This window comes from Peteryoungia wuzhouensis, assembly GCF_003205195.1.
Classification (GTDB): Bacteria; Pseudomonadota; Alphaproteobacteria; order Rhizobiales; family Rhizobiaceae; genus Allorhizobium; species Allorhizobium wuzhouense.
Genome location: NZ_QJRY01000003.1, coordinates 397,080 through 508,660, shown reverse-complemented (window position 1 = coordinate 508,660; position 111,581 = coordinate 397,080). Strand labels below are relative to the sequence as shown.

104 protein-coding genes and 1 tRNA gene (1 of these 105 only partly in view) are annotated in these 111,581 nt (G+C 59.3%); 50 read left to right on the top strand and 55 right to left on the bottom strand.

Going from position 1 to position 111,581, the window contains the following annotated elements; translation table 11 throughout:
- Positions 1-217: 217 nt before the first annotated feature.
- The 4 genes from lhpI to DMY87_RS11545 all read left to right on the top strand — a co-directional run bounded on the left by lhpI (position 218) and on the right by DMY87_RS11545 (position 5,639).
- Positions 218-1,174 (top strand): bifunctional Delta(1)-pyrroline-2-carboxylate/Delta(1)-piperideine-2-carboxylate reductase, encoded by a 957-nt coding sequence (lhpI, locus tag DMY87_RS11560; RefSeq protein ID WP_110791433.1) that lies wholly within the window; start codon positions 218-220, stop codon positions 1,172-1,174.
- The gene (gene hrpB / locus DMY87_RS11555; RefSeq protein ID WP_110791432.1) at positions 1,171-3,642 is read left to right on the top strand and encodes an ATP-dependent helicase HrpB; all 2,472 of its coding nucleotides are present in this window, start codon (positions 1,171-1,173) and stop codon (positions 3,640-3,642) included. The genes lhpI and hrpB overlap by 4 nt, the downstream gene beginning before the upstream one ends.
- 26 nt (positions 3,643-3,668) lie before the next feature.
- Complete coding sequence (locus DMY87_RS11550) at positions 3,669-4,970, top strand: ActS/PrrB/RegB family redox-sensitive histidine kinase (protein ID WP_110791431.1); 1,302 nt, start codon at positions 3,669-3,671, stop codon at positions 4,968-4,970.
- A gap of 81 nt (positions 4,971-5,051) precedes the next feature.
- A complete protein-coding gene (locus DMY87_RS11545; protein ID WP_110791430.1) occupies positions 5,052-5,639 on the top strand; it encodes an ActR/PrrA/RegA family redox response regulator transcription factor in 588 nt (195 codons plus the stop codon).
- 6 nt (positions 5,640-5,645) lie between these two features.
- On the opposite strand, the gene DMY87_RS11540 is transcribed toward DMY87_RS11545, so the two are convergent.
- Entirely contained in the window at positions 5,646-6,125 is a 480-nt protein-coding gene (locus tag DMY87_RS11540; protein ID WP_110791429.1) for an MmcB family DNA repair protein, read from the bottom strand.
- Between the two features lie 175 nt (positions 6,126-6,300).
- On the opposite strand from DMY87_RS11540, the gene DMY87_RS11535 reads away from it, so the two are divergent.
- Positions 6,301-6,966 carry a L,D-transpeptidase gene (locus DMY87_RS11535; protein WP_110791428.1) on the top strand — a complete coding sequence of 222 codons (666 nt, stop codon included), beginning with the start codon at positions 6,301-6,303 and terminating at the stop codon, positions 6,964-6,966.
- An 80-nt stretch (positions 6,967-7,046) separates the two neighbouring features.
- On the opposite strand, the gene DMY87_RS11530 is transcribed toward DMY87_RS11535, so the two are convergent.
- From DMY87_RS11530 to hslV, 6 genes are all read right to left on the bottom strand, one after another.
- Positions 7,047-9,215: a malate synthase G gene (locus tag DMY87_RS11530; protein WP_165826206.1), complete on the bottom strand. Its 2,169-nt coding sequence runs from the start codon at positions 9,213-9,215 to the stop codon at positions 7,047-7,049.
- A 104-nt stretch (positions 9,216-9,319) separates the two neighbouring features.
- On the bottom strand, positions 9,320-11,323 hold the full coding sequence (locus tag DMY87_RS11525) for a hydantoinase/oxoprolinase N-terminal domain-containing protein (RefSeq protein ID WP_110791483.1): 2,004 nt from the start codon (positions 11,321-11,323) through the stop codon (positions 9,320-9,322).
- A gap of 98 nt (positions 11,324-11,421) precedes the next feature.
- Positions 11,422-12,825, bottom strand: a complete 1,404-nt coding sequence (locus DMY87_RS11520) for a cytochrome P450 (RefSeq protein WP_110791426.1) — start codon at positions 12,823-12,825, stop codon at positions 11,422-11,424.
- Positions 12,826-12,860: 35 nt separating this feature from the next.
- Entirely contained in the window at positions 12,861-13,790 is a 930-nt protein-coding gene (locus DMY87_RS11515; RefSeq protein WP_245408901.1) for a DUF1402 family protein, read from the bottom strand.
- A gap of 180 nt (positions 13,791-13,970) precedes the next feature.
- The gene (gene hslU, locus DMY87_RS11510) at positions 13,971-15,278 is read right to left on the bottom strand and encodes an ATP-dependent protease ATPase subunit HslU (protein WP_110791425.1); all 1,308 of its coding nucleotides are present in this window, start codon (positions 15,276-15,278) and stop codon (positions 13,971-13,973) included.
- 68 nt (positions 15,279-15,346) lie between these two features.
- The gene (hslV, locus tag DMY87_RS11505; protein WP_110791424.1) at positions 15,347-15,874 is read right to left on the bottom strand and encodes an ATP-dependent protease subunit HslV; all 528 of its coding nucleotides are present in this window, start codon (positions 15,872-15,874) and stop codon (positions 15,347-15,349) included.
- A gap of 200 nt (positions 15,875-16,074) precedes the next feature.
- Between hslV and hisB the strand changes: the two genes are divergently transcribed.
- The 6 genes from hisB (at position 16,075) to coaA (ending at position 20,276) form a co-directional block, all read left to right on the top strand.
- A complete protein-coding gene (gene hisB, locus DMY87_RS11500; protein ID WP_110791423.1) occupies positions 16,075-16,671 on the top strand; it encodes an imidazoleglycerol-phosphate dehydratase HisB in 597 nt (198 codons plus the stop codon).
- Between the two features lie 83 nt (positions 16,672-16,754).
- On the top strand, positions 16,755-17,405 hold the full coding sequence (gene hisH / locus DMY87_RS11495; protein WP_110791422.1) for an imidazole glycerol phosphate synthase subunit HisH: 651 nt from the start codon (positions 16,755-16,757) through the stop codon (positions 17,403-17,405).
- Positions 17,406-17,423: 18 nt separating this feature from the next.
- Positions 17,424-18,158, top strand: coding sequence for a 1-(5-phosphoribosyl)-5-[(5-phosphoribosylamino)methylideneamino]imidazole-4-carboxamide isomerase (gene hisA / locus DMY87_RS11490; RefSeq protein WP_110791421.1), 735 nt, complete (start codon positions 17,424-17,426; stop codon positions 18,156-18,158).
- Between the two features lie 9 nt (positions 18,159-18,167).
- A complete protein-coding gene (gene hisF / locus DMY87_RS11485) occupies positions 18,168-18,944 on the top strand; it encodes an imidazole glycerol phosphate synthase subunit HisF (protein ID WP_110791420.1) in 777 nt (258 codons plus the stop codon).
- Between the two features lie 16 nt (positions 18,945-18,960).
- Positions 18,961-19,284, top strand: coding sequence for a phosphoribosyl-ATP diphosphatase (locus DMY87_RS11480; protein WP_110791419.1), 324 nt, complete (start codon positions 18,961-18,963; stop codon positions 19,282-19,284).
- Positions 19,281-20,276, top strand: a complete 996-nt coding sequence (coaA, locus tag DMY87_RS11475) for a type I pantothenate kinase (RefSeq protein WP_110791418.1) — start codon at positions 19,281-19,283, stop codon at positions 20,274-20,276. Before DMY87_RS11480 ends, coaA begins: the two co-directional genes overlap by 4 nt.
- A 15-nt stretch (positions 20,277-20,291) precedes the next feature.
- Here the strand turns inward: coaA and DMY87_RS11470 are convergent, their stop codons facing one another.
- The 3 genes from DMY87_RS11470 to DMY87_RS11460 all read right to left on the bottom strand — a co-directional run bounded on the left by DMY87_RS11470 (position 20,292) and on the right by DMY87_RS11460 (position 23,082).
- On the bottom strand, positions 20,292-20,921 hold the full coding sequence (locus DMY87_RS11470) for an alpha-ketoglutarate-dependent dioxygenase AlkB family protein (RefSeq protein WP_110791417.1): 630 nt from the start codon (positions 20,919-20,921) through the stop codon (positions 20,292-20,294).
- A gap of 2 nt (positions 20,922-20,923) precedes the next feature.
- Positions 20,924-21,358, bottom strand: a complete 435-nt coding sequence (gene arfB / locus DMY87_RS11465) for an alternative ribosome rescue aminoacyl-tRNA hydrolase ArfB (RefSeq protein ID WP_110791416.1) — start codon at positions 21,356-21,358, stop codon at positions 20,924-20,926.
- Between the two features lie 113 nt (positions 21,359-21,471).
- Positions 21,472-23,082 (bottom strand): phosphoenolpyruvate carboxykinase, encoded by a 1,611-nt coding sequence (locus tag DMY87_RS11460; protein WP_110791415.1) that lies wholly within the window; start codon positions 23,080-23,082, stop codon positions 21,472-21,474.
- 343 nt (positions 23,083-23,425) lie between these two features.
- Between DMY87_RS11460 and DMY87_RS11455 the strand changes: the two genes are divergently transcribed.
- The 12 genes from DMY87_RS11455 to trxA all read left to right on the top strand — a co-directional run bounded on the left by DMY87_RS11455 (position 23,426) and on the right by trxA (position 40,997).
- A complete protein-coding gene (locus DMY87_RS11455; protein WP_205908159.1) occupies positions 23,426-24,154 on the top strand; it encodes a response regulator transcription factor in 729 nt (242 codons plus the stop codon).
- A gap of 49 nt (positions 24,155-24,203) precedes the next feature.
- Entirely contained in the window at positions 24,204-25,985 is a 1,782-nt protein-coding gene (locus DMY87_RS11450; protein ID WP_110791413.1) for a sensor histidine kinase, read from the top strand.
- Entirely contained in the window at positions 25,982-26,443 is a 462-nt protein-coding gene (locus DMY87_RS11445) for an HPr kinase/phosphorylase (protein ID WP_110791412.1), read from the top strand. Before DMY87_RS11450 ends, DMY87_RS11445 begins: the two co-directional genes overlap by 4 nt.
- A gap of 115 nt (positions 26,444-26,558) precedes the next feature.
- Positions 26,559-26,960, top strand: coding sequence for a PTS sugar transporter subunit IIA (locus tag DMY87_RS11440; RefSeq protein WP_110791411.1), 402 nt, complete (start codon positions 26,559-26,561; stop codon positions 26,958-26,960).
- A gap of 4 nt (positions 26,961-26,964) precedes the next feature.
- The gene (locus DMY87_RS11435) at positions 26,965-27,243 is read left to right on the top strand and encodes an HPr family phosphocarrier protein (RefSeq protein ID WP_110791410.1); all 279 of its coding nucleotides are present in this window, start codon (positions 26,965-26,967) and stop codon (positions 27,241-27,243) included.
- A 162-nt stretch (positions 27,244-27,405) separates the two neighbouring features.
- Complete coding sequence (ahcY, locus tag DMY87_RS11430) at positions 27,406-28,803, top strand: adenosylhomocysteinase (protein WP_110791409.1); 1,398 nt, start codon at positions 27,406-27,408, stop codon at positions 28,801-28,803.
- A 198-nt stretch (positions 28,804-29,001) separates the two neighbouring features.
- Positions 29,002-31,590, top strand: coding sequence for a PAS domain-containing sensor histidine kinase (locus tag DMY87_RS11425; RefSeq protein WP_110791408.1), 2,589 nt, complete (start codon positions 29,002-29,004; stop codon positions 31,588-31,590).
- Complete coding sequence (gene tsaE, locus DMY87_RS11420) at positions 31,587-33,116, top strand: tRNA (adenosine(37)-N6)-threonylcarbamoyltransferase complex ATPase subunit type 1 TsaE (protein ID WP_110791407.1); 1,530 nt, start codon at positions 31,587-31,589, stop codon at positions 33,114-33,116. Before DMY87_RS11425 ends, tsaE begins: the two co-directional genes overlap by 4 nt.
- Before the next feature lie 5 nt (positions 33,117-33,121).
- Positions 33,122-33,856 (top strand): nucleotidyltransferase family protein, encoded by a 735-nt coding sequence (locus DMY87_RS11415; RefSeq protein ID WP_110791406.1) that lies wholly within the window; start codon positions 33,122-33,124, stop codon positions 33,854-33,856.
- A gap of 2 nt (positions 33,857-33,858) precedes the next feature.
- A complete protein-coding gene (gene addB / locus DMY87_RS11410; protein ID WP_110791405.1) occupies positions 33,859-37,047 on the top strand; it encodes a double-strand break repair protein AddB in 3,189 nt (1,062 codons plus the stop codon).
- Positions 37,040-40,603 carry a double-strand break repair helicase AddA gene (gene addA / locus DMY87_RS11405; RefSeq protein ID WP_110791404.1) on the top strand — a complete coding sequence of 1,188 codons (3,564 nt, stop codon included), beginning with the start codon at positions 37,040-37,042 and terminating at the stop codon, positions 40,601-40,603. The genes addB and addA overlap by 8 nt, the downstream gene beginning before the upstream one ends.
- A gap of 73 nt (positions 40,604-40,676) precedes the next feature.
- Positions 40,677-40,997, top strand: a complete 321-nt coding sequence (trxA, locus tag DMY87_RS11400; RefSeq protein WP_110791403.1) for a thioredoxin — start codon at positions 40,677-40,679, stop codon at positions 40,995-40,997.
- 53 nt (positions 40,998-41,050) lie between these two features.
- On the opposite strand, the gene DMY87_RS11395 is transcribed toward trxA, so the two are convergent.
- The 8 genes from DMY87_RS11395 to DMY87_RS11360 form a co-directional block, all read right to left on the bottom strand.
- Positions 41,051-42,391, bottom strand: coding sequence for a bifunctional folylpolyglutamate synthase/dihydrofolate synthase (locus DMY87_RS11395; RefSeq protein ID WP_245408893.1), 1,341 nt, complete (start codon positions 42,389-42,391; stop codon positions 41,051-41,053).
- Positions 42,392-42,431: 40 nt separating this feature from the next.
- Positions 42,432-43,328 carry an acetyl-CoA carboxylase, carboxyltransferase subunit beta gene (gene accD / locus DMY87_RS11390; protein ID WP_110791402.1) on the bottom strand — a complete coding sequence of 299 codons (897 nt, stop codon included), beginning with the start codon at positions 43,326-43,328 and terminating at the stop codon, positions 42,432-42,434.
- A 38-nt stretch (positions 43,329-43,366) separates the two neighbouring features.
- A complete protein-coding gene (gene trpA / locus DMY87_RS11385) occupies positions 43,367-44,206 on the bottom strand; it encodes a tryptophan synthase subunit alpha (RefSeq protein ID WP_110791401.1) in 840 nt (279 codons plus the stop codon).
- A 2-nt stretch (positions 44,207-44,208) separates the two neighbouring features.
- Positions 44,209-45,429 (bottom strand): tryptophan synthase subunit beta, encoded by a 1,221-nt coding sequence (gene trpB, locus DMY87_RS11380; RefSeq protein WP_110791400.1) that lies wholly within the window; start codon positions 45,427-45,429, stop codon positions 44,209-44,211.
- Positions 45,426-46,100 carry a phosphoribosylanthranilate isomerase gene (locus DMY87_RS11375; protein WP_110791399.1) on the bottom strand — a complete coding sequence of 225 codons (675 nt, stop codon included), beginning with the start codon at positions 46,098-46,100 and terminating at the stop codon, positions 45,426-45,428. Before DMY87_RS11375 ends, trpB begins: the two co-directional genes overlap by 4 nt.
- Before the next feature lie 72 nt (positions 46,101-46,172).
- On the bottom strand, positions 46,173-46,931 hold the full coding sequence (locus DMY87_RS11370) for a M48 family metallopeptidase (RefSeq protein WP_110791398.1): 759 nt from the start codon (positions 46,929-46,931) through the stop codon (positions 46,173-46,175).
- Positions 46,932-47,026: 95 nt separating this feature from the next.
- The gene (locus DMY87_RS11365; protein ID WP_110791480.1) at positions 47,027-47,458 is read right to left on the bottom strand and encodes a DUF2852 domain-containing protein; all 432 of its coding nucleotides are present in this window, start codon (positions 47,456-47,458) and stop codon (positions 47,027-47,029) included.
- 143 nt (positions 47,459-47,601) lie between these two features.
- Positions 47,602-48,885, bottom strand: a complete 1,284-nt coding sequence (locus DMY87_RS11360) for a polyhydroxyalkanoate depolymerase (protein WP_110791479.1) — start codon at positions 48,883-48,885, stop codon at positions 47,602-47,604.
- 274 nt (positions 48,886-49,159) lie between these two features.
- Between DMY87_RS11360 and DMY87_RS11355 the strand changes: the two genes are divergently transcribed.
- Positions 49,160-49,750 (top strand): nitroreductase family protein, encoded by a 591-nt coding sequence (locus DMY87_RS11355; protein ID WP_110791397.1) that lies wholly within the window; start codon positions 49,160-49,162, stop codon positions 49,748-49,750.
- 119 nt (positions 49,751-49,869) lie between these two features.
- On the opposite strand, the gene gyrB is transcribed toward DMY87_RS11355, so the two are convergent.
- The 5 genes from gyrB to DMY87_RS11330 all read right to left on the bottom strand — a co-directional run bounded on the left by gyrB (position 49,870) and on the right by DMY87_RS11330 (position 55,183).
- A complete protein-coding gene (gene gyrB / locus DMY87_RS11350) occupies positions 49,870-52,305 on the bottom strand; it encodes a DNA topoisomerase (ATP-hydrolyzing) subunit B (RefSeq protein ID WP_110791396.1) in 2,436 nt (811 codons plus the stop codon).
- A 141-nt stretch (positions 52,306-52,446) separates the two neighbouring features.
- The gene (locus DMY87_RS11345; protein ID WP_110791395.1) at positions 52,447-52,812 is read right to left on the bottom strand and encodes a helix-turn-helix domain-containing protein; all 366 of its coding nucleotides are present in this window, start codon (positions 52,810-52,812) and stop codon (positions 52,447-52,449) included.
- Positions 52,809-53,372, bottom strand: a complete 564-nt coding sequence (locus tag DMY87_RS11340; RefSeq protein ID WP_110791394.1) for a Smr/MutS family protein — start codon at positions 53,370-53,372, stop codon at positions 52,809-52,811. The genes DMY87_RS11345 and DMY87_RS11340 overlap by 4 nt, the downstream gene beginning before the upstream one ends.
- Positions 53,373-54,488 (bottom strand): murein transglycosylase A, encoded by a 1,116-nt coding sequence (gene mltA, locus DMY87_RS11335; protein WP_110791393.1) that lies wholly within the window; start codon positions 54,486-54,488, stop codon positions 53,373-53,375.
- Complete coding sequence (locus DMY87_RS11330) at positions 54,485-55,183, bottom strand: Tim44/TimA family putative adaptor protein (protein WP_110791392.1); 699 nt, start codon at positions 55,181-55,183, stop codon at positions 54,485-54,487. Before DMY87_RS11330 ends, mltA begins: the two co-directional genes overlap by 4 nt.
- Before the next feature lie 148 nt (positions 55,184-55,331).
- Between DMY87_RS11330 and DMY87_RS11325 the strand changes: the two genes are divergently transcribed.
- Both DMY87_RS11325 and secB read left to right on the top strand, forming a co-directional pair.
- Complete coding sequence (locus DMY87_RS11325) at positions 55,332-55,826, top strand: FxsA family protein (RefSeq protein WP_110791391.1); 495 nt, start codon at positions 55,332-55,334, stop codon at positions 55,824-55,826.
- Between the two features lie 84 nt (positions 55,827-55,910).
- Complete coding sequence (secB, locus tag DMY87_RS11320; RefSeq protein ID WP_110791390.1) at positions 55,911-56,387, top strand: protein-export chaperone SecB; 477 nt, start codon at positions 55,911-55,913, stop codon at positions 56,385-56,387.
- 49 nt (positions 56,388-56,436) lie between these two features.
- On the opposite strand, the gene dnaQ is transcribed toward secB, so the two are convergent.
- Genes dnaQ through DMY87_RS11295 form a run of 5 tightly spaced genes read right to left on the bottom strand, consistent with a single transcriptional unit; the run spans position 56,437 to position 60,055 of the window.
- Positions 56,437-57,138 carry a DNA polymerase III subunit epsilon gene (gene dnaQ, locus DMY87_RS11315; protein WP_110791389.1) on the bottom strand — a complete coding sequence of 234 codons (702 nt, stop codon included), beginning with the start codon at positions 57,136-57,138 and terminating at the stop codon, positions 56,437-56,439.
- Positions 57,131-57,748 carry a dephospho-CoA kinase gene (gene coaE, locus DMY87_RS11310; RefSeq protein ID WP_110791388.1) on the bottom strand — a complete coding sequence of 206 codons (618 nt, stop codon included), beginning with the start codon at positions 57,746-57,748 and terminating at the stop codon, positions 57,131-57,133. The genes dnaQ and coaE overlap by 8 nt, the downstream gene beginning before the upstream one ends.
- Positions 57,745-58,605, bottom strand: a complete 861-nt coding sequence (locus tag DMY87_RS11305) for a shikimate dehydrogenase (protein WP_110791387.1) — start codon at positions 58,603-58,605, stop codon at positions 57,745-57,747. The genes coaE and DMY87_RS11305 overlap by 4 nt, the downstream gene beginning before the upstream one ends.
- Positions 58,598-59,197, bottom strand: coding sequence for a Maf family protein (locus DMY87_RS11300; RefSeq protein ID WP_110791386.1), 600 nt, complete (start codon positions 59,195-59,197; stop codon positions 58,598-58,600). Before DMY87_RS11300 ends, DMY87_RS11305 begins: the two co-directional genes overlap by 8 nt.
- Before the next feature lie 36 nt (positions 59,198-59,233).
- The gene (locus tag DMY87_RS11295; RefSeq protein ID WP_110791478.1) at positions 59,234-60,055 is read right to left on the bottom strand and encodes a pyruvate, water dikinase regulatory protein; all 822 of its coding nucleotides are present in this window, start codon (positions 60,053-60,055) and stop codon (positions 59,234-59,236) included.
- 403 nt (positions 60,056-60,458) lie between these two features.
- On the opposite strand from DMY87_RS11295, the gene hemE reads away from it, so the two are divergent.
- The 8 genes from hemE to DMY87_RS11255 all read left to right on the top strand — a co-directional run bounded on the left by hemE (position 60,459) and on the right by DMY87_RS11255 (position 69,119).
- Positions 60,459-61,490: a uroporphyrinogen decarboxylase gene (gene hemE, locus DMY87_RS11290; RefSeq protein ID WP_110791385.1), complete on the top strand. Its 1,032-nt coding sequence runs from the start codon at positions 60,459-60,461 to the stop codon at positions 61,488-61,490.
- Positions 61,450-62,031, top strand: coding sequence for a protoporphyrinogen oxidase HemJ (gene hemJ, locus DMY87_RS11285; RefSeq protein ID WP_110791384.1), 582 nt, complete (start codon positions 61,450-61,452; stop codon positions 62,029-62,031). Before hemE ends, hemJ begins: the two co-directional genes overlap by 41 nt.
- Positions 62,032-62,225: 194 nt before the next feature.
- The gene (gene rho, locus DMY87_RS11280) at positions 62,226-63,491 is read left to right on the top strand and encodes a transcription termination factor Rho (RefSeq protein ID WP_110791477.1); all 1,266 of its coding nucleotides are present in this window, start codon (positions 62,226-62,228) and stop codon (positions 63,489-63,491) included.
- A gap of 58 nt (positions 63,492-63,549) precedes the next feature.
- Positions 63,550-64,881, top strand: coding sequence for a tRNA uridine-5-carboxymethylaminomethyl(34) synthesis GTPase MnmE (mnmE, locus tag DMY87_RS11275; protein ID WP_110791383.1), 1,332 nt, complete (start codon positions 63,550-63,552; stop codon positions 64,879-64,881).
- 30 nt (positions 64,882-64,911) lie between these two features.
- Complete coding sequence (gene mnmG, locus DMY87_RS11270; protein ID WP_110791382.1) at positions 64,912-66,780, top strand: tRNA uridine-5-carboxymethylaminomethyl(34) synthesis enzyme MnmG; 1,869 nt, start codon at positions 64,912-64,914, stop codon at positions 66,778-66,780.
- Positions 66,777-67,403: a 16S rRNA (guanine(527)-N(7))-methyltransferase RsmG gene (gene rsmG / locus DMY87_RS11265; protein WP_110791381.1), complete on the top strand. Its 627-nt coding sequence runs from the start codon at positions 66,777-66,779 to the stop codon at positions 67,401-67,403. The genes mnmG and rsmG overlap by 4 nt, the downstream gene beginning before the upstream one ends.
- A gap of 15 nt (positions 67,404-67,418) precedes the next feature.
- Positions 67,419-68,213: a ParA family protein gene (locus DMY87_RS11260; protein ID WP_110791380.1), complete on the top strand. Its 795-nt coding sequence runs from the start codon at positions 67,419-67,421 to the stop codon at positions 68,211-68,213.
- Positions 68,214-68,231: 18 nt separating this feature from the next.
- On the top strand, positions 68,232-69,119 hold the full coding sequence (locus DMY87_RS11255) for a ParB/RepB/Spo0J family partition protein (protein WP_110791379.1): 888 nt from the start codon (positions 68,232-68,234) through the stop codon (positions 69,117-69,119).
- Here DMY87_RS11255 and holA read toward each other — a convergent pair.
- From holA to leuS, 3 genes are read right to left on the bottom strand one after another with little or no spacing between them, the layout of a single operon-like run.
- Entirely contained in the window at positions 69,116-70,162 is a 1,047-nt protein-coding gene (holA, locus tag DMY87_RS11250; protein ID WP_110791378.1) for a DNA polymerase III subunit delta, read from the bottom strand. The genes DMY87_RS11255 and holA overlap by 4 nt on opposite strands.
- Positions 70,163-70,170: 8 nt before the next feature.
- Positions 70,171-70,659, bottom strand: a complete 489-nt coding sequence (locus tag DMY87_RS11245; RefSeq protein ID WP_165826205.1) for a hypothetical protein — start codon at positions 70,657-70,659, stop codon at positions 70,171-70,173.
- Between the two features lie 16 nt (positions 70,660-70,675).
- The gene (gene leuS, locus DMY87_RS11240; RefSeq protein ID WP_110791476.1) at positions 70,676-73,297 is read right to left on the bottom strand and encodes a leucine--tRNA ligase; all 2,622 of its coding nucleotides are present in this window, start codon (positions 73,295-73,297) and stop codon (positions 70,676-70,678) included.
- Between the two features lie 189 nt (positions 73,298-73,486).
- On the opposite strand from leuS, the gene DMY87_RS11235 reads away from it, so the two are divergent.
- Positions 73,487-74,146: a YggS family pyridoxal phosphate-dependent enzyme gene (locus DMY87_RS11235; RefSeq protein WP_110791376.1), complete on the top strand. Its 660-nt coding sequence runs from the start codon at positions 73,487-73,489 to the stop codon at positions 74,144-74,146.
- A gap of 112 nt (positions 74,147-74,258) precedes the next feature.
- Positions 74,259-76,193: a propionyl-CoA synthetase gene (locus DMY87_RS11230; protein ID WP_110791375.1), complete on the top strand. Its 1,935-nt coding sequence runs from the start codon at positions 74,259-74,261 to the stop codon at positions 76,191-76,193.
- Positions 76,194-76,283: 90 nt separating this feature from the next.
- On the opposite strand, the gene DMY87_RS11225 is transcribed toward DMY87_RS11230, so the two are convergent.
- The gene (locus DMY87_RS11225) at positions 76,284-76,991 is read right to left on the bottom strand and encodes a DUF1013 domain-containing protein (RefSeq protein ID WP_110791374.1); all 708 of its coding nucleotides are present in this window, start codon (positions 76,989-76,991) and stop codon (positions 76,284-76,286) included.
- A 232-nt stretch (positions 76,992-77,223) separates the two neighbouring features.
- On the opposite strand from DMY87_RS11225, the gene acs reads away from it, so the two are divergent.
- Complete coding sequence (gene acs, locus DMY87_RS11220) at positions 77,224-79,176, top strand: acetate--CoA ligase (RefSeq protein WP_110791373.1); 1,953 nt, start codon at positions 77,224-77,226, stop codon at positions 79,174-79,176.
- A gap of 153 nt (positions 79,177-79,329) precedes the next feature.
- Here the strand turns inward: acs and bfr are convergent, their stop codons facing one another.
- The 5 genes from bfr to DMY87_RS24385 all read right to left on the bottom strand — a co-directional run bounded on the left by bfr (position 79,330) and on the right by DMY87_RS24385 (position 86,061).
- Positions 79,330-79,815 carry a bacterioferritin gene (gene bfr / locus DMY87_RS11215; RefSeq protein WP_110791372.1) on the bottom strand — a complete coding sequence of 162 codons (486 nt, stop codon included), beginning with the start codon at positions 79,813-79,815 and terminating at the stop codon, positions 79,330-79,332.
- A 225-nt stretch (positions 79,816-80,040) separates the two neighbouring features.
- Complete coding sequence (locus DMY87_RS11210; RefSeq protein WP_110791371.1) at positions 80,041-80,361, bottom strand: (2Fe-2S)-binding protein; 321 nt, start codon at positions 80,359-80,361, stop codon at positions 80,041-80,043.
- A gap of 99 nt (positions 80,362-80,460) precedes the next feature.
- Entirely contained in the window at positions 80,461-83,835 is a 3,375-nt protein-coding gene (locus DMY87_RS11205) for an error-prone DNA polymerase (protein WP_425353492.1), read from the bottom strand.
- Positions 83,832-85,262 carry a Y-family DNA polymerase gene (locus tag DMY87_RS11200; RefSeq protein WP_245408892.1) on the bottom strand — a complete coding sequence of 477 codons (1,431 nt, stop codon included), beginning with the start codon at positions 85,260-85,262 and terminating at the stop codon, positions 83,832-83,834. The genes DMY87_RS11205 and DMY87_RS11200 overlap by 4 nt, the downstream gene beginning before the upstream one ends.
- Positions 85,263-85,302: 40 nt before the next feature.
- Positions 85,303-86,061, bottom strand: coding sequence for a hypothetical protein (locus DMY87_RS24385; RefSeq protein ID WP_245408891.1), 759 nt, complete (start codon positions 86,059-86,061; stop codon positions 85,303-85,305).
- 352 nt (positions 86,062-86,413) lie between these two features.
- Here DMY87_RS24385 and DMY87_RS11195 point away from each other — a divergent pair, with 352 nt between their 5' ends.
- Together DMY87_RS11195 and DMY87_RS11190 are read left to right on the top strand one after the other, a co-directional pair.
- Complete coding sequence (locus tag DMY87_RS11195) at positions 86,414-86,857, top strand: metallopeptidase family protein (protein ID WP_062281683.1); 444 nt, start codon at positions 86,414-86,416, stop codon at positions 86,855-86,857.
- A gap of 140 nt (positions 86,858-86,997) precedes the next feature.
- The gene (locus tag DMY87_RS11190) at positions 86,998-87,747 is read left to right on the top strand and encodes an SDR family oxidoreductase (protein ID WP_110791368.1); all 750 of its coding nucleotides are present in this window, start codon (positions 86,998-87,000) and stop codon (positions 87,745-87,747) included.
- Between the two features lie 34 nt (positions 87,748-87,781).
- Here the strand turns inward: DMY87_RS11190 and ftrA are convergent, their stop codons facing one another.
- Positions 87,782-88,807, bottom strand: coding sequence for a transcriptional regulator FtrA (gene ftrA / locus DMY87_RS11185; RefSeq protein ID WP_110791367.1), 1,026 nt, complete (start codon positions 88,805-88,807; stop codon positions 87,782-87,784).
- Between the two features lie 67 nt (positions 88,808-88,874).
- On the opposite strand from ftrA, the gene DMY87_RS11180 reads away from it, so the two are divergent.
- Positions 88,875-89,285, top strand: a complete 411-nt coding sequence (locus tag DMY87_RS11180) for a rhodanese-like domain-containing protein (protein ID WP_110791366.1) — start codon at positions 88,875-88,877, stop codon at positions 89,283-89,285.
- Positions 89,286-89,342: 57 nt separating this feature from the next.
- On the opposite strand, the gene DMY87_RS11175 is transcribed toward DMY87_RS11180, so the two are convergent.
- Together DMY87_RS11175 and DMY87_RS11170 are read right to left on the bottom strand one after the other, a co-directional pair.
- Positions 89,343-89,597, bottom strand: coding sequence for an Atu4866 domain-containing protein (locus DMY87_RS11175; protein ID WP_110791365.1), 255 nt, complete (start codon positions 89,595-89,597; stop codon positions 89,343-89,345).
- A complete protein-coding gene (locus tag DMY87_RS11170; protein ID WP_245408890.1) occupies positions 89,594-90,172 on the bottom strand; it encodes a hypothetical protein in 579 nt (192 codons plus the stop codon). The genes DMY87_RS11175 and DMY87_RS11170 overlap by 4 nt, the downstream gene beginning before the upstream one ends.
- Before the next feature lie 123 nt (positions 90,173-90,295).
- Between DMY87_RS11170 and DMY87_RS11165 the strand changes: the two genes are divergently transcribed.
- A complete protein-coding gene (locus tag DMY87_RS11165; protein WP_110791364.1) occupies positions 90,296-91,201 on the top strand; it encodes a LysR family transcriptional regulator in 906 nt (301 codons plus the stop codon).
- A 21-nt stretch (positions 91,202-91,222) separates the two neighbouring features.
- On the opposite strand, the gene DMY87_RS11160 is transcribed toward DMY87_RS11165, so the two are convergent.
- The 10 genes from DMY87_RS11160 to obgE form a co-directional block, all read right to left on the bottom strand.
- Positions 91,223-91,756, bottom strand: a complete 534-nt coding sequence (locus DMY87_RS11160; protein ID WP_110791363.1) for an RNA pyrophosphohydrolase — start codon at positions 91,754-91,756, stop codon at positions 91,223-91,225.
- Between the two features lie 7 nt (positions 91,757-91,763).
- Positions 91,764-92,945, bottom strand: coding sequence for a divergent polysaccharide deacetylase family protein (locus tag DMY87_RS11155; protein ID WP_110791362.1), 1,182 nt, complete (start codon positions 92,943-92,945; stop codon positions 91,764-91,766).
- Between the two features lie 82 nt (positions 92,946-93,027).
- The gene (locus DMY87_RS11150; RefSeq protein WP_110791361.1) at positions 93,028-94,347 is read right to left on the bottom strand and encodes a S41 family peptidase; all 1,320 of its coding nucleotides are present in this window, start codon (positions 94,345-94,347) and stop codon (positions 93,028-93,030) included.
- On the bottom strand, positions 94,337-95,704 hold the full coding sequence (locus DMY87_RS11145; protein ID WP_245408899.1) for a murein hydrolase activator EnvC family protein: 1,368 nt from the start codon (positions 95,702-95,704) through the stop codon (positions 94,337-94,339). Before DMY87_RS11145 ends, DMY87_RS11150 begins: the two co-directional genes overlap by 11 nt.
- A 181-nt stretch (positions 95,705-95,885) precedes the next feature.
- Complete coding sequence (gene rlmH / locus DMY87_RS11140) at positions 95,886-96,368, bottom strand: 23S rRNA (pseudouridine(1915)-N(3))-methyltransferase RlmH (protein WP_110791360.1); 483 nt, start codon at positions 96,366-96,368, stop codon at positions 95,886-95,888.
- A 107-nt stretch (positions 96,369-96,475) separates the two neighbouring features.
- Positions 96,476-96,886: a ribosome silencing factor gene (rsfS, locus tag DMY87_RS11135; RefSeq protein WP_110791359.1), complete on the bottom strand. Its 411-nt coding sequence runs from the start codon at positions 96,884-96,886 to the stop codon at positions 96,476-96,478.
- Positions 96,887-97,020: 134 nt separating this feature from the next.
- Positions 97,021-97,611 (bottom strand): nicotinate-nucleotide adenylyltransferase, encoded by a 591-nt coding sequence (locus DMY87_RS11130; RefSeq protein ID WP_110791358.1) that lies wholly within the window; start codon positions 97,609-97,611, stop codon positions 97,021-97,023.
- Positions 97,612-97,648: 37 nt separating this feature from the next.
- Positions 97,649-98,932, bottom strand: coding sequence for a glutamate-5-semialdehyde dehydrogenase (locus DMY87_RS11125; protein WP_110791357.1), 1,284 nt, complete (start codon positions 98,930-98,932; stop codon positions 97,649-97,651).
- Complete coding sequence (proB, locus tag DMY87_RS11120) at positions 98,925-100,100, bottom strand: glutamate 5-kinase (RefSeq protein WP_110791356.1); 1,176 nt, start codon at positions 100,098-100,100, stop codon at positions 98,925-98,927. The genes DMY87_RS11125 and proB overlap by 8 nt, the downstream gene beginning before the upstream one ends.
- Entirely contained in the window at positions 100,100-101,188 is a 1,089-nt protein-coding gene (gene obgE, locus DMY87_RS11115) for a GTPase ObgE (protein ID WP_110791355.1), read from the bottom strand. Before obgE ends, proB begins: the two co-directional genes overlap by 1 nt.
- Before the next feature lie 87 nt (positions 101,189-101,275).
- Here obgE and DMY87_RS11110 point away from each other — a divergent pair, with 87 nt between their 5' ends.
- Complete coding sequence (locus DMY87_RS11110; RefSeq protein WP_110791354.1) at positions 101,276-102,139, top strand: endonuclease/exonuclease/phosphatase family protein; 864 nt, start codon at positions 101,276-101,278, stop codon at positions 102,137-102,139.
- Between the two features lie 33 nt (positions 102,140-102,172).
- Here DMY87_RS11110 and DMY87_RS11105 read toward each other — a convergent pair whose 3' ends face one another.
- From DMY87_RS11105 to rplU, 4 genes are all read right to left on the bottom strand, one after another.
- A complete protein-coding gene (locus DMY87_RS11105; protein ID WP_110791353.1) occupies positions 102,173-102,760 on the bottom strand; it encodes a GNAT family N-acetyltransferase in 588 nt (195 codons plus the stop codon).
- Positions 102,757-103,395: a GNAT family N-acetyltransferase gene (locus DMY87_RS11100; RefSeq protein ID WP_110791352.1), complete on the bottom strand. Its 639-nt coding sequence runs from the start codon at positions 103,393-103,395 to the stop codon at positions 102,757-102,759. Before DMY87_RS11100 ends, DMY87_RS11105 begins: the two co-directional genes overlap by 4 nt.
- A 125-nt stretch (positions 103,396-103,520) precedes the next feature.
- A complete protein-coding gene (gene rpmA / locus DMY87_RS11095) occupies positions 103,521-103,790 on the bottom strand; it encodes a 50S ribosomal protein L27 (protein WP_110791351.1) in 270 nt (89 codons plus the stop codon).
- A 36-nt stretch (positions 103,791-103,826) separates the two neighbouring features.
- On the bottom strand, positions 103,827-104,141 hold the full coding sequence (rplU, locus tag DMY87_RS11090) for a 50S ribosomal protein L21 (RefSeq protein WP_110791350.1): 315 nt from the start codon (positions 104,139-104,141) through the stop codon (positions 103,827-103,829).
- 277 nt (positions 104,142-104,418) lie between these two features.
- Here rplU and DMY87_RS11085 point away from each other — a divergent pair.
- The 8 genes from DMY87_RS11085 (at position 104,419) to DMY87_RS11050 (ending at position 110,693) form a co-directional block, all read left to right on the top strand.
- Positions 104,419-104,508: transfer RNA gene (locus DMY87_RS11085), tRNA-Ser, on the top strand.
- 352 nt (positions 104,509-104,860) lie between these two features.
- Entirely contained in the window at positions 104,861-105,541 is a 681-nt protein-coding gene (locus DMY87_RS11080) for an MtnX-like HAD-IB family phosphatase (protein WP_110791349.1), read from the top strand.
- 20 nt (positions 105,542-105,561) lie between these two features.
- Positions 105,562-106,971, top strand: a complete 1,410-nt coding sequence (locus DMY87_RS11075) for an aspartate aminotransferase family protein (RefSeq protein ID WP_110791348.1) — start codon at positions 105,562-105,564, stop codon at positions 106,969-106,971.
- Between the two features lie 214 nt (positions 106,972-107,185).
- Positions 107,186-107,929, top strand: a complete 744-nt coding sequence (locus tag DMY87_RS11070) for an arginase family protein (RefSeq protein ID WP_342588653.1) — start codon at positions 107,186-107,188, stop codon at positions 107,927-107,929.
- A complete protein-coding gene (locus DMY87_RS11065; RefSeq protein WP_110791346.1) occupies positions 107,926-108,276 on the top strand; it encodes a DMT family transporter in 351 nt (116 codons plus the stop codon). The genes DMY87_RS11070 and DMY87_RS11065 overlap by 4 nt, the downstream gene beginning before the upstream one ends.
- Positions 108,277-108,353: 77 nt before the next feature.
- Positions 108,354-109,178 (top strand): alpha/beta hydrolase, encoded by an 825-nt coding sequence (locus DMY87_RS11060; RefSeq protein WP_245408889.1) that lies wholly within the window; start codon positions 108,354-108,356, stop codon positions 109,176-109,178.
- Positions 109,162-110,331: a GNAT family N-acetyltransferase gene (locus DMY87_RS11055; protein WP_245408888.1), complete on the top strand. Its 1,170-nt coding sequence runs from the start codon at positions 109,162-109,164 to the stop codon at positions 110,329-110,331. The genes DMY87_RS11060 and DMY87_RS11055 overlap by 17 nt, the downstream gene beginning before the upstream one ends.
- On the top strand, positions 110,328-110,693 hold the full coding sequence (locus tag DMY87_RS11050; protein WP_110791344.1) for an EamA family transporter: 366 nt from the start codon (positions 110,328-110,330) through the stop codon (positions 110,691-110,693). The genes DMY87_RS11055 and DMY87_RS11050 overlap by 4 nt, the downstream gene beginning before the upstream one ends.
- 66 nt (positions 110,694-110,759) lie before the next feature.
- On the opposite strand, the gene DMY87_RS11045 is transcribed toward DMY87_RS11050, so the two are convergent.
- On the bottom strand, positions 110,760-111,581 hold the 3' portion of the coding sequence (locus DMY87_RS11045) for an HlyD family secretion protein (RefSeq protein ID WP_110791343.1). 99 nt of this gene lie beyond the right edge of the window; only the last 822 of its 921 coding nucleotides appear in the window; its start codon lies off the right edge, out of view; the stop codon is at positions 110,760-110,762.

Below are 111,581 nucleotides of genomic sequence, written 5' to 3'. Positions count from 1 at the left end.
TTCCACCTCCCAACACGTCAACACTCGATTTCATAAAAAATGAGAAAAACGAACAAACAATTGAAATTAAAAGGAGTTTTTGAGGCGAGTTGATCCACAGGCAGAAATCGGCTGGTTTTGGCCCTTTCCCGATGCCTCCTGGCAGCATGGGCGAGCCAGCGTTTGCAAGGCCCTTGCAGCTTGCTAGTGTCGGCTTCCGTTTGGAGGTTCCCTTATCATGCGCATTCTCGATCAAGCTGCCACTGCCCAGGCTCTCGCCTTTCCTGCCCTCATTAATGCGATCGGCCAGATGTTCGCCGGTTCCTGCGTCATGCCGGTTCGGCACCATCATACTGTAGACGTTCCCGGCGAGAGCCCCGCGACGCTGCTCATCATGCCGGCCTGGCAGCCAGGTGCGTATATAGGTGTCAAACTGGTCTCGGTTTTTCCGGACAATCATCTGCGCAGCCTGCCTGCCATTCATGGCAGCTATCTGCTCTCCTCGGGCAAGACAGGAGAACTGCTCGCCGTCATCGATGGGGGCGAGCTCACTGCACGGCGCACGGCCGCAACGTCTGCTCTTGCTGCACGCTACCTGGCGCGGGCCGATGCCTCGACACTGTTGGTCGTCGGGACGGGCCGACTGTCGCTCAATCTGATCGAGGCCCATAGTCAGGTGCGGCCTCTTACAAAGGTGCTGGTCTGGGGGCGTGACATCACCAAGGCCCAAGCGGTGGCGGATGAAGCCATTGCGCTTGGATACTCCGTCGAGGCTGTCGGTGATCTTGAAGCCGCTGCGCGGTCTGCCGACATCATCTCTTGTGCAACCCTGTCCCATTCGCCGCTCATTCGGGGTGCGTGGCTGAAACCCGGCGCCCATCTGGATCTTGTGGGCGCCTTCAAGAAGGATATGCGCGAAAGCGATGACGAGGCCGTGAGGCGGGCAACCCTGTTTGTCGACACGCGCGACGGCGCCTTTGCCGAGGCCGGCGACCTTTTGCAGCCACTGGAAGCGGGGCTGATCACGCGTGACGATATCAGGGCGGAACTCACCGAGCTCGTAACAGGAGCCTTGCCAGGTCGGCAGTCCGATGCGGAGATCACGCTGTTCAAATCGGTGGGGGCAGCGCTCGAAGATCTCGCCGGTGCGATCCTTGCCTATGAAACCGTATCGGGCGGTCCAAGCACGGCATGACGCGACATCATCTTCCCACTCTGCCGATCACAGAACGGCTGACCGCGATCAGCGATCATCTCGCCACCGACAACCGACTCGTGCTGTCGGCTCCGCCCGGCGCCGGGAAAACAACGCTTGTGCCGCTTCATCTGCTGGAGCAGCCCTGGCGGGGTGATGGGCGGATCCTTCTGCTCGAACCACGACGGCTTGCGGCGCGGGCTGCTGCTGCCCGCATGGCGAACCTCATCGGTGAGAGCGTCGGGGCGACCGTCGGTTATCGCATGCGGCTCGACAACCGGATTTCGGCGCAGACCCGGATCGAAGTGGTGACCGAAGGGGTCTTCGTCCGGATGATCCTCGATGATCCCGAACTCTCCGGCATCTGCGCCGTAATCTTCGATGAGTTCCACGAGCGCTCGCTCGACGCCGATTTCGGTCTTGCGCTGGCGCTCGATGCGCAATCGGCGCTGCGTCCGGATCTGAAGATCGTCGTGATGTCGGCGACGCTGGATGTGGAGCGGGTGACGAGCCTGCTGGGCCAGATGCAAGCGGTGATCAGCGAGGGACGCAGCTTTCCGGTGGAGATCCGTTATCGCGATCGGTCCGGCGACGAGCGGATCGAGGACGCCGTCACTTCCGTCATCCTGTCTGCGCTTGCGACCGAAGCCGGGTCCATCCTCGCCTTCCTCCCCGGTCAGGCGGAGATCCGCCGTGTCGCAGAACGGCTGGAAGGCCGCGTGGCGTCCGATGTGATGGTTACACCTCTTTATGGCAATCTGAGCCAGACGGAGCAGGATGCCGCCATTCGCCCGGCGCCCGAGGGGAAACGCAAGGTCGTTTTGTCGACCTCGATTGCGGAAACATCGATCACCATCGACGGCGTGCGCGTGGTGGTCGACAGCGGGTTGCAACGCCTTCCAGTGCATGAGGCCTCCACCGGTATTACCCGGCTGGAGACGGTGCGGGTCTCGCGTGCGTCGGCCGACCAAAGAGCCGGGCGCGCCGGGAGAACCGAGCCGGGCATCGCGATCCGGCTCTGGCATTCCGGGCAGACGGCGGCGCTGCCAGGCTTCACACCGCCGGAAATTCTCGCGACGGATCTGTCCGGGCTTGCCCTCGACATGGCCCATTGGGGCGTCAGCGATCCGACGCAGCTTGCCCTGCTCGACCAGCCACCTGCCGCTGCCCTTAACGAGGCGCGGCAGTTGCTGATTCAACTCGGGGCGCTCGACAGGTCGCTGCAGTTGACGGCGCGGGGTCGGCAGATGCGGGATTTTGGCCTGCCGGCCCGGCTTGCCGCGATGGTGCTGGCGGCAGCCGCGACCGGGGCGGCAAAACCGGCGGCGGAGCTTGCCGTTCTGCTGACGGAGCAAGGACTGGGTGGCAGCAATGTCGATCTCGACGAGCGGCTGCGGCAGTTTCGTCGCGAGGGCGGAGAACGGGCGAAAAATGCGCGCATGCTCGCGTCGCGGCTGGTCGCCGGATTGTCGAGGGGGTCACAGGCTGCTGAGGCAAGCCCTGAAACGGCCGGGACACTTCTTCTGCATGCCTTTCCGGATCGGATCGCCAAACGCCGCGGCGGGCGCGGACGCTTTGTCATGGCGAACGGGCGCGGGGCGGAACTGCCGGAGACGGAGCGGCTGGCCGGGGCCGACATGCTTGTTATCGCCGACCTGACCGGCAAGGCCGCCCAGGCCAGGATCCTGGCGGCCGCCGAGATCGACCGTTCCCAGATTGAAGAAAGCCTGCCGGGCGCAATCCAGACGCAAGACGAGAGCGGATTCGACATGGCGAGCCGCCAGGTACGGGCTCGGCGTGTGACGCGGATCGGTGCCATCGTCCTCGACGAGATCCCCTTGCCCAAACCCAAGGGTGAGGCTGCGGCGCGTGCGCTTTCAGATGGCCTCCGGTCTCTCGGGCTATCGGCTCTCCCGTTTTCGAAGGCTGGCGAGCAATTGCGCCAAAGGCTGGGGTTTCTTTATCGACTACACGGCCCCCCCTGGCCCGACACGAGTGACGAAGGTCTGCTTGCGCGGCTGGAAGACTGGTTCATTCCTTTCCAGAGCGGTGTGGCGGGGCTTCAGGAGATCTCGGCCGGTAGCCTGCATGACGGGCTGATGGCCCTGGTGCCGCATGGACTGCAGCGGGAGCTTGAGCGCCAGGCGCCGACCCATTTTACGGCACCGACGGGGCAAGCACATCCCATCCGCTACGACGGAGCAGAGCCTGTGTTGCAGATCCGCGTGCAGGAACTCTTCGGCTTGCGGAGCCATCCGGCAATCGGCGGCGGCAAATTGCCACTGCTCCTGGAGTTGACGTCGCCGGCTCATCGACCCATTCAGACGACACGGGACTTGCCCGGGTTCTGGGCAGGCTCGTGGCGCGATGTGCGGGCGGACATGCGCGGCCGCTATCCCAAACACCCCTGGCCGGACGATCCGGCATCGGCCGAGCCAACCACCCGCGCCAAGCCACGCGGCACCTGAGCCGTGACAGAGAGAGGCATCTGCGAATGAACATGGACCTTGCGACCAAATTCGGTCCTTCCAGCCGGCGGCTGCGACTGGAGACCCTGGTCAGACTGCGTTGGGTTGCTGTTGCGGGACAGTTGCTGACGGTCGTTCTTGTCGCCTACTGGTTCGATTTCTCGATGCCCCTGATGACCTGCCTGGGATTGGTCGCGGCACTTGCCGCGGCCAACTCCCTGCTTTCCGTCGCCTTCCCCGCAACCTACCGTCTTGAACCAGCCGCTGCCTTTGCAGTTCTGTCGCTCGACCTTTTCCAGATGGGCGCGCTGCTGTTCATTACAGGCGGGCTCAGCAATCCCTTTGCACCGCTGATCTGCATCCCCGTCATCATCTCATTCGCCTCGCAGCCCAACCGGCATTCCATAGCGCTCTTCGTTACCGCACTTGCCTTCATCACGCTTCTCGCCTTCACCCCCTTTCCCCTGCCCTGGTTCGAAGGCCGGACGCCGGAGGTTCATCCGCTGCTGCAACTCGGGATGTGGAGTTCGATCGTCTCGATGATGGCCTTCGCGGCCTTCTATGCGTACCGGGTTTCGCAGGAGGCAACGCTTCTTGCCGATGCGCTGACCGCAACAGAGCTGATCTTGCAGCGCGAGAAGCATCTTCACCAGCTCGACGGCCTGGCAGCCGCAGCCGCGCATGAGCTGGGTACGCCGCTTGCGACGATCAGCGTGGTCGCAAAAGAAATGGAGCGGGAACTGGGGGAAGACGAACGCTACCGCGAGGACGTACAACTCTTGCGCAGCCAGAGCGAACGATGCCGTGACATTCTGAGGCGCCTGACAACGCTGGCATCCGAGGGCGAGGCGCATATGCGCGAGATGCCGCTTTCGTCCCTTATAGAAGAGGTTATCGCCCCGCATCGCGAATTCGGCATCAAGGTCGATTTGATCGAATTGGCAAGCCGCGCCGGCGAACCGGTGGGGACCCGCAATCCGGCGATTCTCTACGGCCTTGGTAATCTTCTCGAAAATGCGGTCGACTATGCGCGTTCGAAGGTCACCGTTACCGTCGATCATTCGCCCACCCAGGTTACCGTGGCCATTGAGGATGATGGCAACGGTTTTTCGCCGGGGGTGTTGCAACGGATCGGCGAGCCCTATGTTACCAGCAGGCAGAGCGACTCCAGGGCCGGAGGGCTGGGGCTCGGTCTGTTCATCGCCAAGACCCTGCTGGAACGCTCCGGCGCAAGCCTGCAGTTCCAGAATGGCGAAACGTCGGGATCCGGGGCCAGGGTCGTCGTGCAATGGCCTCGCGAGTTCATGGAGGCGGACACGCCCTTATGAACGCATATGACTTTACCCCCTCGGCTTTCCTCGCCATAACATCGCGAGCAGAGGCCAATCACAGTCTCAAGGTTGTCGAACATGACTGATGCCGCATCCACCAACGCGAAGGCGACTTCGCAGAACGAGGTCCATGATCTGGGCCCAGACCCGACGCTGCTGATCGTCGATGACGATGCACCTTTCCTGCGTCGTCTGGCGCGTGCCATGGAGAGCCGTGGCTTTACAGTCGATCTCGCCGGGTCGGTGGCCGAAGGCATTGCCAAGGCCAAGGAAGCGCCGCCGAGTTATGCGGTCGTCGACCTGAGGCTCGGTGACGGCACCGGGCTTGACGTCATCGAAGCAATCCGGGAGCGTCGCTCCGACACCCGCATCATTGTACTGACCGGTTATGGAAACATCGCAACTGCGGTTACGGCGGTCAAACTCGGCGCGCTCGATTATCTGGCAAAGCCGGCCGACGCGGATGATATCTTCCTGGCACTGACACAGCGGCCGGGTGAGAAGGCCGAGATCCCGGAAAATCCCATGTCGGCGGACAGGGTGCGCTGGGAGCATATCCAGCGCGTCTACGAAAGCTGCGAGCGCAATGTGTCTGAAACCGCACGGCGGCTCAACATGCATCGTCGGACACTGCAGCGGATCCTCGCAAAACGGGCGCCGAAATAGGCCGGGTTAAAGCGGTGTGCGGGCAGCCCATTCGGCAAGCATCAGCCGCTGGGCTGCCGTTCTCGAAAACTCCAGTGTAACGGCCTTCCGGGTTGCTGGGGCAAGTCGGTGCTCGGGTGCTTCCCGATGCATGTGACCGGCATAGCCGTCCGAAAGAAGAAGCCCGCAATCCTCCGGGAAAATTTCCAAAGGAACTCCGGGATGCGTGGCGAAGAAAAGACGGTCACAGTAGTGCCGATAGTCGGGCCATTTTCTGTCGACCTTAAAGTCCTCGATGGAGGATTTGATCTCGATGATCCAGATCTCACCCTTTTCAGACAGAGCGATAAGGTCTGCACGACGGCCATTCGACAAGGTCAATTCGGGCAGCATCGCGAATCGCAAGTTCGCCAAGAGGACCTGCACACCGCGGCGCACCATCATGGCGCGATCGGACTGACGGCCATCAATTAACGGATTGTTAGTGGAAACAGAAAGTAAAGTCATGAATAGGTCCTGCGGGGCCGGGCTTCATGTTGCAAAAAAACAATGACGCGTCATTTTGCACCGCCGAAGACATTCGACGGATACGTGGCCCTTGCATGGGCGACATTAATCCAAAATAAACCATAATCACAGATGGTCACGACACCATCTTCCAGCCAACATTGATGAGCCCCCCATGCGCTTCCGCACACTTTCGATCGCGATCGGCCTTCTGGCAACCGTCGGCCTCGCGAGCTGCACGACGACATCCGGCGAGACCGACAAGGTTGCCGAAACCACCAAGGTCCAGATTTTCAGTGACGCGTATGGGAATGTGACCGATGCCGGCTTCGCCCTGCCGGCGATCCCGATCCAGAAGGTGGACAAGAAATTCCACCGGCAGATCGTCGATTACAAGACGAGCGAAAAGCCCGGCACGATCGTCGTGAACACCCGCGAACGCTTCCTGTATTATGTCCTGCCGCGCGGCCAGGCCGTTCGCTACGGCATCGGCGTCGGCAAGCAGGGTTTTGCCTGGGAAGGTGAAGCCTATATCGCATGGAAGCAGGAATGGCCGACCTGGCATCCGCCGAAGGAAATGGCCGAGCGCAAGCCTGAGATCGCACGCTATGTCGAAAAGGGCATGGATCCCGGCCTGAAGAATCCGCTCGGTGCCCGCGCCATGTATCTCTTCAACGACAAGGGTCAGGACACGCTCTTCCGTCTGCACGGGACGCCGGAATGGGCATCGATCGGCACGGCTGCATCGTCCGGCTGCATTCGTTTGATGAACCAGGACGTCATCGACCTCTACAACCGCGTCAAGCCCGGCCGTAGCGCCAAGGTCATCGTCCAGCAGTAAGACGACCATCAACGGACGCAAAATTCAAAGGCCACCGGATCGCTCCGGTGGCCTTTTTGCTGTGTCATCTCAAGTCCGAATTAGGCCGACGCCTGGGCCTTCAGTTCAAGGCGGCGACGGTGCAGGACCGGCTCGGTATAGCCGTTCGGCTGCTCCCTGCCCTTCAGCACGAGTTCCAGGGCGGCCTGGAATGCGATGGAGCCGTCGTAATCTGCGGCCATCGGACGGTAGGCCGCATCACTTTCGTTTTGCCGATCCACGACAACCGCCATGCGCTTCATCGTTTCCTCAACCTGATCCTTCGTGATGACACCATGATGCAGCCAGTTGGCCATATGCTGGGCCGAAATGCGCAGGGTCGCCCTATCTTCCATCAGGCCGACATTGTTGATGTCAGGTACCTTGGAGCAGCCAACACCCTGGTCGATCCAGCGCACGACATAGCCTAGAATCCCTTGCGCGTTGTTGTCGAGTTCGCGCTGGATCTCTTCCGGGGTCCAGTTCGGCCGGGTTGCGACCGGCACGGAGAGGATGTCGGCGAGCTTGGCGCGCGGACGGGACTTCAGGACCTTCTGTACCTCCGCGACGTTGACGCTGTGGTAGTGCGTGGCGTGCAGGGTCGCGGCCGTCGGCGACGGAACCCAGGCGGTGTTGGCCCCTGCCTTCGGATGGGCGATCTTCTGCTCGAGCATGGCCGCCATCAGGTCGGGCATGGCCCACATGCCCTTGCCGATCTGGGCGTGGCCGGAGAGGCCACATTCAAGACCGATGTCGACGTTCCAGTTCTCATAGGCCGAAATCCAGGCCGCCTGCTTCATGTCGCCCTTGCGGATCATCGGGCCGGCTTCCATCGAAGTGTGGATCTCGTCGCCGGTGCGGTCGAGGAAGCCGGTATTGATGAAGACGACGCGCTCACGGGCGGCGCGGATGCATTCCTTGAGGTTGACCGTGGTGCGGCGCTCCTCGTCCATGATTCCCATCTTGATGGTGTTGGGTGCCATGCCGACCAGTTCTTCTACCGCCGAGAAGATCTCGCAGGCGAAGGCCACCTCTTCCGGGCCATGCATCTTGGGCTTCACGACATACATGGAGCCGGCGCGGGAGTTCTTGCGGCGGCCGTTCGTGCCGATATCGTGCAGCGCGATGAGAGCGGTGATCGCCGCATCCATGATGCCTTCCGGCACTTCGTTGCCGTCGCGGTCGGTGATCGCCGGATTTGTCATGAGGTGACCGACATTGCGCACCAGCATCAGGGAACGGCCTGGCAAGATCACGGCCTTGCCATCTGTGCCCGTCAAGGTGACGTCATCGCTCAGCGCGCGCGTGAAGGTCTTGCCGCCCTTCGAGACTTCCTCGGTCAGGTCACCCTTCATCAGACCGAGCCAGTTTGAATAGACGGTCACCTTATCTTCCGCATCGACAGCGGCGACCGAATCCTCGCAGTCCATGATGGTGGTGAGCGCCGATTCGAGGCCGACATCAGCGATGCTGGCAGGGTCATCCTTACCGATCAGGCTGTCTGGATCGATGAAGACCAGGGTATGCAAGCCATTGGTACGAAAATAGAGGCGGTAGGCCTGATCGTTTTCGCGCTTGAAGCCGACATACTGTGCAGGATTGGCAAGGCCGGTACGGCCGGCGGCAGTATCGACAAAGAGCGCACCGTTCTCGAATTCGAAGCCTGTAGCATCGGCCCACTGGCCGCCGGCCAGCGGCAAACTCTTGTCGAGGAAGGACTTTGCCCAAGCGATGACCTTGGCGCCACGAACGGGATTGTAGCCCTTGCCCTTTTCCGCACCATCAGCCTCGGAAATCACATCCGTCCCATAGAGCGCATCGTAGAGCGAGCCCCAGCGGGCATTGGCAGCATTCAGCGCATAGCGGGCATTCATCACGGGGACGACGAGCTGCGGGCCGGCAAGCGTCGAGATCTCCGGGTCGACATTGGCCGTCTCGATCTTGAAGTCGGGACCTTCGGGCAGGAGGTAGCCGATGTCACGCAGGAAGCCTTCATAGGCTGCTAGATCCGAGGGAGCGCCGTTCTTGCGGTACCATGCGTCGATCTCGGCCTGCAGGGCATCGCGCCGCGCGAGCAAAGCGCGGTTCTTCGGGGCCAGATCATGGACGATCTTCGAGAAGCCGGCGAGGAATGCTTCGGCTTCGACCTCCGTTCCCGGGATCGCCTGGTTGACGATGAAATCGTAGAGACGCTTGTCGATCGAAAGACCTTGGGTTTCAATTGATGTCATGACGTCACTCCTCGCACTGATATCGTTGTCGCATCGCAGCATCGCTGAAACGCATTGTCAGTCAATCCGTTACAAATACGAAATATTGTTTCCAAAATCGAAATCTAGCTTCGAGCGATTCTTGGGCGTCCGGTGGCTGTGGCCGTGATGCGCGCTTCGACAAGCTTACGTCGCCCCTCGATCTCTGGCGCATCGAGTTCCTCCTTGAGGATCAATAGGACATCGCCTGCCCCGCTCGCCTCGGCTCTTGCCCGGGCCAGTTGGCTCGCCCGCTCACGGGCCTTTTCCAGCGCTGCGTCCTCATCGGTTACCCGCTCACTGTCGCCTCCACCCGTGATGATGAAGAGGCCCTCTTCCGGCGAACTTACCGTTATTTCGACACTGCTACGGACTTGGCCGACCACGGCACCCACGGCGTTGGCTACATCAGCATCATCGGGGACCGCGAAGTCAGAGGTCAGCATTTCGGCAATGGCTGGGTAGTAGACGCCGGCTGAGGCGCCGAGACCGATGAGTGGACGGTCAAGCGTCAGGCTGAAACGGGCAATCCCCGATTCGCGCTTGAGCGCCCGATCTATGAGCAGGGACCGCGCGGGATCGATATCGGCCAGGCCATCCTCTGCAAGGACCGCGGAGAGAATGACTTCCGCCGATTGGCGTGTGAGGCGGTCGACGATGAGCCCGGCAAGGATGTTCGGCGCCGACGCAATCGGCTGACCGGAGCCATCCTTCTGGCGAGTCGCCAGCATCATGCCTATTTCCGCTGCGTTGCGATCCCATTGCCCCTGCCTGCCGAGCACATGCATGGCATCGGACGGTGTAAGTCCGCAGATATGGACAAGGCCGCGGGCGACAAGACGGTCGAGGGTGGCCTTCTGCTGAGTGAAGCTGATCAGTTGGTCGAGCGGCAACGGCACCGAACCGATTTTCTCGAAAAGGGCTGCCTCCTGCGGCTGCAAACCGGCCGCAGGGTGATCCGGCACACCAGTCCGAACCGCGAAACGCCCGTCGTGCCGCCCGAGATGCGGTGCGCGCAGCTGTCGCTCAAGGGCATCGGTGATGGCGGTTCCATAAAGAGCTGCAGCAAGGCTCAAGGGCACGAGACGGCGCGGGCCGAGTTCGATTTTGGCGGCGAGGCCGCGATCGTCGAAGCAGACTTCCGAATCCCCACCAAGGCCGAAGGTTCGCATGGCCACGGCTTCCACCATGGTCCGGTAGCCACCAACCACGGCTCCGTCCTGATCCAGGCGGGGCAATCCCGCTTCCATAACGGCGACATCAGTCGTCGTACCGCCGATGTCAGAGACGACGGCATCGTCGAGACCAGTCAAATGTCGTGCGCCGACGAGGCTCGCGGCCGGCCCGGAGAGAATGGTTTCGATTGGCCGCAAACGGGCTTCGGCTGCCGAGATCAGCGCGCCATCACCCCGAACGACCATCAGTGGCGCATGAATGCCGCGCTTCAGGAGATAGCGTTCCGCCGAGCCGATCAGGCGGTCGATCATCGCGACCAGTCGGGCGTTCAGAAGTGTGGTCAGCGCCCGTCGCGGCCCGCCAAGCTTTGAGGAAAGCTCGTGGCTGCACGTGACGGGCAGGCCCGAATGGCGGCGAATGATGTCACGCGCCCGTTGCTCATGTGCTGGATTGCGGACGGCGAAATAGCCAGCGATCGCAAAGGACGAGACATTGGCCGAAAGCTCCGGCAGTGCGGCTTCCAGCGCCGCCGAATCAAAAGGCGTTTCGTTACCGTGGACATCGTGCCCGCCAGCGATGAAAAGGACGGGATCATTGCCAAGTGCGTCGGCCAGGCCGTCACGCTTCAGGTCTTCGGGGCCGAAACCGATCATGATCAGGCCGGCGCGACCGCCCTGCCCTTCCACCAGCGCATTGGTCGCGAGCGTCGTTGAAAGCGAGACGAGGCCGATCGCCGAGGGATCGATCGCCGATTCGGACAGCACGCTTTCGAGCGCGCCGGAAATGCCGATCGACAGGTCGTGGCGGGTGGTGAGCGACTTCGCCTTCGCGATAATCCCATGCATCTCGCTGTAGAGCACGGCGTCAGTGTAGGTGCCGCCGGTATCGATGCCCAGCATGTAATCGGATGTCACGCAGTCTTCCCCATAATGCCCGCCGGTTTGGCGCCACATCCCTTATGGCACAGCCATTGGCCCGATTTCCAGCGAAGGAGCGCCAGGACGACGACGCATTACGGCTTGCGCGGGGTGATCCGCATGGGTAGACCGCCGGCGGGCTGGGTTGTCAGCTTCTGTACAGGCCACGGTTTCGTCTGTGGCGTCGTTTGGAATCGGTACTTCTGCATCAGAACGGCAAGCGCAATCACCGCTTCCTGCAGGGCAAAGGTCGCGCCAATGCAGACGCGCGGACCTGCCCCGAAGGGCAGATACTGGAAACGGCCGATCTTCTCCCGCTCGCCGGGCAGGAAACGGGAGGGATCGAAGATCCGCGGCCGGTCCCAATAGAGTTCGTGGCGATGGAGCGTCCAGGGCATGACGAGTACGGTCGTGCCCTTGGCGATGTCCACCACCTCACCATTGGGTGCCGCATAACGATCATCGGCGATCGCATCTCGGTTGATTGAAGGCGCTGGCGGATAGAGCCGCATCGCTTCCTCAAAGGAGGCCCGCACATTTGGCATCTGGTCGAGCCATTCCACCGGGTCTGCGCCAGACGCAATCACCGTATCGATCTCTTGCTCCATGGCATCCAGAATATCGGGGCTATGCGCAACACAATAAAGCGTCCACGCAAGTGCCCGCGCCGTGGTCTCGTGACCTGCCCCGATGAAAGTCAGGATGTTGTCTTCAATCTCTTCCGGGGTCAGCCCGTCAGGACCTTCCAGTTCGAGCAGAAGCGTGAGGAAGTCGTCCGGTGCCTTTTCCCGATCCGTCTGGATCATCGTCCGGCGCTGATCCATCGTGCGGCGAACGAGGTCGCGGAACTTGCGCAAAACACCAAGGCCGCGAAGGCGTGTCAGGCGCGGAATCCATTTGGGCGCTCTCAGCAGATCGAAAGGATCGATACGTCCCATGCTATGCAGGAGATCGTCGACATCCTTGGCAAAATCACCCTTCTCGGAAACGATGCCGCCGGAGAACAGGGTTTCGGAGAGGATCGCATAGGTGAGTTCCGTCATGTCGACGGCGATATCGCGAACCACCCCTTCTGTACCCGCCTCGTAACGCTCAAGAAACTGTTCGCTCTGCTCGCGCATCTGGCGGGCAAAGCCACGGGCATGGCGCGGGGTGAAGACGGGCGCCATGGCTTTGCGGGAGCGTTTCCAGACGGGACCTTCCGCCGTCAGCAGGCCATCGCGCAGAATGGGCCTCAGAACCAGTTGGCGGATCTCCGACATTTCGTAGTTCGCCGCATTGTCGACGAGCACATGGCGGATCAGTCCGGGGTCATTGGCGATGATGGTGGTCTGGCCGAAGAAACGAGTGACAATCCACGGCCATGTGTAGGACGGAAGCCCCCAGAGTTCGAGGGGGTTCTTGAGGACCGTGCGGATGATTTCCAGTCGGCTGGGCGGCACAGTGCGCGGAACCGGTGCCGGTGGCTGGAAGCCTGCCCCCTTTGGAATACCATCCATGTCTCGCTCCTTAGGGCGTCAGGCCCCTTCAGGAGTTAGAGCAGGCCCTCCAGCTCGTCCAGTCGATCATTGATGAGCCATCCATAATAGTTCTCTTCCGGCCAATTGGCCGCACCGCCCGCCTTTCGTGCCGCGAGCGCCCTCGCCCGCTGCTGCGAACCGCCGATGTTGAAGAGTGTTGCGGTCACACCGGGATTGCTCGAGATGTCGACATTGGCGATCGACTTGTAGTCGTCGATGGACTTGCGGATCACGGCTGCCATGTAGGCCAGCGAAATGTCCGGATCCATGATGGCCTTGTAAACGCCAGCGGCATCCGTTTCGTCCAGCTTCGGATAGCCGGACTTCTCGTGCACGAGGTCGGACAACATCAGGGCCGTCAGCGGGTTGATCTGCCCGAGGCCGAACGTCTGGCCGGCATAGAAAGGCTGGAAGAAAACGGCGCTGAACCGATTGTTGGGGAAGGAGGTGCCGCCCACCGACTTCCCGCGAAAGCGGTCCTGCCAGACATCTTCCCGGCAGGTCCACAGACGGTAGGAGTCGGTGAACTGGTCACATTCGGCAAATTCAGGTCGCTTTACAAAGGTCGCGATGCCTTCGTCCTTATATGCAAAGCGAAAGCTGTTGCCGGCATAGGATGCAGCCTTCACATAATAGCTTTGCAGGCTGTCATAGGCGTCGACGTTGTACGTATGCTCTCCAACGATGGCACCGATCATGTGAATCGGCGCGATGCCATAGGCGGCGGCCGTCTTCTTGATCTTGCCCATCAGGGCAGAATCCGTGCGCAGAAGATCACGCACCTTTTCATATTTCAGGTCGAAACTGGTCTTGCCGGCCTTGGTGCGGCGGACTGAAGCGCCGGGTATCGGAGGCTGCTCGACATTCCGATTGCCTGGCGGCACCTTGTCGGCGGCTAGCGAAACCGTGAAACCCGCACCCAATAGAGTGAGGGCAAGAATGATGATCCTGGTGATGCCTAGCACGATGCGCTGTCCCTGGACGCCTGTCCTTGAGCCGACATAGGCAGATTCGCCCGTCCGACAGCGTCAGTCCTTACATAAGTGTCGACTGTATTGTCGACCTCGGCCGCTCTCACTTTGTCGACAACGGAAGAGTGAAAGCGGCCAATAGATGCACAAAGATCACAGGATATAACGGCTGAGGTCCGTGTCGCTGGCGAGGTCACCGACATGTTTCTGGACATAGGCGGAATCGATCATCACAGCCGAGCCACCCCGATCGGGTGCGTGGAACGAGATTTCGTCGAGAACACGTTCCATGACCGTTTGAAGACGACGGGCGCCGATATTCTCGACCGTCTCGTTGAGGCGAACCGCGACATCGGCCAGGGCATCGATGGCATCTTCGGTGAACTCCAGATCGAGCTCTTCGGTTTTCATCAATGCAATGTATTGGCGGATGAGGCTGGCCTCGGTTTCCGTCAGGATGCGGCGGAAATCTTCCTTGGACAGCGGCTTCAATTCAACGCGGATCGGCAGGCGGCCCTGCAGTTCAGGCAGGAGATCCGAAGGCTTCGACACATGGAAGGCACCGGAAGCGATAAAGAGGATATGGTCTGTCTTCACCGGACCATACTTGGTCGCAACAGTTGTGCCTTCGACCAGGGGCAAGAGGTCGCGCTGCACGCCCTCACGGGAGACCCCGGCACCCATGGCGCCTTCGCGCGCTGCGATCTTGTCGATTTCGTCGAGGAACACGATTCCGTCGTTCTCGACCGAACGAACCGCTTCCCGCTGAATGATCTCGTTGTCGATCAGCTTGTCGGATTCGTCGCGGATCAGATCGCCGTAGGAAGCCTTGACCGTGGTGCGGACCTTCTTGGTACGGTTACCCATCGCCTTGCCGAACATTTCGGACAGATTGAGGATACCGATATTGGCGCCGGGCATGCCGGGAACTTCGAAGCCGGGCGCGCCGGAACCGCTGTCGGCCACCTCGATATCGATTTCCTTGTCATCCAGTTCGCCGTTGCGCAGCTTCTTGCGGAAGCTGTCACGGGTGGCCGGAGACGCCGTTGCGCCAACGAGCGCATCGAGAACGCGCTCTTCAGCAAGGGCGTGCGCCTTGGCCTGAACTTCCTGACGTTTCTTGTCGCGAACCAGCACAATGCCGATTTCCACTAGATCGCGGATGATCTGCTCGACATCGCGGCCGACATAGCCCACTTCGGTGAACTTCGTCGCTTCCACCTTGATGAAGGGTGCGCCGGCCAGCTTTGCCAGGCGGCGGGAAATTTCGGTCTTGCCGACGCCGGTCGGCCCGATCATCAGGATGTTCTTCGGCATGACCTCGTCACGGAGATCTTCCGAGAGCTGCTGCCGGCGCCAGCGATTGCGCAATGCGATCGCAACCGCGCGCTTGGCGTCGTGCTGGCCGATAATGTGACGGTCGAGTTCGGATACGATCTCGCGCGGGGAAAAATTGGTCATCTGGTTTGCTCCTGATGATCCTTGGATTGGATCATCGCGTGGGTTTTCGTCGCTCGGCCTGCCCAAGGTCAGGCGGCGTCGAGCGATTCAATGACGATGTTGCCGTTGGTGTAGACGCAGATATCACCGGCGATGGTCAAAGCGCGGCGGGCAATGTCTTCGGCCGAACGGTCGCTGTCCATCAGCGCTCTTGCAGCGGCATAGGCGTAGTTGCCGCCGGAGCCGATTGCGATGGTACCGTGCTCGGGTTCGAGAACGTCGCCATTGCCGGTAATCGCCAAAGTAATGCTCTTGTCTGCAACGAGCATCATAGCCTCGAGATTGCGCAGATACTTGTCGGTGCGCCAATCCTTGGCGAGCTCGACGGCAGCCCGCATCAACTGGCCGGGATACTGCTCCAGCTTCTTCTCAAGCCGGTCAAGGAGCGTGAAGGCATCGGCGGTCGCACCTGCAAAACCGGCGATCACATCGCCAGCCTTGCCGATGCGGCGTACCTTGCGGGCATTGCCCTTCATGACCGTCTGGCCGAGGCTCACCTGGCCGTCACCAGCCATCACCACCTGGCCATCCTTGCGCACGGTAATAATTGTCGTCATTCGTCACCTGTTCGCCCGCCTCGCGGGCCTTGGTTCTGGCAGATCCCTGCCGATTTGTCGGATCCTATGTAAGTTGGCTTTCGACGATTGCAATCTTGCGCCAGGGCTGCCGCATCCGCCTTGCGGCAACGCAATGTAACTTCTGGATATTTGTCCGCCCTGCTGGTATGGGAGGGCCGTTATTTCCATGGAGCGGCCAGATGGCAGAACGTAAAGGCGAGATTTCCCGCAAGACCAACGAAACGTCGGTCTCGGTTTCCGTCCATATCGACGGCACCGGCAAGGGCAAGATTTCGACCGGGGTCGGCTTCTTCGACCACATGCTGGACCAGCTCTGCCGCCATTCGCTGATCGACATGGATATCACCGTCAAAGGCGACCTGCATATCGATGACCACCACACGGTGGAGGACACCGGCATTGCGCTTGGCCAGGCCATCTCCAAAGCGCTGGGCGACCGCAAGGGCATTACCCGCTACGCCTCGATCGACCTGGCCATGGACGAGACCATGACCAAGGCGGCCATAGACGTATCGGGCCGACCGTTCCTCGTCTGGAATGTGGCGTTCAGCGCGCCGAAGGTCGGGACTTTCGACACGGAACTGGTTCGCGAATTCTTCCAGGCGCTGGCGCAGAATGCGGGGATCACCCTGCATGTGCTCAATCATTACGGCGCCAACAACCATCATATCGCTGAGACCTGTTTCAAGGCGGTGGCGCGTGCGTTGCGCACCGCGACCGAAATCGATCCGCGGCAGGCAAACCAAATTCCCTCCACCAAGGGCACCCTGGTTTAAGGGCACGCTCTCCTAAGAGAGCGCGCGACCTTGCTCCGGTTGAGGCGTTGACCTCATCCGTCGAGCGGAAAGGACTGGACAACATGCGTGTAGCCATCATCGACTATGGATCGGGCAATCTGAGATCGGCCACCAAGGCGTTTGAGCGCGCCGCGCGTGAAGCTGGCCTCGATGCTGAAATCGAACTGACTGACAAGGCCGACCGCGTTGCGTCAGCCGACAGGATCGTGCTGCCAGGCGTCGGCGCCTATGCCGATTGTCGTCGCGGTCTCGATGCCGTTCCCGGCATGCATGACGCCATCACGGAAGTGGTCGAGACCAAGGGGCGTCCCTTCTTCGGCATCTGCGTCGGCATGCAGCTGATGTCGTCGCGCGGGCTGGAGAAGACCACCACCGAGGGCTTTGGCTGGATCAAGGGCGATGTCGTTGAGATGACGCCCTCGGACTCCAGCCTCAAGATTCCGCAGATCGGCTGGAACACGCTGACACTGAACCGCCCTCACCCGCTGTTCGACGGCATTCCGACGGGGCCTGATGGGCTGCACGCCTATTTCGTGCATTCCTACCACCTGGCGGCAGTGAACCTCGAGGACGTGATTGCTACGACGGAATACGGTGGCGCGATGACCGCCTTTGTCGGACGTGACACCATGGTCGGGGCGCAGTTCCACCCGGAAAAAAGCCAGGCGCTTGGCCTCAAGCTGATCTCCAACTTTCTGACCTGGGCTCCCTGAGCCGCTAGGACCTATGCCATGATTCTCTTTCCAGCCATTGATCTCAAGGACGGCCAGTGCGTTCGCCTCAAGCTGGGCGATATGGAGCAGGCTACAGTCTACAATCCAGACCCGGCTTCGCAGGCCCGCGCCTTCGAGGAGCAGGGTTTCGAATGGCTGCATGTGGTCGATTTGAACGGTGCCTTTGCCGGAGAGAGCGTCAATGGTGCTGCCGTTGATTCGATCCTGAAGGCGACGAAAAATCCGGTGCAGCTGGGCGGCGGTATTCGCACGCTCGACCATATCGAGAGCTGGCTGTCGCGGGGCCTTTCCCGCGTGATTCTCGGAACCATTGCCGTGCGTGATCCTGCCCTTGTCATTGAGGCCTGCAAGCGCTTTCCGGGCAAGGTTGCCGTCGGCATTGACGCCAAGGGTGGCAAGGTCGCCGTGGAGGGCTGGGCGGAGGCTTCAGAACTCGGCGTGATTGAGCTGGCCCAGCGCTTCGAAGGTGCCGGCGTTGCCGCAATCATCTATACCGATATCGACCGGGACGGCATCCTGACCGGCATCAACTGGGCCTCGACGCTGGAACTGGCCGAGGCCGTTTCCATTCCTGTCATTGCTTCTGGTGGTCTGGCCTCGATCGAGGATGTGCGCCGGATGCTGCAGCCAGATGCGAAAAAACTCGAAGGTGCGATTTCGGGCCGGGCGCTTTATGATGGCCGGATCGACCCGCAAGAGGCACTGGCCCTGATCAAAGCCGCCAAAGGCTGAGGACACAACATGACACTCAAGGCCCGCGTGATCCCCTGCCTCGACGTCAAGGACGGCCGTGTCGTCAAGGGCGTGAACTTCGTCGATCTGATCGATGCCGGAGACCCGGTGCAAGCAGCCAAGGCCTACGATGCCGCTGGCGCCGACGAACTGTGTTTTCTCGATATCACGGCATCCTCTGACAACCGTGACACGATCTTCGATGTCGTGGCGCAGACGGCCGATCATTGCTTCATGCCGCTGACCGTCGGGGGTGGTGTTCGGACGGTCGCCGATATTCGCAAGCTCCTGCTCTGCGGGGCCGACAAGGTGTCGATCAATTCGGCAGCCGTCAAAAATCCGGACTTCGTGGCAGAGGCCGCCGACAAATTTGGCAACCAGTGCATCGTCGTGTCGATCGACGCCAAGAAGGTTTCACGTGAAAACGAAAGCCCGCGCTGGGAGATTTTTACCCATGGCGGGCGCCAGCCGACGGGGATCGATGCGGTTGAGTTCGCCATCCAGATGGTGGAGCGGGGTGCCGGCGAGCTGCTGGTAACCTCCATGGATCGCGACGGGACGAAAAGCGGCTATGACATCGGCCTGACACGGACGATTGCGGACAGCGTACGGGTGCCTGTCATTGCGTCTGGCGGTGTGGGAAATCTCGATGACCTTGTCGCGGGTATTCGTGACGGTCATGCGACGGCCGTTTTGGCCGCCTCGATTTTCCACTTCGGCACCTATTCGATCGCAGAGGCAAAGGCCCATATGGCTGCTGCCGGCATTGCCATGCGTCTGGACTGACGCGGAAAGACACGTGATGAGCAATTTCACCCTCGCCGATCTGGAAGCCATCGTTGCCAGCCGCGCTCAGGCGAGCCCCAGTGAATCCTGGACGGCGAAGCTCGTCGCTGGCGGCCAGAGCAAAGCCGCAAAGAAACTGGGTGAAGAGGCAATCGAGGCTGTGATGGCTGCGGTCAAGGACGACCACGAGAACCTCGTCTACGAGAGCGCGGACCTGCTCTATCACCTGATGGTCGTATTGAAAATTGCGGACATACCGCTACAAGACGTAATGCAGGAACTTGAGCGTCGGACCGCTCAGACGGGCCTGAGTGAAAAGGCCAGTCGGCAGGATCCATGACAATAGCTATGCGGGACCCCGAAACGCCAGACGTCCTCGATCATTTTCAGGCGAACGGCTATTCCCCCTATCTTTTCTTCGATTCCGAGGAATGGGCGCATTTTCGTGCAGACACTCCGCTGACGCTGACGGCTGACGAAGTGCATCGCCTGCGATCAATCGATGACCCGATCGATCTGGACGAAGTCCGACGGATCTATCTCTCGCTGTCGCGTCTGTTGTCCTCCCATGTGGAATCCTCGCAGTTGCTGTTCGAGCAGCGCAACCGCTTCCTCAGCATGTCGGATGTGTTCAAGACGCCGTTCGTCATCGGAATTGCTGGCTCTGTTGCGGTTGGAAAATCCACGACCGCGCGCATCTTGAAAGAGTTGCTGGCCCGCTGGCCTTCAAGCCCCAAGGTCGACCTCGTGACCACCGACGGCTTCCTCTATCCGAACGCCCACCTGGTCAAGAACGGGATCCTCAATCGAAAGGGATTTCCGGAAAGCTACGATATCGGTGCACTCTTGCGGTTTTTGTCCGCCATCAAGGCGGGACTTCCAAATGTGAAGGCCCCAAGCTATTCGCACCTGACCTACGATGTTCTGCCGAACGAACACCGCGTCATCGACCGGCCTGACATCCTGATCTTCGAGGGCATCAATGTCCTGCAGTCGCGCAACCTTCCCGCCGACGGCAAGATCGTGCCGATGGTTTCCGACTTTTTCGATTTTTCGATCTATATCGACGCAGAAGAGAACGCGATCCATCGCTGGTATGTCGACCGCTTCATGAAGCTTCGCCAAACCGCTTTCCGCGATCCGAACTCCTACTTCCATCGCTATGCAACCATCAGCGAGGGCGAAGCCAAGGAGATCGCCGAAGGGCTCTGGGCCAACATCAACCTCAAGAACCTGCGGGAAAACATCCTGCCGACCCGCCCACGCGCGGATCTCATCCTGCGCAAGGGTAACAATCATCTGGTCGAAACCGTCGCCCTCAGAAAACTGTAGGCTATAGATCGCCGGCTATGGATTGACCCGGCGCAGCGTGAGGTTGATCCGACCACCCGCCTTTAGCAGCGTGGACGTGCCGGGATAAATTCGGTCGACGCCATGGAAGCAGAGACGGCCCTCCCCGCCGAGAATAAAGACATCGCCACTTTCGAGCTTGAGGGATCTCGTTCGGTCCGTCCGGAGGAGGCCACCTATTCGAAACAGGCACGTATTTCCCAGGGAAATAGACAGCACCGGTGCCGAGAAGTCCGTCTCGTCACGGTCCTGATGCAACCCCATCTTGGCCTCGTCAGCATAGAAATTGACTAGGCATGCCTCTGGGTCCTTCCCATAGCCCGCAATCTCCCGCCAGAGGTCGAGCAGCACGGCAGGGATTGGCGGCCAGGGTTCTCTCGTCACCGGATGCGTCGGCTGATACCGATAGCCTCGCTCCTTGTCCGTTACCCAGCCGAGCGGGCCGCAATTGGTCATGCGCACTGACATGGGCCGACCGCTGCCGGGCATCACCGGCACATAGAGAGGCGCGCGCTCCACGATGGCGCGGATCTGTTCGACCAAATTTTCCTGGGCCGCGCGATCGAGCAAACCCGGACGATACAGCAGACCGGGGGACAGACTGAGTTCCTTCCCTGCACTCGCCATGATCAATCTCCCGCAGGCTTGCTCCGCATCTTCTTGACGTCGGACCGCCCAGACTTCTCCTTCAAGCGCCGCTCGATGGAGCCCTTTGTCGGCTTGGTCTTCTTGCGCGGCGGCGGTGGAGGCTTTGCCGCTTCGAGGATCAGCTCCTTCAACCGCTCACGCGCGTCTTCCCGGTTTCGCTCCTGGCTGCGAAAGCGGCTGGCTTCCAGCATCAAGACACCCTCTTTCGACAGGCGCTTGCCGGCGAGCTTCGCGGCATTCTCCTTGACCCGGTCGCTGAGTGACGGCGAGCCCATGAGGTTGAAGAACAGCTGGACGGCGGTCGACACCTTGTTGACATTCTGACCGCCGGGCCCACCCGCCAGAACGAATTGTTCCGTGAGTTCCCATCCTGCGATCGTGATGCGGCTGTTGATCTGAAGAGGGTCGCTGGCCATGTCGTCGGTTCTTCCTGTGTCCGGACCTCATATCGGCCGGGTCTTTTCCAAAGGCAAGCCCAACGCAAAAAGCCCGGCTCGCGGCCGGGCTTTCATGCAGTATCTGGCGCCTGTTACTCGGCGGCGATCCGGATGCCGGGGGCAGCATCGCGAACCTTGCCATCGACATGCGGTTCGAACTTGGCGAAGTTGTCGATGAACATGCCGACCAGCTTCTTGGCCTGCGCGTCATAGGCGACGCCATCAGCCCAGGTCGAGCGTGGGTCGAGGATCTTCGTGTCGACGCCAGCCACAGACACCGGAACGGCAAAGCCGAAATTGGTGTCAGTGCGCATGTCCACCTTCTTCAACTCACCGGTCAGAGCGGCCGTCAGAAGCGCGCGGGTGGCCTTGATCGGCATGCGGTTTCCTGTGCCGTAGGCGCCACCGGTCCAGCCGGTGTTGACCAGCCAGCAATCCACCTCGTGACGGGCGATCAGATCACGCAGCAGGTTGCCGTATTCGGTCGGGTGACGCGGCATGAACGGCGCGCCGAAGCAGGTCGAGAAGGTCGCTTCCGGCTCGGTCACGCCCTTTTCGGTGCCGGCGACCTTGGCGGTGTAGCCGGACAGGAAGTGATACATGGCCTGCTCGGGCGTGAGCTTTGCGATCGGCGGCAAGACACCGAAGGCATCAGCCGTGAGCATGATGATTGTCTTCGGATGCGGTGCGCGACCCGTTTCCGACGCATTCGGGATGAAATGCAGCGGGTAGGCGCAGCGGGTGTTCTCCGTCAGCGAGCCGTCATTGAAGTCCGGAACGCGGTTTTCGTCCAGAATGACGTTTTCGAGTACGGTGCCGAAACGCTTGGTGGTGGCGAAGATCTCCGGCTCAGCTTCTGCCGAAAGACGGATGGTCTTGGCGTAGCAACCACCTTCGAAGTTGAAGATGCCGTTTTCGCCCCAACCGTGTTCGTCGTCACCGATCAGGGTGCGCTTCGGATCGGCCGACAGCGTGGTCTTGCCGGTCCCCGAGAGGCCGAAGAAGACGGCCGCGTCGCCATCAGGGCCGACATTGGCCGAGCAGTGCATCGGCATGACACCCTTCGACGGCAGGAGGTAATTGAGAACGGTGAAGACCGACTTCTTCATCTCGCCGGCATAGGAGGTGCCACCGATCAGAACGATACCGTTGGTCAGATCACAGGCGATGACGGTTTCGCTCCGGCAGCCGTGGCGGGCCGGATCGGCGCGGAAGCTGGGCAGGTCGATGATCGTCAGCTTCGGCACGAAACTCGTCAGCGCTTCGCGCTCAGGGCGGATCAGCAGATTGCGTATGAAGAGCGAGTGCCAGGCAAATTCGGTGACGACCCGCGTGGGGAGCGCATTGTCCTTGTCCGCACCGCCGATGAGGTCCTGCACGAAAAGGTCCTTGCCGGCTGCATGGGCCAGCATGTCCTGGTGCAACACGCGGAAATGTTCGGGCGAAAGTGGCTTGTTGTTGTCCCACCAGATCTGGTCGGTGGTCTTTTCGTCACGCACGACGAACTTGTCCTTGGCGGAGCGGCCAGTGTGCTGACCGGTCAGCGCTCGCAAGGCGCCATCGGCTGTCAGTTCAGCCTCACCTCGGCGAATCGCTTCTTCATAGAGCACGCCTTCAAGGAAATTGTAGCGAACACTCGCAGCCTTCCCCAAACCAGCTTCCGCGAGACCCGTTGCCGGGTTCCTGATGCCGAATTCCTCCATGATGCGCCGTCCTCTCGTGTGGGCCACAACTCTCCGATGGCCCAAACTTAAATAGATTGCAGACACAACGCAAGCAGGCCAACCGAAAAAAATCAATGATATCAATTATTTAATCGATTTAAAACCGAAAAGCGCCTTTTTAAATCGTTTAGTTCCCGTTCTATTCCAACACATTTTTCTTCTGGTGACCGTTCCTGAGCGACCCCATCAGGCCCTGACACCGACAGAGGGTTTCCGTTTGCCACAATTTGTTCCACCTTTATACTCATGAAGCTGTCACTGAACCGGAGCTGGGCTGGGGTAGAGCCAGGAGCAGCGCTTAGAGATGATGGAGACCTATGTTATGCAGACGATTGCTCTGGTGGATGACGACCGCAACATTCTGACGTCGGTTTCGATCGCGCTTGAGGCCGAAGGCTATAAGGTCGAAACATACACCGACGGCGCTTCGGCGCTGGATGGCTTGCTGGCACGCCCCCCGCAGCTGGCAATCTTCGACATCAAGATGCCGCGCATGGACGGAATGGAACTCCTGCGCAGGCTGCGCCAGAAGTCCGACCTGCCGGTGATTTTCCTCACGTCCAAGGACGAGGAAATCGACGAACTGTTCGGCCTGAAGATGGGTGCCGACGATTTTATCACCAAGCCCTTCTCCCAGCGCCTGTTGGTCGAGCGGGTGAAGGCCATTCTGCGTCGTGCCGCAAGCCGCGAAAACCTGGCGGCAACAGGCGGCGGCGCAGCAAAACCCGGCAGCGAACAGCAGGCTCGCACGCTGGAGCGTGGACAACTCGTCATGGATCAGGAGCGTCACACGTGCACCTGGAAGGGCGATGCCGTCACCCTCACGGTTACAGAATTTCTCATTCTACAGTCGCTGGCACAACGTCCGGGCGTGGTCAAAAGCCGTGACGCCCTCATGGATGCCGCCTATGACGAGCAGGTCTATGTCGACGACCGCACGATCGACAGCCATATCAAGCGCTTGCGCAAGAAGTTCAAAATGGTCGACACCGACTTCGACATGATTGAAACCCTCTACGGTGTGGGCTACCGCTTCCGCGAAGCGGCTTGAGGTCCCGGCATCTCCGGGATCTGACCGGAGACGGGCGAAAGGGTGAGGTTTGGCCAGACAGGTTGACGATGGGAATCTGGAGGAGCTGGAGGGCGGCTCCGAGCAGCGGCGGCTGTTTTCCCATCCTTTCATCCTCATCCGGCGGATATTCGGTCATGCGCTGTTTTCGAGCCTGACGCGACGGATCGTCTTTTTCAACCTCGCCGCCCTGATCGTTCTGGTCGGCGGGATCATGTATCTCAATCAGTTCCGCGAGGGGCTGATCGATGCGCGCGTCGAAAGCCTGCTGACGCAGGGCGAGATCATTGCGGCGGCCGTTTCGGCATCGGCGTCCGTTGATACGAACTCCATCACCATCGATCCGGAAAAGCTGCTGGAGTTGCAGGCGGGACAGAGCATTACCCCGGTTCCGAACGATGAAGACCTTGAGTTCCCCATCAATCCGGAACGCGTCGCGCCGGTTCTGCGTCGGCTGATATCGCCGACACGCATCCGCGCGCGCCTGTTCGATGCCGATGCCAACCTGCTGCTCGATTCCCGTCATCTGTATTCTCGCGGCCAGGTGCTTCGCTTTGACCTGCCGCCCGTCGACAATGACACGTCCAGCCTGACAGACTGGATCACGCGGATGTTCAACACGATCCTGCAGCCCGGCAACCTTCCGATCTACAAGGAAGCCCCCGGAGGCGACGGATCGATCTATCCGGAAGTGATGAATGCCCTCACCGGGGTTCGGGGTGCCGTGGTGCGCGTGACGGACCAAGGCGAACTGATTGTCTCGGTGGCGGTCCCTGTTCAGCGCTCGCGGGCTGTGCTCGGCGTCCTTCTGCTATCGACGCAGGCCGGCGATATCGACAAGATCGTCCATGCGGAACGTCTTGCCATCCTGCGCGTCTTCGGTGTCGCCACACTCGTCAACATCGTCGTGTCGCTCCTGTTGTCGTCCACCATTGCCAATCCGCTGCGCCGTTTGTCAGCAGCTGCTATTCGCGTTCGGCGCGGTGCGAAGGAACGCGAGGAGATCCCCGACTTCTCCGTTCGCCAGGACGAGATTGGCAATCTGTCGATTGCCCTTCGGGAAATGACGACCGCCCTTTATGACCGCATTGATGCGATCGAGAGTTTCGCGGCCGATGTCAGCCACGAATTGAAGAACCCGCTGACTTCGTTGCGCTCGGCAGTCGAAACCCTTCCGCTTGCGAAAACGGCCGAGTCCCGGCAGCGGCTGATGGATATCATCCAGCACGACGTGCGACGGCTGGATCGGCTGATCAGCGACATCTCGGACGCCTCGCGTCTGGATGCAGAACTGGCGCGTTCGGATGCAAAGCCAGTTGATCTGGAAATCCTGCTCTCCAGCCTCGTCGATATCTCGCGCGAGATCCGTCATGGCAAGAAGGCCGTACAGATTGACTATGTGATAGACCAGAAGCCAGGCTCCAAGCAGGGCTTCATCGTCAACGGCCACGATCTCCGGCTGGGGCAGATCGTCACGAACCTGATCGAAAACGCTCGGTCCTTTGTGCCTGAAGATGGCGGCTGCATAACCGTGCGCCTATCGCGGACGCGGACACGCTGCCTCATTCAGGTCGAAGACAATGGACCCGGCATCCAGGCCGAAAACATCGACCGAATCTTTGAGCGCTTCTACACCGATCGACCAGAGGGAGAGAGTTTCGGCCAGAATTCCGGCCTCGGCCTGTCAATCAGCCGTCAGATTGCGGAAGCGCATGGCGGCACACTGAGGGCGGAAAACGTTCTTGATAGCACGCGCGGCCGGATTACCGGCGCCCGCTTCGTCCTCGCGCTACCGTTTGAGGCCGGGACATGAGCGATATGACAAACAATGCGCATGGAACCGCCATCGTAATCGATGGGACGGGATTGTTCTTCTCCGGTCCCTCAGGCTGCGGGAAGTCGGGTCTCGCCTTCGACTGCCTGGCAGAGGCCACGCTGCGCGGTCTTCCAAATGCTCTCGTGGCCGACGATCAGGTGCTTTTGGTCCGGCAAAACGAGCGGATTGTGGCCAGAAGACCTGATGCGATAAGGGGCCTCATGGAGTTGCGTTACAGCGGAATTGTCGCGGTGCACAGCGTCGAGGAGGCCGAACTCCATTTTGTACTCCTGCCAGTCAGTGCCGATGAAAGTATGCGCCTGCCGCCCGAGAACGAACGCCTTTCCCTCACACCCGAGATCGACCTTCCTGTCATAAGAGTGCCATTCTGGAGTCGTTTTCCGCTAGCGCTCATCTTCGCACAAATCGCCATGATGCAAGCAAAGCGCTCTTAAGCACGCGGTTTTGGCTTGCACTTCCTGTTTTGATGGACAAGATGGCGTCCTATCGATGGACGAACCACTGGTGTTGCGCTATCTGGCGATTTTTTCCGCTAAGGGGCAGTAGAGAATGATCGGACTTGTGCTTGTCACACATGGCAAGCTGGCTGAAGAGTTTCACCACGCGGTGGAACATGTCGTCGGCCCACAGAAATGCATCGAGACCGTTTCGATTGGCCCCGAAGACGACATGGACCAGCGTCGTCAGGACATTCTCGATGCCGTCCTTCGGGCTGACGATGGCCATGGCGTGATCATTTTGACCGACATGTTCGGCGGCACTCCGTCCAATCTTGCCATTTCCGTCATGAACAATGGTCGGATTGAGGTGATTGCCGGGGTCAATCTACCCATGCTGATCAAGCTGGCCGGGATCCGTGGGGACAACGACATGGATCGCGCCCTCGTCGAAGCCTCCGAGGCCGGCCGCAAATACATCAATGTCGCCAGCCGCGTTCTCAGTGGAAAGTAACGGAATGACCGCCTCGCTTGCCCGCGACCTGCTGATTGTCAACAAGCGCGGCCTGCATGCACGCGCGTCTGCCAAATTCGTTCAGACCGTCAGCGGCTTTGACGCAGCTGTTACCGTCTCCAAGGATGGCACCAGCGTGGGCGGAGCTTCGATCATGGGCCTGATGATGCTGGCTGCAAGTCCTGGCTGTTCGATCAGCGTGAGCGCCTCCGGCAACGAGGCGGAGGCTGTCCTTGACGCGCTGGAAGCACTCGTTGCCGATCGCTTCGGTGAGGAGATGTAAAGCATCTCCACATAAGGACATAAAGACTTCTTTATGTCTCATTGCCTTCTTTGACGATCCCTGCTAGGAACGACCCAATCGCCGCGATATGCATTCGCGGGTCGAGCGTTCCTCGGTTCTGCCCCAGGCAGAGACCGGGCCCAGATCCAGCCGGAGACTCTCATGAGCAAACATGACTATGTCATCGCCGATATCGGTCTCGCCGATTATGGCCGCAAGGAAATCAGCATTGCCGAAACGGAAATGCCGGGCCTGATGGCCTGCCGCGCCGAATTCGGCGCCAGCAAGCCGCTGAAGGGTGCACGTATCACCGGATCGCTGCACATGACGATCCAGACGGCCGTGCTGATCGAGACGCTGGTCGAGCTTGGCGCCGACGTGCGCTGGGCTTCCTGCAACATCTTTTCGACCCAGGACCATGCCGCTGCCGCGATTGCCGCCGCCGGCATTCCGGTCTTCGCCATCAAGGGCGAGTCGCTCACCGACTACTGGGAATATACCGACCGGATCTTCCAGTGGACCGACGGCGGCGTTTCCAACATGATCCTCGACGATGGTGGCGACGCCACCATGTATATCCTGCTCGGCGCCCGCGCTGAAGCCGGCGAGGACGTTCTTTCCAATCCGCAGTCGGAAGAAGAAGAAATCCTGGTCGCCCAGATCAAGAAGCGTCTGGCCGCTTCGCCGGGCTGGTTCACCAAGCAGCGTGATGCCATCAAGGGCGTTACCGAGGAAACCACGACCGGTGTGCATCGCCTGTACGAACTGGCCAAGAAGGGCCTCCTTCCCTTCCCCGCCATCAATGTCAACGACTCGGTCACCAAGTCGAAGTTCGACAACAAGTATGGCTGCAAGGAATCGCTGGTCGACGGCATCCGCCGCGGCACCGACGTGATGATGGCCGGCAAGGTCGCGGTCGTCTGCGGTTATGGCGACGTTGGCAAGGGCTCGGCTGCTTCGCTGAGCGGTGCCGGAGCTCGCGTGAAGGTGACGGAAGTCGACCCGATCTGCGCGCTGCAGGCTGCTATGGACGGGTTCGAAGTCGTCACTCTGGAAGACGTTGTTTCCTCGGCTGATATCTTCATCACCACCACCGGCAACAAGGACGTCATCCGCATCGAGCACATGCGCGAGATGAAGGATATGGCGATCGTCGGCAATATCGGCCACTTCGACAACGAGATCCAGGTTGCGGCTCTCCGGAACCTGAAGTGGACCAACATCAAGCCGCAGGTCGATATGGTCGAATTCCCGAAGGGCAACCGCATGATCCTTCTCTCGGAAGGCCGTCTGCTGAACCTCGGCAACGCCACCGGCCATCCGTCCTTCGTCATGTCGGCGTCGTTCACCAACCAGGTTCTCGGTCAGATCGAGCTCTTCACCAAGACGGAAGAGTACAAGCCGGGCGTCTATGTTCTGCCCAAGCACCTCGACGAAAAGGTTGCCCGCCTGCATCTTGAGAAGCTCGGCGTGAAGCTTACGACGCTTTCGGACGAACAGGCCGCCTATATTGGCGTCACGACGCAGGGTCCGTTCAAGGCAGAACACTACCGCTATTAAAATATAGCTGGATAATATCTACATCTAGTGGACGGCGTCTTGACAAAGGCGCCGTCTTCTTTTTTGGGCCTCGGCCTTCCCGACCCATTCCATCGGCGGTATTGTTTTAGGACTTGATTCGTGGACTGCACGAGCGGTCCGCGAGCACGGATGTCTTGTCGACGATGCGGCACATAATGAGACGGAGACAGACCGAGAATGTCGGTAGATCAACGCGCCCCGCATTTGCGGGATACGGCCATTCTGGCCGGGAACTCCAGCCTTTTGCGGCATAGTCCAGAACTGCCGGCCCTGCGGGGGAGAACGGTGGCCGCACCGCGGAGCCTCATCGGCTCGCTGCGGCACCTTCTCGCTTGTGGGAGCATGCTGGCCGGCGTGATATACCCTGCTCTTGCCCAGGCTCAGACAGAGCATTCAATTATCGGCAATCTCAACCGCGTCGATGTCGCGGGCTATGCACTGTTGCTTGGTGCCCTTTCGGCTGCCCTTCTGTCAGCCGGATGGCTTGCCCGGCAACGGAACCGTCTTGAGTCTGAGCGACGTGACCTGCGGTCGGAGTTGTCTGTCAGCCAGCACAAAATCTCGCGTTACCAAGCCTTCATTGCCGACAAGAATCGCCGTGTCGTGATCTGGGATGGTCAGAACGGCAAGGCAGAATTTCTCGGTCAGTTGCCGGGTGAAACCGGTGCACCACAGAACGACAGCGATTTTCTCGCTTTCGGTCGTTGGTTGACGCCGAACTCCGCCGGCGAAGTGGAGCGGGCAATCGAGGCTCTACGCTCCAATGCAAGCACTTTCGATCTGGTCGTGGAGACCATTCGCGGCGAAGTCATCGAAGTTCAGGGACGCCTTTATGGGGGACGGGCCTATGCCCTGTTCCTGGCGCTGAACAACCTGCGTGCAGAACTGGCCGAATTGAAGATCGAACGCAATCGCCTGCGCAATTCGATCGCATCCTTCGAATCCTTGCTGGATTCGATCGAACAGCCTGTCTGGCAGAGAGATCGTGACGGCCGTTTGACCTGGGTGAACCAGGCTTACTGCGAAGCGGTGGAAGCGACCTCGCCGGGTCAGGCCGTTCAGGAAGGTCGGGAAATTCTCGGCACACTTACGCGCGAGAAGATCAAAGCGACGACGACGCCGGAATCCCCGTTCCGCGATACGGTCTCGACTGCGGTGCGAGGCGGACGGACCTTCTTCGAAGTGGTTGACGTGCGCGGCCCCAGCGGATCGTGCGGCATGGCAATCGACGTCTCTTCTGCCGAAACACTGCGTGAAGAACTCATTCGTACACTGAAGAGCCACGCCGAAACGCTCGATCATTTGGCAACGCCGGTTGCCATTTTCGACGCCGATCGACGCCTGCAGTTCTACAACCAAGCCTTCGTCCAGCTCTGGGGTCTCGATACGCCCTTCCTGGAATCACGCCCCGACCATGCCGAACTCCTCGATCGGCTGCGCTCCGCGCACAAATTGCCAGAGCAACTGAGCTGGAAGGCCTGGAAAGAAAGCTGCCTTTCCGTTTATCGCGCTCTGGAGACACAGACCGATCTCTGGCATCTGCCCAATGGCCAGACACTCCGCGTCATCGCCTCGGCGCACCCGCAGGGCGGCGTCACCTGGATGTTCGAGAACCTGACCGAGCAGGTCAGCCTTGAGACCCGCTACAACACGCTACTGCAGGTCCAGGGTGAAACCATCGACCACCTTTCGGAAGGTGTCGCAGTGTTTGGTCCGGATGGACGTATCCAGCTGTCCAATCCCGCCTTCCGGGCGCTGTGGGGCATCACGGAAGCCCAGGCTGCTGTGGGCACGCATATCCGCCTGCTCGAAGCTGCCTGCAAATCCTCGTATGACAAGGCGGATGGCTGGAAGGCCTTCGGCAAGATGATCACCAGCTTCGAGGATGAACGCCCGTCGAGCCAGGGCACGCTGGAACTCTATTCCGGCCTCGTTCTCGACTACGCCGTGACACCACTGCCCAACGCCCAGACCATGCTAACCTTCGTCAACATCACCGACAGCGTGCGCGCGGAACGGGCACTCAAGGAAAAGAACGAAGCGCTGCGCAAGGCGGACGAGCTGAAGAACGATTTCGTCCAGCACGTCTCCTACGAGCTTCGCTCGCCACTGACCAACATCATCGGTTTCACGGATCTGCTGAAGACCCCGACGATCGGGCCGCTTAATGAGCGCCAGGCCGAATATATCGACCACATCTCGACCTCCTCTTCGCTGCTGCTGACGATCGTCAACGATATTCTCGACCTTGCGACGGTCGATGCCGGCATCATGCAGCTCGACTATTCCGAGATCGATCTCAGCGATCTGCTCGATGACGTCTCGATGCAGATGACGGATCGGCTGCAGGAAGGCGGAGTTACACTGGAGATTTCGGCACCGGCGCAGCTCGGCCATATCATCGCCGACCGACAGCGCCTGAAGCAGATCCTGATCAAGATCCTGACCAATGCCGTGAATTTCGCGCCTGAGGGCACGGCTGTCAGAATGAAATGCTGGCGCGACGGTGTCGACTTCGTGTTCTCCGTGACCGACCGTGGATGCGGGATGGAAGCCGACATGGTGATGTCAGCCTTCGATCGATTCTCCACCAATCCCAAGGGTGGAAAGCGCAGCGGTCCAGGCCTTGGATTGTCAATCGTGCATAGTTTCGTCAACCTGCATCATGGCCAGGTGTCGATCGACAGTGCGCCGGGTCAGGGCACCACGGTCAATTGCCGCATTCCTTCCGCCAGTATTCCGCAAGTCATCGCCGCAGCCGAATGACAGACCACCCCGATCTGATCGAGTTAGTCCTGCCTGACGAGACCGCAACGGTCGAGTTGGGAGAGGATCTGGCGCTCGCACTTCAGGCCGGTGACTGTGTCGCGCTTTGGGGAGATCTTGGTGCGGGGAAATCGACCCTCTGCCGCGCGCTGCTGCGTGCGGTGGCCGACGATCCGGATCTTGAAGTCCCGAGCCCGACTTTCACGCTGGTGCAGAGTTATGATCTTCGCCTGCCAGTCTCGCATTTCGATCTCTATAGGCTGGCGGACGTCAGCGAACTTGACGAGCTCGGTTTCGACGAAGCACTCTCCAACGGTATCTGCCTGGTGGAATGGCCGGAAAGAGCAGGCAAAGCTCTTCCGAAGAGCAGGATCGACATTCGGTTCCAGTTTTCGAAAGAGGGCGGCCGGGTGGTCTTGCTCTCAGGGCCAGAGGCCAAACTGACGAGGCTTCGGCGGATCCTGCAGATCAGGCGCTTTCTTGAGGACAACGGCTTTGATCACGCTTCGAGACGCCACCTGACCGGCGATGCCTCCACTCGCGCTTATGAACATATCTATCCTGCGAACGGCGACGCTCGCCTCGTGCTGATGGACGCCCCGGCACGACCGAATGGGCCGCCGATCCGGGATGGGAAACCCTATTCGCAGATCGTACACCTGGCCGAAGACGTCTATCCCTTCGTCGCCATTGATGAAGCTTTGCGAATGCGTGGATTTGCGGCGCCGGCCATTCTTGCAACAGATTGCGATTCTGGAATTCTGCTGCTTGAGGACCTTGGCACTGAGGGCGTTCTCGACGCAGCGGGGAAGCCGATCGAGGAGCGCTACAGGGCAAGTGCCGCCTGCCTCGCCGCCATCCACGATTCGCCTTTTGAGCGGGAGATCGCGCTGCGTGGCGGATGGGTCCACGTCATCCCGGACTTCGACCGACCTGCCATGAAAATGGAAGTCGAGTTGCTGCTTGATTGGCACCTTCCCTGGAAGCGTGACGGCGTTCCTGTCAGCGCGGCAGAACGGGAAAGTTACCTGAATATCTGGGACAATCTGATCGATGAACTGGCGACGGTGGAGAAATCCATCGTGCTGCGTGACTTCCACTCTCCAAACATCATCTGGCAGGGGGAGCGAACCGGCCATGACCGGATCGGTCTCATCGACTTCCAGGACGCGATGATTGGCCCTTCCGCCTATGATCTCGTCTCGCTGGTTCAGGACGCCCGTGTGACGATCCCCCGTCCGCTGATGGATCAATTGATGGCTGACTACCTTGCTCTGCGGAACAGGACGGCTGATTTCGACGAGGCGACATTTCTGAAAAGCTGGGCGATCATGGCCGCACAACGCGCCTGCAAGCTCAACGGGCTGTGGGTTCGCCTGCTGAAACGAGATGGAAAACCCGGATATATGCGGCACATGCCGAGAACGCTCTGGCATTTGTCCGTGGCGTTCGAGCATCCTGTGCTTGCCCCCTTGCGCCGCTGGTGCGCAGAGGCTGGAATCGAACTCCCCGAATCAGCGGCGTAGTTCAAATGACCATCACCCAAGCCATGGTACTCGCGGCCGGTCTCGGTACGCGGATGAGACCCATCACCGAGACGACTCCCAAACCACTGGTGAAAATCGGCGGCAAGGCGATGATCGATTATGCGCTTGATACGCTGAAGGAAACCGGCGTGACGACCGTGGTGGTCAATGTCCACCATCATGCCGACCAGATGGAGCGGCACTTGGCCTCCATCAATGGACTGGAGATCATCATTTCCGACGAGCGCGAGCAGTTGATGGATTCCGGTGGTGGACTGGCGCGTGGCCTGAAGCGACTGGATGCTGCCGCGCCCGCCTTGGTGATGAACGCTGATCTGTTCTGGATCGGCGAGCCCAAGGGTGAACCGTCCAATCTCACGCGGCTCGGTAAGCGCTTCGATCCTGAAATGATGGACATGGCGATGCTTTGCGTCGCGGAAAGTCAGACCACCGGCCACAATGGTAAGAATGATTTCTCCATGGCTGCCGACGGCGGCCTGACACGCTACCGCGTGGGCGATCCCGATCCCGTCGTTTATGCCGGCGCTCTAGCCCTGATGCCGGGGCTTCTGGCCGATGCGCCGGAGGAAGCATTCAACCTCAACATCTATTTCGACCGCGCCATTGCTGCCCGACGGCTCTTTGGCGAGCGTCTGCAGGGACATTGGCTGACTGTCGGCACCCCCGATGCGATAGCGCCGGCGGAGGCAAAGATTGCCCTCTCTCGGCAGGAGAGCTGACCGTGGCATCGAAAACTCCCCGCGTTTTTACCATTCCACCGGGGCGGCCGTTTCTCAAGACGCTGACTCAGGCGCTGCTCGATGGAACCCTGGTCGACGGTTATCGCTACGATCCCGAAGATCCATTATCGCTGGCCAAAGTTACCGTTCTCGTGCCGACGCGCCGTGCGGCGCGCGTGCTCAGATCGGAATTCGTCGACCTGCTGGGGGGCCGTTCAGCGATCTTGCCAAACATCCGGCCGCTTGGCGAAACCGACGACGACAGCGGCTTTTTCGATCAGGACGCCCCGCTGCTGATGGATCTGGCGCCGCCTGTCAGCGGGATCGTGATGCTGCTGGAGCTCGCACGGCTGATCCTCGCCTGGCGCAATCAGCTGCCGGAGATCGTGCGCTCCATCCATAGCGACACGCCCTTGGTCGCGCCGGCAAGCCCGGCTGACGCCGTCTGGCTGGCGCGCGCACTCGTCGAATTGATAGAGGCTGCCGAGACGGAAGGCTGCGACTGGGAGAACCTCAACACCCTGCAATCGGCGGACTTCGGCTCCTGGTGGCAGCTCACACTCGAATTCCTGAAGATTGCAACGACCTTCTGGCCAGAACGCTTGAATGAACTCGTGCGCTCCTCCCCGGCACGTCATCGCGATGCCGTGCTACGGGCCGAGGCCGAGCGCATCAGGCGGACCGGGTCAACCGGGCCGATCATCGTGGCCGGATCGACGGGTTCAATCCCGGCAGCGGCCGAGCTGATCGCAGCCATCGCTGGGCGAGAGAACGGCGTCGTGGTGCTGCCTGGCCTCGACCAGCAGATGCCGGACGAGGACTGGCTGAAACTGAACGATCGCAGTTCTTCGTTGATCGCACCGAACCCTGCCCTTCGCGGTCATCCGCAATATGGTCTCGCCCAGCTGCTTCGCCACATGGTGGTGGAACGTGCCGATATTCCGGCACTCGCCGACGCCGATCCCGTTCTTCAGGATCGCGCGGAAATCCTGTCGCGGGCGATGGCGCCGGCGGAAGCGACCGACAGCTGGAAGTCCTGGCGCGACGATTTTGAAACAGAGCGAGTGCTGGCAGCCTTTGAGGACGTCTCGCTGATCGAGGCGGCCAATGAACGAGAGGAAGCGACCGCCATTGCAATCGCACTCCGGCTCGCCTTGGAAGAGACGGCCGGCGCGCCGGACAGTCGCGTCGCCCTGATCACGCCCGATCGCGCGCTTGCCCGCCGCGTCATGTCGGAACTCGCACGCTTTGGCATCGAAGCCGACGATTCGGCCGGAACGCCGCTCACCGGGACGCTTGCAGCCATGCTGACGCAGATCGCAGCCGAAGCCTGCCTCAGGCCCGGCGATCCGGTGCCGATCGTTTCGCTGATCAAGCATCCACTGGCGCGCTTTGGTCTCTCCGAAGCGGACATGCGACGGGCTGCAGACGCGCTTGAGGTCATCGCGCTTCGCGGCGGCATCCGCTCGCTCGACCTTGCCGAGATGGAAGCGCTTTTCGAGCAGGGGCTGATTGATCACCTGGCCGATCGCCACAAGCCGCAATGGCGGCTGTCGGTCCCGCAGGAAGATATCGAGCTTGCGCGGGTTCTGGCGAGAAACGTCACTGCTGCCGTCGAACCGCTGGTCTCTGCCGTTGTGCGCTCGGCCGATGGCGCATCGCTAACGCGCCAGTTTACCTTGGCGGAATGGGCCGAAAGAACAGGACGTGTTCTTGAGGCGGTCTGTATGGACGATCGACGGGACCTCGCGGGCCTCTGGGGGAACGAGGGCGGCGAGACGCTTGCACAACTGCTCGGCCAGGTGCTGGAGGCCGATGGGCAGATCGAGGCGGACGGGTCGCAATGGGTCGATATCCTCACAGCCCTGATGGCTGGCCAGGCGGTGAAGCCGAGAGCGATGCGTCATCCGCGTGTGTTCATCTTCGGCACCCTGGAAGCGCGTTTGCAAAATGTCGACATGATGGTGATCGGCGGCATGAACGAGGGCAGCTGGCCGAACCAGACCAAGAACAATCCGTTCCTGTCTCGCATGATGAAGACAGATATCGGGCTTGAGCCACCGGAACGCCAGACGGGACAGGTGGCACACGACTTCCAGATGGCCTGCGGGACGCGTAAGTTGATCTTTGCCCGTGCGCTCCGGCAGGGATCTGCACCGACGGTCGCATCCCGTTGGCTCCAGCGTCTGGTGGCACTTGGCGGACCTGAACTGCAAGAGGCCATGAAGCGGCGCGGCCAGGTCTTTCGCCGCTATGCCGATCTCATCGACCAGGGGGAAAGCCAGGCACCGGCTCAGCGGCCCTCGCCCCGGCCGCGCCTCGAACTTCAGCCTCGCTCCTTCAGTTTTTCCGAAGTCGGGCGTTTCCGGCGAGACCCTTACGCCACCTATGCTCGGCGTATCCTACGGCTCGATGCCGTTGAACCGTTCAATCAGGATCCCGGGGCCGCAGAGCGCGGTACGCTCTACCACCGAATCGTCGATCGGTTCGTGCGTGAGGGCCATGATCCCAGCCGCCTCGACGCCGTCGATCTCCTCCGCACCATCACCGATGAGGAATTTCTCAAGGAGGCCCTGCCGTTGCATCTCGATGTGGTATGGCGGCAGCGGTTTTATGCCGTGGTGCCAGAGTTCATCGAATGGGAGCGCAAGCGGCGACCGGAACTGCGTCGGATACTGACGGAAATGCGGGGAAACGTGGTGTTGGAACCGGTCGGGATCACCATCAGTGGCATTGCCGACCGTATCGATCTTAAAGGTGGCGGGCATGCCGACATCATCGACTACAAGACGGGACTGGCACCGAGCGCCGCACAGGCACGCAGCCTGCTCGACCCTCAGCTGGCACTGGAAGCCGCCGCCCTGATGGAAGGGGCGTTCAAACCTGCCGGACAGGTGCGGCCGGACAACCTGATCTATATGCGCCTGAGACCTGGAGAGCGGTTCATCGTAGATCAGGTCAACAACGAGCTCAGCGGGCGCGGCGACAACAAGAAATCGGCAGCGGATCTGGCATCGCAGGCAGTCGAGGAACTCGGGCGTTTCGTCGCTGCGCTGCATAGCGGCGAGCGCGGTTATGTCTCGCGGCTCATTCCGGCTGAACAGAACAGTTATGGCGGGGAATACGATCACCTCGCCCGCGTAGCCGAATGGTCCACGGCCGATACCGAGGAGGCTGCTGCCGATGACTGAGAGCAGTCTCGATATCGACACGCTGCCGAGCAGCAGTGATCCGGCCGTATGGCTGGATTGGACCTCGCTGGAGCAATCACGCGCATCCCATCCCGGCCAATCGGCCTGGGTGTCGGCCAATGCGGGCTCGGGCAAGACGCATGTGTTGACGCAGCGGGTCATCCGCCTGCTGCTGGCGGGTGCACGTCCCTCCTCCATCCTCTGCCTGACCTATACCAAGGCTGCAGCCTCGGAAATGTCGAACCGTGTCTTCCAGCGCCTGGCCGAGTGGGCGACGCTCGATGACGCCGAACTGTCGAAGCGGATCGCCAAAATCGAGCAGAGACAGCCGGACCGCGTGACACTCGCGGCGGCCAGACGGCTGTTCGCCAAGGCGCTGGAAACGCCCGGTGGATTGAAGATCCAGACCATCCATGCCTTCTGCGAGGCGCTTCTGCATCAATTTCCACTGGAGGCCAATGTCGCCGGGCATTTCAATGTTCTCGACGACCGGGCTGCCGTGACTGTGCTTTCGGAAGCACGGCGATCGCTGCTGACAGCGACCTCGACGGAAAACGACGCGTCGCTGGCCGATGCTTTTTCCAGGGTCTTGAGTATCGCCGACGAAAGCGGGCTGGAAAGCCTGATTGGCGACATCGTGGCCAACCGCCATGCGATCCGCGAGTTCCGGCGTGTGGCCGACAGGCTCGGCGGGTTGGAGCCTGCCCTTCGGCAGCGTTTCGGCATTTCCCCGATGGAGACAGAACTGTCCCGGGCGGAAGACTACTGGCCGCTCGCCGGTCTCGCTGGCCCAAGTTTTGCTCATTACATCAGGCTTGCGCTGGAGAAGGGCGGCGAGAAGGTTCGCACCGTTGCCGAGATCCTTGAGCGCGCGCTTGTCGAAACCGATCCATTGGCGCGCGCCAGCCTCATCGACAGCGCATTCCTGACGAGCACGGAAAGCCCCAAGGCCGACAGCTCGCTGATTGCTGCAGCGATGACGAAGGTCGCACCGGAGCTCAAGGATGCCGTCATTGCCGCTCGCGAGCACGTCGTTGCCAAACGCGACCGGTTGCGGATCTTCCGGATGTACGAGGCGACAAAGGCCGCACTGATCCTGGGCCTCAGGTTGGATGCCGACTACGAGGAACTGAAGAAGCGTCGCTCGCAGCTTGATTTCGAGGATCTGATCGTTCGAACAGCACAGCTGCTGACCCGCAGCGACGTCGGCGCATGGGTACACTACAAGCTGGACCAGGGCATCGACCACATTCTGGTGGACGAGGCGCAGGATACGAGCCCCGTTCAATGGGCGGTGATCCGCTCTCTGCGTGAGGACTTCTTCAGCGGGGCGAGCGCAAAAGCCGGTATCCGCACCTTCTTCGCCGTGGGCGATGAAAAGCAGTCGATCTACTCCTTCCAGGGCGCACGGCCGGAGCAGTTTTCTGCTGAGGCGAAGCAAACCCAAGTGGCGGTGTTCCAAAGCGGTCAGGCGTTCAACTCCGTCCGATTGCCCCTCTCCTTCCGCTCCACCGAATCTGTCTTGCAGGCGGTCGACCAGGTTTTCCAGGCGCCAGAAAATCGCCGGGGCCTGAGCGCTGGCGGGGACGACATCGTGCACCGGTCGAGCCGGATCGGGCAGCCGGGTATCGTCGATGTCTGGGACATGATCGCAGCCGAAAAGCAGGAGAAGACCGAGGACTGGACGGCTCCGTTCGACGCCACCCCGGAAAGCGCGCCCTCTGCCGTGCTGGCGCGGCGGATCGCCTTCCAAATCCGCGAGATGGTTGGACGCCAGACGATCATCGAAGATGGGCATGCGCGGTTGATCCGGCCAGGCGATATCCTGGTGCTGGTGCGCAAGCGCGACAGTTTCGTCAATGCGCTGACCCGCGCCTTGAAGCGGCCCTACAACATTCCGGTGGCCGGTGCCGACCGCTTGAAGCTGACAAGCCACATCGCGGTTCAGGACATGCTGGCATTGGGCCGCTTCATGCTGCTTCCAAACGATGATCTTTCGCTGGCAGCGCTTTTGAAGTGCCCGCTCTTCAATCACACAGAGGATGATCTTCTCGCATTGGCTGCGGAGCGGCCGGAAGGCGAAAGCCTGTGGCAACGGCTAAAGCACGAGGCCGAGCCCGAGGGTTCAGCCTGGCGCGAGACCTGCGAAACGCTGAACCTGTTCTTCGAACAGTCACGCCGGTTTTCCGTGCACGACTTCTATGCCCGGGTGCTCGGTGCTCATCAAGGGCGCAAGGCCTATCTGGCCCGGCTGGGTTCCGAAGTCGGCGACATCATCGACGAGTTCCTGAGTTTTGCTCTGGCCTTCGAGACCGCCGGCCTGCCCGGCCTGCAATCCTTCATTTCGACGCTGGAGATGGAAGCGCCGGAGGTGAAGCGCGAACAGGACAAGGAGCGGAACGAAGTCCGCATCATGACCGTGCACGCCTCGAAGGGGCTTGAGGCACCGATCGTGTTTCTCGTCGATGGCGGGTCCAAACCGTTCAACAGCAATCATCTGGCGAAATTCCGCCTGTTGGAGGCGGAGGACGGGTTTGCGACACCGTTCTGGGTGCCGGGCAAGTCGCTTACCAATTCGCTGACGCACAGGGACAGCGAGCGGCTGAGGGCCCTTGCGGAAGAGGAATACCGGCGACTTCTCTATGTCGCCATGACCCGTGCTGCAGACCGGCTCATCATTGCCGGTTATCGGGGTGTCAACGATCCGGGCGACATCTGGCATCGGATGATTCTTGATGCCCTGAAATCCGACGAGATGCGCTGCAAACCTGCGGAATATCAGGGACCGGATGGGACGTGGGGTGGCGTGTGTTGGAGCTTGCCGGATCGCGGCCGGGAGTTTCCGGAAGCGTCGGAAACCAGTGAGACCCAGGAAACAGTGGATCTGCCAGCGACACTGTGGCGTCCTCTTCCGCCGCCGGTTGCGCTTCCGCGTCCGCTCAGCCCGTCGACGGCAGGCGGCGTTCTCATCGACGATGACAGCGAGGATATGATCACCGCCTCGGCTCTCTTCGTGTCGGACGAGAAACCCGATATCGCCCTGCAGCGCGGCAGGCTCATCCATCGCATGCTGCAAAATCTGCCTGAGATCCCGGCGGCTGGTCGGCGTGATGCAGCAGAGCGCTATGTGAGCCGTGCGGCACGGTTCTGGCCGGCATCGGAACGGGAACGCCTCGTCTCGACCGTGCTGTCGGTCATTGAGAACCCTCACCTGACCTCGCTCTTTGCGGATGGCAGCCAGCCGGAAGTCTCTGTGATGGGAACGTTGACGCTGCGTGGCGAACAGCGGGCTGTTTCCGGGCGTCTCGACCGGATGGCTGTGCTTGCCGACAAGGTCGTCATCGCCGACTACAAGACCAATCGCAAGACGCCTCGCGATGCGGTCGAAGCTCCCCTCTCGCACCGCGCGCAGCTCGCCATCTACCGGGAGATCCTGCAGCCGCTCTATCCAAACAAGACAATTGAATGCTGGCTGATCTACACGGAAACGGGCAGCGTCATTCCACTCGATGACGACCTGCTTGCGCAGTCTCTTGCCGACCTCCAAACATCGTGAGATACCGCATATTGAAATAACCGCGACGCGGCATCACATATCTAGTCAATTCCAGTTCTATAAGGAGAGCCCCATGGCTACCGTGAAAGTCGACAAATCCAATTTCCAGGCAGAGGTTCTCAACGCGTCCGAACCGGTCGTTGTCGATTTCTGGGCAGAATGGTGCGGCCCCTGCAAGATGATCGCTCCGAGCCTCGAAGAGATCTCGAACGAAATGGCCGGCAAGGTGAAGATCGCCAAGCTGAACATCGATGAAAATCCGGAACTCGCCGCACAGTTCGGCGTGCGTTCGATCCCGACGCTCGCTGTCTTCAAGGGTGGCGAAGTGGCCGACATCAAGGTTGGCGCCGCGCCGAAGACCGCGCTCACCAGCTGGATCGCCGGAGCAGCCTGAACGGCTGCCACACGTCTATCGAGACAAGAAAGCCCGGTTTTGCCGGGCTTTTTTCATGTCGGGATGGAGCCGTTCTGGGCCAGCACATTGCCGGCGAGATAAAGTGACCCGCCAATCATGATGCGCGGCGGGGCAGAGTCCGCACTGCGTATGCGGATGGCTTCCAGCGCTTCGCCCACAGAACTCATAGGCAAGGCCTTCAACCCTGCCTCTGCTGCGGATTGGGCAAGAGCCACCGGATCCAGTCCAACATCCGAACCAAGGATCGGAACGGTATAAACATCGTGGGCGATGTCAGTGAAGGCTCGGAAATATCCGATCGGGTCCTTGGTGTTGATCATGCCGACAATCAGGTGCAGCGGGCGTGCCTGCTTTTCTTCCATTGCAGCCATGGCTTCGGCGATTACTTCACCGGCGCCAGGATTGTGTCCGCCGTCCAACCAGATCTCGGCGCCGACGGGGGCGTGATCGACAAGGGCACCGTCCGTCAGTCTCTGCAAACGTCCAGGCCATTCGACCGACAGCATCGCCTTTTCGGCGATTTGGTCGGTTACGGGGAAGCCAGCGGCTTTTACAGCGCGAATGGCGGTCGCTGCGTTGCCGATCTGATGACGCCCAGGCAGGCGGGGAAGCGGCAGATCCATCAGGCCGAATTCGTCCTGATAGACCAGGCGACCGAATTCTTCATAGCCGAGAAAATCCTGGCTAAACACGGTGAGCGGACAGCCGAGCCGCTCGGCGGTGCTGATCAGCACATCCTTTGCGCCGTCGAATTCCTGGTGGCCGATGACCACCGGCGCGCCACGTTTCATGATGCCTGCCTTTTCCGCCGCGATCAGTTCGACGCGATCGCCGAGGTAAGCCTGATGGTCGAGGGAAATCGGCTGGATGATTGACACAGCTGGCTTTTCGATCACATTCGTCGCATCAAAGCGGCCGCCCAAACCCACTTCAATGATCGCCACGTCGGCAGGCTGTTCCGAAAACAGAATAAAGGTGACGGCCGTGAGGATCTCGAAGACCGTGATTGGTTTGCCGCCATTGGCGTCGGCAACACGGCGCAAGGCATCGGCAAACAACTCATCCGCGACGAGCCTGCCAGCGCCGCCCTTGACTCCGATGCGATAACGCTCATGCCAGCGCACGAGATGGGGCGAGGTATGGACGTGGACCGAAAGCCCCTGCGCTTCGAGAAGGGCACGGCAGAAGGCTGTCGCGGAGCCCTTGCCATTGGTGCCGGCCACGTGAATGACGGGCGGCAGGCGCGTTTGTGGATTTCCCAGCACGTCCAGCAGACGGCGGATACGGTCGAGCGAGAGATCGTATCCCTTGGGGTGCAACCCCATGAGCTTTTCGATCTCTGCGTCGGCCAGGCTGACGATAGGGGCTGTCATCACATGTGTTCCGCTGCCGCGGCCTCGACGGAATGGGGTCTCAGGCCGACGCCTTGGCTGCCGGCACCACAGCTGCAGTGTCGTTTGCCGGACGCTTGGTCATAATCTTGAGAACGCGGGCGAGTGTGTCGGGAATGTCATGTCGCTTGACGACCATGTCGACCATGCCGTGCTCCAGCAGATATTCCGAGGTCTGGAAACCTTCGGGCAGCTTTTCGCGGATTGTCTGCTCGATGACGCGCTTGCCGGCAAAGCAGATTTCGGCACCGGGCTCGGCGATGTGCAGATCACCCAGCATCGCATAGGACGCGGTGACGCCACCGGTCGTCGGATTGGTCAACACGACGATATAGGGCTGGCCGGCTTCCTTCAGCATGTCGACAGCAACCGTCGTGCGTGGCAGCTGCATCAGCGAAAGGATACCTTCCTGCATACGGGCTCCACCGGAAGCCGGGAACATCACCAGCGGGCACTTTTCCTTGATGGCGCGCTCAAAAGCCTTCACGATCGCTTCGCCGGCGGCAATGCCGAGCGAGCCACCCATGAAGTTGAATTCGTGCACGACGGCAACGAGCTTCATACCCTGCACTGTGCCGACGCCAGCGAGGATCGTGTCTTCTTGCTCGGTCTTCAGACGGCTGTCCTTCAGTCGATCGCTGTATTTCTTCGAATCGCGAAACTTGAGCGGATCCTGGGCCACCTTCGGCTGCTGAAGCGCCTCGTACTGGCCACCATCAAACAGGTCGATCAAACGCGCCTTGCCCGGCATCTTCATGTGATAGCCGGAGGCCGGGATGACCCACTTGTTCTCTTCAAGGTCCTTGTGGAAGACCATCTCGCCCGTTTCCGGGCACTTGATCCAGAGATTTTCCGGAACTTCGCGGCGGCCGAGCATAGAATTGATGCGCGGGCGAACATAGTTGGTGATCCAGTTCACGCGGTGTACTCCTGACGTTTCCAGCTCATATGGGAAAGTTATTCGGCAGCAGCAAGGCGTGCACTGCGCACGCCGCTTGCCAGGCCGCGAACCAGCGTGACGACGGCCTGCACCGTATCCGCCGTGGCTTTCCCGTCGGTGGTAAGATTGGTGGCGACCTGATTGACGATGGCCGTGCCGACGACGACGCCATCGGCATTCGCGCCGATCAACCGCGCATGTTCGGCGGTCTTGACGCCAAAGCCGACGCAGATCGGCAGGTCGGTATGTGCCTTGATCCGCTGGACGGCGCCCGATACGCGGGACGGATCCGGCAGTGAGGAGCCGGTGATACCGTTCATCGAGACATAGTAGACGAAACCGGAGGTGTTCTCGAGCACCTTGGGCAGGCGCTTGTCGTCCGTGGTTGGGGTCGCCAGACGAATGAAGTTGATGTCGCGGCTGCGGGCTGGGATGCAGAGTTCGTCATCCATTTCCGGCGGCAGATCGACGACGATCAGTCCGTCGATGCCAGCGGCCAGCGCGTCGTCGAGAAAGCGTTCGACGCCGTAGACATAGATGGGGTTGTAATAGCCCATCATGACGATCGGTGTGTCGTTGTCGGTCTTGCGAAACTCACGGGCGAGATCAAGCGTGCGAACCAGCGTCTGGCCGGCTTTCAGCGCGCGCTGACCTGCCAGCTGGATCGCCGGGCCATCGGCCATCGGGTCGGAGAAAGGCATGCCCAGTTCGATGACGTCAGAGCCGGCTTCTGGCAGGGCCTTCATGATCGCGAGCGAGGTCTCATAGTCCGGATCGCCGCCCATGAAATAGGTGACGAGTGCCGGACGGCCCTCTGCCTTCAAGTCCGCGAAGCGCTTATCCATACGAGCAGTCATGATCAGAGCCCCATTCCCAGAATCTTGCCTACGGTGAAGATGTCCTTGTCGCCGCGACCGCAGAGATTCATGACTATGATCTGGTCTTTGTCCATGGTCGGCGCACGCTTGATGACTTCGGCCAGTGCATGGCTCGGTTCAAGCGCCGGGATGATGCCTTCGGTGCGCGTCAGCAGCTGGAAAGCAGCCAGCGCCTCGTCATCCTTGATCGGCACGTATTCGACACGGCCCATGTCCTTGAGCCAGGAATGTTCAGGGCCAATGCCGGGATAATCGAGGCCAGCCGAAATCGAATGGCCTTCCTTGATCTGGCCGTCGGAATCCTGAAGCAGATAGGTGCGGTTGCCATGCAAGACGCCCGGACTACCAGCTGTGAGCGAAGCGCAATGCTCTTCGCCTTCCAACCCCTTGCCGCCCGCTTCGACGCCGACGATGCGCACGCTGGCGTCATCAAGGAAGGGATGGAACAGGCCGATGGCATTGGATCCGCCACCGACGGCTGCGATCAGCATATCCGGCAGGCGGCCTTCAACGGCCATAAGCTGCTCGCGCGTTTCGCGTCCGATGACCGATTGGAAGTCGCGCACCATTTCCGGATACGGATGCGGCCCAGCCGCGGTGCCGATCATGTAATAGGTGTCATCGACATTGGTGACCCAGTCGCGCAGGGCCTCGTTCATGGCATCCTTGAGCGTGCCGTGACCCGCCGTCACCGGCTTTACCTCGGCACCCAAAAGCTTCATGCGGAAGACATTCGGCGCCTGGCGCTCGACGTCGGTCGCGCCCATGTAGACGACGCAAGGAATGCCGAAGCGGGCAGCAACGGTGGCAGAGGCCACACCGTGCTGGCCGGCACCGGTTTCCGCAATGATGCGTGTCTTACCCATGCGCTTGGCGAGCAGGATCTGGCCGAGGCAGTTGTTGATCTTGTGCGAACCGGTGTGATTGAGCTCGTCACGCTTGAAGTAGATTTTCGCGCCACCGAGCTCTTCAGTCAGGCGTTCGGCGAAATAAAGTGGGCTTGGACGACCGGTGTAGTGCGTATTCAGATGCGCCAGTTCAGCCTGGAATTCCGGATCCGTCTTTGCCTTTTCCCATTCTGCCTGCAGATCCAGGATCAGAGGCATGAGGGTTTCGGCAACAAAGCGACCGCCGAAGATGCCGAAACGGCCGTCTTCGTCGGGACCTTCCCGGAAGGAATTCGGTTTGGGTGACTGGTTCACTTCACACTCCCTGATACCGGCTGTGCGCGACTTGCCTCGGCAACGGCCGCAAAAAACTCGTCCATCATCTGCAGATCCTTGACACCCGGCGCGGATTCTACGCCAGAAGACACATCGATCGCACGCACTCCAGTCTCTCGCAGGGCCTCTGCGATATTGGCCTTGTTCAGGCCTCCGGAAAGCATGTAATCCACGCTGTCGTCAAGCGAACGCAGCAGGCTCCAATCGAATGGAACGCCATTGCCACCAGGCAAATCAGAACCTGACGGTGGTTTGGCATCGAAAAGAAAACGATCGGCAATGCCGATATAGGGCTCGATACGCCTCAGGTCATCGGCGTCCCGGATGGAAAATGCCTTCATGATCGGAAGACCGGTTACAGCCTTCACGGTGAGAAGGCGTTCCGGGCTTTCGTGGCCATGGAACTGCAGAATATCCGGACGCATCAGCGCGATAATCTCGTCGAGATCGTCATTGTCCGCATCGACGGTGACAGCGACGCTCTTGACCCGGCCGCGAACGCGATCGACAAGCGTGCCGGCGATATCAGGCTCGATGTTCCGAGGGCTCTTTTCGAAGAAAATGAAGCCGATATGGCTTGCGCCACGGTCGGCCGCACGATCGACAGCCTCCGGCGTCTTCAGTCCGCAGATCTTTATATCGGGTCTCATGGCAGCGAAGTCGCACGAAATCAAAAAAGAGTCGAGCCAATTTGCGACACAAGCGGAAAGGTCGCGGGCCAGTCAGGCAAAGTCGATGGCGTGAAGGGCCGACCCGTGGCGCTTCAACCAGGCCTTTGCCTCGTCCATCCGTGGGCAAAGCTCCTTGCAGAGCGCCCAGAAGGCCGGGCCATGATTCATCTCGCGCAAATGCGCGACTTCATGGGCCGCGAGATAGTCGATGACTACAGGGGGTGCCATGACGATGCGCCAGGAGAAGCTGAGCTTGCCATCCCAGGAACATGAGCCCCAGCGGCTGCGGGTATCCTTGAGGGTCATGCTCTTCACCGGCTTGCCGACATTCCTCGCATGGAGTGCCACGAGACGCTCCAGATCACGACGTGCCTCCTTCTTGAGGAAATCGGCAACACGACGGGGCAAATGGTCCTCAAGACCGCTGACACTCAGGATATGGCCGATTTCACTGTCAATCGACTGGGTAAGCCCCCGCAACTGCCCTGTATGGACGATACGATGGGGAATACCTCGAAGCAGGATCTCACCACCATCTTCGATACTTCCTGCTGTTTTCTGTCGCTTGAGCTTGGTGCTGAGCCAGCCCTGGTGCCGATCGAGAAAGTCGTTGATGTCGCGTTCGCGCAGGCCTGGCGGAATCGTCATCTTCAGAGCACGGCCGCCCGGCTCGATGCGCAATGTAATCCGGGTCGCGCGACTGTTCTTGCGAATGGTCAGCGGAATGGACTGTCCGTCAACGGCAATCGCGCGCTCCAGCTGGATTGCCGGGGCTCTTTGCGGTTTCAGCTTTTTCAGCAAGGGAAACATGATCTGCGTTCTAGCCGATTCGTGCCGTTGTCGGTCAGCAAAAAAGGCCGGCGCAAGAGCGCCGACCTCGATCTTATCAGGAGGGGTTCAACCAGTTAGTTGCCGGTGAAGCCCTGGGCCGACCCGCCCTCACCTGCCGTCTTCATCTGCTGACGGTCACGCATGAAGCGGTCGAATTCTTCCTGATCCTTGGCCCGGCGCAACTCGCGGGCATAAGTGTCAAAATCGGCCCGCATCTCGTCGAGACGGCGGCGTTCTTCATCGAGACGCTCGAGTTCGGCCTTGCGCCAATCGTCGAAGGCGACATTGCCGGTCGAAGCAGAGGCGCTGTAGCTGTTCGTGCGGCACCAGGCGAAAGCATTGTCTGCCTTGCGGTTGGCTTCCCGCTTGAAACTTTGGAACTTCTCGCCGAACAGGATGTAGGCAAGCATGGCCAGACCGAGCGGCCAGAAGACCACGAAGCCCAGCACCATCAGGGCGACGGTTGCCGGAGTCCAATCCGGCCGAAGCAGTGCTGACTGGTTCATCATCGATAACCTCGTTTGCGCGGACGGCGGAATGCCGTCCGATGCTTTCGATGTGGGAAATGGCAGCCTGCGCTTCAAGAAAGAAGCGGACCCAATCGGAGAACCGACTGAATCCGCTGCTTAAATTCGAAATGACGAAAATGTCAGAGGGCTTTGCCGCCCTTGATGACGCGCTTGACCGGCGTCGTTGCCTTGGCCTTCTTGCCATGGGTCAGGGCAAACTGGATAATGCGCGGAGCAATCTCGCGGCGGAAACGGGACCCGTTGAAGACACCGTAGTGCCCGACATCCGGTTGCATGTAGTGCATTCGCATGTGCTCGGGGATGTTGGTGCAGATTGTCTGCGCCGCCTTCGTCTGACCAACGCCGGAGATGTCGTCGTTTTCGCCTTCGACGGTCAAAAGCGCGACGTTGCGGATCGCTGTCATATCGACACGCTTCGTGCGATGCATCATCTCACCCTTCGGCAGGGAATGCTTGATGAAGACTGTGTCCACGGTCTGCAGATAGAATTCCGCCGTCAGGTCCATGACCGCCAGGTATTCGTCGTAGAAATCGCGGTGCTTCTCGGCCGAGTCCCCATCGTTCTTGACGAGGTGCATATAGAAGTCCTTATGGGCAATCATGTGCCGGTCGAGGTTCATCGACATGAAGCCCGAGAGCTGCAGGAAGCCCGGATAGACCTGGCGCATGAAACCCGGCTGTGGCCACGGCACCTGCATGACGACATTGTCGCGGAACCATTCCAGCGGCTTATCCTGGGCCAGCTGGTTTACGGCCGTCGGGTTGATACGCGTGTCGATCGGACCACCCATCAGGGTCATCGAGGATGGCGCACAGGTATCACCGTCATCTTCCATGACTGCCACGGCGGCCAGCACGGGAACAGAAGGCTGACAGACGCCGACAACATGGGTGTCAGGACCAAGGTGGTGGAGTATGTCGATGACATAGTCGATATAGTCGTCGAGGTCGAAATCACCTTCGGTCACCGGCACCATGCGGGCATCGATCCAGTCGGTGATATAGACGTCTGCGCTCTGGATCAGAGCCTCGACAGTCCCCCGCAACAAGGTGGCATAGTGACCGGACATCGGCGCCACGATGAGAATCCTGGGGCCCTTGTCGACCCCTGCCGACAAATGTCGCTTGAAATGAATCAGATCGCAGAAGGGCTTACGCCACACAATTTCTTCCTCGACCGTGACGGTCTCGCCGTCGACGGTCGTGTTCGGCAGCCCGAATGCGGGCTTCCCATACCGCCGTGTGACCCGTTCGAAGACTTCGAAGCCAGCGGAGAAGGAGCGCCCAACGACCGTGTGCGACCAAGGGTTCAACGGGTTTTTCCAGGCAAGATTCATCGCGTCAGCGGATGCCCGAAATGGTGCCATGAATGCGTGGTTCAGTTCGTAGAGCTGATAGAACATGGGTTCTGTACCTTTTTGCAGGACCATGGCGGTCCGTGTTCATACGCCACACTAACAGACTTTGTGCGCTGCAAAAGCCCGGATTTTTCCTGTGGGCGCTGCAAAACAAGCCTGAGACAGCAGATGATGGGCGAAAAGCCTTAAGGTTCCATCCCAGACATTTGGCCAATTGGAAATCTTGGGTTCGCCCTAAAATGCGGGCTCTGCCCTTTTCGAGGTTTTCGAATTGATGTTTGGTCAGTTCGTCATCCCATGACACGAGTGAAGGAACACCATGACCACCAGCAATCACCGCCAGTCCGAGTTCAATGTCGATCCGATCTTCCTCGATCGGTGGTCTCCCCGTGCCTTCGACGGGAGCACGATGCCAAAAGAAGACCTTCTTGCCATTCTTGATGCGGCTCACTGGGCGCCGTCTGCATTCAATTATCAGCCTTGGCGTTTCGTCTATGCGCTCAAGGGAACGGCGGAGTTCGAGAGGTTTCTCGACATTCTGGCGGAGTTCAACCAGGGCTGGGCGAAGAATGCATCAGCCCTCATCTTCATCTTCTCCGACACATTGAGCCGCCCGGCGGATGGTTCGGAGCCAAAGCCCTATCGGAGTCATAGTTTCGATGCGGGTGCCGCCTGGGGTCTTCTGTCACTTCAGGCCATCAAGTCTGGGTATTTTGCCCATGCCATGACCGGCTTCAGCTTCGACCGCGCGCTTTCTGAACTTGGTGCTCCAGACGGCTTCCACATCAACGCAGCTGTCGCGATCGGCAAGCTGGGAGACAAGGAGGCCCTGCCCGAGGGTCTGCGATCAAGGGAAACGCCGAACCAACGCAAGGCATTGGCAGACGTTGCGTTCGAAGGAGGTTTCTGATCGCTCCAGTCATGGTTTCACGTGAATCACGTTAACCATGGTCGGCGATATATCCGTTCACAAGGAAATGGCCGCGTCTCACGACGCGGCCATTGTCATTTCCGGATTGCTCGAACGGATCAAATGTCGAGGTTTGCGACGTTGAGCGCATTCTCCTGGATGAAGTCACGGCGCGGCTCAACTTCGTCACCCATCAGGCGGGAGAACAAACCGTCCGCATCGGTCGCATCGTTGACCTTCACCTGGAGCAGCGACCGGACGTTGGGATCGAGCGTGGTTTCCCAGAGCTGCTCGGCGTTCATTTCGCCCAAGCCTTTGTATCGCTGCATGGAGAGGCCCTTGCGGCCTGTTGCAAAGATCGAATCGAGCAAGGCGCGCGGCCCGGACATTTCCGTGCGGCCATCTTTTCGCATCAAAACCGGCGGCGCGGCATAGATGTCGCGCAGGCGCGCCGACATCTGATCCATATGACGGGCGTCGGCGGAACCGATAAGGGCCACGTCGACAGCAGCCACTTCCTTGACGCCGCGGACCATGCGTTCGAAGCGCAAACCACCTTCGTCGGTCACGAAACCCTGCCAGCCACGCTCGGTCTCTTCTGCGATCATATCAAGTCGACGAGCGACTTCGGCAGCGGTCGCTTCTGCCTGCTGGCGATTTCCAGTCAATTCGGGATTCAGGGCGCCGGCAATGGCCGCCTGTTCGATGACATTGCGATTGTAGCGGGAATGCAGGCTGTCGATCAGCGAGCGGATGCGCAGCGCATCCTGGATCACGTCGCGCAGGTCCTGCCCTGCCCTCACCTCGCCATTGGAGAGCGTCAGCGTCGCTTCTTCCAGACCCATGGTGATCAGGTAGTCTTCCAGCGCCTTTTCGTCCTTCAGATACTGCACCGACTTGCCACGCGCCACCTTATAAAGCGGCGGCTGGGCAATGTAGAGGTGGCCGCGCTCGATCAGCGCCGGCATCTGGCGGAAGAAGAAGGTCAGGAGCAGCGTGCGAATATGCGCGCCGTCGACATCAGCATCGGTCATGATGATGATCTTGTGATAACGCAGCTTGTCGGCGTTGAATTCGTCCTTGCCGATCGACGTACCGAGAGCCGTGATCAGTGTCCCGATTTCCTGGCTCGACAGCATCTTGTCGAAGCGCGCGCGCTCAACATTCAGGATCTTACCGCGCAGCGGCAGGATCGCCTGATTTTCGCGCGAGCGACCCTGTTTGGCCGAACCACCTGCGGAGTCACCCTCGACGAGGAAGAGTTCAGACTTTGCCGGATCACGTTCCGAGCAGTCCGCAAGCTTGCCCGGCAGAGACGCAATATCGAGCGCACCTTTACGACGGGTGAGTTCGCGGGCTTTGCGAGCGGCCTCACGGGCAACGGCAGCTTCAACCACCTTGCCAACGAGGATCTTCGCTTCGGTCGGATGCTCTTCGAACCAGGTGCTGAGGGCCTCGTTGACGAGGTTTTCAACAACGGGGCGGACTTCCGAGGAAACCAGCTTGTCCTTGGTCTGCGAGGAGAACTTCGGATCGGGGACCTTGACCGACAGAACAGCCGTCAGGCCTTCGCGGCAGTCTTCGCCCTGCAGCGACACCTTTTCCTTCTTGGTGATCCCGGAGGAATCCGCATAGGAGGTAACCTGGCGGGTCAGGGCGCCGCGGAAGCCGGCCATATGGGTGCCGCCGTCGCGCTGGGGAATGTTGTTGGTGAAGCAGAGGACGTTTTCGTGGTAGCTGTCGTTCCACCACATGGCGACTTCGACCGTAATCCCGTCCTTCTCGCCCTTGATGGCAACCGGCTTGTCGACCAGTGGCTTCTTCGAGCGGTCGAGGTAACGCACGAAGGCTTCCAGACCACCGTCGTAAAGCATTTCTTCCTGACGGATATCGGACTTGCGCTTGTCGGTCAGAAGGATGCGAACACCGGAATTCAGGAAGGCGAGCTCGCGCAGGCGATGCTCAAGCGTTCCGTAGTCGAAATCCACATTGGTGAAAGTCTCGGTGCTGGGCAGGAAGGTGACTTCGGTGCCTGAGCGACCTTCATATTCGCCGATCACTTTCAACGGACCGTCGGCGACGCCATGGGTGAAGGTAATTTCGTGCAGCTTGTTGTTGCGGCGGATCTTCAGGTTGAGCTTGACCGAGAGCGCGTTCACGACCGAAACGCCCACGCCATGCAGACCGCCTGATACCTTGTAGGAGTTCTGGTCGAACTTGCCACCGGCATGCAGCTGGGTCATGATGACTTCCGCTGCGGACACGCCTTCGCCTGTATGGATATCGGTCGGAATGCCGCGTCCGTTGTCGGTGACTGTTACCGATCCGTCCGCGTTCAAGGTAACGGTAACGATATCGGCATGACCGGCCAGCGCTTCGTCGATGGCGTTGTCAACGACTTCGTAGACCATGTGATGCAGGCCCGAGCCGTCATCCGTGTCACCGATATACATGCCGGGGCGCTTTCGAACGGCGTCGAGCCCCTTCAGCACCTTGATCGAATCCGCGCCATATTCGGCCGGTCCGGCATTTTCCTCGATCGGCAAGTCGGTCATTCAGCAATCTTTCCAGTCATTTCTCAAAGGTTCCGCTGAACCGAATCAGCGGCTTCAAGCGCCTCGACTATAGGGGTTTTGGCAGGAGTTCCAAAGGCGAGAGCGTCGTTTCCCGTGGATAGCGCGGGGAATCGGACCCGTTCACGGCCGTTTTTTGGCACCATCAACAATATCCTGCAGATTTCTTAGCATGTCCGGCGGCAGGTTGCGAATCACCCGGGCCAGATCATTCGCGAAGGCCGTATATTCGGGTGGCATGCCAGAGGTATCGACCACCACACGAGGGTGAGAAACGGCCGCAACCGAGAAGAGTTCTTCGGCCTCGTCCCAGATGATATTGAAGTAGCCGGCCACTCTTTGCAGGAAGTCGAAATTGGGCACGCCGCGTTTGCCATGCTCCAGGGCCGAGAGATAAGCCGGAGAGACGCCGATTGCGGCGGCCATCTCCTTTTGCGAGACCCCCTTGCGCTTGCGCAGATCACGGACGGCATGACCAAACGGCGTCATCGCCTGCCCTGCCCCTGACGCGAGAGGCGCACATACATGGCACCATCGCCCCCATGCTGGCGTGCGGCCGGTTCGTATGACGAAATCAGGAAGCGAAACTCGGGCAGCGAGAACCAAAGCGGCACCGCGCGCTTCAAGGCGCCTTCGCTGCCGAGTGAACTTCCCTTGCCGGTGATCACCAAGACATGGCGCAGGCCACGTTCATGCGCTCGGATCAGGAAGTCGAGCAGCATGCCATGGGCTTCACTCTGGATCAGTCCGTGCAGGTCGATGCGCGCTTCCAGCGCCAGATGGCCGCGAGACAGCTTTCGCTTTACAGGACGTTCAAGAGGTTGATGGAGACGGACGGCCGTATTCCTGTTGATGGCTGAAGCCTGCAGGTCTTCATTCTGGCCGACCGGGGCGCGCGAGAGCGGGGCCGGCTCTTCATCGGCTATCGGCTCGAACTCCTGCTCGAACGCCACCAGATCCTCTAGACGGCCCGGCATGGGACGCGTGGAGCGGGCTACCTTAGCCCACAGAATTCGATCTTCCGGATTCAGCTTCGTCCCGCCCGACACTCAGACAAACCTCTCCGCCGCCTGCTTCGGAACGAGTATATAGAAATCCGCAGCATTGCGCACCGCGCCCGCCATGTCGCCGGCTTCCGGTCCGGATCCTGTAAAAATGTCGCCACGGGCCGGACCGACAATCGCAGAGCCGGTATCGAGCGCCAACATCAGCCTTGCAAAATCACGGCCGGCGTCCAGCCGGGTCAGTCCGCGCGCATGGACGAAGAATGGGAAGCCGAAGGTATGAATGCTGCGATCGACGGCGAGAGATCGACCGGCGATCAAGGGTACCTTCGCCGCAGCTACAGGCCCGCGTGCCAGATCCGGAACGTCCACCTCGCGAAAGAAAATGTAGGAACGGTTATGCCAAAGGATTTCGTCAACGCGGTCCGGATGCGCAGCCAGCCAAGCGCGGATGGACTGCATTGAAATATCCTGCTCCCGGATTTCGCCGAGATCGATCAGGTGTCGGCCGATCCCGGAGAAAGGATGGCCGGCCTTGGCTGCATAGGTTATCCGAGCGATGTGTCCGTCGGGATATCGCAGTCGCGCCGCGCCTTGGACATGGGTGAAGAAAACATCGACTTTCGACCTGGCCCAGGCAATTTCCAGCCCGCGATTTTCGAGATAGCCGCAATCGATTTCTCTACGGTCGGGATATGGCCTCACTCCAACTGCATCTTCGAGAGCAAAGGCATAACTCGCGTCCATTCCGGACGGTCTGTTGGCATCGGAGACATCGACGAGATCGTGGGGACGGGCATAGAACGGGTATCTATAGACCGCATCCGGCTGATCACTCACATCCACCTCCGGTTCATAGAATGCGGTAACGAGTCCCGAGCCCTGTTGCGGAACGATTTGCAAGACCTGGCAATTTGCCTCGAAAAACCTGCGCGCTTCTTCCGTATTTTTCGGAACCGCTCCGACGGCAGCTTCCAACAGAGGCAGCAAATCGCTTGTCGAGAGACCCAGCGAGCCACTGCGATACGGCTTTGCCTTTCGCAAGTGTTCTAGGCAATCCGCCATTGCGGGCCAAAGGACCAATGGATCGTCCTTCTCCCAGCCCGGAAGTTCAGTGAAGCCGACCGGCTTCAGTCGGTATCCGACGGACGCCGCGCTCATTGTTCCGCTTCGGTCGCAATCAACTTCCAGTTCGGATCGCGCGAGCGAACGTCGCGGGCAAACGTCCAGACATCATTGACATCGGCCACCGCCTCAGCATCGCCATCAACCAATGCTCCGCTCTTGTCATAGGTCGCCGTGATCAACTGACTGAGGATACGGACGGTGATCTGCTCCTCATTGTCCTTTGCTAAGGCATGGGTGATGTCAGCCTTCTCGATTCCGACGAATGTCGACTTCATGGTCTCGCCGCGACTTTCGCGATCGGCGATGGCGCTTTCGAAACCTTCAAAGACTTCTCGCGACAGAAGTCCCTTCAAGGTCTTCCGGTCGTCCTCGGCATAGGCCAGAACGATCATCTCATAGGCAATCTTGGCACCGTTCAGGAATTCCTTCGGCGTGAACGTCGCGTCGTGGCGCAGCAGTTCGCGGAGCTGATCATTCAGCGGTGTCCCAACTGGCGCGTAAGCATCGATCGCAGCAAAGCGGTCTTCGGCATTCGCTTCATCACGGCGCTGCAATGTCACGACCTTGCCATCGTCGGCGCCCGGCGCCTTGGCCGCTTCCCGCTGAGCCAGGGTTTCAAAAGGCGACTTTTCGTTGCCCGTGCGGCGACCGAGGACGCTGCGAAGCTGAAAAAAGATCAGCACCGCGGCGACCAGGAAGAACAAAGTGACAAAATCGCTAGATCCCATGAATACCGCCAGGCTTGATTGAATTCGCTTTTTCTATCTCCCATATAGACTTGCGCGCCCCATCATTCAAATGGCGTGACGCATTCTTTGCAGCGAGTATGCGCCGGCTCTTGCGGAATATCGATCACGAAGGCGTTTGGAGATCGCGATGCGCCTTCCATTGGTGCTTTTCATCCTTGCACCACTTCTGGAAATCGCCAGCCTGATTTTGGTCGGCCAGGCAATCGGGGTTTTATGGACCCTGGCCCTTGTCGTGTTTTCTGCGGCGCTGGGCCTGTTCCTGCTGAAACAGCAGGGTGCTGGAATTCTTCAGCGGCTACAGGAGGAAACCAGACGCGGGGTTGACCCAGGTCGCGAGCTCGTCCACGCAGCCTTGCTTGTGGTCGCCGCCTTCCTGCTGATCGTGCCGGGCTTCGTCGGCGACGTTATCGGTTTGCTCTTGTTCGTTCCACAGCTGCGGGATCTCTTCTGGCAGATCTTAAAACCTCGGATCATCGTGCGGAGTCATTTCACCCAAAACGAGGATCACGGGCGCAATGGCGGCTTCGAAGCGGAGACGGTCGTGGACCTCGACAAGGACGAATTCACCCGCGAGCCTCGCAAAGATTCACCCTGGAATGGGCCGCGAATCGGCCGCGACTGAGACGCCTGTGGCCTGCTGCGAGGGTTGTAAGGTCAGGGTTCAAATGTTAGATGGCCATAGCAATTCAATTCAAGGACATGGCCTATGGCTGACAACACTCAGGGAACAGCTTCTCCGTCCCTCAACATTCTTGCCCAGTACATCAAGGACTTTTCGTTCGAGAATCCTGGTGCGCCGCGCTCACTTCAGGCGCGTGACAAGGCTCCGGCCATCAATATCAATGTCAACGTCAACGCCAATCCACTGTCCGATACCGATTTCGATGTCGTGCTGTCGCTGAATGCGGAAGCAAAGGATGGCGACAAGGTCGTGTTCGTGACCGAACTGATCTATGGCGGTGTCTTCCGCATTTCCGGTTTTCCGCAGGAACACATGCTGCCGGTGCTGTTCATTGAATGCCCGCGCCTGCTGTTCCCGTTCGCCCGTCAGATCATCGCAGACGCCACCCGCAATGGCGGCTTCCCACCTCTGATGATCGACCCGATCGATTTCACGCAGATGTTCGCGCAGCGTGTTGCGGAAGAGCAGTCCCGCGCTCAGGCGCAATCTGTACCGAACTGATTATCGCGAACACCGCTGATCAAACAAAGGGCCCTTCACGGGGCTCTTTTCAATTGGCGTATTTCGACCAGATCGCTTTCGATCCAAGCCCTGATACAAGCTTGGCATGTCCCTCCATTTCCTCGGAGGAAAGACGCGGGGCGAGCGCACGCGCCCGGTCATAGGAAATTTCGATGACCTCGGTTACCTCGACGACCTGGCTGCGCCGCGTGTCCACCGACGTCAAGCCAAGTGCAGCCTGACGGCCTCCCAGCATCTCGATATAGACTTCGGCCAACAGTTCGGAGTCGAGCAAGGCACCATGTTTTGTCCGGTGCGAATTGTCGATGCCATAACGGCGACATAGGGCGTCGAGGGAGTTCGGGCCCATCGGGTGCTTGCGTCGTGCGAGCGACAAGGTGTCGGTGACCAGGTCTGGTGCGACAGGCGGCAGGCCGAGCCGATCAAACTCGGCATTGATGAAACCCATATCGAAGGTGGCATTGTGTGCCACCCATTTGGCTCCGTCGAAAAACTCCTGCAGTTCTGGCACAATTTCCGCAAAGCTCGGCTTATCCTTCAGGAAAGCGTCGGTGATGCCATGGACGGCCAGCGCATCAGGATGGACCTTGCGGTCACCGGGATTGATATAGACATGGAAGGTTCTGCCGGTCGGAAAGTGGTTGAGCAGCTCGACCCCACCGATTTCGATGACGCGGTCGAACTTGTTTTCCAACCCTGTCGTTTCCGTATCAAATACGATCTCACGCATTGTCCGTCTTCCCTGATCGAGAACTGCGAGCTCGCAGTGTCTCAAGAATAGTCTTCACCTGTCTCCTGGCATCGTCGATACCTAATCCAGTGTCCACGACAAAATCTGCATGCGCGCGTTTTTCGGCGTCCGGCAACTGACGCGACAGGATCAGATCCAGTTTCTCCTGCGTCATTCCCGGTCGTGAAAGAACGCGCTGACGTTGGATGTCTTCGGCGCAACTGGCGACGACGATCACGTCCACCCTCTGCTGACCACCCGTTTCGAAAAGAAGCGGAATGTCGAGAAGGACAATCGGCTGGCTGGCGTGCTTCTGCTCGTCAAGAAAAACGCGTTCGCGCTCATGCACCAGCGGATGGACAATCGCCTCCAGCTTTTTGAAGTTAGCCGGATTCTTCGCCAGATTCTCCGAAAGTTTCCGTCTATCGACTTCGCCGCCGATCACAGATCCTGGAAACGCCAATTCAATCGCCTGGGCGACGGCCTTATCCCGATAGAGGTCGTGCACCACCTGATCCGCATCATGCACTGGGATGCCTTCTTCGGAAAACAGTCCTGCAGTCGTGGTCTTGCCCATTCCGATCGAACCCGTCAGCCCGATCACAATCATGACTTGGCCCCGATGTCGGCAAGAATGAGTTGACGCAGGGCGTCGGTAACGTTTGGCCGTCTGCCGAACCATTTTTCGAAACCGGGCACCGCCTGATGCAGCAACATCCCGAGCCCATCCACCGTTGCCAACCCGGCTTCTTCTGCCTTTGCAAGAAATGGCGTTTTAAGTGGCACGTAGACAATGTCGGTCACTAGGGCACCAGCTCGCATGGTTTCAAAGGGAAGATCGGGTGCCTCGCTGCCGTCCATTCCAAGTGAAGTGGTATTCACGAAGAGGTCAGCATACTTCATCAGTTCCGCTAGTGCCTGTATGGGATGCGCGCTCAACGGCCCACCAAACCGATCGACAAGTTCCTGCGCGCGTTCCGCGGTGCGGTTGACCACCCGGATTTCCCGGATCCCCCTATCCCGCAGAGATTGCAGGATTGCCCGACTTGCACCGCCGGCACCCAGGACGATGGCAACTTCTGCTTTATCCCAACCCGGGCGAGCCGCATCGAGATTGCTTGCAAAGCCAATACCGTCCGTATTGGTCGCGTGAAGTGCACCATCAGCCAGCCATAGCGTGTTTGCCGCACCCAGTTCCTCCGCCAGCGGATCGACGCGATCTGCCAACCGGCAGGCAGCTTCCTTGTGGGGGATTGTAATATTGCCCCCTACATAGCCGGATTCCTGGAGCTTGATTCTCTGTATAAAGTCGGGGAATTCGTCCGGATTGACAGCGAGTTTTTCGTAGGATCCGTTGAGACCGAACTGATCAAGCCAGAAGCCATGGATCAGGGGAGACCTCGAATGTTTGATCGGGTAGCCGGCCACAAATGCCCGAGGCGGAATTGTTTCACGTGAATCACGCATGGTTAATTCCCAGTTTACGCAGCTCTTCCAGGAGCGGCAAAAGCGGCAGGCCGAGGATTGTGAAATAGTCGCCGTCGATCGTCTCAAACAGCTGGATGCCCTCGCCTTCCAACTGGTAGCAGCCAACACTTCCGAACAGTTTCTCACCGTTTCGATCGAGATAAGACTCCAGAAACGCGTCGCTGAATTCGCGCATGCGCATAATAGCGACCGATACATGACTCCACATGACCTCGCCGTGTCGGACAAGGCAGACTGCGCTGTTCAAGTGATGCGCCTTGCCGCGCAGGGTTTGCAAGGTTGATTTGGCACCCGCCCTGTCGGTTGCCTTGTGAAAGAGGGTTGATCCAAGAGACATCGTCTGATCACAGCCAATGACGATTGACAGCGGATGCCTCAGAGAGATGGCACGTGCCTTGGCAATTGCGAGGTGCATCGCAATCGATGTTGGCGTGCGATCTGCCTCGGGAATGTCCTGCTCAAGTTGCCTTTCATCGACGCTGGCCGCTTCGGCATCATAGCTCAGGCCGGCATTGTTGAGCAGTTGTCGACGCGCGCTGCTTGCTGAAGCCAGTATCAAGGAAGTCGCCATTCTCGCTCAGGCTCCGTTCGTATAATTGTAAGGCGCTTAACGCAGCTTGGGACGCAGGGCAACGATGGCTGCCGCGGTCTCTTCGATTGACCGCCGTGTCACATCAATGACCGGCCAGTTGTTGCGCGCGCACAATGCTCGCGCGTATTTGAGCTCTTCGGTAATTGACGCCCGATCGACGTAATCGCTTCGATCGTATCCCGGGGTATTTCCCAGCACACGATTTTCGCGCACCTGAGAAATCCGGTCTGTCGTCGCAATCAATCCGACGACAAGCGGTCGAGTCGCGGCGAGGAGACTCTCCGGCAGAGGCACACCTGGCACGACTGGAAGGTTCGCAGTCTTGATACCGCGATTGGCAAGATAGATCGACGTCGGCGTCTTGGACGTCCGACTGATCCCGATGATTACAACATCAGCCTGGTCATAATCTTCCTGCGCCTGACCATCGTCATGGTCCATGGTGAAGTTCAGCGCTTCGATCCGGGCGAAGTAGTCGGCATTCAGCACATGCTGTGCACCAACGCGGCCACGAGACGGTGCGCCAAGATATGATTGGAACGTCTCGATGATCGGGGCCAAGACGTTGACGCAAGGAAGACCGAGTTCGTGGCATCCTGTCTCGACGAGTGCTGCGAGCTGGTGATCGACGATGGTATAGAGAACAATCCCGGGTTCCCGGTCGATCGCTTCGATCAGGGCTTTGACCTGTTTTCGGCTGCGGATCAACGGATAGACATGTTCGATAGCATTTGAGCCGCGGAACTGCGCGGCAGCGGCACGGCCAGCCGATATGAGAGTTTCTCCCGTGGAGTCAGAAATGAGGTGGAGATGGAAGAAGTTTTTCCGGTTCTCCACGATGTTCTCCTCGGCCTGTTGATAGTTCGGGATAAACACTGGTAGCGGTCCCACCCCGCCGTGGACAAGCGGAAAACCGTCGATTTATCCACAATGCGAAATCGCCCGGTGTCTTTCTAACGCGATCTGTGGATAGCGGTGAAAGCGCGCAGTTGCAAAATCGATTGCACACTTTGCGCACCACAAGGACGGGCCTTAGGAATTTCCGAAGCCTCTGACTTTGTTCACGGAATCCCGCTTATCCCCATAGTTCACACTTTGGCTGGTCGCTCGGAGGTTCCAAAGGAGCAACTCGCTTGGAAGACGGAATTCCTGTGCAGCGGGTTTAATCCTTGATAGTCACCGACTCTTAGAAATAGAAGAAGATTCAATATCTCTTTTCTTTATTGAAGGGGCATGTGCCTTGAGCAGTCAGAACCGCAAAGTCCTCGAAGTGCTCGACGGGAAAACGGTCACACCACCGCCAATCTGGCTTATGAGGCAGGCAGGCCGGTATTTGCCGGAGTATCGGGAAACGCGGCTGCAGGCCGGAAGTTTCCTCGATCTGTGTTATAACCCCGAACTGGCGGCAGAGGTGACGCTTCAGCCGATCCGACGGTATGGATTTGATGCAGCGATCCTCTTCTCCGATATCCTCGTGATCCCGGATGCCTTGAAGCGCAATGTGCGTTTCACGGAAGGTCATGGACCGCAGATGGATCCGATTGATGAGGACGGCATTGCCCAACTGAAGCCGGATCATGTCGCAGATCACCTGGAACCTGTGATTGAGACTGTGCGTCGCTTGCGTCGCGATCTACCCAACGAGACGACGCTGCTCGGTTTCTGTGGAGCGCCCTGGACCGTTGCGACCTATATGATCGCAGGCCACGGCACACCGGATCAGGCCCCTGCCCGGCTGTTTGCCTATCGTCATCCCGAGGCGTTTGGACGGCTGCTCGACTTCCTGGCCGATGTCTCTGCGGACTATCTGGTTGCCCAGATTGATGCCGGTGCCGATGCCGTGCAGATCTTCGATTCCTGGGCAGGCGTTCTCGGGGAGGCTGAATTTCAGAAATATGCTGTGGTGCCTGTGCGTCGAATGATCCAATCCGTGAAGGCGCGGCGGCCGGCGGCCAAGATCATCGCATTCGCCAAGGGTGCCGGGATTCTTCTCAAAGACTATCGGCAGGCGACGGGTGCCGATGCAATTGGCCTTGATTGGTCGGTCCCATTGCGTTTTGCCGTTGAACTCCAGAAGGATGGCCCCGTGCAGGGCAATCTCGATCCGATGCGGGTGGTTGCTGGTGGCGTTGCTCTGCGGGAGGGGATAGACGCCGTGCTTCAGGCGCTAGGCCACGGTCCGCTGATATTCAATCTCGGCCATGGCATCACTCCGCAAGCCGATCCGGCTCATGTTACCGATCTCGTCAACCAGGTCAGAAGCTTTGGCTGAGAGTCGGGAAAAGCAAACGGATGAAAGACCCGGGCGCGCGGCTGCGAAACGTGCCGCCGGCGCGTTGGGCTTCTTTGCTTTGATTGGGCTCGGGGTCATGATTGCTGGTCCGGATGTTGCCTATCCCTGGATCAAGGCACTCCATGTCATCGCGATCATCTCCTGGATGGCGGGCATGCTCTACCTGCCGCGGCTTTTTATTTATCACAGCGATTGTAAGCCGGATTCAGATCAGGCGCGAACTTTTGCCGTGATGGAACGACGACTTGTCACCGTGATCATGAACCCCGCGATGATCGTATCCTGGGTTTTGGGCTTGTATCTGGCCTGGTCCGTTTTCGAATTCCAGGGCGGATGGCTGCATGCCAAGCTGGCGGCAGCTGTTGCCCTGTCTGCGGTGCATGGCTATTTCGCCAAATCTGCCCGTTCGTTTGGCGAGGGACGATACGTCAAGACGCCGCGCTTCTGGCGGATGATGAACGAAGCGCCGACATTGCTGATGATCGTCATCGTGATCTTTGCCATCGTGAAACCCTTCTGAGCGATTGAGAGCCGCCGCATTATTTTCAAGACCGTGGGCTTTTCGCTTGCGGTCAAATGCGTGAATCGCTATTTTCGCGCCACTTCTCCTTTTGGCTTGCGTAACATTCAGTCATTTGCGGCCCTCGCATTCGTACCGAATTCCAATCAGCTCGCCGCTCCCCTTAAAATTCCAGAATGACGTGGTCCCTCTTCATGGCTGAAATGAAGCTACAAGAACTCAAGAGCAAATCTCCGACTGATCTCCTGACCTTTGCCGAATCGCTCGAAGTCGAAAACGCGAGCACGATGCGCAAGCAGGAGCTGATGTTTGCGATCCTGAAGATGCTGGCGAGCCAGGATGTCGAGATCATCGGCGAAGGGGTTGTCGAAGTTCTGCAGGACGGCTTCGGGTTCTTGCGTTCGGCCAATGCCAACTATCTGCCGGGGCCGGACGATATCTACATCTCCCCCTCACAGATTCGGCGTTTCTCGCTGAAGACCGGTGATACGGTTGAGGGCCCGATCCGTGGACCAAAGGAAGGCGAACGCTATTTCGCCCTGCTCAAGGTCAACACGATCAATTTCGAGGATCCTGAAAAGATCCGCCACAAGGTCCACTTCGACAATCTGACGCCGCTTTATCCGAACGAGCGCTTCAAGATGGAGCTGGACGTTCCGACGTCCAAGGACCTTTCCGCGCGGGTCATTGATTTGGTCGCGCCGCTCGGCAAGGGCCAGCGTGGCCTTATTGTCGCGCCGCCGCGCACGGGTAAGACGGTTCTTTTGCAGAACATTGCCCATTCCATCACGGCGAACCATCCGGAATGTTATCTGATCGTTCTTCTCATCGATGAGCGGCCGGAAGAAGTAACGGACATGCAGCGCTCGGTGAAGGGCGAAGTTGTCTCGTCTACCTTCGATGAACCGGCCGTACGTCACGTGCAGGTCGCCGAAATGGTCATCGAAAAGGCCAAGCGTCTGGTTGAGCATGGCCGCGACGTTGTGATCCTGCTCGATTCGATCACGCGTCTGGGCCGCGCTTACAACACGGTTGTCCCCTCTTCCGGTAAGGTTCTGACCGGCGGTGTTGATGCGAATGCTCTGCAGCGTCCCAAGCGTTTCTTCGGTGCTGCACGTAACATCGAAGAAGGTGGCTCGCTGACAATCATTGCGACGGCACTGATCGACACTGGCAGCCGCATGGACGAAGTCATCTTTGAAGAGTTCAAGGGAACCGGCAACTCGGAAATCGTGCTCGACCGGAAGGTGGCGGATAAGCGTATCTTCCCGTCCATGGACATCCTGAAATCTGGAACCCGCAAGGAAGACCTGCTGGTGCCGCGCCAGGATCTCCAGAAGATTTTCGTGTTGCGCCGTATCCTGGCGCCGATGGGCACTACCGATGCCATCGAATTCCTGATCGACAAGCTGAAGCAGACGAAGAACAACGGCGATTTCTTCGACTCGATGAACACGTGATTGACTATGCGGCTCGTTCTTTACGAGCCGCATATGTTGATCTGCGAGGACCGGTCTATTGGCGGCTTTGTCGGATACGATATTTGCGCTGTCGTCGGGCGGGCTGCCCTCCGGGGTTGCCGTCATCAGGATCAGTGGGTCTCAAGCGATCGAGATCCTATCCTGTTTGTCAGATGGTGAGCTTCCTCCCCCGCGTGTTGCGGGGCTTCGGAACCTTCGCCTCGCGGACGGCAGTTTTCTTGATCAGGCTCTGGTCCTGGTCTTTCCAGGTCCCAATTCGTTCACTGGAGAGGATTGTGTTGAGATCCATCTTCATGGAAGTCGAGCCGTTGTTTCTACCACATTAGACTTATTAGCCGGATTCAACGGACTTCGAATGGCGGAAGCCGGCGAGTTTTCTCGCCGGGCATTTCAGAATGGCAAACTGGACCTGGTCGAAGTTGAGGGGCTATCAGATCTCCTCGCTGCCGATACTGAGATGCAAAGGCGCCTGGCGATCGAGCAATCCAGTGGCAAATTTTCTTCGGTCTACGAAGGGTGGCGGGAAAAGCTGATCTTCGCGCGTGCCATGATCGAGGCCGAGCTGGATTTCAGCGATGAGGGCGACATTCCGGGATCGATTTCGGACCGCATTTGGTCCGACGTTTCCCAGCTCCTCCATGAGATGGAGGGTGTGCTTCAAAGCCACAAATCAGGCGAAATCATCCGGGATGGCTTCTCGGTGGCTCTCGCTGGTCGTCCGAACGCCGGAAAGTCCAGCCTGTTGAATGCGCTGGTGCAACGGGATGTCGCAATCGTCACCGAAGTTGCAGGAACGACCAGGGATGTCATCCACGCTGAACTGGATCTGGACGGATACAAAGTTCACCTCTTCGACACTGCCGGTTTGCGTGATACCAATGAGGTGGTCGAAAGAGAAGGAATTAAGCGCGCCAAGAAATTGATCAGCGAAGCTGATCTTGTCTTACACCTTATTGACCTAAACGATCAAACCGAAGCGGATCCTATCAATAACCAATGCGTCTGGCGCGTTGGTACCAAGGTTGATGATGCCTTTTCTTCTCCTACAGCGTCTGCATCTGAGTTCAAGCTGTTGGTTTCGGCAACTGAGGGAACTGGTTTGGACGCTTTACGCGAGGAACTGGCCTTGGAGGTAAAGCGACGGACTGCGGTTTGTAGCCTTGCGGTTCCCAGCCGTTTACGACAGGCACAGAATATTGTATCAGCAGCGGCTTATCTCCGTTCGGCAATTGACGGAGTCCAAAAACCACTGGAATTGCGTGCCGAAGATCTTCGACTGGCGTCAGATGAGCTCACTCGACTGACCGGCCGAATCGATACCGAAACGCTTTTGGGAAAAATCTTCTCAGAATTCTGTGTGGGTAAGTGATTCACGTGAAACAAAGCCAAAGGACCTGCCATGGCGCCGCTGGATTTTGACGTAATCGTTGTGGGGGGTGGTCATGCGGGAACTGAAGCCGCAGCCGCTTCGGCACGTATGGGCGCAAAAACAGTACTCGTGACCCATAAGCTGGATACGATCGGCATGATGTCTTGCAACCCCGCCATTGGTGGCCTCGGCAAGGGCCACCTGGTGCGTGAGATCGATGCCCTTGATGGTGTCATGGGACGAGCTGCAGATCTCGGCGGTATTCAGTTTCGCATGCTGAACCGAAAGAAGGGGCCGGCTGTTTGGGGGCCGCGTACGCAAGCCGATCGCAAGCTGTATAAGCAGGCAGTGCAAGGCCTCCTGAGTGCCCAAAAAAATCTGACTATTCTTGAAGGGAGCGTCGAGCAGTTTGTTCGAGTCGGAACTGAAATAAAAGGTGTTGTCCTTGCTTCCGGTGACATTCTGCATTCAAGAGCCGTTGTCCTTACTACGGGAACTTTCTTACGTGGCCTTATTCATATTGGCGACAAAAAATATCCGGCAGGGCGTGTGGGGGATGCGCCGAGCCTTGGGCTCAGCGCGGATCTGCAAGCACTGGGTCTTTCGCTGGGCCGCTTGAAGACTGGAACCCCGGCGCGCCTGGATGGTAATAGCATTGCATGGAACGGCCTGGAAATGCAGGAGGCGGATGAGGTGCCCGTCCCCTTCTCCTTCATGACCGATCGCATCGTTGCTCCTCAGATCGGTTGCGGCATGACCCGGACAACGGCTGAGACGCACCGCATTATTCGCGAGAACATCCACCGTTCCGCGATGTATTCAGGGCAAATCGAAGGTGTGGGTCCGCGATATTGCCCTTCGATCGAAGATAAAATCCATCGTTTCGGTGATCGAGACGGGCATCAGATATTCCTTGAGCCGGAGGGGTTGGATGACAGCACGGTATATCCGAATGGCATTTCGACCTCATTGCCTGAGGATGTGCAAGACGCGCTTATCCACTCTATCCCAGGGTTGGAGGCCGCCCGCATTCTCCAGTATGGCTACGCGATTGAGTATGATTTTGTAGATCCCACTCAACTCGACCTCTCGCTCGCCGTCAGACGTGCTGACGGACTCTTTCTCGCCGGCCAGATCAACGGGACAACGGGGTATGAGGAAGCTGGGGCTCAGGGATTGGTCGCAGGCATCAATGCCGCGCGCTATGCATCCAATCGCGAGACGATCCATTTCAGCCGCACGGATTCCTATATCGGTGTCATGATCGATGACCTGACCGCGCGTGGGGTTACGGAGCCGTATCGCATGTTTACATCGCGCGCCGAGTACAGGCTTTCACTTCGCGCCGACAATGCAGATATGCGATTGACTCCAAAAGGTATTGAGCTTGGTTGCGTCGGAGCTGATCGCCGAGATCGCTTCTCAACTTATGCGCAGAAAATTGAAGACTTATCGGCGCGATTGGCCGCGTTGACTGTGTCTCCGAGCGAAATGGCTGGCCACGGCGTTCCAGTCAATCAGGACGGCCGACGCCGCACTGCAGCGGAAATTCTCTCCTATCCAGAGCGCTGTTGGGATGATGTTTGCCGAATTTGGCCTCAACTCAAGGACGTTGAGCCGAAAATAGCGGATGCAGTTCGCATTGATGCGGTCTATGCCGTCTATCTTGGACGGCAGGCGGCAGACATTGCCAGTGCTCAGTCGGAGGAGGCACGGGAGATTCCGGGTGATTTTGACTACGCGAGTCTCTCAGGTCTTTCGAATGAATTGAAACTGAAGCTTAGCCGACAGCGGCCACTAAACGTGGCGCAGGCCGCAAGGATTGAGGGGATGACCCCGGCTGCGGTCGCGCTGTTAATCACCCTGTTGCGCAGAACAAATGAACGGCTGGCATCTTGAATAAGTCAAGCTTAGATGGATTGAATGTTTCACGTGAAACGCGGGAGAGGCTCGACAAATTCGCAGCTCTCTTTGTAAAATGGGCAGGCAAAATCAATCTTGTTGCCCCTTCGACCACGGAAGCTCTGTGGAGTCGACACATTCAAGACTCGTTGCAACTCCGTAACATAATCAAATCCCCTTGCCGCTGGATCGATCTGGGAAGCGGCGGAGGTTTTCCTGGAGTCGTCACCGCAATCACGCTTGCAGAAGTGCATGAAGGGTGGGTTGACCTGGTTGAGAGCAACAACAAGAAGTGCGGCTTCTTGCGTATGGCATTGATCGAGACATCCGGCCGCGGCACAGTTCACCCTATTCGTATTGAAGAAGCACACAAGAAGCTTGGCGCTCCCGACGTCATTTCTGCTCGGGCGCTTGCTGAACTCGACCAATTGCTGGAGTTCAGTCATCCATGGGCCGTGCAAAATTCGGCTCTGAAGATGCTCTTCCATAAAGGACGGGATTATCAGGTCGAGATTGAGAAAGCGCGTGGTCGTTGGGCTTTCGATCTGGTAATACACCAGAGCGACGTCGAGGCAGATTCCGTCATTCTGGAGATTACCTCGCTGGAACGCAGGGCCTAACAATTCGGGTGCCAGATGAGTTTCGCAAAAAACCGTATCATCACCATCGCCAATCAAAAAGGTGGGGTAGGCAAGACGACGACCGCCATCAATTTGGCGACGGCCTTGGCGGCGATTGGGGAGCGCGTCCTCATCGTTGATCTTGATCCTCAGGGCAATGCCAGCACGGGGCTGGGCATTGATCGCAGAGACCGGGTCCTTTCTTCTTATGATATTCTGATCGGAAGCCATTCTGTTTCCGAAGCCGTTCTCGACACGGCTGTTCCCAATCTATCGATTGTGCCTTCCACTATGGATCTTCTCGGCTTCGAGATGGAAATCTCACAGCAAGCGGACAGGGTCTTCCGTCTGCGCAAGGCGCTCAGCCTTGATGATGCGAAAGCCTATAGCTATGTGCTCCTCGACTGCCCGCCGTCTTTCAATCTTTTGACGATGAATGCCATGGCGGCTGCGCATTCGGTGCTCGTCCCATTGCAATGCGAGTTCTTCGCATTGGAAGGCTTGAGCCAGTTGCTCGAAACGATCAATCAGGTGCGCCAGACTGTGAATCCGACACTGGATATCCAGGGTATCGTGCTCACAATGTTCGACTCGCGCAACAATCTGGCGCAACAGGTGGTGAACGATGTTCGCGAACATCTGGGAGAGAAGGTGTATACCACGCTCATTCCGCGCAATGTTCGGGTTTCAGAAGCGCCTTCGTATGGGAAGCCGGCAATTCTTTACGATCTGAAGTGTGCGGGCAGTCAGGCTTATCTGCAGCTTGCATCTGAAGTGATCCAGCGTGAGCGGCTGCGAAAGGCCGCTTGAATCTAAAGGGTACGAGTAATGAGTGAAGACGTATCAAAGCGGCGCCTCGGGCGTGGCCTGGCAGCGCTTATCGGAGAGATGGATCAGCCCATCCCTGTCGGCGGTGAAACTCGTACCAGTGTTAGCCCTGATCGCACGTTGCCCATTGAGTTCGTTTCGCGGAGTCCCAAGAACCCGCGTCGCTACTTTGATGAAGCGGAGCTGCAGGATCTTGCGGGTTCCATCCGGCAGCATGGCATCGTCCAGCCTGTTGTGGTGCGTACAATTGCTGCTACCAACCGCTATGAGATCATTGCCGGTGAACGGCGCTGGCGAGCAGCACAGCTCGCTGGCCTGGTTGAGATTCCCGTCATCATCCGCGACGTTGACGACCGGACAGCGCTTGAGCTCGCGATCGTTGAAAATGTTCAACGCGCCGATCTTAATCCCCTTGAAGAGGCGCTGGGCTACGACCAGCTGATTGCGGAGCATGGATACACCCAGAACGATCTGGGCGAGATCATCGGAAAGAGCCGCAGTCATGTGGCCAACAGTTTGCGTCTGTTGAAGCTGCCCGAGCCTGTACGCGATATGCTGGCCGAGGGCAGCCTTTCGGCAGGGCATGCGCGTGCTTTGGTCTCGACGCCTGATCCGGTCAGCCTTGCCAAAGTCATTACAGCCAAAGGCATGTCCGTTCGTGATGCTGAAAAATTGGCTCAAAACCACATCAAGTCGCAGGGCGCGCCGCAGCATACGGAACCCCGTGAGCCTAAAGATTCAGACACGATCGCCCTTGAGCGCAGTCTGTCTGATCGACTGGGGCTTCAGGTGTCGATCAATCACAAGGGCGGCGGTGGCCAGCTGAAGATCAACTACACATCGCTGGAGCAGCTTGAAGACATCTGCCGCCTGCTTGAGGCGCGCTAAGCGCGCCTGTTGCGCCGGGCCGCCTGGAGTGTGGTTGCGAGAAGTGTCTGAACTGCAGCGTCTGCCTCAAGGGAGGCGCGTTGACGCCCGACCAGGATCGTCGATTGCAGCTTCGACGCTTCTTTTCCTAAATCGCTACTGTTCCAGGTCCGTAACGTTTTCTCGATTATTGGTTTGCGTCGAAAATGAATGCCGCGTCCGAGGGACTGCATCACCTGAGAGGGCTGCTGCTGCCGTTCGTCCATTTCCAAGCGCATTGTTTCCAACAGATGAAACTGCTTCATCGTTGATTGCAGTACCAGGAAGATCGCTGTTTTGGAGGCAATGACCTTCTGAACGGCATGGAGGAAGGCATCGACATCGCCGTTCAGAACGGCGTCAACGACCTCGTCCGTTGAGGTCGCACTGGCGTCTCCTACGATGTCCAGAACGTGCTGCTCATCGATCAGATCTTGATGCAGGCAATAGAGAACCAACTTACGAATCTCGTTGCGTGACGCTATACGATCGCCTCCGATCGAATTGAGCAACAACTCACGCGCAGCCGGCGTAATACGCAAGTTGGCGAACGCAAGCTCCTGGTCCACAAGCGCGTTCAACGCGCGAGAGTCATCCTGATAGCAGGCAATCGAGGCAATGGATCTGTTTGTCTCTCCAACTTTCCGAAGAGCTGCGCCCTTCTTCAAGTCACCTGCCTCTACGATAACGTAGCTGCCCTGCGGCGGATCAGCGCCCAGGAGCTGAAGTGCTTCCACCAGCGGCTTTTCATTGGCAGCTCCGCGGACCCAGATCAGTTTTTCTCCCCCAAAGAGACCAAAGGAGTTCACTTCATCAAGAAGACGACCGGGGTCACTCTGTATGTCGCCCACATCCAAGCGGATCAAAGCAAATCCATCGGATTGATCGACGCCGGTCAGCGCAGCTATGGCCGATGCCCGTTCGGCAACGAGGCCCTTGTCCGGTCCATACACGATGAAGACGCGGTAGTGCTTCGCTTGCTTCTGCAGAAAGCCGTCGACTTCGTGGGATTTGATCTCGACCATGGCCGCCGTTAGCGGCCCAAGGTCATCGTCAGATCCGCATAGATCACTTCAGCGAGTTCGCGAGCGGCCCTTGTCTCTGCATCGCGGACCGAACGAAGTTTGGCGAACTCCTGGCGCGGATAGTCGAACAGGGCAACGGCCTGTCGGCGCCCTGACTTCAGCACTGTGTCATCCGAGATCCGCGTAAGGGTGTAGGTGCCGATTGCAACCGCACGGCCTGCGTTGGCCGTGTCGGCCGCCCGGTCGAGTAGAACACCCTCAACAGAAGCGGTGACATCGAGGTCGACACGATACTGGGGCGTGGAAGACTCAGCGCCGCCTGTCGTGAGGAAAATCAGACGGTTCCGCGTCTCCAGGCCGACTCGGGAGTTCGCCGGCGAGTAGGCAATTGCCGCCAGGGAAGCTCGTGTATGACCGTCAGTGTCCTGATAAAGAGGACGAGCCTGACATCCAGCCAAAAGCATGGCTGCCATAACCAAAACCGTTCGACGAAGCATTTTTGATTTCCGAGATTCAGAGAACAATATTCACGATCCTTCCCGGAACGACGATGATCTTTTTCGGCGCTTGACCGTTCAATGCGTTACGCACCGCGTCGAGTGCCAACACGGCTTCGCTGACCGCAGTTTGATCCGCGTCTCGGTTGATTGTCAATTCCGCGCGCTTCTTGCCATTGATCTGCACAGGAAGCGTGACCTCGTTCTCTGCGACCAGTGCTTCATCATAGCTCGGCCATGGAGTCTGTGCCACAAGGCCTTTATTGCCCAGGACGGTCCAGCATTCTTCGGCGAGATGCGGCGTCATCGGTGCAATAAGGTGCACGAGAATCTCAGCAGCGTTACGAAGCGCTGCTTTCTGTGTCGTATCGGCCGTTCCGGAAGCAACCTGGGTCAAGGGAGATGCCAGCGTGTTGACCAGTTCGTAAATCCGGGCAATTGCCTTGTTGAAGGCAAGCTTGTCCAGATCTGCCTGAACTGCCTTCAAAGTCTTGTGGGCGGCCTGAGAGACCTCCAACGCTGGACCTTCCTTAGCCGGATTCGGCGAAACGTTCCGCAATTCCGAAGCGGCTTCGGAGATCAGCCGCCAAACCCGCTGAACAAAGCGATGAGCACCCTCGACGCCGGCCTCGGACCAGATCACATCGCGATCGGGCGGCGAATCGGAAAGGACGAAGAAGCGGGCCGTGTCGGCGCCATAGGATGAAATGATATCGTCGGGATCGACGACATTCTTTTTAGACTTCGACATTTTCTCGATCGAGCCGATGCGGGCCTCCTGACCGCTCGACAGGAGGTAAGCTCTCCGGGCTCCATCCGCCTCCTCGATGCGCAGATCGGCCGGAGCCACCCATTCGCGCGTCAGGCCATCGCCGATGCTGTAGGTTTCGTGCACGACCATGCCCTGGGTAAACAGACCCTTGAAGGGTTCCTTGATGTCGACGTGGCCAGTCTCGCGCATCGCACGCGTGAAGAAACGCGAGTAGAGCAGATGCAGGATCGCATGTTCGATGCCGCCGATATACTGGTCGACCGGCAGCCACTTGTTTGCAGCCGCGACATCCGTCGGATTGTCTTCCCAAGGCGCTGTAAAGCGGGCGTAGTACCAGCTGGAGTCGACAAATGTGTCCATCGTATCCGTCTCGCGACGGGCATCCTTGCCGCAGCATGGGCAGGCCACATGGCGCCAGGTCGGGTGGCGGTCGAGCGGGTTGCCCGGCTTGTCGAAGGTAACGTCATCGGGCAGACGAACGGGAAGATCCGCCTTCGGGACGGGCACGACACCACAATCCTCGCAGTGAATGACCGGGATCGGGCAGCCCCAATAACGCTGGCGTGAAATACCCCAGTCGCGCAGGCGGAAGTTCACCTTGCGCTCACCCTGGGGGGCGTTACCCAGGGTCTGGTTCGACAGACGGTTCGCGACTTTCTCGAAGGCTTCTGCGGTCGACAGGCCATCCAGGAAGCGAGAGTTGATCATCACGCCGTCGTCGGTGAAGGCGGTGTCTCCAACCGCGAAGGTGGCTGCGTCGTCGTCTTTCGGCATCACTACGGGAACGACGGGCAGATCATACTTGCGCGCAAAATCAAGGTCGCGCTGGTCGCCGGACGGGCAACCGAAGATCGCACCGGTGCCGTATTCCATGAGAACGAAATTGGCGACATAGACCGGAAGTTCCCAGCTGGGGTCCAGCGGATGCTTGACGCGGATGCCGGTGTCGATCCCCTTCTTCTCCGCGGTTTCCAGCGCGGCGAGGGAGGTGCCAGCATGCCGGCATTCCTGGCAGAAGGCATCGACGTCGGGATTGCTCGCCGAGACTTCGCGGGCCATGGGATGGTCGGCTGCGATCGCGAGGAAGGATGCACCGAACAGGGTGTCTGGACGGGTTGTGTAAACCGTGACTTCCTTCTCGGCACTGCCGGAGGCCACTTCCCAACGGACCAGCATGCCTTCGGAACGACCGATCCAGTTCTTCTGCATCAGCCGGACCTTTTCCGGCCACTGGTCGAGTTCATCGAGTGCGTCAAGCAGATCCTGGCTGAAGTCAGTGATCTTGAAGAACCACTGGGTCAGTTCGCGTTGCTCCACCAGCGCGCCAGAACGCCAGCCACGGCCATCGATGACCTGCTCGTTGGCGAGCACGGTCATATCTTCGGGATCCCAGTTGACCTTGGAATTCTTGCGGTAGACCAGTCCCTTTTCCATAAAGTCGAGAAAGAGGTGCTGCTGGCGATGGTAGTAGTCGACGTCGCAGGTTGCGAACTCGCGAGACCAATCGAGCGACAGACCCATGGATTTCAGCTGGCCGCGCATGGTGGCGATGTTTTCATAGGTCCAGGCCTTCGGATGAACCTTGTTCTTCATTGCAGCGTTTTCGGCGGGCATGCCGAAGGCATCCCAACCCATCGGATGGAGGACGTTATAGCCGCGCGCGCGCTTGTAGCGGGCCACGACATCACCCATCGCGTAATTGCGCACATGGCCCATGTGGATGCGTCCCGACGGATAGGGGAACATCTCAAGCACGTAATACTTCTCGCGCGGGTCCGCGTTGTCAGTCTCGAAGACCTTCTCCTCGGCCCATTTGGCTTGCCAACGGGGCTCGGCGTCGCGCGGGTTATAACGTTCGGTGGCCATGGTTTGCAGTTCCGGAAATAGCGTCAAAAAGGAGGGCTGACCTTCATCATGAAACCGGCCAAGCGTCAAGTTTTTGAGGTGCTTCCCTGATCCTCGATCGCAGTGTCTTGTCAGGCGGCACAGAGACCCTTAACCCATTATGCAGATGCCCGAGACACCTATTCGCGGGAATGATGACGAGGATTAGTCATGTCTGTTGAAGAGAGACTGGGCGAGGTTCGCTCAAAGATCGCCATAGCAGCTCGCGAAGCGGGTCGTGAGCCGGATTCGATTACGCTTGTTGCTGTCTCAAAGACCTTTGATGCGCCAGACATTCAGCCGGCGATCGATGCGGGACAAAGGGTCTTTGGTGAAAACCGGGTCCAGGAGGCGCAAGGCAAGTGGCCGTCGCTGAAGGCAAAAGCGCCAGATATCGAACTCCATCTCATTGGTCCGCTGCAGTCGAACAAGGCTGCAGACGCAGTTGCGCTGTTTGATGTCATCGAAAGTGTGGACCGCGAAAAGATTGCCCGTGCGCTGGCCGCTGAAATGGCGGTGCAACGGTGCGCGCTGCGCGTCTATGTCCAGGTCAACACCGGCATGGAGCCGCAAAAGGCAGGCATTGCGCCTGATGATGTGGCGAGCTTCGTGACACTGTGTCGCGCGGAACTGGGCCTGCAGGTAGAAGGGCTGATGTGTATTCCACCTGTCGAAGAGAATCCCGGCCCGCATTTCGCCCTGCTCGCAAAGCTGGCTGACGAAAACGGTGTGGCCAAGTTGTCGATGGGCATGTCTGGAGATTTCGAAACAGCCATCGGGTTCGGTGCCACCAGTGTTCGTGTCGGGTCTGCCATATTCGGCAGCCGCTGACCTGCAGGTTAGACCTTCGGCATAGCGCTTTGGTCTGGCTTCCCTCGCCGTGCCGGCAATCCTAATATTCCGATAAAGGCCGAACGGCCTGGGATACCTCGGGAGGGTTGCCATGCAAGACAGTTATCAGGACACCTATTCAGCCTGGGAAGCGGATCCGGACGCATTTTGGGCAGGTGCTGCGCAGGACATTCACTGGTTCACCCCGCCAACGACAACCTTCGACGGCAGCATTGGCGCCTATGGCCGGTGGTTCGTCGGGGGGGAGACGAATACCTGCTACAACTGTATTGACCGCCATGTTGTGGCGGGGCGGGGCGCCGAGACGGCAGTCATCTACGATAGTCCGATGACCGGCCAGACCGCACGTTACAGCTATGATGCGGTCTTGACCGAGGTCTCGGCGCTTGCTGGGGTCCTTCGCAACCATGGGGTCAGCAAGGGTGATCGAGTGATCATCTACATGCCGATGATTCCGGAAGCGGTTTTCGCCATGCTGGCCTGCGCCCGTATCGGCGCTGTGCATTCCGTCGTTTTTGGCGGTTTTGCCGCGCATGAACTTGCCACCCGGATCGATGATTCGGGTGCCAAGGTGGTGATTGGGGCGAGTTGTGGCCTGGAACCTGGCCGTATCGTTCCCTACAAGCCGCTTCTCGACCAGGCGATCGATATGGCGAAGGCCAAGCCGGACTATTGTCTGGTGTTGCAACGGGACCAATATCACGCGCCGCTGCGCTACGAGCATGGCGATGTTGATCTCGCCCAGGCGATCGAGCAGGAAAAACTGACGGGCACAAAAGTCGACTGCGTGCCGGTGGCGTCAACCGATCCGCTCTACATTCTCTACACATCGGGAACCACGGGACAGCCGAAGGGTGTCGTGCGCGACACGGGCGGTCATATGGTCGCGCTCAACTGGACCATGCGCAATATCTATGGCGTGAAACCGGGCGAGGTGTTTTGGGCTGCGTCCGACATCGGCTGGGTGGTCGGCCATTCCTATATCGTCTATGGTCCCCTGCTTGCCGGCAATGCGACGGTGATCTTCGAGGGAAAGCCTGTGGGGACGCCGGACGCGGGGACTTTCTGGCGCGTCGTCAATGATCATGACGTCAAGGTGCTGTTCACCGCGCCGACGGCTTTCCGAGCCATCCGGCGCGACGATCCTGATGGCGAACACATGACGCGCTACGATCTTTCAGGCCTGCGTGCGCTCTTCCTGGCCGGCGAGCGTGCTGATCCGGAGACACTGAAATGGGCGGAAGCCAAGCTCAAGATCCCGGTCATCGACCATTGGTGGCAGACGGAAACCGGATGGGCGATCGCAGCCAATCCCGCCGGCCTCGGTCTGCTTCCCGTCAAACACGGCTCACCTGCGAAGCCGATGCCGGGTTATGCGCTCGATGTTCTGGATGACGCCGGCCATCCAGTGCCCCATGGAACGCTGGGGAACATCGTTGCCAAACTTCCCCTCCCCCCCGGCTGCCTCGTCTCCTTCTGGAACGCCGAGGATCGTTTTCGGTCATCGTGTCTTGAGGAGTTTCCCGGTTACTACAAAACAGCGGACGCGGGGATCATTGACGAGGATGGCTATGTGTTTGTCATGGCGCGCACGGACGATATCATCAATTGCGCGGGACACCGTCTTTCGACCGGTGGCATGGAGGAAGTCTGTGCCATGCATCCTGATGTCGCCGAATGTGCCGTGATTGGCATTGCCGACGAGTTGAAGGGCCAGATCCCCTGCGGCTTCCTGGTGTTGAAGAAGAACGTCCACCGCGACCATGCCGTCATTGCGAAGGAAGTTGTTCAGCTCGTACGCGATGAGATCGGTCCTGTTGCCGCTTTCAAGATGGTGCTGATGGTCGATCGGCTGCCGAAAACTCGATCCGGTAAGATCCTACGGGGAACCATGCAGAAAATCGCTGATGGTTTGCCTTGGAAGATGCCGGCGACGATTGATGATCCCGCCATTCTCGACGAAATCACAGCGGTTCTGCAAGCGCATGGGCAAGTGCCGTCGGCCGGCAAGGTTGCCGTCGGCTGACGGCGTTCTTTTTGCAGGTGAGCTTTGCCCAAAAGAAAACCCCGGTCACCAGATGGTGCCGGGGTCCTGATGTCGCGCTCGTTTGAAAGCTTAGTACTGGTCGTCTTCGTCGTCGTTGCGACGGTCGGACTTGAGCGACTGCAGCTTGGCGAAAACGGCGTTGGCGTCGATTTCCTTTTCCTTCTCTTCCTCGCGGCCATAGCCGAAGGGGAGATTTTCGGTTTCGCTGGTCGATTGAAGCGTGGCGCCGAGTTCGGCAGCGGTCGGAAGCGGACGACCCTTTGATGCCTTTTCCACTTCCAGGTCGAGGTCGATCTGGCTGCAAAGGCCGAGGGTGACGGGGTCCATCGGCGCCAGGTTGGTCGAGTTCCAGTGCGTGCGCTCGCGGATCTGTTCGATCGTCGACTTGGTCGTGCCGACGAGGCGCGAAATCTGGGCGTCCTTCAGTTCCGGATGGTTGCGCACCAGCCAGAGAATGGCGTTGGGACGATCCTGGCGCTTGGAGACCGGGGTGTAGCGGGGGCCGCGGCGCTTGGAGTCGGGAACCCGGACCTTCGGCTCGGAGAGCTTCAGTTTGTGGTTCGGGTCCTTCTCGGCCTTGACGATCTCGTCGCGCGACAGCTGGCCGGTGGCGATCGGATCGAGACCCTTGATGCCCTGCGCTGCTTCGCCGTCCGCGATCGCCTTGACTTCGAGCGGGTGCAGTTTGCAGAACTGCGCAATCTGGTCGAATGACAGCGCGGTGTTGTCGACGAGCCAAACGGCGGTCGCCTTCGGCATGAGCAGTGTCTGGGCCATGGATACAATCCTTCTGAACGTCCGCGCCGGTTGTCGCGGGCCGTGGGTTTAAACCACTATTTCCGGGAATTCGGCGTCCTTATAGCGATAATGTAACGAAATTGCAATTCTCCAAGACACGAATGACCTTTGTCTAATTGCTGGCTGAATTTCTCCTGATATGAATAGCCGCGATAGGCCGGGGAGGACGGTCCTGGTCATTTGGAGTGGCCCGTCAACATGGGAGGAATTCATGTCAGCCAAAACCTATCCGGTGCTGAAATCGGCGAAGGCGCAAGCACTGATCGATGAGGACAAGTACCTGAAGTGGTACGAGGAAAGCATCGAGAACCCGGAAAAGTTCTGGGGCAAGCACGGCAAGCGCATCGATTGGTTCAAGCCCTATACCAAGGTGAAAAACACCTCGTTCAAGGGAAAGGTGCCGATCAAGTGGTTCGAAGACGGCCTGACGAACGTCTCCTACAACTGCATCGACCGTCACCTGAAGACGCATGGCGAACGTGTGGCGATCATCTGGGAAGGTGACAACCCGTATATCGACAAGAAGATCACCTATAACGAGCTTTACGAGCATGTTTGCCGGATGGCGAATGTCTTGAAGAAGCACGGTGTGAAGAAGGGCGATCGCGTTACCATCTACATGCCGATGATCCCGGAAGCTGCCTATGCCATGCTCGCTTGCGCGCGCATCGGGGCCGTTCATTCAGTGGTTTTCGGCGGCTTCTCGCCTGAAGCTCTGGCCGGCCGTATCGTCGACTGTGAATCCACCTTCGTGATCACATGTGACGAGGGCGTGCGTGGTGGCAAGCCGGTACCTCTTAAGGAAAATACCGATATCGCCATCGACATCGCTGCGAAGCAGTATGTCATCGTCAATAAGGTTCTCGTCGTGCGCCGCACCGGCGGCAAGATCGGCTGGGCTCCTGGCCGCGACATCTGGCATCACCAGGAGATGCATACGGTCAAGGCCGAATGCCCGCCGGTCAAGATGAAGGCGGAGGACCCGCTGTTCATCCTTTACACGTCCGGCTCTACGGGCAAGCCAAAGGGCGTAATGCATACGACCGGCGGTTATCTCGTTTATGCCTCGATGACGCACGAATATGTCTTCGACTACCACGACGGGGACATCTACTGGTGCACCGCCGATGTGGGCTGGGTGACAGGCCATTCCTACATCGTCTACGGCCCACTCTCGAACTGCGCCACCACGCTGATGTTCGAAGGCATTCCCACCTTCCCCGACCAGGGCCGGTTCTGGGAGGTCATCGAGAAGCACAAGGTGAATATCTTCTACACGGCGCCGACGGCGATCCGTTCGCTGATGGGTGCCGGTGACGATTTCGTGAAGCGTTCCGACCGCTCATCGCTCCGTCTGCTCGGCTCTGTCGGTGAGCCGATCAATCCGGAAGCCTGGGAGTGGTATTACAACGTCGTCGGCGAACAGAAGTCGCCCGTGGTTGATACCTGGTGGCAGACAGAAACCGGCGGGATCATGATCACCCCCCTGCCCGGCGCGACTCCGCTGAAACCCGGCTCTGCGACCCGTCCCTTCTTCGGCGTCAAACCTGAACTGGTCGATAACGAAGGCAAGGTGCTGGAAGGTGCGACCGACGGCAATCTCTGCATCACGGACAGCTGGCCGGGCCAGGCACGCTCGGTGTATGGGGATCATGAGCGCTTCGTTCAGACCTACTTTTCGACCTACAAGGGCAAGTACTTCACTGGTGACGGCTGCCGGCGGGATGAGGATGGGTACTATTGGATCACGGGGCGCGTTGATGATGTGCTGAACGTATCCGGGCACAGACTTGGCACCGCCGAGGTCGAATCAGCCTTGGTTTCGCACCATCTGGTCTCGGAAGCTGCAGTTGTGGGCTACCCGCACAGCATCAAGGGCCAAGGCATCTATTGCTATGTGACATTGATGTCTGGTCATGAGGGCAACGAGGCTCTGCGGGCCGACTTGGTCAAGCATGTGCGGTCCGAGATCGGGCCGATCGCAAGCCCGGACAAGATCCAGTTTGCGCCGGGACTTCCGAAGACCCGATCTGGCAAGATCATGCGACGCATTCTGCGAAAGATTGCCGAGGATGATTTTGGAGCTCTCGGCGATACGTCGACGCTTGCTGATCCGGCTGTCGTCGATGACCTGATTGCGAACCGACAGAACCGCAGCGCCTGATTGGCGATGACATGATCCGGCGTTTTATGGACGCCGGATTTTATTAGCATCTGCGCACTAAAAAGCCCGAAGGTTGATTGCAACCTTCGGGCTTTTGAATTCATGCGTTGATCGATCGGCATAAACGATTGAGAATGTCGTCGCCGAGTTGCCTTACTCGGCCGAATCTGCGGATTCAGCGTTCAGAAGGCCGTATTTCTGTTCACCAATTTTTCCGAGAAGATCCAATTGGGTCTCCAGGAAGTCGATGTGGCCCTCTTCGTCCATGAGCAGCGTTTCAAAAAGCTTCATCGAAACATAATCGCCTGCAGCGTGACAGATGTCGCGCGAGGCCTTGTAGGCGGTGCGGGCGTCATATTCGCCTGCAAGATCGGCTTCCAGCACTTCCTTGACGTTCTGGCCGATGCGCAACGGCGCGACTGTCTGCAGATTGGGGTGACCCTCGAGGAAGATAATGCGGTCGATGATCTTGTCGGCGTGCTGCATTTCCTCGATCGATTCGGCGCGCTCTTTCTTGGCGAGCTTCGTATAGCCCCAATCGTTGAGCAGGCGGTAGTGCAGCCAGTACTGATTGACAGCGCCGAGTTCGAGAAACAGCGCTTCGTTGAGCTGCTCAATGACCTTTGGATCACCCTTCATCTTTATCGTCCTTTACGTGATTGGAATTGGGGAACACTAGCGTCGGCAGCCCAATCTGTCGAGACCTCTTTTAGAAGGATTCTAATTTTGGCGACGGCGCCGCAGATCGCTTCGCAGAATGGTGACGGACAGGATGCCAGGTTTCAGCTTCTGCGATTCACAACAGGGCAATCACTCATGAAACGCCAATGTGACTAATATAGGAAAAGATAGCGGGGAGTGAACTCAGCCCGCGCGGCGGGCCGCAAGCATGGTCTGGCGACGCTCCGCGAGAGCTGCCTTCTGCTCTTCATGGAATTGCTTCAGGCGCTCCATGAAATTGACGACCTTGATTTCCTCGGTCTTGCGCGCAGCGTGATATTCAGCGGTGGTCTTGATGATCAGGTCGACGACATTTGGGAAACAGCCGCAGCAGCGGCCACGTTTACCCATGGCGTGATAGACCTTGCCTGGAACGATCAACTGCCAACAGTCTTCATCCAGCAGTTCATTGATGACTGCCTTGATGTCCTTGTCGGTTATGTAATTGCAGCTGCAGACCAGCATGGGATCGGAGACCGTCAAACATGACACTTACTCTCTCCTTTCTGGTAAACCTAATGCTCTTTGTCAAGAAAATTCGCGGACACGCCAGTGACCCCTGCGTCAATGGAAATTTCTGCCCTTGGGCAGGAGATCGGCCATAGCGCTTCGCCGTGGATGGCCGGGAGGTGGTGCTGCAACTGCCATAGGCTGCTTCTCCCGCTCGCTCTGGCGCTGATCGACGCCCGGCTTTCTGACCTCGTCAGCATGCGCCAAAGTATCAAATCCGGCCAAATCCTTTTGCAACAGGCCGAGACGTTGCGTGGCATCGACCAGATGATCGGCCACAATGTGAATCACACCATGAGCCTTTTGCAGGCGACCGCGAAGCGAAACGAGGCGGGCGCCCATCACGACAGGCCGGTAACGCTCGAAGATCTTCGGCCAGACGATGACATTGGCCGTGCCCGTTTCATCTTCCAAGGTCATGAAGATCACCCCTTTCGCCGAGCCGGGCCGTTGGCGCACCAGGACAAGGCCGGCCACGGTGACTTTGGCGCCGTGGGGCAGGGTTTCCAGATCCGAAGCCGATTTCAACCCGGCTCTCCGCATGTCGGGACGCAGGAAGGAGATGGGATGAGCCTTCAGCGAGAAGGTCAGCGTCCGGTAGTCGCTTAGAACCTCCTCGCCCGGCAGCATGCGTGGCAAAGTGACCTCGGCCTCCAGCTGTAGATTTTCGAGTGGTCCTGTCTCGAAAAGCGGCAGGACTTCGATGGCCGCTTCTGCATCGAGTGCCTGGGCTGCCCAGAGCGCGTCACGGCGGGACAGACCGAGCGAGGAAAAGGCGTCGGCATCGGCGAGCTTTTCGATTGTGCTCCGGGGAAGGCGGGTGCGAAGCCAGAGATCACGGACAGAGTCGTATCCCCTGCCCCTGCAGGCAATGAGATGGTCCATATCCGCTTGCGACAGGCCCTTGATCTGGCGAAAGCCGAGACGAACGGCCTTCTTGGTTTTGATGACAGTCACCATCGAACGATGACGTGGAGCCATCCGGTTCGGATCAAAAGCAGCGTCTTCCTCGGAACCGGCTTCAAGGCTGCAGTCCCAGGTCGAATGATTGATATCCACGGGTCTCATGTCGACACCATGTTCACGAGCGTCTCGCACCAACTGGGCGGGCGCGTAAAAACCCATGGGTTGGGAATTCAGGATAGCGGCGCAGAAAACGTCAGGGTAATAGGCCTTGAACCAGCAGGAGACATAAACCAGTAAGGCAAAGGAGGCGGCATGGCTTTCGGGAAAGCCGTATTCGCCGAAACCTTCGATCTGGCTGAAACAGCGGGCGGCAAATTCTGGGTCGTATTTGCGTTCGACCATGCCTTCGATCATGCGCTTCTGAAAACTCGAGACCTGACCGGTGCGGCGGAAAGTTGCCATTGCGCGGCGAAGCTGGTCTGCTTCTGCAGGCGTGAAACCCGCTGCCGTAATGGCAATCTGCATTGCCTGCTCCTGAAAGAGAGGCACACCCAGCGTGCGCTTCAGAACGCCGCGTAGTTCCGGGCTCGGATAATCTATCTTCCGGCCAGCAAGTTCGTCCTCCCGGCGCTTAAGATAGGGATGAACCATGTTGCCCTGGATCGGGCCAGGTCGGACAATGGCGACTTCGATGACGAGGTCGTAGAACTTTCGGGGTTTGAGCCTTGGCAGCATACTCATTTGCGCCCGGCTCTCGATTTGGAAGACGCCGAGCGTGTCGGCTCGGCAGATCATGTCATAAACCTCGGGACACTGCTGCCCGTTGACCGAGGCGAGGTTCTCGTGGCGATCATAATGTTCTGCCAGAAGCGTAAACGCCTTGGCGAGGCAGGTGAGCATGCCGAGTGCCAGCACGTCGATCTTGAGGATCTTCAGCGTGTCCAGATCATCCTTGTCCCACTCCACCATGTAACGACCATCGGCCGTATTCATGATCGGAACGACCTCGTCCAGCCGGTCGCGGGTGATGACGAAGCCGCCAACATGCTGGGATAGGTGGCGTGGAAAGCCCTGGAGAGCTTGAGCATAAGCCAGCACCCGCCGCGCGGTCGGATCCTTCAGGTCGAGCCCGGCAGCATTGGCCTGATCTTCGGTAAAATCGCTGGTCCACCAGCCCCAGATCGAACCGGCCAGTGCTGACTGGACATCCTCTGACAAGCCGAAAGCCTTGGCCACTTCACGGCCAGCCGAGCGAGCCCGATAGCTGATAACGGCAGCGGTGAGTGCCGCATGTTCTCGTCCATAAGTTTCATAAATGAATTTGATCACCTCTTCCCGCTTCTCGTGTTCGAAGTCCACGTCGATATCGGGCGGTTCGTCACGTTCGGTGGAAATGAAACGGTCAAACAGAAGCGTGGTGTTTTCCGGGTTGACCTCGGTGATGCCGAGGCAGAAGCAGACCGCAGAATTGGCCGCCGATCCCCGACCCTGGCAGAGGATGCCGACGCTGCGCGCATGGCACACGATGCGGTAGACGGTAAGGAAATAGGGTTCGTAACGCTTTTCCGCGATGAGCTTCAGCTCGTAATCGAGTAGACCCTGAACTTTTTTCGGAATGGTCCCGGAATAGCGGTTTCTCGCGCCTTCATAGGTCAGCCGGCGTAAGGCCAGTGCAGGCGATTCGCCACCGAAACTCTCATCGGGATATTGATGGGCGAGTTCATCGAGTGAAAAACAAAGCCGGCTAAAGAACTTTGCATTGTTGACGATCGCCTCCGGATATTCCTTCAGCAATCGTGCCATTTCGCGACCGCTCTTTAGATGGCGTTCTGCATGAGCGTGGAGCCGGAAGCCTGCCTCTGTCACTGCGACATGCTCACGGATGGCGACCAGCACATCGGCAAGCGGTTTGCGCTCCGGTGCGTGATAAATGGCGTCATTGGTGGCGATGAGTGGCAGGCGCAAGTTTTGGGCGATCAACTCCAGTTCGGCAAACGTCTTGCGGTCGAGACCATCATGACGTGGGGTGAGTGCCACATAGAGTTTTTCCTTCAAGGCCGGCAGAAGACGCTGAAGGCGGAGCTCAAAAGCACTGGCATGAGTGACCTCCGGCAAGGGGGGCGGCATGGCGACAAAAAGGAGATTTCCAGACCATTGCATGAGGTCTGCCTCGTAGAGCGTGCACACACCTTTCTGCGAGCGCAGGTTTCCAGCGCTCAAAAGTCGACAGAGGTTGCCCCAGCCTTTCCGCTCGATGGGATAAGCAAGCAGTTCCGGCGTGTCGTCGGCGAAGACGAGACGTGCCCCGGGTCGAAAGGCAAGACCCTTCTGTTTGGCCGAGGCATGCAGGCGAACGACACCGGCGACCGTATTCACATCGGCAAGACCGATGCCGCCAAGACCGAGGTCAAGGGCCTGTAAGACGAGTTCCTCGGCGTGGGATGCCCCATCGAGGAAGGAGAAATTGCTCTTCAGACCGATCTCGTAAAAACAGGGGCCGGGTGCCGCAAAAGAGGATGTCACGAGAACATCCCCTGAAGAAACCATGTAGGCCGGATCGTTGTCTCTCGTTCGTAGAGTCCCTTTCGGTACAGCCAGTATCGTTGACCTATGGTGTCTTCGATGCGGAAATAGTCACGTGGGGCGGCATCCTGGCCATCGGCCCACCATTCGGGCGTCAGCCGCTCTGGACCTTCGGCGCGGGCGATGCGACGCTGCACCCGTCTCCAGCGAAAGCTGGCGGGTGGGCCATCCGGAACGGCGGACATCACCTCTACCTCTTCGGGACGCGCGAGAAGACGCAGCGGTCGTAAACCGCGGACGGGCGGTTTCATGCTTTGTTCGATGGCGTGTCGGCGGCCCAGTGTCTTCAATCCGTCGGTGAGCGGGGCATGGTTCGCTGCGCGATCCGGCCAATGACTGGCGAGTGACACCGGCAGTCGAAGCGCCCTCTCCCCAAGGCGCGCAAACACCTGATCAAGGAAACGGGCGAGATGTTCACCCTCCTCTTCCTCTTCGACCAGGCCTGCCTGGTGGATTTCAAAGGGTTCACTCAACAGCACATTGAGACGCAGCAGCTCGAAACCGAAGCCTGCCTCCAGCTCGTCATTGAGGACGGAGAGGCGATCCTTGAACAGCGCCTTTATACGATGAGGATCGCGCAAAGGAGCGGAGGTGCCGACTTCGATGCGAAAGACGCGGCCGTCGACGCGAAAGATCAGCAATTCGAACAGGCGCCCGCCTTCATTGCGGGCTTCCAGCGAAACTTTCAGGCCTGCAGCCAGGCGCCCTGCAAGGTCCAGGATATGATCTTCGGCGACGATCGGTTCTGCCAACCGCCGTTCTGCCGAGAGCAGTGCCGGCATTCGGCGGGGTGAGATGGGCTCTCCCTCCCGACCCAAAACCTGATCCAGCCGCAGCAGGGGCGCACGACCAAAGCGACGGGTGATGGGCGCGCGGGCAGCTCCAATGAGATCGCCGACGGTTTTCAGACCGACTCTTGCCAGATCCATGATGGTTTGCGGCTCAAGACGAAGGGCTGCCATCGGCAATGGGTTCAACAGGGCTGAGGCTTCTGGTCCGGCAATCACACGCGGCCCTGCGAACCGACTGGAGGCCCGCGCAAGACCCGGCGTCGGGGCGACTGACAGCTGCACGGCAAGGCCAAAAGCAGACAGCCGCCCGGCAAGGTCATCGACGAGACAGGTTTCACCGCCGAACAGATGGGCGCAGCCGGTGATATCGAGTGCTAGACCGTCGTCGCCATCCAGTGCCACCAGCGGTGTGTAGCGATCACACCAATCGGCGATCGCCTCAAGAAAGGCTCGATCCGCTGCCGGATCGGCTTCGACCACATCCAGACTGGCACAGATGGCCCGGGCCTCTGCCAAACCCTGGCCGACGCGCAGGCCAAAACTCTCAGCCATCTCATCCAGCGCTGTCAACCGCATGGTATTGGCAGCACGGGCGGCACAGACGAGCGGCGTCCTTTCAGGATGCCCGGTTGAGCATGGGGCCGAACGCCACGACAGACCCCAGCGCCTGCGTGCGATGCGATCGGTCGCGAGCCGTGGAAAGTAGAGGGAGAGGATCCGGCGATCCGATGCCGGATGTTCCGGTATCAGCGAGGGGGTGAAGGCGGCGGTCATCAGGGTTCCACTCCAGGATGAGCTCGGTCTGTCCCGGAAATCGGGACTTCTCGGCAAGGATACGAAAAGCAGGAAACCCGATGCTGCCGCCCAGCAGGGTTCCGTTGGCGAGAATACGCGCCGCCGCCGGCGCGGTTTGGACAGACAAACGAAGCGAGGCGCTGGAGGCCTCTTCTTCTCCTGCCTGCCGCAGCACAAACAACCTGCCACCCGTGCCCCGCGCCTTGAGGCTAAGGCGCCGGCTCTCGGTCAGGCCGAATTTCTTTGGATTGCCGTGCACCTCGAGCACGACGCTGGAAAAGGCGCGGGAAACCAGTGCGGCTTCCGCCAGCCAAAGCGCGTCTTCGATGCGGCGTGGCAGTGCGTGAACCAGTTCTGCGGGATCCAACCCGAAATCCACGAGGCCTGGGGCATAGACCAGACCCGCCTCTCGTACGACATCCGGATCAGCGATGAAAAGCAGGCGTTTAGAGCCACCCTTTGCCGCCTTATCGCCACCCATGATTGCCAGTGCCAGCGCAAACCCGGTGGTGGTACCGGCCTGCTGAAGTCGTTCACCGCGCAGCTCCACCATCAGACCGGACATCAGCAGTTCCACCATCAGATCGTCGAACCGGAGCGTCGAGGGGAATAAGTCAAAACCCTCACGCCCTGCCCTGCCCTGCGTTCCGGCTTGCCCCTCCTTGTCAAGTCCTGCTGCCAGACGAGCGGCATGGTCCGGCTTTCCCTCAATGCGGGCAATTGTTTGCCGCAGGGCAAAAAGCTCTCCATGCGCCTGAGGGCCAAGGCCCATGACGATCTCTCCTATCCCGGATGTTCTCTATATGTTCTTAGAGATTCCAGAGCTGGACAAAAGAGTCAACCGGATTCGAATAAGAATTTATTCCTCTTCGGGATTTGCTCTCGAAATGATCGGGCAAAACGCCTATATCTTCAACCAGTAAGGAGTAATCATGGCCCGTATTGACCAGAGCGAGGATTGGCGCGAACGCCATGCCCCGACGATCAGCACGTTCGAGTCGCTGGCGATCGAGGCCTATGGCCATCTGCCGCAGGAATTCCGCGACCTGACCAAGGATCTCATCATCGAGATCACTGATTTTCCGACGGATGAAGTGTTTGAGGACATGGCGCTGGAAACGCCTTTCGACCTACTCGGCCTGTTCGAGGGGCGGGGCATATCCGAACGCTTCACCATGGAAACTGGGATGATGCCGAACCGTATCACGCTGTATCGTCGGCCCATCCTCGATTATTGGGCCGAAAACGAGGAGGCGCTGGGGGATATCATCACCCATGTCCTGATCCACGAGATCGGCCATCACTTCGGCCTCTCCGATGACGACATGGAGCGGATCGAGGAAAGCGCAGAAGAAGCCGCAGCGACGGATCGCTAAGCCTCTCCGCTCACGCCCTCACCCCTCACGGCTGACTTGCAAGCAGCGTCCTTAACGCGGGACGTGATCCGCAAGAAACGGGTGGGCGAAGCCCGCAGCCGGCGCCTATCACCGATCTCCCAACCAAGGAGATCATCATCATGAACAGTCTTAACGGCAAGGTTGCCATCATCACCGGCGCATCCTCGGGTATTGGTCTCGCGACGGCGCGCCTCTTTGCAGAATGCGGTGCCGCTGTTGTCCTGAACGCTCGGGGTGTGGGGGCCCTTGACGATGTCGCTTCGCAAATCCGGCGGTCCGGCGGCCGTGCCGTGACCGTTCCGGGAGACGTGGCCCAAACCGAGACGCATACGAAAATGGTGGAGGCAGCGCTTGGCCATTTCGGCCGCCTCGACATCGCGATCAACAATGCCGGCACTGTTGGAAAGATCGCTTCCCTCGCCGAACTTGATACGGAAACGTGGCACGACGTGATCAATGTCAACCTGACCTCTGCCTTTCTGGCTGCTCGCACGCAGATCCCGGCCATGCTGCAGACGGGCGGCGGTGCCCTTGTCTTCCTCTCCAGCTTCGTGGGTACGAGCGTTGGCCTCCCGGGAATGGCGGCCTATGGTGCTGCCAAGGCCGGATTGATGGGACTTGTGAAGGGGATCACGGCGGATTACGGGGCCGAGGGCATCCGGGCCAATGCGCTGCTTCCGGGCGGAACCGATACGTCCATGGCCGGAGACCAAGCGCAGAAGGACTGGGCAGCCTCGCTTCATGCGCTCAAACGGATCGCGCAACCGGAAGAGATCGCCGCGGCCGCACTTTTCCTCGCCGGACCGATGGGAAGTTTCGTTGCCGGCTCGGCGCTCTACGCGGATGGCGGCAATGCTGCGGTGAAGTAGTCATGCTGCTGCGTTTCCGCCCCATGGGCTGGTCTCAGTCGACATGCCGGAAACTGGACCGGTAGGCTGCGGGACTCGTCGAAAGGCGGCTGCGGAAATGATGGCGCAATGTCGCCGGTGTGCCGAAGCCTGAGGCAAGGGCAACGTCATCGACAGAGATTGTAGCCTGCCGCTCCAAAAGATCGCAGGCTCGGCGCAGCCGGCGGATAAGGAGATATTCGCCGGGACTGCTGCCGGTAAGGTCGCGGAAACGGCGTTGAAATGTTCGCGCACTCATTCCGGCGCGGGCAGCCATTTGCGCAAGGCTCACTTCCTGATGCAAGTTCGCGTCGATCCAATCGATCAGCGGACCAAGTCGCTGCCCCTCATGTTCTCTGGGCACGGGTGTCACGATGAATTGTGCCTGCCCGCCTTCACGATGCGGCGGTACGACCAGGCGTCTCGCAACGCTGTTGGCCGCGTCAGCGCCAAAATCGCGCCGCACGACATGCAGACACAGGTCAATGCCGGCGGCACTTCCTGCAGCGGTCAGGACGTCGCCCTCGTCGATATAAAGGACATCAGCATCAACGTGGATCTCGGGGTAAAGCGTTGCGATCGCTTCGGCATAACGCCAGTGTGTCGTGGCCCGGCGACCATTGAGCAGGCCAGTGGCAGCCAGCACCGCGGCACCGGAACACAGCGACATCAGACGGGCACCCCTCGCATGGGCGGTGCGTAAGGCGTCAAGTAACGGGACTGGAACGGGTTCGTCGATTCCGCGCCAACCCGGCACGACGATCAGGTCCGCCTCCTCCAGCATACCCAATCCACCTGTCGTTGTGGCGGTCAGGCCGCCTGCGGCGCGTAGGGGGCCCGGCTCGATTGCAGCCGTCGCATGGCGATACCAGTTTGTGCCCATCTCCGGACGGGCCAATCCGAAGACTTCTACGGCAACACCGAATTCGAAAGTGCACAGTCCGTCATAGGCGAGGGTTACAACGCGCGGGCCGGTGAGCGGAGAGCACGACAGGGGAGGCGTCTGTGGCGGGATTGGCGTGATCTTTGTGCATGTTGTCATTCTCGCCAGTTTCGCGGAAAGCCTCGAAAAGGCAAGATCCGATCGTGTCCATCCGAAAGGAGCTTTTATGTTCAGCATTGTCAGTGAAGTGCCCGCCGCCGAATCTGCTCTTGTCGCAGCCCATTATGCCGCTCGGCTTTCCTTCGAGACGGATTGTTGGGACGTGAATCATGCATTGACCACGGGAAAATCCGACTTCGTGCTGCTTGATGTGCGTGGGCCGAAGCTGTTCGAGGTTGCGCATGTGCCGGGTGCCATCAATCTGCCGCATGGCAAGATGACCGAACGAAAGATGGCGGAATGGCCCGAAGATACGCTCTTCGTCGTCTATTGCGCCGGGCCTCATTGCAACGGTACTGATCGAGCGGCGCTCAGACTCGCGCGGCTCGGTCGCAAGGTCAAGGTGATGATCGGCGGCATGACCGGCTGGGCGGATGAGGGTTTTGCCGTGGAAACCGGTGTCAGTGCCGCTGCCTGATGATGTGTGAGGCCAAAGGGCGGCTGGGAGGAGCCGCCCTTTTCTGGGCTATCGGGATCAGCGTTCCCGGTGCAAGACCATGCCGGCATGGTAGAGAATACCGTCGCGAAAATCGCCGTCAGCGGTAAAGCCCGTATCGTCCCAGTATTCGATATGGGAGCCGGTAACCTCGTAACGGCCGAGATAGGCGCGCTCACGATTGCCGCGGGCCTCGACATAGCGGTTGTCGGGCAGAAGTTCATGGCGGATATGCCGGTCCTCCGTCACCCACAGGCCGACATACGGATGGGTGGCCCGGGCTTCATCCGTCATGGCGCAAGCTCTCCCTTTCCCAGCACATCGGCAATGGTTTCGGGTTCGACGACCCAGGCATAGTTCAGCTCCTGGCGGATCTTCCAGGCGCCGTCTGTGCAGGTCCAGCCGAGCTGCGAACGGCCATCAAAGGCGAGCACTTCGCCATTCAGCCGCTCCAGACGACCGACAAAGCCGAGCGTGGTGGAGGCAACCTTGCCGTCGAGCAGCTGGTCATGGCCTGAGGTCAGCCCGTGACGGACGGAGCGGGCGGCATTTTGCAGATCTTCCCAATTGGCGCCGTAGCGGGCGGAATCGGTGAAGAGCTGCGTCTTGCCGGGGGCGAAGTTGTCGTAGAACACGCCCTTCGTCTGCTTCAGATCGTAATAGCGCTGCATCTTCGTGCCGAAGACAAAGGCAGGGTCGCCTTCGCGCCGTTCCCAGCCTTCCATGATCCAGTCGCGATGCAGTTCCAGCGGGCTTTCCGCGCCCGATGTGGCGCAAGCGGCGCCAGCGGCTGCTGCGGGTGTGAGAAAAATGGGGAAGGTGGCGAGGACAAGCGCGCCTGTTAGAATCGACCTAGTGTTGGTGGTCATTGGGAAATCCTCTCGTCTTGTGGGTCCGTGCGGATCGCGTCGCCGATGCAAGGGACCCTAGACGGATGGCGCTGTCGTCGGTATCCAGCTGACGATGACCAGATTGGTGAGTATAGCTTTACAATGATGCTGGATTTGAACCTGCTGCCGCTGTTTCTCGCCGTTGCCGAAGAGCAGAGCTTTGCTGCGGCCGCCCGCCGCCTCGGTGTCACCCGTTCCGCTGTCAGCCAGGGTGTTCAGCGGCTCGAAAATGCTTGCGGCATTGCGCTTGTCGTGCGCACCACGCGGAGCGTCAGGCTGACCGAAGCAGGGACAAAACTGCTGGCGATGCTCAGCCGTCCGATGGCGGACATCGGGGCGGCGCTGGAGGATCTCGGCGGCGATACGAGACCCGCTGGACATTTGAAGATTGCCGTCACCTCTATTGCGGACGCCTTTCTCTCCGGGCCGCTGCTCGGCAGCTTTGCCGAGGCGCATCCCGATATCACCATTGATGTGACGGTCACCGACGAGACCTGGGACATTGTCTCGCGCGGCTTCGATGCCGGCGTACGGCTGGGCGAGGTGATCGAAAGGGACATGGTCGCGATCCCGCTGACGGGCGAGCAATGCGAGGCAGTGGTTGCCTCACCCGCCTATCTTGCCAGTTACGGCGTGCCGCAACATCCGACGGAACTTGCCGGGCACCGCTGTATCGCCTGGCGACCGGCACCGGACGAGGTGCCGGCACCCTGGGAGTTCGAGGAGGCCGGACGCAGCTTCGAGGTGGCGATTAAGCCGCAGATCACCACCAACGATCTTCGATTGATGCTGCGCATGGCGGTCGCCGGCGCGGGGCTCACCTATGCCGTCCGCGAGACCTTCGAGCCCTTCATCGCAAGCGGAGATCTCGTGCCTGTGCTGGAAGCCTACCTGAAGCCCTACCCGGGCTTTTATCTCTACTTCCCTAACCGTCGGAACATGGCGCCAAAGCTTCGGGCTTTGGTCGATCATGTGCAGCGCTATCGGCGTGGCCAGAGTTGGGGTTGAAGACAGGCTCCATACTTGTGCTCATGCTACCAGATGGGCGAATTCGGCGATGACCTCTTCATAGACACGGCGCTTGAAGGGGACGATCAGGTCGGGAAGTTCCGTCATCGGTTTCCACGCCCAGGCGTCGAATTCCGGCTCGTGGCCGCCGGGGGGCGGGTTGATGGCGATCTCGCTCTCGTCGCCTTCGAAGCGGAAGGCGAACCAGCGCTGTGTCTGGCCGCGATACTTGCCCTTCAATCCGATGCCGATCAATTCTGCCGGCAGGTCGTAGTGGATCCAACGTCCTGCTTCCGCCAACAGGGAAACGGTCTTTATTCCAGTTTCCTCATAAAGTTCTCTGAGTGCGGCAGGCAAGGGATCTTCGCCAGGATCAATACCGCCTTGCGGCATCTGCCAGAGTTGTGGAGAGCCGTCATACTCGGAATTGCCGATCGGGATACGGCGCCCGGACCAGATGAGGCCGGCTTTATTGAGGACCATGATGCCGACGCAAGGGCGATAGGGCAGATCCTCAGCCTTGACCTCAGGTCTTGTGGTTTCGTTCTTGCTCATGATGTCCTCAAGGTCTGTTTTCATTGGCGAGCGCCGAAACGCCGACGAATTCGATGCCGCGGGCTACCGCCTCGTTTCGCCATTCGGCAACGGCTGCAATGGTTTCGTCAAAGGCGGCACCGACGCCGATCGCCTGGCCATTGCGACGGGCAATACGTTCCAATTCGTCCAACTTGGCGAGGATCGCCGGGCGATCCACCTGACCATCGATAACGACGTCGGCATAGGCATGCGGAAAGCCGATCGCCTTGGCAAAATCGCCCGACAACGACCGCGCTGTCGAACCGTCATCCAAGAACATAAGGCCGCGATTGCCAATGTCGCGCATGACAGGGTCCATGGCCTTGTCGTCGGCGAGAAAGCGGGCGCCCATATAGTTCATGATGCCGGTATAGTTGGTAATCTCAGCCATGGCCTTGTGCAAATTCGCAAGGTTACCAGCTGCCCGCTCTTCCGCGAGAAGTGTACCGCGACCGGGATCATTGGATGGATAATCAAAAGGCTCCATCGGAACCTGCAGGACGATCTCATGACCCTTGCGGCGTGCATCCTGCATCCAGCGCTGCAGGCTGTTTCCGGTGGCAGCAAATGCGAGGGTAATGTCTTCGGGCAGATCGCGGATAGCCTTCTGGCTGCCCGTCTGGCTGAGGCCGATGCCGCCGATGACGATGGCTATGCGGGTGCCGCGCGCACCTGACCAGGGGCGGGCGTAGAAATCGAAAGGTCTCAGACCGCTCGACGATATGATGGGCAGGTCGCCTTCGGCAGTTTGCTCAATCAGGTCTTCATTCGGCTGCCCGGCCAGCCGTGGATCCTGGGTCGTATTGGCGCCGATAATGACCGGACCCTTGCGGCCGGTCGGGGAGAATGTCGTGACGACGTTGCCATCTGAGGTCGTGGTGTGACGGATATTGGCGCCATCCTGGGGACCGCTCGTCCTGATGCCGGCGTTTTCGCTTGCAGGGGGGGCATCCGTTGGCGCTTCAGCGATTGGACCAGGCTCGGCTTGTGCCGCCGTCAGGCTGACCGGCGGATCGTGCCGCAGATGCAGGGGTGAAAGGGTTGTCCAAACAGAAAGACCGGCCAGGACGATGGCCGCGAAACCTGACGACAACGTCGAAAGGCGGAGGTACCGCTTTCTGCGGCCTTCGCCTTTTCGCTCAAGACCAAGCGGCCCATGCAAATCCATACGAGACTTCCAAGATCCTGACGGCTCTCAGACCCGACGCCTGCGCAACAAAACAGCCTGCGCAGGCGGTGGCTCCAGGTGTTTACTGCAGCGATGCCTTCTGCGGATCTGCCGGGAAGGCCGGATCCGTCTTGTTGCCGCGCAGCAGGTCCAGTGCATAGTTCAGCTGGATGTCATCCTTGGCTTCCGGCGGGACATAAGCGACGGAGCCTGAACCTTCCTCGGTCTCGGCATTGCCCTTGATATGACCGGGGAGAGAGGATTCGCCTTCCGTGCGCACCTTGCCCTGCAGATCTTCCGGCAGCGGCTGTTCAACCTTGATATCAGGCGTGATGCCGGTGCCCTGGATCGAGCGACCCGATGGCGTGTAGTAGAGAGCCGTTGTCAGGCGCAGCGCGCCCTTGTCGCCCATCGGGATGATGGTCTGAACGGAGCCCTTGCCGAAGGAACGCGTACCAAGCACGGTTGCCCGCTTCAGATCCTGGAGGGCGCCAGCGACAATCTCGGATGCCGATGCGGAGCCGCCGTTGACGAGCACGATAACCGGTTTGCCATCTGTGAGATCGCCTGCGGTCGCGTTGAAGCGGCGGGTGTCCTGCGGATCACGTGAGCGGGTGGAGACCACCTCGCCACGCTCCAGGAAGGCATCCGAGACGTAGATTGCCTGATCGAGCAGACCGCCCGGATTGAGGCGAAGATCGAGTACATAGCCCTTCAGCTTGTCGGCCGGGACTTCCTTCTTGATCTTCTCGATCGCTGCTTCCAGGTCGTCGTAGGTCTTTTCGGTGAAGGATATGACGCGGAGATAACCGACATCGCCCTCGACGCGCGACTTCACGGCGCGGATCGGGATGATTTCGCGATTCACGGTGATATCGATCGGCTTGTCGGCACCCTTCCGCAGAATCGTCAGCTTGATCGGTGTATTGACCGCACCACGCATCTTCTCGACGGCTTCCTCAAGCTTCAGCCCGCGCACGCTTTCGCCATTGATCTCGGAGATGAAGTCGCCGGCCAGGATGCCGGCTTTGGCGCCAGGCGTGTCGTCGATCGGGGTGATGACCTTGACCAGCTCTTCTTCCATCGTGACTTCGATGCCGATGCCGCCGAATTCGCCGCGGGTCTGGGTCTGCATGTCGGCCGCATCCTTGGCGTTCATGTAGACGGAGTGTGGATCGAGCGAGGTTAGCATGCCGTTGATGGCACTCTCGACCAGCTTGTTCTCATCCGGCGGCGTGACGTATTGGGCGCGGATGCGCTCGAAAACGTCGCCGAAAATCGACAGTTCCTTGTAGGTGGAATTGCCAGCAGCCTGTGCCGGAATCCCTGCGGAGTAGATGAGGCTCATCGCGGTTGCGCCCATCAGAGCGCCAACGAGGAGAAGAGAGACCCTACGAATCATTCTGTGCCTTTCCAGAATCGCCTCCGACCCACCAGGGGCGGGAATCAACCGGTTTACCGTCTTTTCGAAGTTCAATGTAAAGTGTCGGGCGATCTGTTTCCAGCGCCAATCCAGTGGCGCTTGCCACTCTTTTCTCTCCCATGGTCGCCAGCGGCTCCCCTGACAGTACAAACTTGCCTTGGCTCGTGCTGATCCGGTCCATGCCTGACAGCACCATATGATAGCCGTCGCCCGTGTTCAGAATGATCATCTGGCCGTAGCTTCGGAAATTTCCTGCAAAAACAACCCATGCATCCGCCGGCGCGGTCACAAGCGATCCCGGCTGCGATGCGATAACCACACCTTGAGCCTGGTGGCCGGTTCCGTCCGGATCGCCGAACTGCCGCAGTGTTTCTCCGGCAACCGGTAGTTCCAGTTTCTGCTTCAATTCGGAGAAAGGATATGCGGGCGCAATGCGGTTTTTATCGGGCAATTCGGAGCGTGCGATCTCGCGTGTCCGGGCCTTCTGCTCCTCGCTCATCTGGTCGCGTTTTGCCTCTTCGGCCTTGGCAAGTTCAGCTGCCTGTCGCACGGAGGTGATCTCGTTTTCAAGCGAGCGGATAAGGGCTTCCATGGTCGAAGCCCGTTCTGCAAGTGCCTCTGATTGCTTGCGTTCTGCCTGGAGCTGCAGCGAATTGGTGCGAGCCAGCCGATCGTTTTCCGCAATCAACAGATCCATGCGCCGCTCTTCTTCCTGACGGCTGGCCATGGCGGTTACAAGACCGTCCATTTCCTGTTTCCCGCTGTCTCGAAGGACAATCAACTCTTTGAGATCGTCGGCAAGCTTCTCCGTTTCATGACGGATGCCGGGAACCACCGCGCCCAGCAGGATGGCTGTACGGACCGAGCCGAGTGCGTCTTCGGGGCTGACGAGCAAAGCCGGAGGTGGATTGCGGCCCATGCGTTGAAGCGCTGCCAGGACTTCGGCCAGAACAGAGCGGCGTTCGCGGAAGGACTTTCGGATCGCATCCTCTCTGACACCGATCGAGGCGAGCCTTTTTTCTCCTTCACTGATCTGTTTTTCGATATCCTTGCGACGCTTTGCCGAGTCGATCAAAGCCGTCTTCAGGCTATCGGTGGTCTTGCTCAGCGCTTCGATGCTCTTCTCAAGCTCGGCAGCCTTCTCGCCAGACACCTGCATCGTGCGGGCGATTTCCTGCAGCTCACCGCTGACCTGGTCTCGTTTGGCCCTGAGTTCGAGCGTCGCATCGGTGGTCGCCGCCTCGGACGGGGTCTGGATGGCGGTGTCCACACTGGGCGGCACCGAGCCTGTCGATGTTTCCGGTTCGGCCGCCGTGCGCGCTTCCTGGGCCTCGATAGAGCTCGGTATCGTGGTCAGTCCACACGCCAGGAAAAGAGCGCGCAAAGTTGCGAGGCGCGATACGCGCCAAGACAATTTCCTGGTGTTTTTGGTGGCAAAGGCGTGCAAGGACGTTTCCCGGTTCGGCCGGAAAATACGCTGATTTGCTTTGAAGGCAAAGTGGCTTGCGCGCACAAGCTCAGACGCGGTGGTAAGGATGGCCGGTAAGGATCGTAACAGCTCGATAAAGCTGTTCGGCAATCAGGATCCGCACCAACTGGTGCGGCCAGGTCAGGCGCCCGAGATTGAGAACCAGGCGTGCCTTGTCGCGCAAATCCGGGTCGATGCCATCGGCGCCACCAATGACGAAAGCCATGTCTTTCTGGCCATTGTCAGCAGCGTCGCCGATAAATTTGGCGAATTCGGCACTGTCGAAGGCCTTGCCGCGCTCATCAAGAACCACGAGAACCGCGCCATCAGGGATCTGGCGGGAAAGCTCCATGGCTTCCTCGCGCTTTCTGGTGTCGGCATTGCCGGCGCGGCTTTCGTTCAGCTCGACCGAGCGTGTAAACTCCAACCCGCATTGCGGACCCGCTTTGGCGAAGCGGTCCAGATATCGGGACGCGAGTTCCTTCTCCGGTCCAGCTTTCAGCCGGCCAACGGCGTAGATGCCAATTTTCATGCGGCAGCCTCGAGTTTTTCGGTCACAAAACCAGCTGTATCGGCAGGATCAACGCCTGCCGTGTCAATCCGGCATCGAGACCGTCCTTCAGGACGGCTGGCCGTTCTTCAGTGCAGGCGGTCCTCGATGTCCGGAGCCGACCACATCTTTTCGATGTTGTAGAACTCGCGGATTTCCGGACGAAATACATGCACGATGATGTCTCCGGTGTCGATCAAAACCCAATCGCCGGTCTCAAGGCCTTCGACACGGGCGGAGCCCAGTCCTTCGTCCTTCAAGTCGGAAATGAGGTGTTCGCTGATCGCCGAGACATGCCTGTTCGAGCGTCCGGATACGACCACCATGTAGTCGCCCAGCGCCGATTTCCCGGCAATGTCGATGGAGACAATGTCTTCTGCCTTCGAGTCCTCAAGACTTGCGAGGACCAGCTCAAGCGCACGGGCTGCGGCATCGGCGCCACGTTCCGGGCGTTTCGGGACGGCGACGGGCGCACGTCCGCGGGTGTGTACTGTTGTCAGAGTTCATCCTTTCTTTGGCAAAACAGAACAGCACGTCTGCGATTCCCGTCAGGGACCGCAATCAGAAGGTGGCACTGATCTGCCGTTGTTTCAAGAGATTCGGTGGTTTTGCCTGCTGCTGATGCAGTTCTGCCTCAGCTGTTATCTGTGGCGGCCCTGAGTGCCGTCGAACTGAGGGTTGAACGTGGGCCGTGAATGAAGGTCCAGGCTGGTGCTTTCTTGCGCCAAAGAACACCAGCATCCTCCTCGTCGACACGGGCATAGTCGAAAGTTCTTGCCATCTTCGATGAGAGATAGGCCAGCGTCGAGCCTGGACGGTCTATGACAGCAATCGGGAAGGTGGTTGCAATCTTCTGCCACCGCTGCCACCGATCGAAACTGGCGAGATTGTCGGCCCCCATGATCCAGATGAAATGCACATCCGGGTTGCGCGCGCGGACGAATTCCAGGGTTTTGGCCGTATAGCTCGTGCCCAGCGCCTGCTCGAAGGCGGTCACCTTGATGCGAGGATCTTCCGCCAAGACTTCACAACTGGCGAGCCGTTCGGCGAGGGGCGCGAGTTGGCTGTGGCTTTTCAACGGATTGCCCGGTGTTACCATCCACCAGAGCTGGTCGAGTCCCAGTCGTCGCAAGGCGATCTCGGCCACGAGCAAGTGACCCTGATGCGGCGGGTTGAAGGAGCCGCCGAAGAGACCGACAACCATCCCCCGCTCGACATGCGGCATGACCCGATAGCGATGGGTAATGGCCGTCCCCTCCACGTCAGGGACGAACCTGGCCGGTGCCGCGAACACGGTATTTGAAGGATGTAAGCTGCTCGACGCCAACAGGTCCCCGCGCATGCATCTTGCCGGTGGCGATTCCGATCTCGGCGCCCATGCCGAACTCGCCCCCATCGGCAAACTGCGTCGAGGCATTGTGCAGCAGGATGGCGGAATCGATTTCGTTGAAGAAACGTTCGACCACAGCGGGATCCTCGGCAATGACGGCTTCCGTATGGTTGGATGAATAGCGCGCTATGTGATCGATCGCTCCACCGATGCCGTCGACGATGGCGACGGAAATGATGGCGTCGAGATATTCGGTGCGCCAGTCGTCTTCGACAGCAGGCTTCAGGCCTGGCACTACCCTCAGCACGGTTGCAGATGCCCGGACTTCGCATCCCGCCTCAGTCAACGCCTCGATCAGTGGCTGCAAATGCGTGCCGATTGCGGCGCTGTCGACAAGCAGTGTTTCCGCTGAGCCGCAGATGCCGGTGCGACGCATCTTGGCATTGACGACGATCTTCCTGGCCATCTCAAGGTCGGCTGAACTGTCTACGTAGACGTGGCACAATCCTTCAAGGTGCGCGAAGACCGGCACCCGCGCTTCCTCTTGGACGCGTGCGACAAGGCTCTTGCCGCCGCGAGGCACGATCACATCGATTGATCCCTCCAGACCGGACAGCAGCGCGCCGACAGCTGCGCGATCCGTTGTCGGTACGAGCTGGATGGCATCGGCGGGCAGGCCCGCAGCCTGAAGCCCCTCTACCAGGCATGCATGTATGGCGCGCGAAGAGTTGGCAGAGTCAGATCCACCGCGCAGGACAACCGCATTGCCCGCTTTGAGGCACAAGGCGCCAGCATCGGCGGTCACATTCGGGCGACTTTCATAAATCACCCCGATCACGCCGAGTGGGGTCCGAACGCGCTCGATATGAAGGCCGTTCGGGCGATCCCATTCCGCGATGATGGTGCCGACAGGATCCTGAAGCTGTGCGATCTCGCGCATAGACTGTGCGATTGCCGCGACCCGAGCGGAGTTCAGCGTCAGCCGATCGATGAAGGAGGCGGCAAGACCGGTCTCTGCAGCATTCTTCAGGTCGGCTGCATTTGCGGCAAGGATATCCGGTTCGGCAACAAGGAGTGCGTCGGCCATGGCGAGCAGGGCCTTGTTCTTCACTGCGGTCGATGCCGTTGCAAGCGGTCTTGCAGCCGCACGTGCGCGGCGACCGATATCCAGCATCAAGGCATCGACTGAATTCTGCTGGGAGACTGTGTCAAGCATGGGCCGCATCCTTTCGCTCCCCGGCAGCGGCTTCGCGCTGGCCGACGTCGGTCATGACGAGATCATCGCGGTGAATCATGGCGGCACGGCCGGCATATCCAAGGATTTTCTCGATTTCGTTCGACTTTCGGCCGCAAATGCGCCGCGCTTCTTCTGCGTCATAGCCGGCAAGGCCACGGGCTATCTCGCGCCCTTCCAAACCGATGATCGAAACCGTATCCCCCCGATGGAAATTCCCCGCGACGGCTTTGACACCTGCCGGCAAGAGGCTCTTGCCGGATTTCAGCGCGCCTTCTGCCCCTGAGTCCACCGTGATCATTCCTGCAGGCTGCAACTGCCCTGCAATCCAGGTCTTGCGCGCCGTTACCGGCGTGCGTGATGCAGCGAACCAGGAGTGACGGGCGCCATTCTCTATGCCCGCCAGCGGGTTCATCGTCTTGCCGGAGGCGATGATCATGGCGCAGCCGGCACTGGTCGCAATCTTGCCGGCATCGATCTTCGTTCGCATGCCGCCGCGCGACAGTTCCGAAGCCGCACCGCCTGCCATGGCTTCGATGGCGGGCGTGATTTCTTCAACGGTCTCGAGAAACTTGGCATCCGGATCGAGATGCGGCGGTGCCGTGTAGAGGCCATCAATATCAGACAGCAGAACGAGAAGGTCAGCGCCAGCCATGGTGGCGACACGCGCCGCGAGCCGGTCATTGTCGCCGTAGCGGATTTCCGTCGTGGCCACGGTGTCATTCTCGTTGATGATCGGGACCGCACCGATCTTCAACAACTGTTGAAGGGTCGCACGCGCGTTGAGATAACGGCGTCGTTCTTCGGTATCGCCAAGCGTGAGCAGAATCTGACCTGCGACGATCTGATGGCGCGAAAGGCTTTCCGCCCAGTAGCGGGCGAGCGCGATCTGGCCCACCGCAGCGCATGCCTGACTTTCCTCGAGTTTGAGCGCGCCCGAAGGCATCGAGAGCACGGAACGGCCAAGTGCGATTGCGCCGGAGGACACGACGAGCACGTCGGTGCCGCGCGCCTTCAAGGCAGAGATATCGTCACAGATGGCGTCGAGCCAGGTCTTGCGGATGCCCGTTGCCCGATCCACGAGCAGGGCAGACCCAATCTTGATGACGACGCGCTTGGCGCGGGACAGCGAGCGGATCCGGGTAGACATCAGTCTTCGCTTTCTCCGTCGAGGTCCCCTTCGAGGTTGCCCTCACTGTCACGGTTCTTCCGATTCTTGTCTCGCTTGGCGGGAAGAGGTGCATTGCCCTGGGCAGCGACAATGATATCGCGCAAGGCGCGCAGCGCGTCCGTCATGCCCTTGCCGGTGATCGCCGACAGCAACAGTGGCGTCTGGCCGCAGGCCTTCTTCAGTTCGTCCGCCTTCTTTTTCAGCTCCGCGTCATCAAGCACGTCGATCTGTGACAGGGCGACAATCTCCGGCTTGTCTTCAAGCCCGCCACCATAGGCATCGAGTTCGTGGCGAACCGTTTTATAGGCGAGGCCAACCTTTTCTTCTTGTGCGGAGACGAGGTGCAGCAAGACGCGGGTGCGCTCGACATGGCCGAGGAAGCGGTCGCCGATACCCACTCCTTCATGGGCGCCTTCGATCAGGCCCGGGATATCGGCCAGAATGAACTCACGTTCGTCCACTGTCGCCACGCCCAGATTGGGATGGAGCGTGGTGAAAGGATAGTTTGCAATCTTCGGCCGCGCGCGGGTGACGGCAGCGAGGAAGGTCGACTTGCCGGCATTCGGCAGGCCGACGAGACCGGCGTCTGCGATCAGCTTCAGCCGGAGCCAGACGGTCTTCTCTTCACCTTCAAGGCCTGGGTTCGCCCAGTCTGGCGCCTGATTTGTCGCTGTCTTGAAATGGGCGTTGCCGAAACCGCCATTACCACCCTTGGCGATGCGGAAACGCTGGCCCTCGACCGTCAGATCGACAATGAGGGTTTCCGCGTCTTCCTCGAATATCTGGGTGCCGACCGGGACTTTCAGGGTCACGTCGTCGCCATTGGCGCCAGTGCGGTTGCGGCCCATGCCGTGGGTGCCGGTCTTGGCCTTGAAATGCTGCTGGAAGCGGAAGTCGATCAGCGTGTTCAGTCCATTGACCGTTTCGACCCAGACATCACCACCGCGACCACCGTCGCCGCCATCCGGTCCGCCGAATTCGATGAACTTTTCGCGCCGAAACGACACAGCACCGGCGCCACCGTCGCCCGAGCGAATGTATACCTTAGCCTCGTCGAGAAATTTCATCTTGTTGCCGTCAATTCTTCTGTCAGGGTCTGTATGGAGAGTTGCGGCCATCGATATAGCCGCTTTGAGCGGAGGTCAAAGAGTATCGTGAAGTTCGTGAGCTACAACATCCAGTACGGCTTCGGCCAGGACGGGCGATTCGACCCCGATCGCATTGCCGACAGCATCCGCGACGCGGACGTGATTGCGCTGCAGGAAGTCACCCGCGGTTATAGCAGGAACGATTACGCGGATCTCGTCGAGACCTTTTCTGCGCTGTTTCCGACCCATTTTGTTGCCTTCGGTCCGGCCTGTGACGTGCTCGTTGACCATGCCATTGTGGATGGACGCCTGCGCGAGCGGCGCTTCGAGTTTGGTAACATGGTGTTGTCGCGTTATCCGATCCGCACCAGTCGCAATCTGCTTTTGCCGCGCAACCGGACCTTCAACAAGTTGAACCTGCAGCGAGGTGCGCTGGAGACCGTGATCGACACTCCCGGCGGTGCTTTGCGCGTCTACTCCGTTCATCTCGATCATGTCTCGCCTGACGAGCGGTTGGCACAGATTGCCTTCCTGAAGGATCGTGCCTGCAGATATCTCGACGAGGGCGGAGCCTTGACGGGCGCGGTTGAATTCGCCGTTGCCGATCCGCCGCTGCCGCAAGATTTCCTGATCATGGGGGATTTCAACATGGAGCCCGAAGGGGCGGAATATATCGCCATGGCCGGCCGCAACGACGCCTATTATGGGCGAGCGCCTCGTGCAGGCTTCCCTACGGACGCGCAGGCGCACCTGAAATCCCGTCCGGCGGACGGATATACTTGGATCAGCGAAGATGGCGCGCGGCGCATGCATCTCGATTACTGCTTCGTCAGTGGTGGCCTTGCCAGTCGTCTGAAGGCCTGTCGGGTGGATACCTCCGCGCGTGGGTCAGACCATTTTCCTGTCTGGGTCGAACTTGCACAGATATGAAGTCCGGGCGCTGGGCGCCCGGAACATTGTCGGCTATGGACGTCTCTCACGTCCGGCGAAGTCGGCCTGTGACAGCCGAAATTCGACCAGCGGTCCCATTGTATTGCGGGCTTTCGAGAATATGTCCCTCACCCCAATGGTCTGGAAGCCGCAGGCCCCCAGCAATCGGAGCGATGCGGCATTGTCGGCAAAGGCGCCGCCGAAGACCTCGGCTCCCGGCATCCGTCGGAAAAATCGGTCGAGTGCTGCCTCGACCGCCTCGGACATGATGCCCTGGCCCCAATAGAAGCGGTTCAACCAGTAGCCAATGTGCCAGAGGCCATGGCGGAGCTCGAGCGAGATCACACCGATATGCACGCCATCGAGTGTGAGCGCGAAATGCCAGTCAGGCGCCAGGTCCGATGTCACCATATTCAACCAGTCGCGACCGTCCTCGCGGTCGTAGGGGACCGGCACACGGGTCAGCATGCGGGCAACGGCGAAGTCACTCAGCGAGTTCGCAATCGCATCCGCATCCTGCATCCGGTGAGGCCGAAGCACGAGGCGGGCTGTTTCGATGACCGGGCAGGGGCCAGGCATTGACGGAGCGACCGTCGGTCTTTCTGCCAGCATAGCGCTCATCGCATTTCCCCCCAGCTCTTCAGGGACAGCCAGGTCTTGCGATCGAGCCGGTACCATTCGACGGGCACTGTCCCGCCCATGGCGAGGTTTCCGACCATGCCGGTGCCCTGGAACTGGAAGCCGGATTTCTGGATGACGCGGCGCGAAGCTATGTTCGTTACCCGGCAGCGCGCGTCGATTAGAGACACCCATTCACGGGTGCGAAACGCCATATCGATGAGCGCATGGGCCGCTTCCGTCGCATAACCCTTGTTCCAGTAGGGTTCGCCCAACCAATAGCCGAGTTCCAATATGGTGTCGTCGACGGGATTGGGTTCCAGCGCGCAGCAACCGAGGAATTCGCCGTTGTCCGCTTTCGTAATGGCATAGACGCACTTGCCGATCTCGCCGATATTCGTGCGTCGCACGAAGTCGGCCGCGTCTTTTGCCGTGTAGGGATGCGGCATGCGGGCCACCATGGTGGCGATTGCGGCGTTGTTGGCGAGATGGGCAAGGGCGTCTATGTCTTCGATGTGGGGTGCGCGCAGGACGAGCCTTTGCGACAATAAGACAGGGCAATCGCTCCTCGGCCGATCGGGCCTTGGCCGTTCTCCGGGCGACCGTGATTGGTCATCCCTCAACATCAGACTTTGCATGGTTCAGTCTCCTTCGTTGGACAAGAAAAAAGGGGAGATGGCGCCCCATCTCCCCTTTTTCTGAACTGAACCTAGTGCGGTCAGCCGGGTCGATGAGACGCCGGCTGTTTTAGAGCGCTACCGGCTTATTCCGCTGCTTCGGCTTTCGGCATTACAGACACGAAGACTCGACCGTTCGACTTCGTACGGTAGTCCACATTGCCGGCCGTGAGTGCAAAGAGGGTATGGTCCTTGCCCATGCCGACATTCGCGCCCGGATGCCACTGGGTGCCGCGCTGACGCACGATAATGTTGCCCGGAATGACGACTTCGCCACCGAACTTCTTCACGCCGAGGCGCTTGGAATTGGAATCGCGACCGTTGCGCGAGGAACCGCCAGCTTTTTTGTGTGCCATGGGAGTTCTCCTTTAAACCTTGTAGTTAGACGCGCTTCAGGCAGCGACGATGTCAGTGATACGCACCACGGTGTGGTGCTGACGATGGCCGCGCGAACGCTTCGAGTTCTGGCGACGGCGCTTCTTGAAGGCGATGACCTTCTTGCCGCGCATCTGCTCGACGACTTCGGCCGTAACCTTGGCGCCAGCCACGAAGGGCGCGCCGATGGTTGCGGTTTCGCCTTCGCCGACGACGAGAATCTCGGTGAATTCGATGGTTGCGCCAGCTTCGGCTTCCAGCTTTTCGATGGTCAGCACGTCGTTGGCGTTTACGCGGTACTGCTTACCGCCGGTCTTGATGACTGCGAACATTTTTTATCCTTTCATGTTCGTTCCGGCTCTCCTCTTGCGAGGGGCCGTCTTTTTGCCAGTCGGAGGAGCGGGACTGAAAAATCCCCGCCGGTTAAGCTTCGCGGATCGCGAAGAACACAAGGCACAGTTCGCCTACGCTTTGGGTCGAGCGTCGCATACGTGAGGGCACCCAAGGTGTCAAGACAAAAGCAGGAAAAACCGTCACATTCGCTCTTGCGTGGGGGGTGAGTTGCCGCTATGAGACAGCCCGCGCCACCGTGCGCCGACCAATGTGACCGGAGAGGTGGCTGAGTGGTCGAAAGCACCGCACTCGAAATGCGGCATACTCGCAAGGGTATCGTGGGTTCGAATCCCACCCTCTCCGCCATAATGAACCCTTAGGGTGTGAATCGCGCCGGTTATGTCGGAGACCGTTTGGTTTACGTTTTGCGGCCATGGCCGGTTCGTCCAGCATGGCGTAACGCAGGTCATTTGCTTTGGCTGGCATTATCCGAGGGCTCCAGTCGCCGCCGGTGGTTGAACCTATCAAACCACTCCCAAGTAGTTCCTGCACCAGGGGGGCCTGTCTTTGCCGTCAGGCAGGCCTCGTCCATGCAAAGACTGCGATTCCTCCACAAAATCTGGACAGAAGGGGTTCACCTGATGGCCATGACGCAAGCGGGCTTCTCCGCAAGCGTCGGTGAACATCCTACGCCGCGCCAGATTTCCGGAGCCAGAATATGTACGTCTACTGCGACTTCGACGGGACGATCTCGTTGAATGATGTCACGGATCAGGTCCTTGAGCGGTTCGCCGCGAAGGAATGGATACGTCTCGAGCAGGATTGGGAGGCAGGGCTCATCACCTCCGCCGAATGCATGCGCTCCCAAATCGGGCTGCTGGATGTTTCGATATCTGACCTCAACGCGTTCTTGGACAGCCTCGAAATCGATCCCGATTTCGCCGCCTTCGCTGCCTTCTGCGCGTCCGAAAACTTGAAGCTGACCATTGTTAGCGATGGCGTGGACTGGTTCATCCGCCGCGTTTTGTCCGCCCATGGTCTTGGTCATCTGCACGTTCAGGCAAATCGCCTGACCGTCGTGGCCAATGGGGACGCGCTTCAATACCGTCTCGACACGCCGTTTGCGCGACCGGAATGCGCGGCAGGGTCAGGCGTTTGCAAATGTGCACTGATCCATCCTACCGCGCACCATTTCTACGTCGGTGACGGCCGCAGCGATTTCTGCGTGTCGCAGATCGCAGACCGGGTTTTCGCCAAGAAGAAGCTTGCGGCCTACTGCACCGAGAACGCGATCCCCTTCACCCCCTATACCACCTTCCGTGAGGTGCAGACCGCCATGGAAGTTCTTCTCCAGCCCCGGCCCGCAAGGATTCCGCGGCTCCTGGCCAAGACTGCATAATCAAAAGGAAATCACTCAACATGCATCCTCAACTGAAAATCGCCGACGCCGCGGGCGCGCTGTCGGAGGACGAACTGCGCCGTCTGGAGATCGCCTATTGCTCGCATGGCGACACGGTTCACTACACGGACGCGCCGAAATTCTTCAGCGGCTGTGAAGGCTCGTTCATGTACGACGCCAGTGAAACCCCGTTTCTCGACCTTCAGATGTGGTATTCCGCCGTCAATTTCGGTTACCGCAACGAGCGCCTGAACGCGGCGGCCCATCGCCAGCTGGATAGCCTGCCGCAGGTCGCTTCGCAGTATCTACACCGGGAAAAGGTGGAGCTGGCGGCCCTCATCGCACAGGATGCCGAGCAGAAATTCGGCCACAAGGGTCGGGTGCACTTCAATGTCGGCGGTTCGCAGGCCATTGAAGACTCGCTGAAGCTGGTGCGTAACTACACCAATGGCAAAAGCCTGATGTTCGCCTTCGAAGGCGGCTATCACGGCCGCACACTCGGTGCCAGCTCGATCACATCAAGCTATCGCTATCGCCGTCGCTACGGCCATTTCGGCGATCGCGCGCAGTTCATCGAGTTTCCCTACCACTTCCGTGGCCCCAAGGGCATGTCGAAGGAAGAGTATGGCGAATATTGCGTGCAGAAGTTCGCGCGCCTGTTCGAGAGCGAATACAACGGTGTCTGGGATCCGAAGGCCGGCAAGTCCGAATATGCCGCTTTCTATGTCGAACCCATTCAGGGCACCGGCGGCTATGTCATTCCGCCGATGAACTTCTTCACGGGTATCAAGAAGGTGCTGGACGATCACGGCATTCTACTGGTGGTCGATGAAATCCAGATGGGTGTCTACCGGACCGGCAAGCTGTGGTCGATCGAACACTTCGGCGTTTCGCCGGATGTGCTGGTGTTCGGCAAGGCGATCACCAATGGCCTCAATCCGCTCTCCGGCGTCTGGGCTCGTGAGGAGATGATCAACCCGACGATCTTCCCGCCCGGCTCCACCCATTCGACATTCGCCAGCAACCCGATGGGAACGGCTGTTGCCCTGGAAACGCTGACCATGGTCGGTGAAACCGACTTCGGAGCCAGCGTGATGGCAAAGGGTGCGCTCTTCCTCGATGGTCTGAAGACGTTGCAGAAGCGTCACGCGATCGTGGGCGAAGTGGATGGCCTGGGCCTCGCGCTGCGGATGGAAATCTGCAAGGCAGACGGTTTTACCCCTGACAAGGCCACGCTCGACTGGATGTCGGACGAAGGCATGAAGGGCGACCTTCTGGTCAACGGCAAGAAATACGGCCTCGTGCTCGATGTTGGCGGTTACCACAAGAACGTCATCACGCTCGCACCCAACCTTATGATTTCGAATGAGGAAATCGCACTCGCCATCGAGCTTCTCGATCAGCTCCTGACCCGCGCGGAACGGAGATAGATCGTTGAATCTTCTCCTACTCCATCTGGACGATGCCTTGGAACTTCAGCCCGACTTCAGGTCCGCCGCCGAGAAGTCCGGTGCTCGTGAAATGAACGAGAAGGTTCTCGGGCAAACCATTCGCCTGTGGAGCAGGAGGGGACCTCTGGACTCCCTGAAGCGCAGACTCGCATGCCGTGCCCCCACCCCCCCTTGGCATCCGCGCCTGTGCTTCATGGGGTCCGGAGACTTTCACCACGTCAGTGCGCTTCTGATCCAGGAGGCCGCAGATGCAATCGCCAAGCCCCTCACGGTCGTGCATATCGATAATCATCCGGACTGGGTTCATTTCCGAGATGGCATTCATTGCGGCTCCTGGGTTGGCAGCGCACTGACGCATTGGAACGTTCACAAGGTCATTACGCTTGGCGTCTGCAGTGATGACCTTCGTTCGCCCGAACGCAAGGGCGCCAATCTCGGGTTGCTGGCGACCGGACGCCTTGAGGTCTTTCCCTATGAACATGCGCCAAGCGTGGTGCGTCAGCACTACGGAGAAGGTGCCAGCTACCGGCAGCGGGGCATGCATCTGAACTGGGTGCAGATGCTGGATTTTTCCGAGGAGATGTTCATCGAACGTCTGCTGTCGCGCATCGCAACCGACGCCGTCTACATTACCATCGACAAGGATGTCCTTTGTGCCGAGGACGCCGCGACCAATTGGGATCAGGGCCGTTTGCGGCTTGCCACGGTGCTGCGCCTCATCCGCGAAGTTGGAAGACGCCATCAGGTCGCGGGCGCCGATGTTATTGGGGACTACTCGCGACCGCGTTATCGGGGATCACTTGTGACACAGGCCCTGAAGCGGGGGGAAATCCTGATCGATCAGCCGTGGGTCGGCCCCGACCCCAAGCGCGCGTCCGCAATCAATGCCAGCACCAATCTCTCGCTCATGCATGTCCTGATGGAGGTCATGGGATGAGTGGTGCATTGAACGGCCCCTTGCTGGCGCTTGTCGTGTTCTGTGTTCTTGCAGAAGCCGCACGCGAGGTTTGCTTCAAACTGGCTTCCGGCACCGGTGGCATGCGCATGTTCGTGCACCCTGCGGCATTTGCGGGCTTTGTCTTCTGGGGCACGGAACTTGTTGCCTGGACATATGTGCTGACGCGCCTGCCTTTGTCCCTTGCCTTCCCGTTAATGGCATCGAGCTACATGGTGATCGCGATCGCCGGAGCTCTGATCTTCAAGGAAACACTGACTTTTCGACATCGGGTGGGGGTCGCTTTGATCACTGCCGGCGTTCTTTGCATCGGGCTTATGGGAAAATGATACAGTCTCCAGTGGTCGAAGCCATCCCGGTTGGGGTGCGATCTGAGTTCCGGCGTCATCCTGAAGCGGTTGCCTCCTTGCGGGGGACCGCATTCGATGACCGTCTCTCCTTCTTCGAGGAGGGAACGAAAGGCAAGGCCGTGCTGCTCGTTCACGGAATGAGCGGGGCGCCGGGTGAAATGCGGCTGATTGCCAGGCAGTTCCGCCGGTGCGGTTATGCCGTTTTTGCGCCCCTGCTGGCCGGCCACGGTTCAAGCCCCGATGCGTTACGCCGTTCCCGCTGGACCGATTGGCTGGAGACGGTGGAGCAGTCAGCAGATTGGCTTGGCCAGCGCATGGATGGCGTCTTTGCCGCTGGTATCTGCGTTGGCGGAAAACTTTCCCTGCTGGCGGCCGAAAGCGCCGGCTCTCCCATTCGCGCGGCAGCCATCTATTCGCCCTGCTTCCAGTATGACGGCTGGAATGTGCCGCAGCACTATACCTGGCTTTCTCCTCATATCCGCTGGCTGTCGCATATCCCCTTCATCGACAGACTGAATTTCAGCGAGACGCCGTCTCTCGGCATCAAGGACGACCGGATGCGAAGGCTGATTGCTGCCATGGAGACCGATGGTGTGCTCAGCCACTTTCCCGGACGCGGCGTCATCGAAATGGACCGCCTGGGCCGATATCTGAAGAAAAGGCTGCCGCATATCAAAACGCCGACTCTGGTGGTGCATTCCACACAGGACGATCTCAGCGGCCCGAACCACGCCCGCTACATCGTCGAGCACCTGGGCGGGCCCAACATGCTGCACTGGCTGAATGACAGCTATCATATGATCCATGTGGACCGGCAACATCGCGAGGTGGCCGCACTTTCCACACAGTTCTTCGAGACCCATCATGCTGATGCAACCTGATATCGAGATCGTCCCGGCTTTCATGCCGCTGCCCCAGAATTTTCAGGTCCGTATCGTGCCGACGATCTCTGACATCGCGCGGCAGGATTGGAATGCCTGCTTCCCAGGCGAGGTCGAAAGCTATGACTACCTGCTGGCCGTGGAGAAGGCGAAACTTGTTGGTTTCGACTGGCGCTACGTCACGCTGTGCCATCGCGGGCGCATTCTGGCAGCGGCACCTGCCTTCCTATGTGATTACGGACTGGAAACCACCCTGGAGCGAGGCCGCCTGACACAGGCCGTGGAAAGGATCCGCGCTGTGTTTCCTCGTTTTCTCAAGTTGCGCCTTGCCTGCATCGGATCCCCATGCACCGAGACCGGCCAAATCGGTATCCGGCCTGATGTACCCGAGGATTGGCGAAAGGCCCTTTTGGTGGAGCTGCTGAGAAGTTTTCAGGCGGAGGCTGAAAGAGAGGGCTACAGCCTCTTCGCGCTGAAGGACATTCCGCAGCCCATGGCGGCGCCGCTTTCCAAGGCATTGGAGATGGAACAGTTCGTTTCCATGGAGGGCATGGCGACTGCCTGGCTCGACATCGACTTCAAAACTGTCGATGCCTATCTGGAGCGCCTGTCTGCCGGGACCCGCAAGGATATGCGGCGCAAGTTGCGAAGCGCCTCGACAGTGCAGATCGAACGGGTGACCGAACTCGGGGATCTCCTGCAGCGCTTCATGGAACTCTATGCAAGCACACGCGAACGCAGCGAATGGCAGTTCGAAGAACTGACGGCCGCCTATTTCGAGGGGATACTCTCCCGTCTGCCGGGCAATTCCTTCTGCACAGTCTACAGGGTGGATGGAGAGGTTCTCGCCTTCAACCTTGTCCTTCGGGACGGGCTGCGGCTGATCGACAAGTTTTTCTGCATGGATGCGGATGCTGGGCGGGCCTACAATCTCTACTATCTCAGCTGGTTCGAGAATGTTCGCTATTGCCTGGAGCAGGGCTATCGTCGCTATCAAAGCGGCCAAGCCTATTATGAAAACAAGATAAGGCTGGGCAGCAGTCTCACGCAAAATTCGATGTTCTTTCGGCATCGCAATCCGGTCATCCAGGCCTGCCTCATGAAGATGGCAGCCTTTTTCGCGATACCCCCAGCCGGAAAGCAGGACCAATGAACCGTCTCAGCGCCTTCTGGCTCGCTGTGCCTGTCCTCAACACAGCGCAGCAACTCCTGTTGAAACAGAGCGCTTTGGCGATCTCCCAGACCGGTGAGACCGGCTGGCTGGCGCAGTTGTTTGTCTCACCATGGTTCGCAGCCGCAATCCTTGCCGAAATCGTCTGTTTCTTCATCTGGATGCGTGTTCTGTCTGAGCTGGACCTTGCCAAGGCGTTTTCGCTCTCGGCCATCAGCTATGTCTTTATCCTCGCATCTGCCTGGCTCTTTTTTGGAGAGCCCGTCACAATCGAGGAGATTGGCGGCAGCATGCTGATCATGCTCGGCGTTTGGTGTCTCTCATCGCCAAGTCATTCCGCCTGACAGGCGCCATCTGGGCCGTGTCCGGTATATCCCGGACACGGCAATTCATGCAGAAGGCCAGTTAAACTACTTGTAGACCCTGACGATAACCCGCTGGCCGATCCTGAATGGCGCATTCTGGTCGATGGTCACGATGGAGGTTGCGGTGCGCACATCGTTGCGTTCGCCGCTGACTTGATTGCTGGACTGCATGAGGACGGGAGATATCCGGTCAAGGGAACCTGGCACTGCCTGTGCCATCCGGTCTTCGGCAACAACCTCCACCGGCACGCCCGCTTGGACGTCGCCCAGAAACTGCTCAGGCAGTTCGGCCCGAACAATCTTCATGCCATCGGGAAGCAGAGTGAACAGTTCCGACATGGCCTGGGCTGAGACCACTTCGCCGACCCGGGCAAACTGGCGGATGATCAGGCCATCGGCCGGCGCCCGCACGGTGCGCAGTTCGACCTCATGCTGGGCCATTTCCTTTCGGCTGCGGGCGACACCGGCTGCAGACTCCGCCACCTTGAGCTCGATCGCGAGGCTGTCGCGGCTGGCAAGAACGTCATCGAGAGCCTGATCGGAGACGGCCTCACCCACAGCGGCGCGCTGCATCCGCTGCACCTGTTTTTCCAGGCTCTTCATCTTGACCTGTAGAAGCTTGAAATGTGCTTCGGCCTGGAGTGCTTCCTCCTCGGAAATCCGTGCTGCCAACTGCTCCTGCTGGCTATCGAGTTCCGCCAGGATGTCTCCGGCCCGAACCCGTTTCATTTCGGCTACCTTTACGGAGCGTACCATCCCGTCGCGTGGGGCGGTGATCTTCAGCAATCCGCCTTCCACGTCGACCACGCCACGTGCTGCGGCCAGGATCGGAGGGCGCCCCACATCGGTCTTCGGCACATCTTCTCC

What these genes read in the sequence shown, in the direction of transcription:
- DMY87_RS11470 (WP_110791417.1), bottom strand. Translation starts at nt 20,921, where the DNA reads ATGGCGAGTGCAGGGAAGGAACTCAGTCTGTCCCCCGGTCTGCTGTAT.
- rlmH (WP_110791360.1), bottom strand. Translation starts at nt 96,368, where the DNA reads ATGAAAATTGGCATCTACGCCGTTGGCCGGCTGAAAGCTGGACCGGAG.
- DMY87_RS11370 (WP_110791398.1), bottom strand. Translation starts at nt 46,931, where the DNA reads ATGTTTCCCTTGCTGAAAAAGCTGAAACCGCAAAGAGCCCCGGCAATC.
- DMY87_RS11415 (WP_110791406.1), top strand. Translation starts at nt 33,122, where the DNA reads ATGACCATCACCCAAGCCATGGTACTCGCGGCCGGTCTCGGTACGCGG.
- DMY87_RS11225 (WP_110791374.1), bottom strand. Translation starts at nt 76,991, where the DNA reads ATGGCCCAGACACTGCTCATGCCGAAGGCGACCGCCGTTTGGCTCGTC.
- holA (WP_110791378.1), bottom strand. Translation starts at nt 70,162, where the DNA reads ATGGTCGAGATCAAATCCCACGAAGTCGACGGCTTTCTGCAGAAGCAA.
- coaE (WP_110791388.1), bottom strand. Translation starts at nt 57,748, where the DNA reads ATGATTGTGATCGGGCTGACGGGTTCGATCGGAATGGGCAAGACCACG.
- DMY87_RS11055 (WP_245408888.1), top strand. Translation starts at nt 109,162, where the DNA reads ATGCTGATGCAACCTGATATCGAGATCGTCCCGGCTTTCATGCCGCTG.
- secB (WP_110791390.1), top strand. Translation starts at nt 55,911, where the DNA reads ATGGCTGACAACACTCAGGGAACAGCTTCTCCGTCCCTCAACATTCTT.
- DMY87_RS11445 (WP_110791412.1), top strand. Translation starts at nt 25,982, where the DNA reads ATGAGCGATATGACAAACAATGCGCATGGAACCGCCATCGTAATCGAT.
- DMY87_RS11255 (WP_110791379.1), top strand. Translation starts at nt 68,232, where the DNA reads ATGAGTGAAGACGTATCAAAGCGGCGCCTCGGGCGTGGCCTGGCAGCG.
- hrpB (WP_110791432.1), top strand. Translation starts at nt 1,171, where the DNA reads ATGACGCGACATCATCTTCCCACTCTGCCGATCACAGAACGGCTGACC.
- hisA (WP_110791421.1), top strand. Translation starts at nt 17,424, where the DNA reads ATGATTCTCTTTCCAGCCATTGATCTCAAGGACGGCCAGTGCGTTCGC.
- DMY87_RS11170 (WP_245408890.1), bottom strand. Translation starts at nt 90,172, where the DNA reads ATGACCACCAACACTAGGTCGATTCTAACAGGCGCGCTTGTCCTCGCC.
- DMY87_RS11535 (WP_110791428.1), top strand. Translation starts at nt 6,301, where the DNA reads ATGCGCTTCCGCACACTTTCGATCGCGATCGGCCTTCTGGCAACCGTC.
- rho (WP_110791477.1), top strand. Translation starts at nt 62,226, where the DNA reads ATGGCTGAAATGAAGCTACAAGAACTCAAGAGCAAATCTCCGACTGAT.
- DMY87_RS11550 (WP_110791431.1), top strand. Translation starts at nt 3,669, where the DNA reads ATGAACATGGACCTTGCGACCAAATTCGGTCCTTCCAGCCGGCGGCTG.
- leuS (WP_110791476.1), bottom strand. Translation starts at nt 73,297, where the DNA reads ATGGCCACCGAACGTTATAACCCGCGCGACGCCGAGCCCCGTTGGCAA.
- DMY87_RS11100 (WP_110791352.1), bottom strand. Translation starts at nt 103,395, where the DNA reads ATGCAAAGTCTGATGTTGAGGGATGACCAATCACGGTCGCCCGGAGAA.
- ftrA (WP_110791367.1), bottom strand. Translation starts at nt 88,807, where the DNA reads ATGACAACATGCACAAAGATCACGCCAATCCCGCCACAGACGCCTCCC.
- dnaQ (WP_110791389.1), bottom strand. Translation starts at nt 57,138, where the DNA reads ATGCGTGAGATCGTATTTGATACGGAAACGACAGGGTTGGAAAACAAG.
- DMY87_RS11355 (WP_110791397.1), top strand. Translation starts at nt 49,160, where the DNA reads ATGACCACCAGCAATCACCGCCAGTCCGAGTTCAATGTCGATCCGATC.
- hisF (WP_110791420.1), top strand. Translation starts at nt 18,168, where the DNA reads ATGACACTCAAGGCCCGCGTGATCCCCTGCCTCGACGTCAAGGACGGC.
- trpA (WP_110791401.1), bottom strand. Translation starts at nt 44,206, where the DNA reads ATGACTGCTCGTATGGATAAGCGCTTCGCGGACTTGAAGGCAGAGGGC.
- DMY87_RS11155 (WP_110791362.1), bottom strand. Translation starts at nt 92,945, where the DNA reads ATGGATTTGCATGGGCCGCTTGGTCTTGAGCGAAAAGGCGAAGGCCGC.
- DMY87_RS11195 (WP_062281683.1), top strand. Translation starts at nt 86,414, where the DNA reads ATGGCCCGTATTGACCAGAGCGAGGATTGGCGCGAACGCCATGCCCCG.
- addA (WP_110791404.1), top strand. Translation starts at nt 37,040, where the DNA reads ATGACTGAGAGCAGTCTCGATATCGACACGCTGCCGAGCAGCAGTGAT.
- coaA (WP_110791418.1), top strand. Translation starts at nt 19,281, where the DNA reads ATGACAATAGCTATGCGGGACCCCGAAACGCCAGACGTCCTCGATCAT.
- hisH (WP_110791422.1), top strand. Translation starts at nt 16,755, where the DNA reads ATGCGTGTAGCCATCATCGACTATGGATCGGGCAATCTGAGATCGGCC.
- mnmG (WP_110791382.1), top strand. Translation starts at nt 64,912, where the DNA reads ATGGCGCCGCTGGATTTTGACGTAATCGTTGTGGGGGGTGGTCATGCG.
- DMY87_RS11245 (WP_165826205.1), bottom strand. Translation starts at nt 70,659, where the DNA reads ATGCTTCGTCGAACGGTTTTGGTTATGGCAGCCATGCTTTTGGCTGGA.
- DMY87_RS11075 (WP_110791348.1), top strand. Translation starts at nt 105,562, where the DNA reads ATGCATCCTCAACTGAAAATCGCCGACGCCGCGGGCGCGCTGTCGGAG.
- DMY87_RS11425 (WP_110791408.1), top strand. Translation starts at nt 29,002, where the DNA reads ATGTCGGTAGATCAACGCGCCCCGCATTTGCGGGATACGGCCATTCTG.
- DMY87_RS11375 (WP_110791399.1), bottom strand. Translation starts at nt 46,100, where the DNA reads ATGAGACCCGATATAAAGATCTGCGGACTGAAGACGCCGGAGGCTGTC.
- DMY87_RS11065 (WP_110791346.1), top strand. Translation starts at nt 107,926, where the DNA reads ATGAGTGGTGCATTGAACGGCCCCTTGCTGGCGCTTGTCGTGTTCTGT.
- bfr (WP_110791372.1), bottom strand. Translation starts at nt 79,815, where the DNA reads ATGAAGGGTGATCCAAAGGTCATTGAGCAGCTCAACGAAGCGCTGTTT.
- DMY87_RS11200 (WP_245408892.1), bottom strand. Translation starts at nt 85,262, where the DNA reads ATGCGGTTGACAGCGCTGGATGAGATGGCTGAGAGTTTTGGCCTGCGC.
- DMY87_RS11325 (WP_110791391.1), top strand. Translation starts at nt 55,332, where the DNA reads ATGCGCCTTCCATTGGTGCTTTTCATCCTTGCACCACTTCTGGAAATC.
- DMY87_RS11345 (WP_110791395.1), bottom strand. Translation starts at nt 52,812, where the DNA reads ATGACGCCGTTTGGTCATGCCGTCCGTGATCTGCGCAAGCGCAAGGGG.
- obgE (WP_110791355.1), bottom strand. Translation starts at nt 101,188, where the DNA reads ATGAAATTTCTCGACGAGGCTAAGGTATACATTCGCTCGGGCGACGGT.
- DMY87_RS11480 (WP_110791419.1), top strand. Translation starts at nt 18,961, where the DNA reads ATGAGCAATTTCACCCTCGCCGATCTGGAAGCCATCGTTGCCAGCCGC.
- DMY87_RS11435 (WP_110791410.1), top strand. Translation starts at nt 26,965, where the DNA reads ATGACCGCCTCGCTTGCCCGCGACCTGCTGATTGTCAACAAGCGCGGC.
- DMY87_RS11125 (WP_110791357.1), bottom strand. Translation starts at nt 98,932, where the DNA reads ATGCTTGACACAGTCTCCCAGCAGAATTCAGTCGATGCCTTGATGCTG.
- DMY87_RS11175 (WP_110791365.1), bottom strand. Translation starts at nt 89,597, where the DNA reads ATGACGGATGAAGCCCGGGCCACCCATCCGTATGTCGGCCTGTGGGTG.
- ahcY (WP_110791409.1), top strand. Translation starts at nt 27,406, where the DNA reads ATGAGCAAACATGACTATGTCATCGCCGATATCGGTCTCGCCGATTAT.
- DMY87_RS11545 (WP_110791430.1), top strand. Translation starts at nt 5,052, where the DNA reads ATGACTGATGCCGCATCCACCAACGCGAAGGCGACTTCGCAGAACGAG.
- DMY87_RS11190 (WP_110791368.1), top strand. Translation starts at nt 86,998, where the DNA reads ATGAACAGTCTTAACGGCAAGGTTGCCATCATCACCGGCGCATCCTCG.
- DMY87_RS11365 (WP_110791480.1), bottom strand. Translation starts at nt 47,458, where the DNA reads ATGAACCAGTCAGCACTGCTTCGGCCGGATTGGACTCCGGCAACCGTC.
- DMY87_RS11305 (WP_110791387.1), bottom strand. Translation starts at nt 58,605, where the DNA reads ATGCGTGATTCACGTGAAACAATTCCGCCTCGGGCATTTGTGGCCGGC.
- DMY87_RS11160 (WP_110791363.1), bottom strand. Translation starts at nt 91,756, where the DNA reads ATGAGCAAGAACGAAACCACAAGACCTGAGGTCAAGGCTGAGGATCTG.
- DMY87_RS11105 (WP_110791353.1), bottom strand. Translation starts at nt 102,760, where the DNA reads ATGAGCGCTATGCTGGCAGAAAGACCGACGGTCGCTCCGTCAATGCCT.
- DMY87_RS11530 (WP_165826206.1), bottom strand. Translation starts at nt 9,215, where the DNA reads ATGACATCAATTGAAACCCAAGGTCTTTCGATCGACAAGCGTCTCTAC.
- DMY87_RS11235 (WP_110791376.1), top strand. Translation starts at nt 73,487, where the DNA reads ATGTCTGTTGAAGAGAGACTGGGCGAGGTTCGCTCAAAGATCGCCATA.
- DMY87_RS24385 (WP_245408891.1), bottom strand. Translation starts at nt 86,061, where the DNA reads ATGGTGGAACTGCTGATGTCCGGTCTGATGGTGGAGCTGCGCGGTGAA.
- arfB (WP_110791416.1), bottom strand. Translation starts at nt 21,358, where the DNA reads ATGGCCAGCGACCCTCTTCAGATCAACAGCCGCATCACGATCGCAGGA.
- DMY87_RS11165 (WP_110791364.1), top strand. Translation starts at nt 90,296, where the DNA reads ATGATGCTGGATTTGAACCTGCTGCCGCTGTTTCTCGCCGTTGCCGAA.
- DMY87_RS11070 (WP_342588653.1), top strand. Translation starts at nt 107,186, where the DNA reads ATGGGGTCCGGAGACTTTCACCACGTCAGTGCGCTTCTGATCCAGGAG.
- DMY87_RS11260 (WP_110791380.1), top strand. Translation starts at nt 67,419, where the DNA reads ATGAGTTTCGCAAAAAACCGTATCATCACCATCGCCAATCAAAAAGGT.
- DMY87_RS11520 (WP_110791426.1), bottom strand. Translation starts at nt 12,825, where the DNA reads ATGGATGGTATTCCAAAGGGGGCAGGCTTCCAGCCACCGGCACCGGTT.
- DMY87_RS11230 (WP_110791375.1), top strand. Translation starts at nt 74,259, where the DNA reads ATGCAAGACAGTTATCAGGACACCTATTCAGCCTGGGAAGCGGATCCG.
- DMY87_RS11360 (WP_110791479.1), bottom strand. Translation starts at nt 48,885, where the DNA reads ATGTTCTATCAGCTCTACGAACTGAACCACGCATTCATGGCACCATTT.
- DMY87_RS11440 (WP_110791411.1), top strand. Translation starts at nt 26,559, where the DNA reads ATGATCGGACTTGTGCTTGTCACACATGGCAAGCTGGCTGAAGAGTTT.
- hisB (WP_110791423.1), top strand. Translation starts at nt 16,075, where the DNA reads ATGGCAGAACGTAAAGGCGAGATTTCCCGCAAGACCAACGAAACGTCG.
- hslU (WP_110791425.1), bottom strand. Translation starts at nt 15,278, where the DNA reads ATGACCAATTTTTCCCCGCGCGAGATCGTATCCGAACTCGACCGTCAC.
- DMY87_RS11395 (WP_245408893.1), bottom strand. Translation starts at nt 42,391, where the DNA reads ATGACAGCCCCTATCGTCAGCCTGGCCGACGCAGAGATCGAAAAGCTC.
- tsaE (WP_110791407.1), top strand. Translation starts at nt 31,587, where the DNA reads ATGACAGACCACCCCGATCTGATCGAGTTAGTCCTGCCTGACGAGACC.
- DMY87_RS11050 (WP_110791344.1), top strand. Translation starts at nt 110,328, where the DNA reads ATGAACCGTCTCAGCGCCTTCTGGCTCGCTGTGCCTGTCCTCAACACA.
- gyrB (WP_110791396.1), bottom strand. Translation starts at nt 52,305, where the DNA reads ATGACCGACTTGCCGATCGAGGAAAATGCCGGACCGGCCGAATATGGC.
- DMY87_RS11330 (WP_110791392.1), bottom strand. Translation starts at nt 55,183, where the DNA reads ATGGGATCTAGCGATTTTGTCACTTTGTTCTTCCTGGTCGCCGCGGTG.
- DMY87_RS11300 (WP_110791386.1), bottom strand. Translation starts at nt 59,197, where the DNA reads ATGGCGACTTCCTTGATACTGGCTTCAGCAAGCAGCGCGCGTCGACAA.
- hemJ (WP_110791384.1), top strand. Translation starts at nt 61,450, where the DNA reads ATGTTACCGATCTCGTCAACCAGGTCAGAAGCTTTGGCTGAGAGTCGG.
- DMY87_RS11210 (WP_110791371.1), bottom strand. Translation starts at nt 80,361, where the DNA reads ATGCTGGTCTGCAGCTGCAATTACATAACCGACAAGGACATCAAGGCA.
- rpmA (WP_110791351.1), bottom strand. Translation starts at nt 103,790, where the DNA reads ATGGCACACAAAAAAGCTGGCGGTTCCTCGCGCAACGGTCGCGATTCC.
- proB (WP_110791356.1), bottom strand. Translation starts at nt 100,100, where the DNA reads ATGTCTACCCGGATCCGCTCGCTGTCCCGCGCCAAGCGCGTCGTCATC.
- rplU (WP_110791350.1), bottom strand. Translation starts at nt 104,141, where the DNA reads ATGTTCGCAGTCATCAAGACCGGCGGTAAGCAGTACCGCGTAAACGCC.
- trxA (WP_110791403.1), top strand. Translation starts at nt 40,677, where the DNA reads ATGGCTACCGTGAAAGTCGACAAATCCAATTTCCAGGCAGAGGTTCTC.
- DMY87_RS11150 (WP_110791361.1), bottom strand. Translation starts at nt 94,347, where the DNA reads ATGATTCGTAGGGTCTCTCTTCTCCTCGTTGGCGCTCTGATGGGCGCA.
- DMY87_RS11130 (WP_110791358.1), bottom strand. Translation starts at nt 97,611, where the DNA reads ATGCCGCATGTCGAGCGGGGGATGGTTGTCGGTCTCTTCGGCGGCTCC.
- acs (WP_110791373.1), top strand. Translation starts at nt 77,224, where the DNA reads ATGTCAGCCAAAACCTATCCGGTGCTGAAATCGGCGAAGGCGCAAGCA.
- DMY87_RS11080 (WP_110791349.1), top strand. Translation starts at nt 104,861, where the DNA reads ATGTACGTCTACTGCGACTTCGACGGGACGATCTCGTTGAATGATGTC.
- DMY87_RS11540 (WP_110791429.1), bottom strand. Translation starts at nt 6,125, where the DNA reads ATGACTTTACTTTCTGTTTCCACTAACAATCCGTTAATTGATGGCCGT.
- hslV (WP_110791424.1), bottom strand. Translation starts at nt 15,874, where the DNA reads ATGACGACAATTATTACCGTGCGCAAGGATGGCCAGGTGGTGATGGCT.
- DMY87_RS11460 (WP_110791415.1), bottom strand. Translation starts at nt 23,082, where the DNA reads ATGGAGGAATTCGGCATCAGGAACCCGGCAACGGGTCTCGCGGAAGCT.
- lhpI (WP_110791433.1), top strand. Translation starts at nt 218, where the DNA reads ATGCGCATTCTCGATCAAGCTGCCACTGCCCAGGCTCTCGCCTTTCCT.
- DMY87_RS11180 (WP_110791366.1), top strand. Translation starts at nt 88,875, where the DNA reads ATGTTCAGCATTGTCAGTGAAGTGCCCGCCGCCGAATCTGCTCTTGTC.
- DMY87_RS11455 (WP_205908159.1), top strand. Translation starts at nt 23,426, where the DNA reads ATGCAGACGATTGCTCTGGTGGATGACGACCGCAACATTCTGACGTCG.
- mltA (WP_110791393.1), bottom strand. Translation starts at nt 54,488, where the DNA reads ATGAGCGCGGCGTCCGTCGGATACCGACTGAAGCCGGTCGGCTTCACT.